Here is a 95731-nt window from a genome sequence, read left to right as displayed (position 1 = left end):
CTCCCACAGAAAAGCAGCTCTGCTTTCGCTCTGGTTTTTGATGGGGCAGAGCGCTTTGGTTACTGTGCCGCTTTTGCAAAGTGACTCGCTGCAAGAGCGAAACCATAAGCCGCCGTTACCGAAGAAACCGATATACACACCAAAAGCGTCAGAGCTGAAACCGCCCCCGCTCATGCTCATACAGCGGCCGCACCAGCGCGAATTCATGGTCAATCTCATCCACCAACTGCGCCAAATCCGCAACCACAGGCTTGGCGGACTTATCCTCGAGCAACTGACAAAGCTCAGCCAACCGCACCGCCCCAAGATTACCGCTACTCCCCTTGAAGCTATGCGCAATCCGCCCAAGCGCCTTGGCATCATCCCGAGCCCGGCGCAACGCCTCTACCCGCTTTTGCGAGTCATCGAGAAAAGTGTCGAGCAGCTTCGGATACTCGCCCTCCATGACCTCCTGCAAGCCAGTCAGCACATCGGGGTCCAGATGAATCTCTGCCACTTGTTCGCTCCTTGATCAAGAATCGGCGGATTATGCCAGAGCCTTCCATGAAAACTCCACGCACACACACCGCCCGCCGTCAGACCAGCCTACATCGCTGCTCAACTGGCGCACCAGGCTCAATCCCCTACCAGACAGACGGTCAACATCCAGCGGCCTGGCCAGCACCTTATCCACATCAAACCCAGCCCCACTGTCCTCGATCCGCAGCGTCAGACACCCCCCCTCCCCGGTCGGCACCACATCCAGGCGCACCCGCACATACCCGCTATCCAACCGCGCCAGCCGCTCATTACGCTCGCGGTAATACGCAGCAAACCCCTGTGCATCCCGCTTGAGCCGCGAATCCAGCCCCAGCACACCATGTTCAAGCGCATTGGAATACAACTCCGCCATCACGCTGTACAACGCCCCGCTCTGCTCCCGCAGCCCATGAATCTCCAACAGCAACTGCAACAAATACGGCAAAGGGTTGTAGGACTTGAGCGTCTCGGCACGAAACTCAAAACTTACCGACCAATCCAGCGGCGACGACTGCCCACTGTCGGAATACACCACCGACGACGAACGCAACGGCTCATCCGCCTGCAGGCTGATCTCCACCATGCTGATGTCATCGCGCACCTCACCGCGAAAACCCGCCAAGGCCTGTTCGATCTCCTCGAACAACCGGTCCGGCTCGCGATTGGCCGCAAACACCTGCTGCAACCGCTCGGCGCCAAACAACTGTTCATGGGCATCGGCGGTATCCAGCACACCATCCGACAGCAAAAACACTCGGTCACCCAGCGCCATCGGCCAGACTTCAGTGCGGTCATCAAACGCATCGGCCGCCAGCACGCCCAATGGCAAATGCCGCGACACCAGCGGCGTACGCTTGCCGGTGGTGACGTCATGCACGTAGCCGTCGGGCATGCCGCCATTCCACACTTCCACCACCCGTCGCTGGGCGCTGAGGCACAGCAAGGTGGCACAACAGAACATGTCCACCGGCAGGATGCGCTTGAGCTTGGCGTTCATCTCCCGCAGGGTTTGCGCCAATCCGTAGCCCTTGGCAGTCATGCCGTAGAACACTTCCGCCAGGGGCATGGCGCCGACCGCCGCCGGCAAACCGTGGCCGGTAAAGTCCCCCAGCAGCACATGCATATCGCCCGACGGCGTGTAGGCGGCCAACAGCAAATCGCCGTTGAACAGCGCGTAGGGCGACTGCACATAACGAATATTCGGCGCGGCGTTGATGCAGCCCGAGTGGGCCACCTTGTCGAACACCGCCTTGGCCACTCGCTGCTCCTGCAGCAGGTAGTCGTGGTGCCGGGCGATCAGGTCGCGTTGCTGCAACACCGTGGCCTGCAAGCGACGCAGGCGATCCATGGCATTGATCTTTGCCGCCAGGATCACCTGGTTATAGGGTTTGGCCAGGAAGTCGTCACCCCCGGCATCCAGGCACTGGGCCAGGGCTTCGCTCTCGCGCAGGGAGGTGAGGAAGATGATCGGCACCAGCGCCTCCCCCGCCCGCTGCTTGATCTGGCGGGCCGCCTCGAAGCCGTCCATCACCGGCATCAGGGCGTCCATCAACACCAACTGCGGCCGTTCACGGGTAAACACATCGACCGCTTCCTGGCCGTTGCTGGCGGTCAGCACCTGGTGGCCCTGGCGGCGCACGATGGTTGACAGCAACAACAGGTCGGCGGCGCTGTCTTCGGCGATCAACACCGTCAGCGCCTCGAGGACCGGGGCCAGGACGCTCAAGTGAGGTCGAACAGTTTGTCGAAGTTGGAAATGGCCAGGATCTTGCGCACATCGGAGTTGGCGTTGACCACCTGCACTTCGGCATTGTCGCCTCCGGCATGGTCACGCAACAGCAGGAGCATGCCCAGGGCCGAGCTGTCCATGTAGGTGGTTTCCTTCAAGTCCACCACGTAGATCTCGGGCACCTTGTAGAACCGCTCGTAGGCATCACGAAAGGCCTGGTGGCTACCGAAATCGAATCGCCCCCTGACGGTGATCGTCAACTTCGTCCCGTCCAGGGACACTTCTGATTCGACTGACATACGACTGCTTCCTTGTCATTGGCAATGTGCAACAAGGTGTAGCAGGTGATAGGGAAGTGGGCAAATCCATGTAGGAGCGAGGGCGTGGTTAATAGGGGTTTTGGCGGGGAAGACGCTGGGACAATTCATCCAGCAATTTCTGCTCGCGCTTGTCTTCCAGTGCACGGGCTTCGTCGATGTAGCGCTGCACCAGTTTGCGCAGGCCTTCGACCCGGGCATAGGCCTGTTGCCAGCTGTCGCGGGCCTTGTCGACGTTGGCCTGGTGCCAGGCCAGGCTCTGGCGCTGCTGGCCGACGGCGGTTTCCAACTGGTTGAGAAAGCCCTGGTAGCCCATCAGCCACTGCCCGGAGACGCCCTTGCTGCCACGCTCGATCCACTGCTGCTGATACTCGCCGCGAAAGCGCTCCAGGTCCCCCAGCTTGCTTTCCGCCAGGCGAACCTGGCCCTGGAAGTACCCCAGGCGCTGGACGGCGGTCTTTTCAGCTTTTTCGGCCATGTCCACTACCGGGGCAAGGCGCGCGGCGCGAGTGTTGGCCATGGTTTATCCGCCTGGCGCCGGCGCGAAGATGGTGCCCAGGTGTGCTTCGCTTTCACCCATGCTGATCTTGTCGTTGAGGCCCTGGCGCAGGTACGTCACCAGTTGCGGTTGCAGGGCAATCGCCAGGTCGGTCTCGCGATCGCCGCCGGCCACATAGGCGCCGACGCTGATCAGGTCGCGGCTCTGTTGATAACGCGACCACAGTTGCTTGAACTGCTGCGCGCGCATCATGTGCTCCGGGGTGACCACCGACGGCATCACCCGGCTGATGGAGGCTTCGATGTCGATGGCCGGGTAGTGCCCTTCTTCGGCTAGGCGCCGGGACAGCACGATGTGCCCGTCGAGCACGCCCCGCGCCGAGTCGGCAATCGGGTCCTGCTGGTCATCGCCCTCGGAGAGTACGGTGTAGAACGCAGTGATCGAACCACCACCGGCTTCGGCGTTACCGGCACGCTCCACCAGCTTGGGCAGCTTGGCGAACACTGACGGCGGATAGCCCTTGGTGGCCGGCGGCTCGCCGATGGCCAGGGCGATTTCCCGCTGGGCCTGGGCGAAACGGGTCAGGGAGTCCATCAGCAGCAGGACGTTCTTGCCCTTGTCGCGAAAATATTCGGCGATGCGTGTGCAGTACATCGCGGCGCGCAGGCGCATCAGCGGCGCGTCATCCGCCGGTGAGGCCACCACGACCGAACGCTTGAGGCCTTCTTCGCCGAGGCTGTGCTCGATGAATTCCTTCACCTCCCGGCCCCGCTCGCCGATCAGCCCGACCACGATGATGTCGGCCTCGGTAAAGCGCGTCATCATCCCCAGCAACACCGACTTACCGACGCCGGTACCGGCAAACAGGCCCAGGCGCTGGCCGCGGCCCACCGTCAATAAACCGTTGATGCTGCGAATGCCCACGTCCAGCGGCACGCTGATGGGGTTGCGTTTGAGCGGGTTGATGGTCGGGCCGTCCATCGGCACCCAGTCTTCGGCCTTCATCCCACCCTTGCCGTCGAGGGCGCGCCCGGCGCCATCCAGCACGCGGCCGAGCATGCTCATGCCCATCGGCAGGCGGCCGGTGTCGGCCAGCGGCACCACGCGAGCGCCGGGGGCAATGCCGGCAACGCTGCCGACGGGCATCAGGAATACTTTGCTGCCGGAGAACCCCATCACTTCGGCTTCGACCTGCACCGGGTGGTAGCTGTCGTCGTTGATCACCATGCAGCGGCTGCCCATGGCGGCGCGCAGGCCTTCGGCTTCCAGGGTCAGGCCGACCATGCGCAGCAGCCGGCCCTCCAGGATCGGCTGGCCGGGCAACTCGGTGACTTCGGCATAGCCACCCAGGCGCTTGGCGAAGCTGGTGCGATCAAGGCGCATCGGGGGTGTCCAGCTCGACGCTCAAGTCCGGCTCTGCCGGGTGCAGCGCCTGCTCGTGCAACTGATCGAACAGCTTGGCCATGATCTGCGTGATGCGCGTCTCCACCGTGGCATCGATGCGGCTGTGCTCGGTCTCGACCCGGCAACCACCGGGCAGCAGCGCGGCGTCTTCGACGATGCGCCAGGTTTCTTCATGGCGCTCGCGCAGGGCTTTGACCTGTTCGAAATCCTGCGGGTTGATGTACAGCCGCACGTTGCCGACGCCCAGGGGCAGCAGCTTGAGGGCTTCGCGCATCACGCTTTCGATTTGCGTGGAGTCCAGGGCCAATTCGCGCTGAATCACCTGGCGGGTGATGTGCTCCACCAGCCCGACCATGGCTTTTTCAATCTGCGAGTCCTGCTCGGCGATGGGCTCGAACAGGCTGCCCATCAGGGTTTCCAGGCTGGCCAGCTTGACGCTCAGCGCGGCCTCGGCTTCCTGGCGGACCTTGAGGGTGGTGCTGCGAAAACCGTCCTTCTCGCCGGTGGAGAAACCTTCGTTGTAGGCTTCCTGGCGAATGCTTTCGAGCTCTTCCAGGGTCAGTGGCTGGACTTCCTCCAGCGGCACTTCTTCCATCTCGGCCGGGGGTTCTTCTACCGGCTCCGGCTCAGGCTCCGGGCGATGCGGGTCGAAACTGGGCAGCGACCAGACGTCGAACCCTCCGACGTCCCGTGCGCGAATCAGATCGCTGGGCGTCTCATCTTTGTTAGACATGCGCGGCGCCTTAAATCATTTCTTCGCCGCCCTTCCCACCGAGAACGATTTCTCCGGCTTCGGCCATACGGCGGGCAATGGTGAGGATTTCCTTCTGTGCAGTTTCCACGTCGCTGACGCGCACCGGGCCCTTGGCCTCGAGGTCGTCGCGCAACAGTTCGGAAGCCCGCTTGGACATGTTCTTGAAGATCTTTTCCTTGACGCCTTCGTCCGAGCCCTTGAGGGCCAGCACCAGCACGTCGGAGGAGACTTCCCGCAGCAACGCCTGGATGCCACGGTCGTCGACGTCGGAGAGGTTGTTGAACACGAACATGAGGTCTTCGATCTGCACCGACAGGCTGTCGTCGATCTCGCGGATCGAGTCCATCAACTGGCCTTCCACCGAGCTGTCGAGGAAGTTCATGATGTCGGCCGCACGCTTGATGCCGCCCAGGGTGGTGCGCGAAGCGTTGGAATTACCCGAGAACTGCTTCTCGAGAATCGTGTTCAGTTCTTTCAGCGCCGCTGGCTGCACGGTGTTCAACGACGAGACACGCAGGATGATATCCAGGCGCACCTTGTGGTCGAAGTGGCCGAGCACTTCACCGGCCTGGTCGGGGTCGAGATACGCCACCACGATCGCCTGGATTTGCGGGTGTTCGTAGCGGATCACATCGGCCACGGCCCGCGGTTCCATCCACTTCAGGCTGTCGAGGCCGCTGGTGTTGCCACCCAGCAGGATGCGGTCGATCAGGCCGTTGGCCTTGTCTTCGCCCAGGGCCGAGGTGAGCATCTTGCGAATGTAGCTGTCGGAGCCGACGCCCAGGCTGGTCTGGTCGCCGACGATCTCGACGAACTCGCTCATCACCTGCTCGACTTGCTCGCGGTGCACATTGCGCATTTGCGCCATGGCCACGCCGACACGCTGAACCTCTTTGGGCCCCATGTGGCGCAGCACTTGGGCGGCGTCGGTTTCTCCGAGGGACAGCAACAGCACGGCGGCTTTGTCGACCCGGGAGAGTTTGGCTACTGCAGCTCGGCTATCACTCATCTGCGTTAATCCACTCTTTCACGACCTGGGCCACACGACCCGGGTCTTCGGCCACCAGGCTCTTGATTGCGTTCAACTGAGCGTCATACCCCTCGCTCGGGCTCGGCAACAGAATGCTTTGCGGGCCACCGAGGCTCACGCGGTCGTTGGCCAGTTCGCCATCGAGGCCGCCCATGCCACCCAGCTCGACGTCGCCGCCGGCCAGGGCCAGTTGCTTCTTGCCGTGGCCGGTGATGTTGTTGAGCACCGGGCGTAGCACGCCGAACACCAGCAACAGGATGAACAACACCCCCAGCACTTGCTTGACGATGTCCCAGAACCACGGCTGAGTATAGAACGCTGCCTCGGCGATGACTTCGCCACGCTCGGCGGAGAACGGCATGTTGATCACGCTGACGCTATCGCCACGGCTGGCATCGAAGCCCACCGCGTCCTGCACCAGGCGAGTGAAGCGCGCCAATTCATCGGCGCTCCATGGGGCGCGGGTGATGGCGCCGTCTGCGGCATTGACCTTGACCTGGTCATCCACCACCACCGACACCGACAGGCGATTGATCCGACCCTGTTGCTGCTTGGTGTGGCTGATCGAACGATCAAGCTCGAAGTTCTTGGTGGACTGGTTGCGCTTGTCGGCCGGGTACGGCGCGAGCATGGGCTGGCCAGTGGCCGGGTCCATGATCTGCTGGCCGTTGGCGTCCAGCAGCGGCTGGCCAGGCTGCACCGCGCCTGCGGTAGCGGCAGCGCCACCAGTGGTTTGCGGGGCAGTGGCCGGGGTGGGCGGCTGGTTGCTCAGGGCACCCGGCACGCCTTGCGGGCCATTGCTGGCGGTACGTTGCTCGGTGGTCGATTGCTCGCTACGCAGGGCCGGCTGGTCCGGGTTGAACTGCTCGGAGGTCGATTCGACGGCGCTGAAGTCGACGTCGGCCGACACTTCAGCCTTGTAGCGATCATTGCCCAACACCGGTTGCAGGATGTTGTGCACCCGCTGGGTCAGCATGCTTTCCATACGGCGGCTGTAGTCGAACTGCTTGCCGGCCATGGTCAGCGAAGAGTTCTCCGCGAGGTCCGACAGCAGGTTGCCCTTCTGGTCGACTACGGTGATCTGCGACTTGCTCAATTCAGGAACGCTGGTGGCCACCAGGTTGATGATCGCCAATACCTGGCCAGGCTCGAGGGAGCGGCCGGCAAAGAGTTCGACCAGGACCGAGGCGCTGGGCTTGCGTTCATCGCGCACGAACACCGAGCTTTTCGGAATCGCCAGGTGCACGCGGGCGCCCTTGACGTTGTTCAGGGCGGAGATGGTGCGCGCCAGTTCGCCTTCCAGGCCGCGACGGTAGCGGGTGGCTTCCATGAACTGGCTGGTCCCCAGGCCCTGGTCCTTGTCGAGGATTTCAAAGCCGATATTCGCGTCGGACGGGGTTACGCCGGCAGCCGCCAGTTTCATCCGCGCACGGGCCACATCGTCGGCCTTGACCAACAGGGCGCCGGAATTCGGTTCGACGGTGTAGCTGATGTCTGCCGCCGCCAGGGTTTCCATGATCTGCTTGGAATCCATGCCGGCCAGGCTGCCGTACAACGGACGGTAATCCGGTTGCTGGGACCACAGCACCACGGCAAAACCAATCGCCACGCTGGCAGCCAGGCCGACCATCAGGCCTACCTGACGCAACATGGTCATCTCGGAGAGGTTTTCCAGGAACGACAGGCCAAACAGCGGCGGCTTGCCGTCTGCCTTGGCGGGTGCGTTATCCACGAGTGCTTCTGCCATGACTCAAATCGTCCTTAAACCGGCATCTGCATGATGTCTTGATAGGCTTGAACCAGTTTGTTGCGCACCTGGGTCAAGGCCTGGAATGAAACGCTGGCTTTTTGCGAGGCGACCATCACGTCGGTGAGGTCCACGCCGCTCTTGCCGATCTCGAAGGCGGTCGCCAACTGATTGGATGCCTGCTGGGTGTCGCTGACTTTGTTGATGGCCTGGCCGAGCATGTCGGCAAAGCTGCTCTGGCCCAATTCCGGTACGGCTTGCGCGGCGGATTTCGGTTGAGCCATGGCATCCATTTGCATGGACCGCATATCCAACATCAACCGATTGAACTCAACACCTTGGCTCATGAACTTTCTCTCCGACGACCCGCAATTTTTTGACACTACACAGCGATTACAGGGGTGGTAGCAACAAGGGTGCCAGCTCCGTGGCATTCTGTAAGAAAAGGCGACTGGCCCTGTCGGCTTTGAGAATTTTCAGGTGGCGTAGAGGTAGGCTTCCACGTCCATCCCGGCGTCACGCATCTGCGCTAGCTTGTAGCGCAGGGTGCGCGGGCTGATGCCCAGGCGCTCGGCGGCTTCTTTGCGGCGCCCGCGCTCGGAGCGCAGGGTGTCGATGATCATCTGGAATTCCCGGCGACGCAGGTCGTCGCCCAGGGCGCCGGCGGATTCGGCAGGCACGGCTTCGACCTGTGGCGCGGCAGCCAGGCTCGGCTGCGGGGCTGCGCCCGCGCCCATGGCCAGGCAGAAATCCTGGGGCTGGATCAGGCCGCCCTGCTGCAAAATCAACGCACGCTGGATCGCATTGTCCAGTTCCCGCACGTTGCCGGGCCACGGGTAACTGATCAGACAGGCCTGGGCCTCGGCCGACAGGCGCGCCTGGGCATGCTTCATTTTATTGACGTGCTTGCCCAGCAGGCGCTCGGCCAGCGGGATGATGTCGGCCGGGCGCTCGCGCAACGGGCGCCAGGCCAACGGGAACACCGAGAGCCGGTAGAACAGGTCCTCACGGAAGCGCCCCGCCGCCACTTCGCCCGCCAGGTCGCGGTTGGTGGTGGCGACCACACGGATGTCCAGCTGGATCGGCTTGCGTGCGCCCACCCGCTCCACTTCGCGCTCCTGCAATACCCGCAGCAACTTGGCTTGCAGGCCCAGGGGCATTTCGGAGATTTCGTCGAGCAGGATGGTGCCGCCGTCAGCCTGCTCGAACTTGCCGGCCTGCGCCGCGATGGCGCCGGTGAACGAGCCCTTCTCATGGCCGAACAAGGTGGCTTCGAGCATGTTGTCGGGAATGGCCGCGCAGTTGATCGCAATGAACGGCTGGCTGGCACGATGGGATTGCTGGTGGATGTAGCGCGCCAGTACTTCCTTGCCGGTACCGGACTCGCCGGAGATCAGCACGGTGGAATCGCTGCGGGCAACACGGGCCGCCAGTTCCAGCAATTGCGCGCTGGCCGGTTCGAAGGCAATCGGACCTTCACCCTCGGCAGCGCCCAGGGTGCCAAGGGCATGCCGGGCGACCAGTTCGATCAAGGCTTTGGGTTCGAAGGGCTTGACCAGGTAATCCGCAGCGCCCTGACGCATGGCGTCGACGGCACGCTCCACGGCGCCGTGGGCGGTCATCAGCAGCACCGGCAGTTGCGGCTGGCGCGCACGCAACAGGCCGAGCAACTGGTGTCCGTCCATGCCCGGCATGTTGACGTCGCTGACTACCAGGCTGAAGGACTCCTGCTCCACCGCGTCCAGGGCTTCTTCGGCAGAACCGACCGCCCGATAGTCATGGCCCGCCAGCAACAGCGTGTCAGCCAATGCTTCACGCAGGGCGCGATCGTCTTCAACCAATAAAACCTTGATAGCCATGACCTTTTACTCCGCGCTGACGGCGCATGAAAACAGCGGCAGCGTGATCAACGCGCACGTGCCACGACCCAACCGGGAATGCAGCTGCAATTCTCCCTGATGTGCACGGGCGACTGCCTTGACCACGGTCAGGCCCAGGCCGGTCCCGTTGGTCTTGGTGGTAAAAAAAGGCTCGCCGAGGCGCTGCAGCACCACCGGGTCAATCCCGCTGCCGCTGTCGCTGATGCTCAGGCGCAGGGTCTCGCCACGGTTGTACAGGTGCACCTTGAGCCGCGCCCCGGGGCCGCTGGCCTGGGTCGCGTTTTCGATCAGGTTGAGCAGCGCGCCCACCAGGGTGTCGCGGTTGCACAGCAACTCGCCGTAATGGCTGTCGCACTGCCAACGGACTGACGCTTCCTGGATATGAGTGGCGGCCGCCGCTTGCAGGGACTGCATCAAGGCGGCCGGGGTGACGCGGTCGGTCAGCGGCAATTCGCCGCGGGCAAACACCAGCATGTCGCGCACCTGATGCTCCAGTTCATGCAGGCGCTCCTTGAGGCGGCCGGCAAAACGCTGGTGGGTGGCGGCGGGCAATTGCTCATCAGTCAAATGACTGGCGTAAATCAGCGCGGCCGACAATGGCGTACGAATCTGGTGGGCCAGGGAAGCGACCATTCGCCCCAAAGACGACAGGCGCTCATGGCGGGCCAACTGGTCTTGCAGGTGCCGGGTTTCAGTCAGGTCGTTGAGCAACACCAACTGGCCGGGCTCGGCATCCAGGGAACGCGTGGCGATGGACAGGCGGCGCCCATCCTTGAGGGAAATTTCGTGGCCGTCGTCTTCCCGCGGGGCAAAGCAGCGGGTGATGACCTCGCGCCACAGCTCGCCTTCCAGCGGCAGGCCAAGCATGTTGCAGGCCGCCGGGTTGGCTTCGCGCACACGGCCCTGCTCGTCGATGACGATCACGCCACCGGGCAACAGGTCGAGGAGGTTTTGCAGACGGTTGGCCAGTCGCTCTTTCTCGGCCAGCTCTTCCATGCGCTGGGCACTGACCACGGCCAACTCGCCTTTAAGCTCGGAAACCCGGGCTTCCAGCAGGCTGTAGGAGTCAGTCAACTGGCTCGACATCTGGTTGAACAGGGAAAAAGCCTGTTCAAGCCCGAGGCGGCTGATCTGCTCTACGGAGGGGGCCGGCCCCTGAGTGTCAGGGACCGAAGATAGTTGGGCGGCGTGGGGCATCATGCTCTCTCGCTTGGCTGACCGTCAGTTAAACGGAACGTTGCGAGTGCTGTAGCAATACCCGTGCCTAAAAAAATAGGCTTAGTTTTCAGTCAGTTGAAAAACAGGCGTCAATCATCCGCCTGTTCATCACCTTCCTTGCGACTCATGCCGTACTTGCGCATCTTCTCCACCAGGGTGGTACGTCGGATGCGCAGGCGCTCGGCGGCACGGGCGACGATACCGTTGGCGTCGTCGAGTGCCTGCTGGATCAGGCCTTGTTCGAGGCTGCCGAGGTAGTCCTTCAAGTCCAGGCCTTCCGGCGGCAGCATGGCGGTGGAGCCGAAGTCCGGCGTGTGGCCGTTGATGGCCACGCGCTCTTCCAGGTCGCTGCGCAGGCTGTCCACCAATTGCTCGTCTTCGTCGTCGACGTAGCGGAATTTCTTCGGCAGCTCGACCACGCCGATCACCCCGTACGGATGCATGATCGCCATGCGCTCCACCAGGTTGGCCAACTCGCGGACGTTGCCCGGCCAGCCGTGGCGACACAGTGACATTATCGCCGCCGAGTTGAAGCGAATCGAACCACGCTTTTCGTGTTCCATGCGCGAGATCAGCTCGTTCATCAGCAACGGGATGTCTTCGACGCGCTCGCGCAGGGGCGCCATTTCGATCGGGAATACGTTGAGGCGGTAGTACAGGTCTTCGCGGAAGCTGCCGACCTCGATCATGCTTTCGAGGTTCTTGTGGGTGGCCGCGATGATGCGTACGTCGACGCTCTGGGTCTTGTTGCTGCCCACGCGCTCGAAGGTGCGCTCCTGCAATACCCGCAGCAGCTTGACCTGCATCGGCAGCGGCATGTCGCCGATTTCGTCGAGGAACAGGGTGCCGCCGTTGGCCAGTTCAAAACGCCCGGCACGGCTGGTGATCGCCCCGGTAAAGGCGCCCTTCTCGTGGCCGAACAGTTCGCTTTCCAGCAGTTCTGCCGGGATCGCCCCGCAGTTGACCGGCACGAACGGCCCGTCACGACGCTTGGAATGGTAGTGCAGGTTGCGTGCGACCACTTCCTTGCCGGTGCCCGACTCGCCAAGGATCAGCACACTGGCGTCGGTGTCGGCTACTTGCTGCATCATCTGGCGCACGTGCTGGATCGCACGACTGGTGCCGACGAGGCTGCGGAACAGGTTGGGTTCGCGGTGACGGCCGCGCTCGCGGGCCTGGTCGTACATCTCGCGGTAGACCTGGGCACGGTGCAGGGAGTCGAGCAATTTGCTGTAGCTGGGGGGCATTTCAAGGGTGGAAAGCACGCGGCGGCGCTGGTCTTCCGGAAGGTCCACGGAAGAAATATCGCCCATCAGCAACACCGGAAGGAACTCATCCCAGGTCGACAGTGTCTTTAACAAGCCCAGCACTGCACCAGGAGCGTTTACCGTCCCGATCAGCACACAAATGACTTCGCGGCTCGACGACAAAGAGCTGACCGCTTGCTGCCAGTCGTGGCTGCCGCAGGGTAGATTTTCTTCGCCAAGAAAATTCAGGATCACCGCCAGATCGCGGCGCCGAACGCTATCGTCATCGATCAGCAGAATTTTGGTTTCACGCCACATGCAATAGCAACTTCCCTAGTAAAACTCTAATGCCCTCGAGTTGGGGCAATCTAGATTGCTGTAGGCATTTTCTGCGCTACGGCTTTCTGACGTCTGAAAATAGCACTAGTTAAGTCAAAAAATCGTGCACAGTCAAATTTATGACGCGCGGTGTTCGGATTAACTGAGCCTTCAGCCGAACATATGGTAAACCTTTGACGCATGTTTAGCTCGGTTGAACTGCGACATCTCTTCGAAAATAGCCTGTCGCTCCCCTGTCGTCGCCTCAAGCAACTGCTGGTAGACCGAAAGCAAGTCTTCCAGTTTTGCCCGAATGGCTGCCTCATCCGCCGATTCCTCGTTGAGCGCAGCATCGATCAACGCGCGGCAGCCCAAATCCAGTTCGCCGATCGCACCCCAGTTGCGTTCAGCCAACGCCTCGGACAGCGCCTCACGGGTCTCGTCGATTTTTTGCAATGCTTGGCTCATGACATCGTCCTCAGGCCTTACGGCCTACTGTACCTCTGTGGCAATACCGTCCCAGCCTTCCTTGAGCGTAATCATCAGACCTGCGACCTCATCGATCATCGCAGCGTCATTCTGACGGTTGGCTTCCAGCAGGCGCATGGTCATGAAGGCATACAGGTTATCCAACTGCTGCAGTGCAATCGGGTCCGGGGTCTTCTCGGGGTTCAGGCCGTCACGCAACCCGACGAGGATGTCCACCGCCTTGCCCAGCATCAACCCCTTCTGCGCGATATCACCGCGAGCCATCGCACCCTTGGCCTGCGCCATACGATCCAGTGCGCCTTCCATCAGCAACTGCACCAGGCGGTGCGGGCTGGCTTCGGAGATCTGGGCGTGGGTGTTGACCTTCTGGTATTGGCGAAGGGCTCTCATGGGATTCATGTTTCTACCTCGTGACAGGCGACAGCTAAAAGGGTGGACGCTGATTATTATGTCGACGGTGTTACACAAAACTTTAGCCCGCCTGGCGCTTTGACTCAGCGCCTTCGGCGGGCTTTATCCATCCGCCAATCAGGTGGACTTCGGATTGTTCAGCGAGTTGAGCGTGGTCATGACGCTGTCGCCTTGGGCCTTGAGCTGCGCAACCAGGGAGTCCATGGCGTTGTATTTCAGGGTCAGGGAGGCCGTCAGGGCATCAGAACGCGTGTTCAGGGCGGTCTGCTGGTTGGTCAAATCCCTGAGGTTATCCTGCAGCGTCGAGGACTTTTCGGCGAACACCCCGGTCTTGCTCAGCGCAAAGTTGGCGGTGGCATTCGTCAGGCTTGCCAACAGTCCGCTGGGCCCGGTGAAGATGCTGTTGATGTCGGAGCCATTAGTGAGGACCGCCTTGTCAAACGCCACATCACTGACGCTCAGGGTGCCCGCTGTCTGGTCCGTGGTCACGCCAAACTGCGCCAGGGATGAAAACGAGCCGCTACCGGTCACCGAGTTCATCACGTTGCGGATCGACGCCATCATGCTGCGCACCGAACTGTCCCCGGTCAACGGGCCTGGCGTGACGGAACCGTCGGCATTGGTGGTGACCTGAGTCTCGGCATTCACAGCCTTGACCAACGCACTGTAGGTATCTGTGAAGCCCTTGACTGCCGACTTCAGGGTTGCGCTGTTCGCAGACACTTTGATCGTCGAAGGGGCATCGGTCCCCGAAACCCCCGTCAAGGTAATGCTCACACCACTGATTGCGTCGGGCAGGGTATTACTCTTGGACTCTTGAGGGCTGCCATCAAGGTTATATATGGCGTTCTGCGGCGCCGAGCCCACAACCGTCGCACCCGTATCCAGGCCCGAGGAACCCTTGAAGGTGATGTCGCTACCGACACCGGTCGTCGACGATGTGACCACCAACCGCGAACCGTTGGAGTCAGTCAGGATGTTGGCACTCAAGCCCGCGTTGCCGTACTGCGAGTTGAGCGAATCGCGCACCTGCTGCAGGGTTCCGCCCGGTGGCACACTGACGCTGTAATTCTTGCCGGACTGGGAGACCGTAAACACCGTCGCCGAGACCCCGGAATTGACAACGGCCGTCGGCCCGCCAGGAATTACTGCCGTGGAGACCTTTGACGCCGTGGCCAATTGGGTGACACCCAGCGTAAAGTTGCCGGCGGCGGCACCTGGGCCCAACGTGACCGTCGCGAGCTTGTCGTTCGACAGCGTCGAACTCAAGCCGCTGAAGTTAACAGTCTTGGTCATGGTGTCCAACGCGCCCCGGAACGCGTCCAGAGCCGCCTGGATCTTGCCGATCGAAGTCAGTTGCGCAGTGGATGTTTTGGTCTGGCTGTCGATCTGCGCTTGCTTGGGTGCGGTTTGCGACCCCACCAACGACTTAACAAGACCTTGAACGTCGATGCCCGTACCCGGGCCGTTGACCGTTAGACCTGCTACGACTGTCATCGTCTTTCTCCTAATCCGGGGCTGATGCTTTATTGACGAATCACGCTCTAGGCATTTTTCGCAACAAAGTTCATGCCAGTTTAGACCTTGGCGTCAAACAGCAAGCTGCTGGCGTCATGAAGGCTCTGGGCGAGTTTCAGGGCCAATTCCGAAGGAATCTGGCGAATGACCTCACCGCTTTCGGTCGCAATGACCTTGACCACAACCTGGTGGGTGGAGTCATCAATGGAAAAATCCAGTTTGCGCTGGGCAGCCTGGATGAATTCGTTTATGTCGTTGACCGCTTTTTTCAAGTCGGTGTGGCTCGATGGCTGCTGGGCATCTTTCGCGCCAGCAACGGCGTCCACCTTGGGCTTCTGCGGATCGGCACTGACAGGAGCAGGTGCATTCTGTGGCGCTGCCGCAGGGTAAGACAGGTTCAGTTTGACGCTCATGTCCATGACCAATCACCTCATTAGACAAAAGACAAAAGGGCACGTAAACGCGCCCTTCCGTCAGTTACCAAGCGCCGTTATTACTGAAGCAGCTTCAGTACAGCGGATGGCAGTTGGTTCGCCTGGGACAGGATCGCAGTCGAAGCCTGTTGCAGGGTTTGTTGCTTGGTCAGCTGAGCGGTTTCAGCAGCGAAGTCAACGTCCTGGATCACGCCACGGGCAGAAGTGGAGTTGTCCGAGATGCTCTGCAGGTTGGCGATGGTGTTGTCGAAACGGTTTTGTACAGCACCGAGGTCAGCACGCTGGGAGTCGATGGTGGACAGTGCCTGGGTCAGCACGTCAACAGCGCTCTGTGCGTTGGCAGCGGTGGTCACGTCGGTGTTGCTGACAACAACTTTCGCCGAGTTGACAGCGTTGACGCCAGTTGCACCGAACAAGCCAGCAACACCACCACCGGTACCAGTCAGCGAGTAGCTGGAGCTGGAGTTCAACGAGATAGCGCCGGTAGCAATCAGCGGACCTGCGACCAGAGGGGTTGCGGTGGCGTTAAACTTGCCGTCGCCGCCTTTGGTAGCGATGCTCATCAGCTGACCGCCGGCGTCAGCGTTATTAAAGGTGAAGTTCTCACCCGAGTCGGATTTGATCGACAGAGAGCCGGTCGACTGGTCGAAGTTAACGCTGATGCCCAGCTTGGCAGCGTTGGAGTTCAGTTGGTCGGCCAGGTCAGCAGCGCTGGTGATACCGGTGAACGAAACAGTAGTGGCGCTAGGACCGCTACCGACTGTCAGGTCGAACTTACCGTTTGGAGTAGCAGCCGGGAAGCTGGCAGGTACAGTGAACTTAAGTTCAGTGCTGGCGGAGGCCTGCAGGCCGCCGACTGCGCCGTTCAGTTGGGCAGCGATATCCTTGGCCGAAGCACCATCTGCGATGGCCAGCGAAGCAGAGGTCTGGCCGCCACCGGTCACACTGATGGTACCGGCTGCAATACCGGTAGCCGTAGGTGTTTGGGCAGAAGACAGCAGCTGCTGCGAACCAATGTTGTTAGCCGCTACGTTGCCCAGGCTCATGTTGATGGTCTGGTTGGCGTTGGCGCCCACTTGGAAAGCGGTAGTACCGAAAGAACCGTCCAGCAGGTTACGACCACCGAAAGTGGTGGTAGAAGCGATACGGGTCAATTCAGAAGTCAGAGCCGCGTACTGAGCCTGGTTCGACTTACGGTCGTCAGCGCTGAGGGAGCCGTTAGCGGACGACAGAGCCAGGGAACGCATGGTCTGCAGGATGTTGGTGGATTGCTGCATCGCGCCTTCAGCAGTTTGCGCGATGGAGTTACCGTCACCGGCGTTCTTGATGGCAACGCCCAGGCCGTTGATCTGGCTGGTCAGACGACCAGCGATTTGCAGGCCGGCCGCATCGTCTTTGGCGCTGTTGATACGCAGGCCGGAGGACAGGCGCTGCATGGAAGTTTGCAGGGCGCTGGAAGCCTTGTTCAGGTTGTTCTGAACGGTCAACGAAGCAAGGTTGGTGTTTACTGTTAATGCCATGACGAAATCCTCGTGGGTGGTGTACTGCGGCTTCCGGCCCTGGCAACCGCCGGGTGTGGCCTAGAGAACCTTCGTAATAGTTATCGTCGTGAAAGCAGGTTGCTTGAGGACTTTTTTGATTTTTTTTACTGGCGCCGTGCCACCCCTTTTAATTCAAGCATTTACGATAGCCCAAACCCCAGCAATTGTTGGCTTTCTGGCGCCAAATAAAAAACGCCCATGATCTTTCGATCATGGGCGTTTTTTTGTGCAGCGCCTTTAAGCCATCAAGGGCGGTGCAAAATCGCCGAACCCCAGGACAGCCCCACACCAAAACCACTGATGGCGACGCGCTTCCAGGTGGAGTCGAGCATGTGCTTTTCCAGCAGCAGCGGAATGCTCGAGGACACGGTGTTGCCGGTCTCGACCATGTCCTTGATGAACTTGTCCACCGGCGCGTCTTCGAAACGCCGGGCCACGGCGTCGACAATCGCCGCACTGCCCTGGTGGATGCAGAACGCATCGATCTCGTCAGCCTTGAGGTCCGATTCGGTGAGCAGCTCGTGCAAATGCGCCGGCACCTTGAGCAAGGCGAAGTTGAACACCTGGCGGCCGTTCATGAAGAACACGCCATCGCTGACCTTCAAGTGCGGCGCACCGGAGCCGTCAGTGCCGAACTTGGACTTGCCCAACTGCCACGGCGCATCTTCACCCATCCAGGTGGCGGTAGCGGCATCGCCGAACAGCATGGTGGTGTTGCGGTCTTCAGGGTCGACGATCTTCGAGTACGGATCGGCGGTCACCAGCAGGCCGTTCTTCAGGCCGGTAGCCTCCATGAAGCCCTTCATCGCATAGATGCCGTAGACGTAGCCCGAGCAGCCCAGGGAAATATCGAAGGCCGCCACGTGCGTCGGCAGGCCCAGCTTGTCCTGGACGATGGCGGCGGTGTGAGGCAAGCCCTCTTCGTCGCCATTCTGGGTAACGACGATCAGCGCATCGATGGACTCGCGCTTCAAATCGGGGTTGTTGGCAAACAAGGCGTTGACCGCCTCGACGCACAGATCGGAGGTTTCCTGCGCGGCATCCTTGCGCGGCAGGAACGCCGAACCGATCTTGCCAATGATGAATTCTTCATCCTTGGCGAATTTGGCACCCTGGGCGTAGTTATCAATCCCGTCTGCCGGCACGTAACTGGCGATGCTTTTTATGCCAATCATTGTGGCTTCCCAATACTAAATAGCTGGAGAACACCCCGCGAGACACGTCGCCGGGTGCTGACAATAATGGGGATGACCCCGCAAAAAACTCGCCGAAAACCGCCTTTTTACCCTGGCGGCAGGCCCTCGCAGAGACCTGGCGACGACCTATCCTTTTCACACGATACAGTGAAGATGCGCTTTATGACTCACAGGTCACTCAATTTTCTGCGCTTTGTGCGAAACACGGGGACATACAAACGCCAAAAACCACAACGGCCCACCCCGTTTCCAGGGTGAGCCGCCGGTTTGCAGCTGCGGACATCACATTTTGTTGAACAGGCTCAACTGAGAGATTTTCACAAAGGCCAACTGAGAGGCCTGCAGCATGGTTTGCTGAAGCTGCAGGTTGATCGCCGCCTGACCCATGTCAACGTTGCCCAGGGAACTCATGGTGTTGGTATTGGCAGTCCCCAGGCTGGTGTTTTCATCCGTTTGAAGATCCAGGGCATTCTGGCGAGCACCAATGGAGCCGCGCACCTGGTCAATCTGTGAACTGGCGTTGTTCAGGTTGCCGATGGTTTTGGCCACCACATCCTTGAGGTTGTTCTGCGCGACCAGGTTGCCGTCAGCCGGCGTTTCCAGGGCTTTGCGCAATTGGCTCAATGTGTCCAGGGCGTTTTCGTTCTTGTTGCTGACGGCGCTGACCGCAAACTGGTCGCCCGCCCCTGGCGCACCACTGATGTCGAACGTCACGCCGGCCGCGTTGATCGAGGTGGCACCGGCAGCCATGGTGCCGGTCGCGATGGTCTTGCTGTTCGGACTGTAGGGCTGCGCATACACCTCATACGTGGTGCCGCTGGTGAATTTGATCACCGCACCGGTATCAGGGAAGGTGCTGGCGTAGGCCGCCTGATCCGTCACCTGGCCACCGGTCACTTGTGCAGTCGACGCGTTGCCTGGCGAACGCGAAGCACTGAAGGTGTCCGGCTTGGATTGCAGGGTGAACGCCTTGCCCGCCACCAGTGCGTCGGAGTCAGCGCCGGGCGCAACGTCCGCGCCGAGCGTCAGGCTGATATCGAACTTGACGCCGCGCAGGTTGACGCTGGATGCGCCCTCTTTGGTCGCGTCGAAAGTGCCGTTGCCGGGAATCTCCGAGGTAACGTCGTTACCGTCCTTGTCGGTCACGGAATACTGCGTGCTGCTGCTGAAGGTCAGCTTGTAGGGCTGGCCGTCGGTAAAACTCTTGGTGTAGGTGACACCGGAGGTCACCGTGCCCGCCGATACCGCGACCTTGCCGTCATTGACCGCAGGCGGCAACAACGTAGCCTGGGTGCGACCGGTGTTGGTCGAACTTTCCATCATCGACTTACCGGTGTCGCCCCCCGCCATCGACAGATTGTCCGAGATCTGCAAGCTCAGCGGCGTCTCGTCACCCTGATACGTGTAGGTGCCGTCGTTATTGCGGATGTAAGGCGGCGTGTCGGTTTTCGACCCGGAAAACATGTAGTTGCCGTTGGCATCCTTGGAGTTGAGCAAGCCCAGCACCTGGTCCTCAAGCGCGCCCACTTCGCTGGCGATGGATTTACGATCGTCATCGCTCAGGGACTGGTTGGCCGCACGCAGCGCCAGTTCATTACCGCGCTGCAAGGCGGTGTTGATGCTCTTTAACACCGATTCTTCGTTGGTCAGCGAGTTCTGCAGGGTGTTGATGTTGCCGTTGAACTGGCCAAGCATGTCTTTCTGTTGCTGCAATTGCAGCAAGCGCGCGGCGGCGACCGGGTCATCGGAGGCGGTCTGCACCCGGATACCGCTGCTCGCCTGGTCCTGGGCTTTCACCACACCGGAATAGTTCGTCTGGTACTTGCTGGCGCTGGTGTCGAAATACTGCTGTGTAGAAATACGCATCGTCCCAGACTCCTTTAAAGGGCATTAATCAGTGTGCTGAAAGTTTCTTGCGCAGCCTTGATGATCTGCGACGACGCGGTGTAGTACTGCTGGAACTTGATCATGTCACCCGCCTCTTCATCCAGGTTGACCTGGGACACCGAGTTGCTGGCCGCCTTGTTCGCTGCCAACAGCGCACCCGTCGCGGTGGAATCGGTAGCGGCCTGGCTGGCTTTGGAGCCCACCTGCGACACGAGTCGGGCGTTGGCGCTGACCAGGCTCACACCCGGGCTGCCGTCGCTGGCGCCCACGGTGGCCTTGGTCTGCAAGTCCAGCAATTGCTGGGCGTTGCGGTTGTCGGAGGTGCCCGAAGCGTTGAACGAGAAAGTCGTGCTGTCACCATTGGCAGGCGAGCCGCCGACCGTGGTGTCGAAGTTGAAGCTTTTGCCCGGGATCAACGCACCCGAGGCATCGCGCATCGGTACGTTGATGCTGATCTTGTTGCCCTGGCCCGGGATGATGGTGCCACTGCCGATCGGATTGCCTTGCGCGTCGCTCACCGTATACGACTGGGTGCCGTCGGCGGCCGGCTTGCCAAAGAGCATTTTTACCGGCATGGAGTTTTCGATGCCGGCGCGCAACTGGGCGGTATCAGCGCCGCCATGAATATCCAGCGGCACAGTCAGCTGAGGCGGTGTGAACGTACCGGTGCCGGTGTTGGTCTTGCTCGCGTTCCCCGCCAAGGGGCCCGCGAAGGCGAGCTTGTTGACGTCCTTCAGGTCGACACCGATGCCCGTGGCCCCGTTGGCCGTGGGGCTGACCTTGAAGCTGTCACCGGCAGCCATGGGCCCTTTGCCGTCCAGTGCCAGGGTAAAGCCATCAATCACCGGCGGCGGCGTGGTGGTGGTGTCGAACGAACCCATGGCCTTGCCGTCGGAGCGGACGACGTTGTACTGGTTACCACTGGTAAACGTGACTTTGTAGTCGTAGGTCGTCAGCTGGCTGCTGTCCTTGATCGTGACATTCAGGTTGCCAGACCCCGCGCTGTTGCCGGCGGCCCCTTGGCTGCGCTGGGAAATCGCCGCCGCGCTGTTGATATCGGTGAACAGCGACGAACCGAATTCGCCGTTGAGGTCCAGGCCCTGGCCCAACTGATTGTTGATCGTGTCTGCCGTGGCAATCGCGATGCGCCCCAGATCATTGATGGCCGGCATCAGCACGTCACTGCGATAGCGCAGCAAGCCACCGATACTGCCGCCGGTGACCACATTGCCAAGGTCAATGGACGAGTCGCCCATCGAGAGCTGGATGGTGTACTGGCTATTGTCGGTGCTACTCGGTACCGCAGAGATATTATTGGATATCCCGCCTTCCACCAGCGACTGCCCCGTACCGGTCGTAATACTGAACTGTCCGTTTTTTTCCGTGGCCGTAACGCCGATCAGCTCGTTGAGCGAGCGCACCGCTTCGTCACGCGAGTCCAGCAGGTTGGCCGGCGCACTGCTGGAAGTCCCCTGGGCCTGGGCAATCTGCTTGTTGAGCGAGGCGATCGAGGACGTCAGCTTGTTGACCTGATCCGTCATGGTGCTCAACTGACTGTTGATCGTTTGTTTCTGCTGGTTCAACTGGCCGGAAATGGAGTTGAAGCGGTTGCTCAGGGTCTGGGCGCTGGTCAGCAGCAATTGGCGCGCGGACACGTCGCCCGGGGTGGCAGAAGCCGTCTGCGCCGCCGCGAAGAAGGCACTGAGCACCGAAGACATGCCGGTGTTGGAATCCGACAAGGTCTTGTCGATGGCACTGGCCTGGTCCAGGTAGGCGTTGGCATCGCTGTCGAGTGCCGTGCTGTTCTGGTAAGCCGTGGTGAGAAACTGGTTGTACACCCGACGCACGTCCGCCAGGGTCGTACCGGTGCCGATAAATACGCCGCCGTAGGCGTTCGACGCATTCGCGGTCTGAGCGCTCTGTTGACGCGAGTATCCCGGGGTGTTGACGTTGGCGATGTTGTTACTTAAGACCGACAACGATCCCTGGGCGGCATTGAGCCCCGACATCCCGATATTGAGCAAACTCATGATTCAGACCTTATAAATGAGTGGAAGCGCCCGCGGCAGCGTAGTTCTGGTAGCTGTTCATCGTTTTTGCGATCTGCGAAATCTTGCTGGCGTAATCCGGGTCGGTTGCATAACCGGCTTTTTGCAACTCGCGCACAAACTGTTCCGGGTTGTCGGCTGATTTCACAACTTCTTTATAGCGATCATTGCTTTGCAGCAACGTCACCAGGTCATGGAAGCTGTCCTGGTAGGAATTGTAGGAACGGAACTGCGCCGTCTCCTTGACCATCGCGCCATTGCGAAACTCGCTGGTGATCGCCCGGGCCTGTTCGCCCTGCCAACTCTGGCCGGCCTTGATGCCGAACAGGTTGTGGCTGCTGGTGCCATCCTCGGCACGCATCACCGATTTACCCCAACCGGTTTCCAGGGCGGCCTGGGCCACCAGGTAGCGTGGGTCGACGCCAATCCGCGCGGCGGCCTGCTTGGCCATCGGCAACATGGTGGCGACAAATTCATCCTGCGAGCTGAAGGCTTTCTTCGCCGGTGCCAGCGGTGGCTGGGCGACGGCGCGGCCGTAAACCTGCATCTGCCCGCGAGGCGGTATGGCGGCAAGGCTGCGGGCGGTGCTGTTGACCACGCCATCATCGGCAGCGCTGTTGCGCAGCGGCGCGGCCTTGGCGGCAGTGGTAGCCTCGGCACCCGGCACGATGCCGGCCAGCAGGCGATCCGTCAGCTTGCTGGGCAACGAGATGCGTCGCTGATTCATCAGCGCCATGTCGTTGGCGTGGGAGTTGGTGCCTTCAGGCACCGCCACGCGGTACGCCCACAATGGCCGCTGACCATTGCTGCGGCCCAGCGGGCCATCGGCCTTGGTACCGGCGGCAATTTCAGTCGGTACATCCACCTTCTTCGCGGGCGCAGCCGGGCCTTGCAGGGTGGCCGCCTGGGCGTCCACCGGCTTGTTCTTCTGCATCTGGCGCAGCAGCACGTCCGCCAGGCCGATACCACCGCCCTCGCGAGACAGGGAAACCGCCAACTGCTGGTCGTACATTTCCTGGTACTGCTTGGCCGCCGGGGTATTCAGCGGGTTGTCCTTGCCCAGGGCTTCGGTGGCCGAACGCATGGACTTGAGCATTTCGCCGAGAAACAGCGACTCGAATTCCTGCGCGACCTTGCGCATGTTGCCGTCGCTGTTCTTGTCGCCGACCTTCAACTGGTTAAGCCGGTTGAGGTCGGAATAGGAACCCGAATCCGCCGTACTGGTCAGGCCGCTCTTGCGCATGTCCATGGCCATGGCGTCAGATCACGATCAGGTCGGCTTGCAAGGCGCCGGCCTGTTTCAATGCTTCGAGGATCGCCATCAAGTCGCCGGGCGCTGCGCCCACCTGGTTCACCGCACGGACAATCTCGTCCAGGGTGGTGCCGGGGCCGAACTTGAACATCGGCTTGGCTTCTTGCTGGGCATTCACCCGCGAGCGGGGTACCACGGCAGTCTGGCCGTTGGACAACGGGCCAGGCTGGCTGACGATCGGGTCTTCGGTGATGGTCACGGTCAGGCTGCCGTGGGTCACGGCCGCTGGCGAAACCTTGACGTTCTGGCCGATCACGATGGTGCCGGTCCGCGAGTTGATGATGACTTTCGCCACCGCCTGGCCCGGGTCAACCTCAAGGTTTTCCAGCAGAGACAGGTAGTCCACACGCTGGCTTGGGTCCAGCGGTGCCGTCACACGAACCGAGCCGCCATCGATGGCCTGGGCCACGCCCGGGCCGAGCAGCTCATTGATCTTGTCGACCACGCGCTTGGCGGTGGTGAAGTCAGAGCGGTTGAGGTTCAGGGTCAGGCTGTTGCCCTGGTTGAAGCCGCTGGGCACGGTGCGCTCCACCGAGGCACCACCGGGAATCCGCCCGGCCGACGGCACGTTGACGGTGATCTTCGAACCGTCGCGACCTTCGGCATCAAAGCCACCCACCACCAGGTTGCCCTGGGCAATGGCGTAGACGTTGCCGTCGATACCTTTGAGCGGGGTCATCAGCAAGGTGCCGCCGCGCAGGCTTTTCGAGTTACCCATGGACGACACGGTGATATCGACCACCTGCCCCGGCTTGGCGAACGGCGGCAAGTCAGCGCTGATGGACACAGCCGCGACGTTCTTCAACTGCACGTTGCCCGAGCCCGGCGGTACCTTGATGCCGAACTGCGAGAGCATGTTGTTGAAGGTCTGCAGGGTGAACGGGGTCTGGGTGGTCTGGTCACCCGTGCCGTTAAGCCCCACCACCAGGCCGTAGCCGATCAGCTGGTTGGACCGCACGCCGGAAATGCTCGCGATGTCTTTCAAGCGCTCGGCCTGGGCGCCTGCGCTCAGGGCCAGCAGCAACATCGCAGCCATCAGCTGTTTGAAGTTCAAAGTGATCACCTAGAAAGGGAACAGCGGGCTAAGGAAGAAACGGTCAAACCAGCCCGGCTGACTGGCGTCAGCAAACGAACCCGTACCCGAGTAGGTGATGCGTGCATCGGCAATCCGTGTCGACGGCACGGTGTTGTCGGTGGAGATATCGTCGGCGCGAACCATGCCCGCAATGCGCACCAGTTCGTCACCGGTGTTGAGGGTCATCCACTTCTCGCCGCGTACGGCAATGATGCCGTTGGGCAGCACGTCGGCCACGGTCACGGTGATCGAGCCGGTCAGGCTGTTGCCCTGCCCTGCCGCACTCTTGCCGTTGGTGGCGCGGTCGCCGCTGTAGCCGGCGTCCAGGCTCAGGTCACCGCTGCCCAGCGGGTTGTTGGTGTTCGGTACACCGCCAAACAATGAAGTCAGGCCGATGCTGGTCTTGCTGGTCTTGCCGATCTGCGAGTTGGCGTTCTTGCTCGCCTGGGTCTTCTCGTTCAGCGTGATGGTGATGATGTCACCGACCCGGAAGGCCTTGCGGTCGCTGTACAGGTTCTGTTCGAACCCGGCCTGGTAGATCGAGCCATTGTTGGCGGCCGCCGGCAAAGGCGTGCGCGGCAACACCGGCGCATAGTACGGGTCATTGGGCTTAGGCGTCGGGGCGACACAGCCCGCGAGCACAGCAATCCCACTCAATGCCAGAACAGAAACATAGCGATTCATGACCCATACCTCACGGTGTTGCAGGCGCCTTCAAGGGCGCCCCATAGACTTGATTACAGATTCTGCGTTACGAACGAAAGCATCTGGTCGGCGGTGGAAATCACCTTGGAGTTCATCTCGTAGGCGCGCTGAGTGGTGATCATGTTGACCATCTCTTCAACGGTGCTGACGTTGGACGTTTCCAGGGTGCTTTGCAGGGTGGTACCAAAACCGTTGAGGCCCGGGGTGCCGATTTGCGGCGCGCCGCTGGACGCGGTTTCCAGGAACAGGTTGTTACCGATCGCCTGCAGGCCGGCCGGGTTGATGAAGTCAGCGGTTTGCAGGTTGCCGATCACCTGGGACGCCGGGTTGCCGGCCACGGTGATCGACACGGTGCCGTCGTTGCCGACGGTGAAAGTCTGGGCGTTGTTCGGCACGACAATCGCCGGCTCCAGCGCGAAGCCATTGGCGGTCACGACCTGGCCGTTGGAGTCCAGGTGGAACGTACCGTCACGGGTGTAGGTGGTGGTGCCGTCCGGCTGCAGGATCTGGAAGAAACCTTTGCCGTTGACTGCCAGGTCCAGCGGCTGGCCGGTCTGCTGCAGGTTACCGGCGCTGAAGTTCTTCTGGGTGCCAACGATTGCCACACCGGTACCCAGTTGCAGGCCCGACGGCAATTCGCTGTCCTGGGTCGACTGGGCGCCAGGCTGCTTCTTGATCTGATAGAGCAAGTCCTGGAACTCGGCGCGGTCACGTTTGAAACCCGTGGTCGACACGTTGGCCAGGTTGTTGGAAATGGTGGTCAGGTTGGTGTCCTGGGCGGACAGGCCTGTCTTGGCAACGTATAGAGCCGGAAGCATGTTCTTCTCCTTCGTGCGCCTGTTTTATGGCGCCGCGCTACAAAAATTAGTGTGTGGCTGCTATCAGCTCATCGCCAGGACGCGGGTCATGGCCTGGTCGTCTTCTTTGGCGCTGTTCATCATCTTGATGTGCAATTCGAACTGCTTGGACAGGGCCAGGACTGCCGTCATTTCTTCGACGGCGTTCACGTTGCTCGCCTGCAGGAAGCCCGACGTCAGCTTGACGTTGGCATCGGCCTGGGCCGGCTGGCCATCCTTGGTGTGGATGGTGCCGTCGAGGCCCTTGGTCATGTTCTTGAGGTCGGGCTGCACCAGCTTGATCCGGTCCACTTCAGCCATCACCCGCGGGCCTTCGCCCATGGCGCGGATGCTGATGGTGCCGTCCTGGCCGACTTCGATCTGCTGCTGGGGCGGCACGGCAATCGGGCCGCCGTTGCCCATGATCGGCATACCGTTGCCGGCCCGCAGCACGCCCAGCGCATCGACGTTCATGCTGGCGCTGCGCACGTAGGACTCGCCGCCATCCGGGTTTTGCACGGCCATCCAGCCGTCACCGCTGACGGCCACATCGAGGTCACGGCCGGTTTCAATCATCGCGCCAGGGGAAAAGTCCGTGCCTGGGCGCTCGGTCAAGGCAAAGGCCCGCGCCGGAAAGCTGTCACCGAACACCGGCATCGAGCGCGCCTGTTCCAGGTCACGCTGGAAACCATTGGTGGAAACGTTCGCCAAGTTGTTGGCGTGGGCCTTCTGCGCCAGTGCATTCTGGCTGGCGCCGGTCATTGCCACGTAAAGGTACTTATCCACGCTCTTTCCTCTTTCTGACGGACGCTTGCCGCCCACCGCTGTACTGATGAGGCTTAAGCAATTTGCGAACCAACTTTTTGAAATGAGGAAAAGTCCAGGCGGGGCGGGGGTTTGCCGGCAGGTGGCAGCTGAGGGCAGCAGGAAGAGAGTCGAAAAAACGGCGGACTTATGCCGCTAACGGCAAGTGCAGGTATCAAGACCGACAAAGATCAACTGTAGGAGCTGGCTTGCCTGCGATGGCGGTGTATCAGCTACCACTTGTTTTGCTGACCCGCCGCTATCGCAGGCAAGCCCGCTCCCACAGGTTTAACCGCGTTCGGCTTTGACGACTTCGTAGTCGCGCAACTTGTTGGCAATAGTGGTGTGGGACACGCCCAGCCGCTTGCCCAACAGCCGGCTGCTGGGATGTTCGGCATACAACTGCGCCAGCACGGCCTTTTCAAAGCGCCCGACGATCTCCTCCAACCCGCCTTCCAGGGAAAAATCCCCCAGCGGCTGGCGCACGCCATAGTCCGGCAGGCGAATGTGCTCGGCCTTGACGGTGCCGCCCTCACACAGCGAAACCGCCTGGAACAGCACGTTCTCCAACTGCCGCACATTCCCCGGCCAGTGGTAATGGCTGAGGCGTTCCATCGCCGCCGGTGCGAGCTTGGGCAGCGGGCAGCCGATCTGCCGACTGGCCTGATCCAGGAAGTGCTCCACCAGCGGCGGCAAACCGTCGAGGCACTCGCGTAGCGGCGGGATATGCAGCGAGAGCACATTGAGACGATGGTAAAGGTCCTGGCGGAATTCGCCCCGGGCGCACAGTTCGGAAAGGTCCACCTGGGTCGCGCAGATCACCCGCACATCCAGGTACACCTCTTCATCACTGCCTACACGGCGAAAGCAGCCGTCCTGCAGAAAGCGCAGCAACTTCACCTGCAACCGCGCGCTCATTTCGCCGACGCCGTCGAGAAACAACGTACCGCCCGCCGTCAGCTCCAGCAGTCCCAACTTGCCCTCCGCCCTCGCCCCTTCAAAGGCGCCGGGACCATAGCCGAACAACTCGGTCTCGGCCATGGACTCGGGCAAACCGGCGCAGTTGAGCGCCATCAACGGCGACTGGCCGCGTGGGCTGGCCAGGTGGCAGGCGCGGGCCAGCAACTCTTTGCCGGTGCCGGTTTCGCCTTCTATTAATAGAGGCGCATCCAACGGCGCCATGCGCCGAGCCTCACGCACCACGGCGGCCATGACCCTGGAGCTTTGGAAAATGCTGTCGAAGCCGCGCAGCTCCTGCTTGCGCACATTGTAGATACGCTCACCCACCCGGTCGGCGCGGTGCAGGGTCAGTACGGCGCCGGCCATGGCTTCGCTGTCGTCATGCTCGGAGGATTGCAGCGGCGCAATATCGGCCAGGAATACATCGCCCTTGACCTTGACCCGCAGGCCGTTGATTCGAGACTTGCTGGCCCGTACCAGTTCCGGCAAATCGAAATCTTCGGCGTAGCGCGACAACGGAATGCCCGGCACCTCATCCACCCGTACTCCGAGCAACTGCGCCGCCGCGCGGTTGGCCGCGACGATGGAGCCGCCCATGTCGATGGACAGCACCGGAAACTCCAGCGCCCCCAGCAGCGCGTTGAGCTCCATATGCCGACGCTCGCTGGGCATCAGCCCTACCCGCTTGACGCCAAATACCCCGGCAATCGCCTCGAACTGCGGGCGCAATGCCTGGAACTGCAGGTTCACCAGGTTCGGGCAATAGAGGTAGATGGCGTTGCCGTGCTCGCCACCGACCTCGCCCTTGGCAACGTTCACGCCGTACTCCACCAGCAGGTTGAGGATGTCCCGCAGGATGCCGATGCGGTTCTGGCAATGCACTTTGATACGCATGAGAAGGCCCGAAGAGGTGGAGTCGCTGCGTCTTTTTGCCGCTGGCCGCAGATAATCGTCAAGATTATGTGACAGCTGCGAGGCGATTCACACCCAAAATACGCCACAGGGAGAACGAATCGCTTCATCCGTAACGAAAACTTTACGAATCTCAGTAACTTTTCCTACAAAAGCGTGGCGCAGGAGGATGGCTTCCTGGCCCAGGCGGCGTATCAATAGGCTCATCCCAGGACATAACAAGAACGAATGCCTAGCAGGAGAGCAGTATGAAGCAGACGCAGTACGTGGCCCGCGAGCCCGACGCGAACGGTTTTATCGACTACCCGCCCGAAGAACACGCGGTGTGGAACACCTTGATCACGCGCCAACTGAAAGTGATCGAGGGCCGCGCCTGCCAGGAATACCTGGACGGCATCGACAAGCTCGGCCTGCCCCACGACCGCATTCCACAGCTGGCGGAAGTCAACAAAGTGCTGGCCGAGACCACGGGCTGGCAAGTCGCCCGGGTGCCGGCGCTGATCCCCTTCCAGACTTTTTTCGAATTGCTCGCCAACAAGCAGTTTCCGGTGGCGACGTTTATTCGTACCCGTGAAGAGCTGGATTACCTGCAGGAACCGGACATTTTTCACGAGATCTTCGGCCATTGCCCACTGCTGACCAACCCCTGGTTCGCGGAATTCACCCACACCTACGGCAAGCTCGGCCTGGCCGCCACCAAGGAACAGCGCGTGTACCTGGCGCGCCTGTACTGGATGACCATCGAGTTCGGCCTGGTGGACACGCCCGAAGGCCGGCGCATCTACGGTGGCGGCATCCTGTCTTCGCCCAAGGAGACCGTGTACTGCCTCTCGGACGTGCCCGAGCATCAAGCCTTCGACCCGCTCGAAGCGATGCGCACGCCGTATCGCATCGACATCCTGCAACCCGTGTACTTCGCCCTGCCCAACCTCAAGCGCCTGTTCGAAGTGGCGCAGGAAGACATCATGGGCATGGTCGAACGCGGGATGCAGCTGGGGCTGCACGCACCGAAGTTCCCGCCCAAGCCAAAAGCGGCTTGAACTGCGGCTTTTAGGGCCAGGTGAGTCTGTTCCCTGGCCCCGCGTTGCTTTAGGGTGACGCTACTGACGACCGTTTCCAAATACTCGATTTCAGGAATACCCACATGACCACGTTGAACCAAGCCCACTGCGAAGCCTGCCGCGCCGACGCCCCGCAAGTCAGCGACGAAGAGTTGCCGGTGCTGATCAAGCAGATCCCCGACTGGAACATCGAAGTACGCGATGGCGTGATGCAGCTGGAAAAGGTCTTCCTGTTCAAGAATTTCAAATTCGCCCTGGCCTTCACCAACGCCGTGGGCGCGATCTCCGAAGCTGAAGGCCATCACCCGGGCCTGCTCACCGAATGGGGCAAAGTCACCGTGACCTGGTGGAGCCACTCCATCAAGGGCCTGCACCGCAACGACTTCATCATGGCCGCGCGCACCGACGAAGTGGCCAAGGATGCCGAGGGCCGCAAGTAATGCATTTCGACGCAATTGGCCGGGTACCCGGGGACCCGATCCTCGGGCTGATGGAGTTGTACGCCCAGGATCCAAACCCGAACAAGTTCGACCTCGGCGTGGGCGTGTACAAGGACGACCAGGGCCTGACGCCGATCCCCCATTCGGTAAAACTGGCCGAGCAGCGCCTGGTGGAACAACAAACCACCAAGACCTACATCGGCGGCCATGGCAATGCCGCGTTCGGCACGCTGATCAGTGAGTTGGTGCTGGGCGCTGGTTCGCCGCTGCTGAGTGAACGCCGCGCCGGCGCCACCCAGACGCCTGGCGGCACCGGCGCGCTGCGCCTGAGCGCCGACTTTATCGCCCACAGCCTGCCCGGCCGTGGCGTATGGCTGAGCAACCCGACCTGGCCGATCCACGAAACCATCTTCGCCAAGGCCGGGCTCAAGGTCAGCCATTACCCGTACGTGGGCAGCGACAATCGTCTGGACGTAGCGGCAATGCTGGCCACCCTGTCGACGGTGCCTGAGGGCGATGTGGTGCTGCTGCACGCCTGCTGCCACAACCCGACCGGTTTCGACCTGTCCCAGGATGACTGGCGCCAGGTGCTGAAGATCGTCCAGGAACGTCAGTTGCTGCCGCTGATCGACTTTGCGTATCAGGGTTTTGGCGATGGCCTGGAACAGGATGCATGGGCGGTGCGGCTGTTCGCGGCTGAGCTGCCTGAAGTGCTGATCACCAGTTCCTGCTCGAAGAACTTCGGCTTGTACAGCGACCGTGTCGGCGCGTTGATTGTGTGCGCGGCGGACGCCGAGAAACTGACGGATGTGCGCAGCCAGCTGGCGTTCATTGCGCGTAACTTGTGGTCGACGCCGCCGGACCATGGTGCTGCTGTGGTGGCGACGATTCTCGGTGACGCCGGGCTGAAAAAGCAGTGGGCCGAGGAAGTGGAAGCGATGCGGGCGCGGATTGCGCAGCTGCGTTCCGGGCTGGTGGAGGCGTTGGCGCCCCATGGGTTGTCGGAGCGGTTTGCGCATATTGCGGCGCAACGCGGGATGTTTTCCTATACCGGGTTGAGTGCGGAACAGGTGAAGCAACTGCGGGACAAGCACAGCGTGTATATGGTCAATTCCGGGCGTGCGAACGTGGCGGGGATTGATGCGACGCGGTTGACACTGTTGGCCGAAGCCATCGCGGATGTTTCCCACACCTGACTGAAGAAACCGGCTCCAAATGTGGGAGCGGGCTTGCTCGCGAAGGCGGCGGGTCAGTCGAATTATCTGGTGACTGACACTCCGCATTCGCGAGCAAGCCCGCTCCCACATTTAGACTGAGTGAGTCTGTGAGTCTGTGGGTTTGAGGCTCAGCCCGCGACCATTTCGGCTTTGAGCTGTGCCTCTTTCGCCTGGGCATCCGCCAATCGATACAGCTCGATATGCCCGTCCCAGTGCTCGATCAGCGCTGTGCACGACTCCACCCAATCCCCGCAATTGAGGTAGTCCACCTCGCCCACCTTGCGAATCTCCGCATGGTGAATGTGCCCGCACACCACACCATGCAGCTCGCGCTTGGTCACTTCGTGGGCGATCGCTTCTTCAAAATCACTGATAAAGCTCACCGCCGTCTTGACCTTGTGCTTGAGGTACGCCGACAACGACCAATAGCCGTAGCCATAACGCGCCCGCCAGTGGTTCAACCAGCGGTTGAGCGTGAGGGTGAATTCGTAGGCCGAATCGCCGAGGAACGCCAGCCAGCGGTGGTACCGGGTGATCACGTCGAACTGGTCGCCATGGATCACCAGCAAATGCCGGCCATCGGCAGTCACGTGCACCGCTTCGTCCACCAACTGGATATTGCCAAGGATCAGCTTCGAATAACGCCGCAGGAATTCATCGTGGTTGCCGGTGACGTAGATCACCTCGGTGCCGCGCTTGCTCATGGTCAGCAGGCGGCGGATCACGTTGGTGTGGGCCTGGGGCCAATACATGCCGCTGCGCAGCTTCCAGCCGTCGATGATGTCGCCCACCAGGTAGACCTTGTCGGCGTGGTAGCCCTTGAGGAAATGCGAGAGGTGTTCGGCCTGGCAATCCCGGGTGCCCAAATGCACGTCGGAAATCCACAGGGTACGCACGCGTTGCTTGCGGCTGGGTTTGGCGAGTTCGGCGCTGGTCATGGGCATGCCTCACGGTGTTTTCGCGAGCTTGCGCCCACGGGATTAATAGCCCATGACAGTGTTGCGTCAGTCTGATGACAGCGCCCACAGGCGGCGAAGCGATGTAAACTGCGGGCCTGCCCAGGAGACTGCGATGAGACCCAACCTCACGCTACGCCACTACCCCGATGCGCCTATCGCCCATAGCCACGACCATGCACAGCTGGTGTTTGGCCTGTCCGGGCACCTGGACTTCGAGGTGGATGGCCGGGGCGGCCAGGTGCAGCACAGCAGTGTGATGGTGCTGCCCTACTCCGCCCATCACGCGTGCCGCAGTCGCGATGGCAGCCGCTGCCTGGTGCTGGACGTGCCCGATGAGCACTGGCTGGCGCAGTCCCTGGGAGAGCACGCCGACGCCAGCCGCCGCTTGCTCGACCGGTGCGCACACCTGACCCTCGACAATCGCCAAAGCCAACTGGTGCAATGGCTGGCGAGCAGCCCGGTGGACGACCCGCTGATCGCCCAGCAAGGCGCCGTATTGCTGCTGGCCAGCCTCAACCTTGCGCAGCCGCCGGTGGGCAAGCGCCTGCCCTATGCCGCGTTCGATGCGCATATCCAGCGGCACGCCGCGCACCCACTGCAAGTGGCGGACCTGGCGAAGCTCGCCGACCTATCCGTCGCCCGCCTGCATGCACGGTTTATCGCGGAAAGCGGGCAGACGCCGATGGACTACATCCGCACCCGGCGCTTGCAGATGGCCCGCGGCCTGTTGCGCGACAGCCAGCTGCCGATCGGCGAGATTGCCGCGCGGGTGGGCTATGGTTCGCAAAGTGCATTTGCTGCGGCGATGCTGCGCGAGTTTGGCCTCTCGCCCCGAGCCTTCAGACGAGCACCGCCCGGTGCAGGAGCTGGCTTGCCTGCGATAGCATCTCCGCGCGCTATCTGAACGACCGAGTTGTCTGCAACGCAGGCAAGCCAGCTCCCACAGGGATCTTCACCAAGCAAGAGTCCTGCGACAAAAGCCGCGAGCCCAACGACAGACGCGAATGCCTGCAACCCTCTAGACTGCGATCCTGTAAACCCGTCGTTTAAGGATCGCAATGACTCCCCGCACAGCCCTCGGCGCCCTGCATATCGGCGCATTGATGTTTGGCCTCACTGGTGTGTTCGGCAAACTGGCGGCCGCTTCGCCGGCGATTATCGTGTTCGGCCGCGCCGCGTTCGCGGTCATTGCCCTGGCAATCTTTGCGCGCTTTGCCAGCAACACGCCCTGGCAGAAGCTGCAAGCCCGCGACTGGCGCCGCCTGCTGGTCAGCGGCCTGCTGCTGGCCGGGCATTGGGTGAGTTTCTTTATTGCGGTAAAGGTCGCCGGTGTGGCCATCGCCACCCTGGGCTTCGCCACCTTCCCGGCGTTCACGGTGATTCTCGAAGGCTTGATTTTCCGCGAGCGGATTCGCGCCAACGAGATCCTGCTGGTGGTGCTGGTGAGCATCGGCCTGGTGCTGGTCACGCCGGATTTCAATCTCGCCAGCCAGGCCACCAGCGGCTTGTTGTGGGCGGTCGGCTCCGGGTTGTTGTTCTCGCTGCTGTCGCTGAACAACCGCGCCAGTGGGCGCATCCCGCCGGTGCAGGCCGCCTTGTGCCAGAACGTGGTGGTAGCGCTGTGCCTGTTGCCCGTCGCCGCGCCCGGGCTGGCCGAAGTGCGGCCACTGGACTGGCTGTGGATCGGCCTGCTCGGGGTGTTCTGCACCGGCCTGGCCCATAGCTTGTTTGTCGCCAGCCTCGCGGTGCTCAAGGCGCGCACGGCGGCGGTGGTGTTTGCCATGGAGCCGGTGTACGGCATCACCGCGGCCTGGCTGCTGTTTGCTGAAACGCCGACCCTGCGCATGCTGATGGGCGGCGCGCTGATCATCGTGGCCATCGTGGTGTCCGGGCTGATGGGCGGCGCCAAACCGGCAAAGCAGCCGGCCACCACGGCCGAGGTTCACTGAGTACGGTCGTTATGCCCCAGGTCCCGTTGCGGGTCGATCTGGTCGCGCACTCTTTGCTTGAGCACCTTGGCTTCCGGGAAGCCCCCGTCGGCCTTGCGTTCCCAGATCTGCACACCGTCGCAGGTAATCCGAAACGCACCGCCGGTGGCCGGCTCCAGGGCCACTTTGCCGAGGTCATCGGCGAACGTGCTCAGCAATTCCTGGGCCAGCCAGGCGGCGCGCAGCAGCCACTGACACTGGGTGCAATAGGTGATGACAATCTCGGGCTTGGCCGCTGACATGAATTGACTGGCTCCTGCTTGGCGGGTTGAAAGGATCGAGTGGCTATAATACCGGCCTTTATCGTCCTGCCTTGAGATTGATGATGCGCCGCCTGTTGTCCTGTCTGTTGCTGTGCCTGTTCCCTGTCCTCGTCCAAGCCGTCGAAAATCCGCGCCCGAAGATCGGCCTGGTGCTCTCCGGCGGTGCCGCCCGTGGCCTGGCGCACATTGGCGTGCTCAAGGCCCTGGAAGAACAGGGCATCCACATCGATGCGATTGCCGGCACCAGCATGGGTGCGGTGATCGGCGGGCTGTACGCCTCGGGCTACAAGATCGACGAGCTGGAAAAACTCGCGCTGAACATCGACTGGAAGCTCGCCCTGTCTGACGCGCCACCGCGGGAAGACGTGCCATTCCGGCGCAAGCAGGATGACCGGGATTTCCTGGTCAAACAGAAACTCAGCTTCCGCGACGACGGCAGCCTCGGCCTGCCACTGGGGGTGATCCAGGGTCAGAACCTGGCCTTGCTGCTGGAAAGCATGTTCGCCCACACCAGTAACGTGCGGGATTTCGACAAGCTGCCGATCCCCTTTCGCGCCGTGGCCACCGACATCACCAGTGGTGAAAAAGTGGTGTTCCGCAAAGGCCACCTGCCCCAGGTGATCCGCGCCAGCATGTCGATCCCGGCGGTATTTGCCCCGGTGGAACTGGATGGCCGGCTGCTGGTGGATGGCGGCATGACCGATAACATCCCGCTGGATGTGGCGCGGGAAATGGGGGTCGACATCGCCATCGTCGTCGACATCGGCACCCCGCTGCGCTCACGCAAGCAACTCAACACCGTGGTGGACGTGCTCAACCAGTCCATCACCCTGATGACCCGGCGCAATTCCGAAGAACAACTCAAGGCCCTGGCGCCCCGCGACGTGCTGATCCAGCCGCCCCTGGCCGCCTACGGGGTGACAGATTTCGGGCGCGCCAAGGACATGATCGACGCAGGCTACCGCGCCACCCGCGCACTCGACGTGCGCCTGGCGCACCTGCGCCCGGCCGAACCGGTGGACCCGTCGCTGGTGGCCGCGCGAACGCCCGGCGAGCGCAACCCGGTGATCACCGCAATCAAGGTAGAGAACGACTCCAAGGTGGGCGACGAGGTGATCCGCTACTACATCCGCCAGAACCTCGGCGAGCCCCTGGACCTGGCCCGCCTGCAAACCGACATGGGCACTCTGTACGGCCTGGATTACTTCGAACAGGTGCAATACCGCGTGGTGAAAAAGGGCAAGGACAACACCCTGGTCATCAGCGCCCGGGGCAAACGCAGCGGCACCGACTACCTGCGCCTGGGCCTGAACCTGTCGGATGACATGCGCGGCGACAGCGCCTTCAACCTCGGCGCCAGCTACCGCATGAACGGCATCAACCGCCTCGGCGCCGAATGGCTGACGCGGGTGCAGATCGGTGACAAGCAGGAGCTGTACAGCGAGTTCTATCAGCCGATGGACACCGGTTCACGCTACTTCGTCGCGCCCTATATCAGTGCCCAGGCGCAGAACGTCGAACTGATTGAAGACAATAACCCGATCTCCGAATACCGCCTGGAACGCTACGGTTTCGGCCTGAACGTGGGCCGGCAGATCGGCAACAGCGGCGAGATTCGTTTCGGCGTCGGCGAGGCCTGGGGCAAGGCGGATGTGCGCATTGGCGACCGGAATTCACCGAGCATCAACTTCAGCGAGGGTTTCTATGAACTGAAGTACTCCTTCGACTCGTTCGACAACGTGTACTTCCCCCATACCGGCGAAGACATTGGCCTGGCCTTCCGGGAGTTCGAACCGGGGCTGGGTTCGGACCAGCGCTATCGCCAGTGGGAGTTCAAGCTGGACAAAGCCATGAGCAGCGGGCCGGACACACTGATCCTCGGCGGGCGCTATGGGCGCACCCTGGATAAGTCGGACGTGGTGATTTCCAGCTTCCTGCTGGGGGGCGCGCGGCAGCTGTCGGGCTTTCGCGAGGATGCGATTGCCGGGCAAAACATCAGCCTGATGCGCGCGGTCTACTATCGCCGGCTGACGCCGCGGTCTTATCTGCCGCTGGATTTCCCGTTGTACCTGGGCGCATCACTGGAACGTGGGCGAGCGTGGAACAACGACAATGAATACGACAGCGGGTACATCAACGCCGCCAGTATTTTCCTGGGGTTTGATACGCCGCTGGGGCCGTTGAATTTCAGTTATGGGTTTAACGATGACAGTCAGCAGGCGGTGTACCTGAACCTGGGGCAAACCTTCTAACTACGCCGCAAAACCCATGTGGGAGCGGGCTTGCTCGCGAAGGCGGTGTGTCAGTCAGCACATGTATTCACTGACACTCCGCCTTCGCGAGCAAGCCCGCTCCCACATTTTTGATCTTCTGTGTACTTGGGGTCAGGACTTCTCGAGATTTCCGAGGATGTGTTCATGCACCCGCATGCACACCCGCAGATCCTCTTCATCAACACCCACAAACAGCTCATGGCGCAAGGCCGTGGCGATGGTCTCGATCTGCTCGATCAGCGGCTTCGCGGTGTCGCACAGCACGATGCGCTTGGCGCGGCGGTCTTCCACCACGGCCTGGCGTTGCACCAGGCCCTGGCTTTCCAGGCTGTCGAGCAAACGGGCCAAGGTGGGCCCCTCTACCCCGACACTCTGCGCCAGCTCACGCTGGGTAGGCGGTTCGGTAAAACGGGCCAGGTGCAGCAGCACCAGCCAGCGTGCCTGGGACAGTCCCAAACCTGCCAAGCGGCGATCCAGCTCGGCACGCCATCCTCGGGACATATGCGCCAACTGCATGCCAAAACGGTGTTGATCGGTTAACGGCATAAAAAACTCATGGATTAGACTGAAAATAAAGTGTGGCTAATTATTAGTCAGCTAAGCATGACCCATGCCAGTAGGCAAGACCCGGTATGTACTGATTCGTTACATTGTCGTAATTGGCACATCAAATCTCGAATTCCGACTGCAAAGCGGCCCTTACGCAGTACAAAACGCCCTCGGGAACGCGGCCGGTAAACAGCGGCGCAATCTCGGAAACGGGTGGCAATTCGCCTTCTCCGTCCAGAAATGCATCCTGGATTTCACCGAGCAAATCTTCCGGCAGATCAAGGGCCTGCTCCAACGACAACTGCTGCTTGCCAATGGACTCGGCGAGCAAGGTGTAGACGTTCTTTTCCGAGCACTGCAGCTGCCCGGCGATCTGGATCGGGGTCATGCCGGCACGGGCGAGGCTGATCAACTCGTGGCGGATGTCGGCGACCTCTTTCGGCGCCTCGACCTGGCCGCCGAGCACTTCGAGGAAGGCCTGGCCATAACGCTCCAGCTTGCGCGCACCGACGCCGCTGACCCTGGCCATCTCGCCCAGGGTAGTGGGATGGTCGCGAAGCATTTCCAGCAAGGTGGAGTCCGGGAAGATGACGTAAGGCGGCACGCTGTGTTCCTGCGCCAACTTCTTACGCAGCGCGCGCAGGGCTTCCCATTGTTCGCGCTCTTCGAAACGCACCAGTTGGCTGGCCTGGCTGGTGCTGCTCTTGGCGGTGGTTTGCGGCTTGAGGTCGCGGCGCAGCTCCAGGCTGACTTCGCCCTTGAGCAGCGGCCGGCAACTGTCGTTCAGGCGCAGGCCGCCGTAGCCTTCCAGGTCGATGTCCACCAGGCCACGGGCGACCATCTGCCGGAACAGCGAGCGCCACTCGCCTTCGGCGCGGGCCTTGCCCACACCGTAGACCGAGAGTTTTTCGTGGCCGAAGCTGCGAATCTTTTCATTGTCCTTGCCCAGCAACACGTCCACCAGGTGGCCGACGCCATAGCGCTGGCCGGTGCGGTAGATCGCCGACAACGCCTGGCGCGCCGGCTCGGTGGCGTCCCAGGTCTGCACGCCGTCCACGCAGTTGTCGCAGTGGCCGCAGGGCTTGGGCATGTCTTCGTCGAAGTAGGCGAGCAAGGTCTGGCGACGGCAGCGGGTTTCTTCACACAGCGACAGCATCGCGTCGAGCTTGTGCTGTTCCAGGCGCTTGTGGCGCTCGTCGCCTTCGGAGTTCTGCAGCATCTGCTTGAGCATCACCACGTCTTGCAGGCCGTAGACCATCCACGCATCCGCCGGCAGGCCGTCACGGCCGGCACGCCCGGTTTCCTGGTAGTACGCCTCGAGGGATTTGGGCAGATCCATATGGGCCACGAAGCGCACGTTGGATTTGTCGATGCCCATGCCGAACGCGATGGTGGCGACCATGATCAGGCCTTCCTCGTTGAGGAAGCGCTTCTGGTGGTAGGCCCGCAGTTCGTTGGGCAAGCCCGCGTGATACGGCAGTGCCGGGTAGCCTTGTTCACTGAGGAATGCGGCGACCTCATCAACCTTCTTGCGCGACAGGCAATAGACAATGCCGGCGTCGCTGCGCCGATCGGAGAGGAACGCCAGCAACTGCTTGCGCGGCTGTTCCTTGGGCACAATGCGGTAAAAGATATTCGGCCGGTCGAAGCTCGAGAGGAAGCGCTCGGCGTTCTGCAGGTGCAGGCGCTCGACGATTTCTTCGCGGGTCCGTTTGTCGGCGGTGGCGGTCAGGGCGATGCGCGGGACGTTGGGGAACAGTTCCGCCAGTTGGCCCAGTTGCAGGTATTCACGACGGAAATCGTGGCCCCATTGGGACACACAGTGGGCTTCGTCGATGGCGAACAGGGCGATTTCCAGGCTCTGCAGGAACGCCAGCATCCGTGGCTGCACCAGGCGCTCGGGGGCGAGGTAAAGCATCTTCACTTCGCCGCGCTTGATCCGGGCGGCGAGGTCACGCTGCTGTTCGGCGCTGAGGGTGGAGTTCAGCGAAGCAGCCGCCACGCCGAGCTCTTCAAGGGTGGCCACCTGATCGTCCATCAGGGCGATCAACGGCGACACCACCACCGCAAGCCCTTCCCGCAGGAGTGCCGGTACCTGGAAGCACAGCGACTTGCCGCCACCGGTAGGCATCAGCACCAGGGCGTCACCGCCGTTGGCCACGCGCTCAATGATCGCACCCTGGCGGCCACGAAAACTGTCGTAGCCGAAGATGTCCTTGAGGACGCGTTGAGCCTGCTCGAGCATGAAAAACTCCAAATATCGCCGAAATCCCTCTGTACAGGCTGGTCGAAAAAGCACGCTTGAGCGGGAAATAATCCGTAAGCGAACTTTTCCCGCGACTGGCGCTTGGCCTGCAGGGGCATCACAAAACGCGGCAGTATACCCGAGCGTTACCCGGCAAAGGGTGCCGTTGGTGAATTGCCGCCGGGCTCAAATACCTCTCAAATCTGTGCTGCGGCTGGCCTGGCAGCTCAAGAAAGCCTAGAATTGCCCATCGTTTATTCCCAAGGTAGTCCGTCAATGTCCTTCGCTGAGCAACTAACCCGCCTGCAAGCCTTCCTCGATGCCGATGAGCTGCACGACGAGGCGCTGGACTACGTGGCCGCCCACGGCTATCTGACCGCGTTGTCGATCTGCTCCGATGCCGTTCCCGACCGTGAATGGATCGACGCCCTGTTCTCCGAAGAGCCTCACTACAGTGATGCCGCCCAGCGCGAAGAAATCGAATCGACCCTGCTGGCCCTCAAGGCTCACATTGGCCGCCAACTGGCTTCCGATGAAGAGTTCGAACTGCCTTGCGACCTGGACCTGGGCGAAGACCCGGACGACTCCGAACTGCGCGGCTGGTGCATCGGTTTCATGGAAGGCGTGTTCCTGCGTGAAGAGGCCTGGTTCGAAACGGCTGAAGAAGAAGTCAGCGAAATGCTGCTGCCGATCATGGTCGGTTCCGGCCTGTTCGACGAACAGCCTGAATTCTCCGACATCGCCGCCGACGCCAACCTGATGGACGACATGATCGTTCAGATCCCGGAAGCGCTGACCGCCCTGTACCTGCTGTGCAACGCACCTGACGAAAAGCCGGCGATCCTCAAGCCTCGCCACCACTAAGACCGTTGCCCGTGGAGCCCATGGGCAACCGTTCCGCGATCCTGCGTTACGTTCTGCTAGCCATCGGCTGGTTGAGCGTGGCGCTCGGGGTAATCGGCATCTTCCTGCCGGTGCTGCCCACTACCCCCTTCCTTCTGCTGGCTGCCGCCTGCTTTGCCCGTAGCTCCCCGCGCTTCTACCACTGGCTGGTGGAACACCCGCGCCTGGGGCCGTGGATTCGTGACTATCTGGATGGCAACGGGATTCCGCTCAAGGGCAAGGTGTATGCCATTGGGTTGATGTGGGTGAGCATCGGATTTTCCTGCTACCTGGTGCCGCTGATCTGGGCGCGAGGGTTCATGCTGACCAGTGCGGTGTTGGTGACGGTTTATATTTTGCGGCAGAAGACCTTGCCCAAGGCACCGCAGGACTAAATGTGGGAGCGGGCTTGCTCGCGAATACGGTGGATCAGTCAGCACATGTATCGGCTGACACACCGTATTCGCGAGCAAGCCCGCTCCCACATTTTTAATCCAGTCGCTTCAGAGGGATCAACGCATCGGCGGCAAGCCATACGCCGCCAAATCAAAGTCAGCCAACTTGCGAATAATCTGGTCGGCATGGTGATACTTGCTGTCCGCCATCGCCTCATCCGGCACCGCAATCGCGGTCATGTGCGCAGCCTTCGCCGCTGTCACGCCAAACGGCGAATCCTCAAACACCAGGCAATCCTCTGGTGCCACACCCAAGCGGCGCGCCGCCGTCAGGAAGATATCCGGCGCCGGCTTGGCCGCCCCGACCTCCGGGTCATCCGCCGTGACGATAGTGTCGAACAGCCCAAACCACTCACGGTGCAACGTGGTCTTGTGGCCAAACGAGTTGCGCGACGAACTGGTGCCCACGGCAATCGGAATGTTATGCGCCTTCAAGTGCCGCACCAGCGCCTCAGCACCCGGCATGCCCAAGGCCTTGGGGAAACGCTCGCTCATCAGCGGCTCGCGGATCACCAGGAATTCTGCGGGGGTAATCGGCAGGTCCAGCGCCTTGACCACGTAATCCGCCAGGTCCTGGGCGCCGCGACCAATGATGTGCTGCTTGATCCCCCAGTCATAGGTACGGCCATAGCGTTCGGCGATGATCTGTGTGACTTCGGTGTAGATGCCTTCTGTGTCCAGCAACAACCCGTCCATATCGAAAATGACAGCCTTGATCGGGACAGCGGTACGCGGTGCATTCATCACTACAGATCCGTGGGCAAAAGGACTAAAAGGATTCAGCACAATAACGGCCAGCGTTACCTGCAAGCAACCGTTACGGCCTTGTGCCGAATCCAGTCAGTGCTTCACTCGGGAAAATCCGCCCCCTCAGTTACCTCAGCCCACGCATCAAAATCCGCACTCAGCGCCTTCACCTTGGTCCGCGCAAAGGTCAACGCAGCCTTGCCCAGCAACAGGCGCAATGGCGGTTGCTCAGCCTCCACCGCCTTGACGATGGCAATCGCCGCGCGCACCGGATCACCCGGCTGCTTGCCGCTGTAGTTGCGAACCATATTGGCCCGTGCCACCGCCGTTTCCTTGTAGTCGGCAATCCCGTGAGCCGCCTCGTTGGCCGAACGCCCGGCCCAGTCGGTGCGGAACGGGCCCGGCTCGACCAGCAACACCTTGATCCCCAACGGCGCGACTTCCTGGGACAGCGCCTCGGAAAGGCCCTCCACCGCAAACTTGGTCGCATTGTAGAAACTCAGCGACGGGAACGCCGCCACACCGCCCACCGAGGAAATGTTCACGATGCTGCCCGAGCGCCGGGCGCGCATGCCGGGCAAGGCCGCGCGGGTCATGGCGCTCAAGCCCCACACGTTGATTTCGAACATGTTGCGCACGTCATCCAGGTCGCTTTCTTCGAAGGAGCCGAAGTAGCCGACACCGGCGTTGTTGACCAGTACGTCGATATGGCCGAAACGTTCTTCAGCCGCTTTGACAGCCGCCTCGACCTGGGCCTGGTCGGTAACGTCCAGCGTCAGGACCAGGGCGTTTTCTTCGTGACCGGCAACGATGTCTTGCACCTGCTGCGGATTACGCGCGGTGACCACGGTCGGGTAGCCGAGGCTCAGGGTGTGCAACGCCAGCTGGCGGCCGAAACCGGTGGAGCAGCCAGTGATGAACCAGACGGGTTTTGCGGTGGAAGTCGTCATAAAGGGCCAATCCTCGTGTGTGTAGGAAAAGTATGCGCGCCGCTGTTCTTGCTAAAAAGATGCATAATCCACAAGGCCCTTTCGGAAATACCACACAATGGACACGCCCGATTTTCAGCAGTTGCGACTGTTCCTGCAGGTCGCCCGCTCGAAAAGCTTCACCCAGGCGGCCGACGCCAGCAGTCTGTCGGTGTCGACCGTCAGCCATCGCGTGCGCGCCCTCGAGAAACAGTTGGGTGTGCAACTGCTCAACCGCACCACCCGCAGCGTCAGCGTGACCGAGGCCGGCGAGCAGTTGATCCAGAAGATCACGCCGCTGCTGGAAGAACTGCAAACCAGCCTGCACAGCGTAGCAGCGGCGACGGTCGACGCCGCCGGCACCTTGCGCCTGAACATTCCCTCCACCGCCAGCCGAATGGTCCTGCAACCGTTGCTCCAGCGCTTCCTGCGCAAATACCCGGGCATCAACCTGGAAGTGGCGGTGGACAACAGCCTGGTGGACATCGTCGCCCAGGGTTTTGACGCGGGCATCCGCTACGACCATGTGCTGGCCGAAGACATGGTGGTGGTGCCGGTGGCGACGCAGTTGCGATTCGTCATCGTCGCCACGCCGCAGTATTTGCAGGGGCGCAAACTGCCCACTCATCCCCACGACTTGCTCGAGCATGAGTGCGTCAACTACCGCAGTGCGCAGACCGGCTCGCTGCACCGCTGGGACTTTGAAAAAGCCGGCAAGCAGATGCGGGTTACGGTAAAAGGCCGGCTGGCGACCAACGATGTTGAATTGATGGTGCGCGGTGCGCTGGACGGGTTTGGCTTTGCCTACGTGGCGCGCTCCAGCGTCGAGCAGTACCTGCAACGCGGTGAGTTGGTGGAGGTTTTGGACGACTGGATTGCCCACAGCGCGCTGTATTTGTATTACTTCAACCGTACGAACACGCCGAAGAAATTGCGGGTGTTTATCGAGTTCCTGAAGGAAGAATTCGGGACCTGATCTATTCAAAAAGCGAACCCCATCATGCTCTACCGCTTCGCCGCCGACGGCCTGGTGCTGTTTCATTTGTCGTTCATTCTGTTCGTGCTGTTTGGCGGTTTGCTCGCCCTGAGATGGCGGCCCGTGATGTGGCTGCACTTGCCCGCTGCTGCCTGGGGCGTTGCGGTGGAAGTGTTCCACCTGCCCTGCCCGCTGACCCGCTGGGAAAACCTGTTTCGCCACCTGGCCGGGCAGGACGGTTATGGCGGCGGGTTTATCGAGCATTACATCCTGGCCATGATCTACCCGGCCGGGCTGACGCCGCAGATTCAATTGGGGCTGGGCGCGCTGGTGCTGTTGATCAATATCGCGGTGTATGTGCGGCTGATCAGGCGCGCTTAGGCAAGCAGCCGATACCCACCAATGTCGCCTCAACCGCCTCGTCCAAAGGCGTGTGCGGTTCACTGCCCAATATCTGTACGAGGCGGCGGTTGTCCATCCGCACCTCGGTTTGCCACAGGTAACGCATTTCCTGCATCTCGCGGAAGGTGGTGACAAAGGGCGCGGCCAGTTTCAGCAGCCACCACGGGAAAGCACGTACAGAAGGCTGTTGGCCGGTCCTGCGTGACACCACCCGCTGAATCGCCTGGCTCATCTGCCGACCATCGGCATCTATGTGCCCCGCCATATGAAAACGGGCGAAGGCATCAAGGCTGTCGCGGCGGGCAATCAACTCGACCATGGTCCTCGCCACATCAGGCAGGTAAGCCCACTGATGCCCCACGCCCGGCGCCCCTGGATAGCTCACGTTGGCCACCGGTTTTGCGGGCTTGACCAGGCCTTGGGAAAACCAGCTGCTGCCGGCCTTGGCGCCGAAAAAATCGCCTGCCCGCACGATCAACACCCGGGCGCCCTGCTGGGTCGCCTCAAGCAAACGCTGCTCCATCTCCACCCGGATCGCGCCCTTGCGAGTAAGTGGATGCTGCGGCGAATCTTCCTCCAACCGCGCAAAGGCATCAGGCCCGAAGTTGTACACCGTGCCCGGCAAGACAATCGTCGCCCCTTCCGCGACTGCCGCCGCGATGCTGTTGTCGATCATCGGCAGCACCAGCTCCACCCAGCGCTGGTAACCGGGCGGATTCACCGCATGCACGATCACCGAACAACCCCGGGCCGCTGCGACGACTTCCCCACGGTTCAGCGCATCACCTTTTATCCAGGTGAAATCGGCATTCTGCTTGTGAGCCTTATCCACATCCCTCGTCAGGGCGCACACCTGCCAGCCCGCAGCGAACAACTGCCGTGCCACCTCACCACCAATCCCGCCTGTCGCGCCCATTACCAGAACCTTGTTCATGCTTTTTCCCCTGAGGGTTGTGTGATGGGGCGATTCTGTTTGCCGGCGAGCTATAGAGGAATTGCCGAAGATCATCCAGACGCTATACATTTATGCATGGCATCAAATATTGGTTGGGAGCTTTACCGGTCGTTCCTCGGGGTACTCAAGGAAGGATCGTTGTCGGGGGCCGCACGGCAGCTCGGCATCACGCAGCCCACGGTCGGGCGGCACATCGCTGCGCTGGAAAAATCCCTCAACGTGGTGCTGTTCACCCGCTCCGCCAGCGGCCTGTTGCCCACGGCGGTCGCCCTCACCCTGCGCACCCATGCCGAAACCATGGAAACCACCGCCGCCGCACTCGAGCGCGCCGCGTCGCCCCAAGGCCCCGAAGTGCGCGGCGTGGTACGAGTGTCTGCCAGCGAAGTGATCGGCGTGGAAGTCCTGCCGCCGATCATCACCCGCCTGCGCCAACAGCACCCGCACCTCAAGGTCGAACTGGTGCTGAGCAATCGCCTGCTGGACCTGCTGCAACTGGAGGCCGACATCGCGGTGCGAATGGTCCGACCCAGCCAGGAACAACTTCTGGCGAAAAGGATCGGCGTTATCGAAGTCGGCCTGCATGCGCGCAACGACTACCTGCAACAACATGGCATCCCCCAGGGCCTGAATGATCTCTCAGCTCATTCAGTCATCGGCTACGACCAGGAAAGCGCCTTCATCCGCAGCCTGGCCGTCAAAGGCTTCGACCGCAGCGCCTTTTCCCTCAGCAGCGACAGCGACCTCGCACAACTGGCCCTGATCCGCGCCGGCGCCGGCATCGGTGGCTGCCAGGTCAAACTGGCCCGGCAAGACGCCCGCCTGAGCCGAGTGCTGCCGGACGCATTTGCCCTGCAACTGGACACCTGGGTCACCATGCACGAAGACCTGCGCAACAGCCCGCGCTGCCGCGTCACCTTTGACGCCCTGGTGGCCGGTTTGCAGCATTACGTACAGGATTGAGACAGCTTCGCTGGTGAAGAATCAGAGTCCCTCAAACCCTTCATAGACGCCCCCATGTCCGAAGCCTTCGAAGTCCCCAGCCCCCACGAAAAACACGTCGAACACGCCACCGAACATGCCCACCGCAGCGGAGACAATTTCGCCAGCCGCATCGCCGTGATGACCGCCATCATGGCCACCGTCGGCGCCATGCTCAGCTACCAGGCCGGCTCCACCGAAAGCGAAGCGGCGATGGACAAAAACAACGCCGCCATCTTCAAGACCGAAGCCGCCAACCAGTGGAACTACTACCAGGCCAAATCCAGCCGGCAGAACCTTGCGGAGCTGGCGACGCATATTCCGGGGGTTGATGCCAAGCACTACACCGACGAGATCGAGCGTTATAAAACCCAGAAGGAAGACGTGCGCAAACAGGCCGAAAAGCTTGAGGCCACCTCGAAGGAATGGGATGAAAAGTCAGAACAGGCGCTGCATCAGCATCACCGCTGGGCGCAGGCGATGACCGCGATTCAGATCGCGATTTCGATGGCGGCGATTACCTTGCTGACAAGGAAGGAGTGGTTGAAACGCATGGCCTATACCGCCGGTGGCATGAGTGTGGTGTTGGGTGGGATGGCGTGGTTGCATATTTGAGAGCTGGATTTTCATCGCCCCTCGAAAGCAGAAATACGACGTCACGTATCGTCGTATTTCGCTGATAGCTATCACCAAACCAAACCGACTATAAAACTCGCCATCGCTCGCAACGTGCCGGAGGTACGAAATGCTTATTACGACTTCGCAAACAAAACCTTCCGAGACACTGCGGGCCGACAGCTTCTGGATGGAAATCTGGCAAAGTGGAGCTTTGAGCATCCAGGAAGCCGAAAGGCGGGCGCAGGGCTCGCGACGCTTAAAAGAGGCCTACTCGTCGGTACCCTTCTACGCGAAGAAGGCAGCTCGAGACTCTCAATTCTGGAGCAAATTTTACGCGAGCCGCGTGACTTCGTAGAAAAGGGCAATCTTGCGGGAATCTTCTACTGACCATCTGATACCCCCTCCTCCTAGACTCACTTATATTCACCAGCCCCTCGCGTCAGAAAACATCGGCATATTCCGGCATATCCGCTTGGGGTCCTACACCTACTCGCTATATAGTAAAACGCATAACGCCTGACACTATAAAGCCGAGGAAAAGCCGGTGACCGCACAATCATCCAAGGAAGCTGTGGGCGTCGCCTACAGCATCGAGTCAATGCGCTACGCACAGGCCATGACCTGGCGCGCCATCGAAGCGCTGTCCAAGCTCATCCGCCCCGGCATGCTCGAATCCGAAGCCCGCGAACTCGGCAAAAAAGTCCTCGCCGACCTCGACATGCAGCGCATCTGGCACCCCCTGCTGGTGCGCTTTGGCGCCAACACCCTCAAGACCTTCAAGGAACGCTCCGACGGCGACCCGGTGCTGGGGGAAAACGACATCTACTTCATCGACATGGGCGCCGTGTGGCAAGGCCATGAAGGTGATGCGGGGGCGACATTCAGCACCGGTAACGACCCCGAGATGAAGGCATGTGCGAGCGCGGCAAAAGAGCTGTTTGATCGGGTTGAGCGGCGCTGGAGGAACGACAAAGTCGTCGGCCTGGAGCTGTATCGTTTTGCCGAAGAGCAAGCGAAGGAAATGGGTTGGATGCTGAACCTGGACATCAAAGGGCACCGCGTCAGCGATTTCCCCCATGCGATTTATCGTGGCGGTGATCTTGGGGACTTTGACCAGTATCCCAATGAAGGGCTGTGGATTCTGGAGATACAGATCGCGCACCCGAGCGGGGCTTATGGTGCGTTTTACGAAGATTTGCTGGCTTAACTTTTTCAAGGAATAAAGATGGAACGCTCGACCGAATTTCCCGTGCTGTTGTTTTCCTACGGCACGTTGCAGGACAAGGCAGTGCAGCTGGCCAACTTTGGGCGGGAGTTGGTGGGTCAGCAGGATGCGATGCTGGGGTATTCGACAAGCTGGGTGGAGATTACCGATCCTGAGGTGTTGGCGGCCAGTGGCAAGACCCATCATCCGATTGTTTCGCCGAGCGGGCGGAATGAGGACAGTGTTGAAGGGATGGTGTTTCAGATTACCGAGCAGGAACTGGCGGCGGCGGATGCGTATGAAGTGTCGGACTATAAGCGGGTTTCGGTGGGGTTGGCTTCGGGGTTGACGGCTTGGGTGTATGTGCAGGCTTGAGGGCGTGCAGTTGGTCAGTCGGAGTGATTTCCTACAGATCAATCGGAAGGCATGCCCTGCCGGGTTTGTGAGGTGGGGCATATAGTTCGCCGGTCGCTCTCATAGCGACTCGGGTTTGGCGACTCGACTACAAATTGGCAGAGGCCTCCCGGCTAAGTTTGCGGGATGCCCCTACGCGCAATAAGCTGCTCGATGGTAGCTGTGCGTGGGAGACCTTCGGGTCTGCCGGTTTTCCAATTTGTCCGGTTCGCCAACCTGCGTACAGCTGCCACCCTTTTGTTTGGTAACGAATGTGTGGCAGCTCTCCTTAAGCAAGCGGAGATTCACGCATGAACCAATACATGGCCCTCACCAGTAACGATTGCGAGACACCTGCCCTTTTTGTAGATACCACTGCGCCGCTGGACGTTTTGCTGGACGCTGCTGGGTATCGAATTCGTGCTGTTACTCAAGTTCTTGAAAATCTGGCACTGCGTGCGGAAATCAGCAGCGATACGGTTGTACTTAGCGATTTTTCGCTGCTGTGTTCAATTCCATTGCGCGATGGTTGTGATTTGCTGGATGTTATTGGGCGACGTATGGCTACGCAGTGTTCCTAAACCCATTGGCTTAATTTTCCCTGGCACAACCACCTATTCAAACCCCAGAAACCACAAAACCCCTGGCTTCTCTCGAAACCAGGGGTTTTGTTTACATCGAATTTGGCGGTGAAGGAGAGATTCGAATTAACCGCACCTACAGGCCATTAAACCCCGCACTACGGGGCTTACAGCTTGGATAGTAGTACAATTGAGTAGTACAATTCGCTGTACCACTCTCCTCTCCAGCGTGACCCCATGGCCGACAACCTGATCCAGAAACGCGGCGAATCCACATGGTATTGCAGACTTGCTGTACCTGCTGATGTCCGGGCGGCGATGGGCGGCAAGACCGTTCTCATCCGGTCACTACAGACCGGCCTACGCTCCGAAGCCATGGAACGCCGCTTGGTGGTGCTAGCCGAATGGAAGGCGCAGATTGCACAGGCCAGAGGGGAACGAGCAGCGCGGGGTGAGGCTTGGAAAGAGCCGGTAGCAAACGTGGCTCATGGATTTGCACAGGCCACACGCAAGCTCAAAACAGACGTCGCCCTCGGGGAGGCTGACGAACCATTGGCGTTCGCCCCTGAGGATGTTGAAGCTCTTTACCGGGGGCTCTTTGACGACTCGCCAGAGGGCAAGCAACGCCGTGAGAAGGCAGACCGGGTTTACGCCATGACAGGCATGGATGGCGAAGTGGCTAACATCGACTTTGCTACAGAAATGGCGCAGCAGCTCATGGCGAAGGTGTTTGGTGCAAACCAAGGACTCTCCCCAATGGAAGAGACAGAGGCGCTACAGATACTAGCGGCGCCAGATGCCCATAAACCAAAGTCACCCATCACGCCCGCCAGACTCAAGGCATTTCGAGAATTCCGGGAGAGTCGTGGGGGCGCTCCGAAACACGTGGACCAGCAAGTTGGGAAGATGGAACGCCTGACAGACTTCCTGAAGAAAGACTCCCTGCCTTTGACCTTCGACACCGTAGACGTTTGGTTGAAATCCCTAGACCGGGCACCCGCGACACTGAGTCAGTATTTGATGGCTGGCACTGCGTTCTGGAAATGGGCGATGAAGTACGATTCGGGTTGGCGCGAGATGTATCAGGACAAGGTGAATCCTTTCGTTGGTCACGATCTGCCACAGGGTGGGGGCGCAGACACAGCCGGTAAGGACAGGGAAATCTACACTCGGGCGGATACTCTCAAGCTGCAACGTGCTGCGCTGGACAATGATGACCAACCGCTTGCAGACCTGATTGCGTTGGGCTGGTACACCGGGGCCAGGATTGAAGAGCTTTGCCGACTGACTAAAGACAGCGTGATTGCAGTTGATGGTGTTCAGTGTTTTGACTTTCCAAAGAGCAAAAGCAAGGCGAGTAAGCGTGTGGTACCGATTCATCCAAGCCTGTTGGCTGCTGTAGATCGACTTAGCAAGGACAGCACAGACACTTTCCTCATTCCTACAGAGTCGGCAGACAAGTATGGAAAAAGGTCACACGCGATATCCAAGGCGTTTGGCAGACTGCGCACGGCGGCAGGTTTCAGTAAGCTCCATGTCTTCCACAGCTTTCGTCACACGGTAGTAACTGAACTGATCAGGGCGGATGTGCCTGACGCACTCGCTAAAGAGTTGGTTGGGCATGAGACAGGTTCTGTGACGCACGATGTGTATTCCAAGGGTGCGAGCACCACACAGAAGCTTGCGGCAATCAAGAAGCTGCCCACCCTACCGACTGTTTAAAAGTCAGCTCCGCTGACAGGGGATCACCCTCGACCGTAGGTCACGAGTAACCCTCCAGCGGGAACACCTCAACGGTACGCTCACCTCGTTGCATCAGCATTGTTCAACCGTGGATTCGTAGCTGATAGCTACGTTCCATGCGATCATCGTTGGAAAACGGCTCCGGCTGATTCGTTAGCTACAAGGAAGACTAGTTGATGAGCTTACCCAATACAGAACCCAGTATTGAAAACACCTCAAACGAGGAGAACACATACTCCGGCACCGCAACTTTTTTATATTCATCCAAGATTACAGGGAACGTAAATCTTGAAGGGATGTGCGAAATACTTGCCGAATCCGATGCGTTTAGTTTTGCGCTTACCAGCAGCGGCAGAATGTTCTTTAAAGAAAATGGCCGATTACGATCCAAACAAATAGACATTGAGACCACCATAACTGAGCAAGCAATAACAGTAACTGGCCACAATGAGTTCCTAAACGCCAACCCCGGCGACTCTAATATTTTTGCACTGTCGACAGCTTTAAACCTAACTCTGTCTGACAAGCACTTGTTCAACGCGGCCTATGGATTCCCAACAGAAAGCGCAAGAATTTTCATGCGACCAATCGCAATACAATGTGAAGGCGATGATGGCCACGAATTTATCGTTCCGTACATCCGAGTATATGTAGGAGGGATACTAAGCATATCGTTACCGACCGTAATAGAATTCGAAGACTCGACTATCCCAGAAATAGTACACAACGAGGTTAACAAATCCCGACGAAATATAGTGTCTGTCCTCTGCGAAAAGGAACTTCACCTCGCCTGTACTGAGTCTCAGATTTCTCAAATGACGCGAAGAGATCGACTAGCACAGAGAAAATCTTTTGAAAGTATCATTGACCTGGCGCTTGGTACGCCCGAAAAAATTGAATTCGCAGATGAATGTCTAACTGTTTACGAACTAGTACATACAGACCAATTTACTCTAACTGACATTGCACGAAACCTCTTGTCAGTCGTTGCACGAACCATCGCGCTGGGAGCGGTTCAAACCCGTATTAACTGGTACAGCAGTCAATACAAAGACGACTCCGTAGGTCAGCACTGGCGGGGGAAACCAATTATCTACATCAGGTCGCACTCCCAACAAAAGTGCAGCTCATCAGACAATTGGGCAAAGCACAAGCAACTAGTTGATAGCGTGTTGGCGCGAAATTATCTCCCCGAAACGAGCTCCCATCCAGACTTAAACCCTAAAGATCTGAGGGGCCCGGACGATTACAATAATTTTTACACAGAGCCTGTGTCATTAATGCTCGCAGGAACACAGGTACAAGATCTCATAGAAAATCACTCTACTTACACGTTCAACAATTTGACTTCTGACATCCAGGTACTTAATGAAGCATCGCACTACATCCTAACCTATTACTCCTACTCGTCGTTAGGGTTAGACAATTGCACTACAGCGATGGATGTTGCCAAACTGGAGCTTAAAATTCTAGACTTTGAAGAAACTCTTCTATCTGCACACAAATATGGCGAAATTGCTAAATACATAGAAGAAATACAAAAAGGCGACCACCTGACAACGATCTATAAACTGCTGCACAAAAAGACTGAGACTGTCCGCAAAGCTCTAGAACTAGACGACAAAATAAAGTCAGAATCCTATACTCGCCGAATTACACTAATATTCGGAGTAATTGCATCTGCAACGCTTTCGCCTGAACTGATGCAGCCACTGGCAAAATACTTTGAAGTGGCGCCTGAAAATGACGATCTCGCAAAGGTATACGGGATAGGCAGTTCAGTGATCGTTGTGGCGGGTTTACTGACTCTCATCCACTACACATTCAAACTCAAAGATTGGATTGTCAAAACTCTATACCGACGCTAGTTCTACCAGACCTGGCCCGCTTCGTCGGACAAAGTGCAACTTTTACAGCGCTCTCGATTCTTGGCTAGGAAATAATACTGGCGAGATTTTGTCAGTTTTCTCCCAAGTATTGAACGGTCACCAATACGCCACATGCTAGAGTCGATCTTTATAGAAATAAGTCTATAGATCTAATACTTACCGTAAGACCCTGCGAGGCCATCTTACCTGCTTACAGCTACCCACGCAGAACCATTGCTTACATAGCACATCCAGCGGCACCACAGGAGCTTACGAGCGGCATTGCACCTGTCATCTGACGAAGTTTACTTATAAACGTCGTAAGAATGCCCGCATGAGGTACGAGCACTGCTACATTCAAGTTGTTAAAGAGCGTTGGTCTTGTTCCAGTGACGTTTCACAGTGGCAATACCGATTCCAAGATCAGCAGCTACTTGAGCCTGAGTCTTGTTATATGACTTCTGTATCTGCACGCTTGTAGTGGTAAATGTAGCCTCTGGCCGACCTAACCTTTTGCCCTCAGCCTTTGCACGCATCAAACCTTGCTGGGTCCGTTCGATCAGCAAGTCACGCTCAAACTCAGCTACAGCCCCTAACACCTGCATGGTCATCTTGCCCGCTGGTGATGTTAGGTCTACCCCGCCCAGGGCGAGGCAGTGAACGCGAATACCAGCAGTAGCTAGACTCTCAACGGTCTGACGCACATCCATTGCATTACGTCCAAGGCGGTCAAGCTTGGTCACGATCAGCACGTCTCCACCTTCCATGCGGTCCAGCAGCTTCTTGAACCCTGGACGCTCACTTGCGGCAATGCTGCCCGAGATAGTCTCCTCGACCACTCGACTAGCCTGCACATCGAAGCCTGCCGCTTTGACCTCTTGGGTCTGGTTCTCGGTGAACTGTCCCGAGGTCGAGACGCGGGCATAAAGGAACGTACGGGACATGGCGGCAACTCCGTGGTATCGCTAAACGTGGGATCACCATACAATAGGATCATCAAATCATGTTAGCTATTTTTTTGATACCAACAAAGCATCCGACAGACGGTATCGTTTAACGGTCGTTTGATGATACTATCCGCGCAATGCCGTGATTCCATCAGCAATGGCGCTGGCGTTTCTGTCAAGCGCTTCCAATGCCTCTACGGCCTTCAAATGAGCGTCATCCCCACCTTGGGATTTGACCCATACGCCCAGCTCTTCGATTGAAGCAGCGATGCCCAATTGATTTTCCCAGAACAACGTCAGGAGGTCGGCCACGAGGACAGCGGCTTCTGGTTTGGCGGGCATATCGGTGCATCCTTGGAGATGTGGTGATGAAACCCTAGACCATCCGACAACTAGCCGTGGCAGAGTGTCACAGATACTCAGAACTGGCATTCTGCTGCGAAAACCTCGATTCGAACGACATCACGGTGGAATGCTTAACCATCCTTCTCCACGAGCCACGAGAATACTGGCTTATAGACGTGCTACAAGCTTTCCACCTTGAGCGAAGAGCCAGTTGGCACGCAGGTATTGGATGGGTTTCCCCTAGGTTTTAGCAGTATTTGCCTGCCTACCCACAACACAGACGCTTCCAAATTGCTTACCAAGATTTGTGACCGCCAATCCTCCGCGCAACAAAGTGAATGTGTGGTCTATCGCGGCCACATGCTCTCGATACGATGCAATTTGGCTAGAGGTCTCTAGTTCCTCATACAGTGACTTATCCGTGTAGGTATATGCCTGCTGAATGTCAATTAGCCCCAGACGTCCAAGATTATCGAGGTATGCGGGAACAAGTTTAGGGAGGGTGACCCCCGCCTTCTCGCCAAAAAGCGACACGTTCACGGCGATGTCGAAACCTCCTTTCCCTGACTCCTTTTTGTCAGCCCTGACTGATACAACTGGAAAGGGTTGAGAGTCCATAAAATACGCGATCAACCTGGCTTCATCCGGAGTCAACTGCTTGATGATCTCAACGAATGCCGGGTGAGCCCCGTCAGCTGTATTCTTATCCATGGCAGACGCCAGAAGGTTGGCGTACATGTCGCTCAACGACTCCTCGTGCCCTGTATAGCGAAGGGCTTCGATTGCAGGGCCAGCTACATTTGGCTTGGGTGTGATGATGTCTTCAGGCGGGACATCCTTCAGGCGATCAGCAACTTTGGTCTGTATGAATTCTTGGCACTTGTCGTAACCCCAGACCAGTATGCCGACAGGAGCGAGCGCGACGTTGATCACCTTACCAACGGTTTCCAGCGACTTACCAAGCTGCTTGGCGACTGGCTGAACCATATCCTCGTAGATGGGCACAGCCTTGACCAATCCGGTCACAGCCTCGATTGTCCCTTTTACCTCTGTATCACCGCCAGATTCTTCGCCCATCGCCCTACCCCTGATCCTTATGATGGCTGTGGGAGGCAGAATGCCATGTGCAGTGGATTCCAGAAAGGGGCGCCGCCATTGAATCTATTGTGACTTCCAAACCGGTGGAGTAAATTGATGGCACATCAGCATCAATAACGTAGGGATTGCGTATGATTGCCATGAGACTAGTAGTGCTTAGCCTAGCGCTTGTCCTGTCTGCCAATGCTTTCGCGGCTCCCCGAACACTCAAGAAAGGCTCGCTCGTCTGCCCATCATCAGAAGCTTACGACAAGCAGATGAAGTACATCGCCCAAGGAGTAAACAAACTTGTCGACGATTGCGGATTAACCAAGAAGGCGTACCGGGTAATTGTCCTCGACTTGAACATCCTTAGCGCTTCCGAAGTCGAGGTGATCGACGAAGGCATCACGGTTTGGACTGCCCACGAATACTTATCGAACTAATCTCCCCCAGCAACGCTACCAACGGTTATGAACAAGCTTCATACGTTACCTTATGGGCCTGCATAACTGGTGCAGGGATAACAGCGCGAGCTGTGAAGTTGATTCGCCTCACATCTATTCCAACTTCCGGTGGACGTATCACCACAGGACTTCCAGTCCAACCGAAGCCATACATAAAGAAATCACTACAGAACCGCTTCGGCCCTTGATCTTGCTCTTAGATTTTTCGTGCATAGACGAATGCGAACGCATTCAGTAGTACTCCGTCAGCGCTCGCTGACAACTGCTGCCCATCACCTTCGGTGCAACAGATCAAGAGCAACAGCATTTTGGGTTGTGGTGATGCTGGATGTATTTACTGGTGGGCTGATCCGGAATCGGGACGATACGACTAACGGCAATCCACGTGTGAGTCCACCGTAGTGCTCCGCACTGGGCGACAGCACAGCAACGTAACAATCGATAACTCCGTTATCCCAGCAAAAACACCACAACACCCACCCCCTTAGTATTGTTCGCGCGGTTGGGGTGAGCTGGTCAGTAGCCCAGATTGGCGATGGATTCTTCCACCTCGGCGTAGTGCTCGGGCCTGAGCCATCCCTGATCCTCAACGTAGTCAAGGAACGGGTTGCTACCAGTCGGTTCCAGGGAATACCGATCGTAGGAATCGACTTTGCCCATCACTGCGTCTGGCATACGGCCAAGGTCGTTGGCCTGTTCCTCTGCACGCTCAACCAACACGGTGATGGGTTCCGACCCAACCTCAGGGATTGCCAGCTTCAGAATGTGCGAGCGTGCGGCCTTCCTTTGCTTTGCCAACTCAGTGAGGTGCCGGTCGCCCTCGAATTGGTTGGTCGAACCTTCATCGACAATCAGCTCAACCCCACAGGCAGCCATGTATTCGTCGACGACATCTTGCAATCGCTGGGCAAGGGTCACGGCGCATTCGCGAATTTTACGGTTGCATTCCACGGGGGCGCGGGCATCAAACCAATCCATTAGGAATACGGCAACCTCACCTCTTGAAGCTGCAATCTCCCGGATACGCATACGCACACGGCTCGCACAGTCTTTGTCGTAGCCACCTTCGCGCTTGCCCTCCTGGGAGTTCCAGGTGGATCCATAGCATTGAAACATGATGCTGTGAAACTGATAATCCTTGATGCCAAGTGGGCTGACAGCCAAGGGGTAGGCTTTCGCAACTGCACGACCGAAAGGGTCGTTAGATGACTTTTGCCCTTTTACTACACCAGAAGTGAGACGCCGGACGTGATGTTCCGTTACACCTAAGCGCTGCTCGATCTTCCGGCGTGAAATGCCCTGCCGATGCAGCTCAACAATCTGTTCATCAATGGTGGGGGCAATAGTGTCTTGGTTGGCAGCGATTGTGCCGGGGGTCAAACGAAGGGTAAACGTACGCATACTGTTCGGCTCCTGTGTGGTAGTTCAATTCATAGGCGAATGCCTCGGGTAAGTTGTTGGGTCATTTTCCAGACGGCAAGAAACCAACGCCTGACGTTGCACTGGGGCAAGTCGAGATCGTTCGGTTCTGGTTTTCTGGAAAGTGGCTAATATGCATTTTAAAACCATAGCTGTCAAGCAACTTTACACTTTCAAGCCCCTGTAGTGCGATATGAGAGCCTTACTCTTGGCAGGCAGCCCAAACTTCGCCTTACAGCATACGCGACGACTAAGAGGCCAGCAGAGGCTTACAAATGCAACTTCGCCCCCCCTTTCTTAGCCAACGCCACTCAGTGACGAGAGTTCAGATAGACAATGAAAACGATCACGATAATGATGATCAACAATACTTTGTTCTTGTATTGATCCTCGTTGCGAATAGCTTGGTACGCTTCCACGTCGGACTTCCCAGATTCTTTGTGCTCCAGTATTCGAGCGATCTTCTTATCAATTCTTTTGTTATGCCTACTATTCTGCATGGCGACAAGAAACCAAAACACTAGCCACAACCCGACTGTAGGTATGCAAAGGAGGAGATGCAGAATGTGATTGGTGGTCTTCTTCTGGCCGTTCAGCACGTAGATTCGTTCGTTCATGACTGTGCTCACCTAATAAACACTGGAGTGTCGAGCGGACAAAATATCTGAAATTCAGATATCTGAAAAGCAGATATAGGTTGAGCAGCTAATCTCCATAGCTGACGACCATGCCTAAAACGATCTACAGACATGAGCACGCTGTGCTCTTGTCACTGCTGAAGAAATACCGAGACGAGGCAGGTCTGACCCAGGTCCAGTGCTCAAAAGCGCTGGGGCGCCCGCAATCCTTCATGAGTGACGTTGAGAGTGGGACGCGCCGCCTGGATGTAGTACAGGTACGCGATCTGTGCAACGTCCTTGGAGTTAAGCTTACGAAACTGGCAATTGACCTTGAAGAACTACTAGCAGAGGAAGGATGAGGCTATACATACGACCAAACGTATCCTCGAAGTGTTAGCTATGAGCTTCATCACATTTTCGAGGGTGACTGGCATTAACGTCGGTCAAAACCAAGGGCGATGACTACCGAGAAGGCTGCTGACGCATGATTGACGAAATGATCGCTATCGAAGATCCAGTAGATTGGCTGCTGGGGACGGATGAATTCCATCACAGTCTCTATGCCGCAGCACTCCGAAACTTGGAAGACGTAGATAATAAGCTCCGCTTCAACAACTTCGCCTACGCACTGCGGGAGCTGACCAACTCTATTCTGATGAAACGGGCCCCCAAGGCAGAGGTCCTGAAGTGTCCTTGGTACAAGGACGAGATTCAGCTGCCTCACATTAGAGATGGGGTCACGAAGATCCAGCACGCTCGGTACGTGGTTCAGGGAGGACTTTCAGACGAATACGTTGCAAAGGAGCTGAAGCTTGATCTGTCGCAAGAACGCAAGGCGATCCGAGACTCGCTAACCGAGTTGAGCAAGTACACGCACGTAGAAGAGGCAACCTTCAACCTTCCTGGTCAGGAGGTCAAAATGCTTGTCGAAAAATCACTTGATGCCTTACGAGGGTTGGGAATGGCGATGGTTAACTGTCGCAGCCGCATAGCTCACAGCCTTTATGAAGCGATCGAAGACCAGGCTATCTACGAGGTCGTTTCTGACTCTCTCGAGGCGTTGGATAGCGTAGCTCATCATTATTCGCTGGAAGACGTCAGTGTCAATATCAGCGGGGTAGAGCGGATCACCCACGACACTGTTCATTTATTTGCAGCCGGGTTTATAAATGTTCAACTGCAGTGGGGATCTAACTCGGATGTTCGGCGCGGTGATGGCCACTTGCAAGATGATTCGTTTGAGTTTCGCTGCAGCCTCACCTGCTCTGTCGAGGACCCTACCGGTGATTCATTAGTAATGGAGGATGACTCTATTATCGTGGATACGAAGGCTTGGGGGCAGCGGGAGGACGAGTGGGACCATGTAAGTACGATTGACTCTGAGCCCGCGACATAAACCAACTGGCCCCAGCCGTTCTGGCTAGACGGGCAGCTTCGACACCTGCTGCAAGCAGCCATTTCGTGGCGCTCAACTCCACCTGACGGGAAGCCTGTGCGGATGCGCAACAAGCCTGGTCGAAATGATCCCTGCCCTTGCGGTAGCGGCCGCAAGCTCAAAAAATGTCATGGGTCTGTCGACGGTCTCGGGCCGAATGTACCGCGAATGTACGAGCAGATGCAGATGAAACTCGCTCATCATGAAGCCCGTGAGTTTCAAAGGCGTGAGCAGCAGGGCCTTGGTAGGTCGATCATTTCCACTAAGTTCCATGATCACAGAGTCATAGCCGTCGGTAACACGATGCATTTCTCACAGAATTGGAAAACGTTTCACGACTTCCTGAACGACTACCCGAGGATCGTCTTGGGCAGAGAATGGTGGACGTCAGAGGTAAGCAAGCCTCCAGAAGAGCGACATCGCATTCTCACCTGGGCCGTCCGCAGCTCTGAGCATTCGAAAGCTCACATGGAACAGACTGGGCCAGGTGTTGCTCAGCCGATGACGGGGGCCATAGGTGCCTATATGCGCTTCGCATATGACCTCTACAGCCTGAAGCACGCCATTGAGGTCGAGAAATTGCTTATCGACCGAATCAAATGCGCGGAGAACTTCCCCGGCGCGTTGTATGAAGTGCGAGTCGCTGCCGCCCTGCTTCGGGCAGGCTTCAGCCTGCAACCCCAAGATGAAACTGACAGACGTAGTACCCACGTTGAGTTCATTGCCACTGACGCTAAGTCCGGTGCGATCTACGCCGTTGAGGCCAAGCGACGAGAAGGCAGGCGGATGAAAATCAACAGACAAATGAATCGCGCTTTGAGCAAAAAGTCGGATCATCCTCGCATTGTTTTCATTGACACAAATGACGAGCGACTGGAACTGGGCAGGGGCCAACCTAATCCAGTAGCGCTTGTAGAGGCTGAAAACCTCTTAAAGCTATATGAGCGAGATCCGGTTGGGCAAACGCTTCCGCAGGCGTATGTCATAGTCACGTACGAGCCAGAGGAGCATCACCTTGATGCTATTGATCTGCCTTCTGGAGTGCTGCTATGGGGCTTTCACCTCGAAGATCTTCACCCTGGGCCCAAAACCCTGCTTCAGCAGGTCAAAACTAGGCGTCAGCATGCGCCAGTGTTTGCGCTACTGGAGTCCATGCATAAGCACCGGCGCATTCCCACTACGTTCGACGGAGAGACTGAGGCGTTCTCAGACGGAAGTTCCAAGACACGGCTACAGGTTGGTCAGCGGATGGAAGTGCCAGCACCTAACGGAACACAGATAGAGGCTACGGTAGAGAGTTGCGTCGTTATACCAACGTGGAGAGAGGCAGCGTGTCTCGTTCGCACGGACGATCAACAGCGCTTCATAGTCAAGATTCCGTTGACGGAAGATGAACTAAAGGCTCACATCCAGCACCCTAAGACCTTTTTCGGCGTTATTGATAAAAATGCTGGCCGTTCGTCTCCGAAGACCGGCTTGGACTGGTTCGACTTCTTATGGGAAACATACTCGAGCAGCACAAAAGAGAAGCTGATTGAGCTCATGGGGCATGCACCTGACGTTGAACGATTGAAGGAGATGACCCGAGAGGATTTGGCCGACGAGTACTGCGCTCGAATGGCAAGCGCAATGATGACGCCCCAAATGGAAAAGATGTGAGCCATTATCCGGGTATAGCTCCACAATACTTTAGCGCCTGAGAACGAGGAGCTTCCTCGCCCTTCAATGAGCATGGAATGTCCCAACGAATCAGCTCATGCCATTTCTCACAACGGCTGAACAACCGTTTTCCGCAGTCGAGACTGGTCATTCCAAATGCCGTCTCTGGGCCGAACGAATTCGTACGCGAGTGGCTGATTTTGGCCGATTCCTGCCAGTCAGGAGTAAAACCAAAAACGTTGTCGACGATGGATTGGATCGCCTTAGCTGCATAGTGTCGAGAGGGAATGCGACGTAGAGCGAGAGTAGTACAATTGAGTAGTACAAACGAAAAAGCCCGCGAACTCTAAGTAACTGAATTCACGGGCTTTTCTAAATGTGGCGGTGAAGGAGAGATTCGAACTCTCGATACAATTTCTTGTATACACACTTTCCAGGCGTGCTCCTTAAGCCACTCGGACACTTCACCGTATCTCGTCAAACTGATTCAGTCTGTCGAGGCGCGCTAATGTAGTCGAAAGCTTTTCCGATGGCAAAGGTTTTTTTCAGAATTTTCATGCGCTTAGGCGGTTATGCCGTTCCAGCCCTCTGTGGCGCCATGCGCACCACGGCGATTCTGCCATTCTCGGGCACTCACGGCGCTTGTCTATAGTAGCTGCTGCGCCTTGCCGAAGGCCGCCTGCGGGCGGGCATGGGGGAAAAGTCTGACTGGGTAGTCAGTCATGGCGCTTTACCAGGGCGGGCGCGGTGGGTAACGTCTGCCGTCTGTCCTTCTATTACAAGCATTACAAGGAATCGCGTCATGAGTGAGTTGATTGCCTACCACCTCGAAGACGGTATCGCGACCCTGACCCTGAGCAACGGCAAGGTGAATGCCATTTCGCCGGCAGTGGTCAGTGCGTTTAATCAAGCGCTGGATCAGGCCGAGAAGGATCGGGCGGTGGTGATCATCACGGGCACGCCGGGGATTTTGTCCGGTGGCTATGATTTGAAGGTGATGACCGCCGGCCCTAAAGAAGCGGTGAGCCTGGTGACGTCGGGTTCGACCCTCGCCCGCCGCCTGTTGTCGCACCCGTTCCCGGTGATCGTGGCGTGCCCCGGGCACGCGGTGGCCAAGGGGGCATTCCTGCTGTTGTCGGCGGATTACCGGATCGGTGTAGACGGACCGTTCAGCATTGGTCTGAATGAAGTGATGATCGGCATGACCATGCACCACGCCGGGATCGAGCTGGCGCGGGATCGTCTGCGCAAGTCGGCGTTCCACCGTTCGGTGATCAATGCCGAGATGTTTAACCCGCAGGACGCGTTGAGCGCCGGGTTCCTGGACAAGGTGGTGGCGCCGGAAGCGTTGCAGGCAGCCGCACTGGAAGCGGCTCGCCAGTTGAAGAAGATCAATATGAACGCCCACAAGCACACCAAGCTGAAGGTGCGTAAGGCGCTGCTGGAAGCCCTGGATGACGCGATCATTCAGGATCAGGGGCACTTGGGTTAATCAAACCTACGCCTGCTGAATCGAAGCCCGACCTTGAGTCGGGCTTTTTCTTACAAAGAATTCCGGATTGCCTACAACCGCTCTAAACAGTGTCTGTCACAGCATGTTGAAACATGCGCTTAAACATCGCCTATCTCCTGACTCTATAGGGGCAATTGCCGAATACAGTGCACATCCGTACACTGCGCCACCTTTTGTCCCGATGGGCCGTGTCGATGCTTTTTTTGTTACGCATGTTGTTGATGGGCCTGCATTTTATGATTGCGGGCGTACTGGGCGTGCTGCTGGGGATCTGTCGGCCGTTCAATCCGGACAACAGCCGTTACTGCGCGCGCCTGTATGCGGTGCCGGCGATGTGGCTATTGCGCCTGCGAGTGAAGGCCGATGTCGACTCGCTGCGTAACAAGCCCAGCAGTTGCGTGATCATCGCCAACCATCAATCCAACTACGACCTGTTTGTGTTCGGCACCGTGGTGCCGTACCGCACGGTGTGTATCGGCAAGAAGAGCCTGAAGTGGGTGCCGTTGTTCGGACAGTTGTTCTGGCTGGCGGGCAATGTGTTGATTGACCGGGGCAATGCGCACAAGGCGCGGCGTTCGATGCTGACCACCACCCACACCTTGCAGCATGCCGACACCTCGATCTGGGTGTTCCCGGAAGGCACGCGCAACTTCGGTGAAACCCTGCTGCCGTTCAAGAAAGGCGCGTTCCAGATGGCGATCGCCGCAGGCGTGCCGATTGTGCAGGTGTGTGTCAGCACCTATGTGAAGCAGATGAAGCTCAATAGCTGGAACAGTGGCGATATTCTGATTCGCTCGTTGCCGCCGATTCCTACGAAGGGGCTGACGATGGATGACATGCCGCTGTTAATGCAGACCTGTCGCGAGCAAATGCGCGACTGCATCGAGGCGATGGACCGCGAGCTGCAAACCACGCCTGCAATCACGGCTGAACCCCGCCGAATTTGCTGACTCTGATTGGGCAGGGCAGCTAAGCTGCCTGACAGTTGTCATCTGCCATTCAAGAAGAAGCGATCAGCACTATGGGTAGAGTTGTTGCGGCCGCCGTCTATAGCGCCGGAAAGAAAGTCACTGATATCACCCTCGACGAAGGCGCCGCGTGGGCCGCCAAGCCTGACCACTTTGTGTGGATCGGCCTGGAGGAGCCCAGCGCGCTGGAACTGGCCAACCTGCAGCGCCAGTTCAACCTGCACGAACTGGCCATCGAAGACGCCCTGGAAAAACACAGCCGGCCCAAGCTTGAAACCTTCGGCGACGCGCTGTTTATCGTGACCTACTCACCGGTGCGCGATAACGGCAAGCTGGAGTTTATCGAAACCCATATCTTTGCCGGCAACGGCTACATCATCACCGCCCGCAACGGCCACTCGGCATCCTACGGCTATGTGCGCCAGCGCTGTGAGGCGCGACCGCTGTTGCTGGAGCATGGGGAAGATTTCGTACTCTATGCGCTGCTGGATTTTGTTACCGAGAACTACCAGCCGGTGAGCGAGGCGATTCATGCCGAGGTCGATGAACTGGAGCGCAACGTGTTGTGCAACTCCCTGAGTGAAGCGGATATCCAGAAGCTCCACGGCCTGCGCCGCGATGTGCTGCGACTGAAGCGCTATGTGGCACCGATGGTGGAGATCAGTCAGGAATTGCAGAAACTGAGCTTCCCGTTTATCGACAAGAACATGCGTCCGTACTTTCGCGATGTGCAGATTCACGTCACCCGGCAGATGGAAGACCTGACCACCTTGCGGGATATCGCCAGCCAGACCATCGAGATTGGGGTGTTGCTGGAAGCCTCGCGCCAAAGCGTGGTGCAACGCAAGTTTGCCGCGTGGGCAGCGATTCTGGCGTTCCCGACGGCGGTGGCCGGGATTTACGGGATGAACTTCCAGAACATGCCGGAGCTGCAATGGCACTACGGCTATTTTGCGGTGCTGGGGTTTATTGCGGTGGGGTGTACAAGTTTGTGGGCCAGCTTCAAGCGTTCAGGCTGGCTGTAACAAACCCAGCTCAATTTGCTGAAGATCAAAAGTGTGGGAGCTGGCTTGCCTGCGATGCAGGCACCTCGGTTTGTCAGTTACACCAAGGTGATGCTATCGCAGGCAAGCCAGCTCCTACATTAATCTGCTTTGCCTTGAAGAGCGTGCTTCTTGCCCTGGACGGTTTCAGGCCGCTCCTGCTTTTGGTTTGTGCGCCACAAACCGCATCATCCATTCCGCCACGGTAACGCCGTGATGGTCTCGCTCCAGGCTGGCCACACCGTTGGTGTAGACCTTCTCCCCCAGCGTTGTCTGAAGAATCTCCAGCAACTCGCGGGAATAGTCGTGGATAAATTCCGGGTGGCCCTGGAAACACAGCACCTGGTCTTCAATGTGGTACGCCGCAAACGGGCAGAACTCGCTGGAGGCGATCACGGTGGCGTTTTCCGGCAAGGTGGTGACCTGGTCCTGGTGGCTGATCAACAGCGTCAGTTCTTCCACCACCGGGCTCATCCACGGTGCCTTGGCGTTCAGTTTGTAGTCATGGATGCCCATGCCCCAGCCCTTGGTCGCCCGCTCGGTCTTGCCACCCAACAGCAGCGCCAGCAACTGGTGGCCGAAGCAGATGCCGATCAGCTTGTCGCCGCGGGCATGGCGGTCCAGCAGGTAGGTCTTGAGGGTCTGGATCCACGGATCGGTGCCAAAGGAGTCGGCCTTGCTGCCCGTCACCAGGTACGCGTCGAACACTTCTTCATCCGCCGGGTATTCACCCTGCACCACGTTATAGATGACGAACTCGGCGGCAATCGGCTGTTTGGAGAACAGGCGCTTGAACATCTGCCCGTACCCTTGGTACTGATCGATCAGCCCAGGACGCAGGATATCGGTTTCCAGGATGCACACGCGTAACGACATAAAAAATACCTGACACGGCGATGGGAATAATGAACACCCCCAGAGCCTGCCTTGAAATACCCTTCCAAGGCAAGCCCCATCGCCATGCTCAATGTGGGAGCGGGTTTGCTCGCGAATGCGGTGTGTCAGTCAACACACTCGTTAGCTGATCCACCGCTTTCGCGAGCAAGTCGAATCGTCGCACCGCCGCTCCCACATTTGGATCACCGAAACGCTTCACCCTGTGCAGCTTTCTCCAACAGCAGCGCCGGCGGCGTGAAGCGCTCACCATATTGCTCGGCCAGGTAGCGGGCGCGGGCGACGAAATCGTTCAGGCCGTACTGGTTGATGAATTGCAGCGCCCCGCCGCTCCAGGCGGCAAAGCCGATACCGAAGATCGAGCCAACGTTGGCATCTGCCGTCGACATCAACACGCCCTCCTCCACACAGCGCACGGTTTCGATGGCCTGGATGAACAGCAAGCGGTCGCGCACGTCTTGCGGCGAGATCTGTTGGCCGGGCTTTTCGAAGCGGCTTTTCAGCTCCGGCCACAGGTGTTTCTGCCCGCCCGCCGGGTACTCGTAGAAACCGCCACCCGCCGCCTTGCCCGGGCGCTTGTATTCAATGAGCAACAGGTCGATCACGGCAAACGCCGGGTGCTGCGGTAACTGCTTGCCCTCGGCCTGTAGGTCCTTGGCCGTCTGTTGACGGATATGGCTCATCAGGCTGAGGGAAACTTCGTCAGAGACCGCCAGCGGCCCCACCGGCATCCCGGCCTTGCGCGCCTCGGTCTCGATCATCGGTGCGGCCACGCCTTCGCCGAGCATGGCGATACCTTCATTGGTGAAGGTGCCGAACACCCTTGAAGTGAAGAAGCCGCGGCTGTCGTTGACCACGATCGGGGTTTTCTTGATTTGCAGTACGAAGTCGAACCCCCGCGCCAGGGTTTCGTCGCTGGTGCGGGCGCCCTTGATGATTTCCACCAGGGGCATTTTGTCCACCGGGCTGAAGAAATGCAGGCCGATAAACTTGCCCTGGTCTGGAACGGCGGTGGCTAACCCGCTGATGGGCAAGGTGGAGGTGTTGGAGGCGATCACCGCTTCGGCACCCACCACGTTTTGCGCGGCCGCCAAGACCTTGGCCTTGAGTTCCCGATCCTCGAAGACGGCTTCGATGATCAGGTCGCAGCCGGCAAGATCAGCATCGGATTCGGTAGGAACAATCCGCGCGAGGATGGTTTCCCGCTGTTCGGCGGTCAATTGCCCACGCCCGACCTTCTTGTCCAGCAACGTGGCCGAGTGGGCCTTGCCCTTCTCTGCCGCCGCCTGGCTGACGTCCTTAAGCACCACCTCAATGCCCGCCGAAGCGCTGACGTAGGCAATGCCCGCGCCCATCATCCCGGCGCCGAGCACGCCGACCTTGCGTGTCACATACGGCGCAAAGCCCTTGGGCCGCGAACTGCCGGCATTGATTTCATTGAGCTGGAACCAGAAGGTGCCAATCATGTTTTTCGCCACTTGCCCGGTGACCAGCTCGGTGAAGTAGCGGGTCTCGATCAAGTGCGCCGTGTCGAAATCCACCTGGGCACCTTCCACGGCGGCGCAGAGGATTTTCTCCGGGGCCGGGAAGCAGCCGTTGGTTTTGGCGCGCAGGATCGATGGCGCAATGGCAAGCATTTGCGCGACTTTCGGGTTGGACGGCGTACCACCCGGGATCTGATAGCCCTTGATGTCCCAGCGCTGTTTCGCCTCGGGGTTGGCCAGAATCCACGCCCGGGACTTGGCCAGCAACTCGTCACGGTCTGCCGCCAGCTCATCAATCAACCCGGCTTGCAGCGCCTGCTGCGGCGTAATCTTTTTGCCTTCCAGCAAGTAGGGCAAGGCTTTTTCCAGGCCCAGCATCCGCACCATGCGCACCACACCGCCGCCACCCGGCAAAAGCCCGAGGGTGACTTCCGGCAGGCCAATCTGTACCGACTTGTGGTCCAGCGCCACACGGTGCTGGCACGCCAGGCAGATCTCCCAGCCACCGCCCAGCGCTGCGCCGTTGATCGCGGCCACTACCGGTTTGCCGAGGGTTTCCAGGGTGCGCAGTTGCGCCTTCAGCACCAGCACGCTGTCGTAGAAATCCTTGGCGTGGGGCTTGTCGACCTTGATCAGTTCATTAAGGTCGCCGCCGGCAAAGAAGGTCTTCTTCGCCGAGGTGATGATCACGCCCGCAATCGAATCCTTCTCGGCGTCCAGGCGGGCGACGGTGGCGGCCATGGCCTCGCGGTACAGCCCGTTCATGGTGTTGGCGCTCTGGCCGGGCATGTCGATGGTCAGCACCACAATCTGGTCCTGGCCCTTTTCGTAACGAATGGCATCGGTCATGACTGATTCCTTAGGCTCAGAGGCGTTCGATGATAGTGGCGATACCCATGCCGCCGCCGACACACAGGGTGGCCAGGCCATAACGCTGCTGGCGTACCTCCAGCTCATCAAGCAAGGTGCCGAGAATCGCGCAGCCCGTGGCGCCCAGCGGGTGGCCCATGGCGATGGAGCCACCGTTGACGTTGACCCGGGCGGCGTCGATGCCCATGTCCTTGATGAACTTGAGCACCACCGACGCAAACGCTTCGTTGACCTCGAACAGGTCGATGTCTTCAACCCGCAAACCCGCCTTGGCCAGTGCCTTGCGGGTTGCCGGTGCCGGGCCGGTCAACATGATGGTGGGGTCGGTACTGGTGACAGCGGTGGCGACGATCCGCGCCCGGGGTTGCAGGCCGAGTTCGCGACCTTTGGCTTCAGAACCGATCAGCATCAGCGCCGCGCCATCGACGATCCCGGAACTGTTGCCCGGTGTGTGCACGTGGTTGATGCGCTCGACGTGGCTATAGACTCGCAACGCCGTGGCGTCGAAGCCCATCTGGCCCATCATTTCGAAGCTGGGCTTGAGTTTGCCCAGGCCTTCGAGGGTGGAGTCGGCACGGATGAATTCGTCCTGATCCAGCAGCACAATGCCATTTTGGTCCTGCACGGCGATCAGCGACTTGTTGAAGGAACCGTCTGATCTGGCCCGCGCCGCTTTCTGCTGTGAGTGCAGGGCAAAGGCGTCGACGTCCTGGCGGGTGAAGCCTTCCAGGGTGGCGATCAGGTCGGCACCGATGCCTTGCGGGGTGAAGTGGCTGTGCATATTGGTTTGCGGGTCGAGCACCCAGGCGCCGCCGTCACTGCCCATGGGCACTCGGGACATGGACTCGACGCCGCCCACCACCACGAGGTCTTCAAAGCCGGAGCGCACTTTCATCGCGCCGAGGTTCACGGCTTCCAGGCCCGAAGCGCAAAACCGGTTGATCTGCACACCGGCGACGCTGATATCCCAGTCCGCCACCAAGGCGGCGGTCTTGGCGATGTCGGCGCCCTGGTCGCCAATCGGTGTGACACAGCCCAGGACGATGTCATCCACTTGCCGGGTGTCGAGGTCGGTGCGCTGTTGCAGTGCCGTCAGCAAACCGGCCACCAGGTTCACCGGCTTGACGCTGTGCAGGGCGCCATCCGCCTTGCCTTTGCCCCGGGGCGTGCGTATCGCATCAAAGATCAAAGCTTGGGTCATGACGTCCTCGAATCACTATGCAACGAATCGTGTCCTTACCTTAGGCGCCAGGGCGCCGGATTCAATGACCGAACCGCTCATTGACCTTGACGCTCACGCTCAGACGAACGGTAGGAGGCTACGGGAATCGGCTGATTAATCGTTTTAGCTGTCTAGCCGTAGGGCTGGCGTCTGGCTGGCAATTGGCCTCATGCCTTTTTAATAAGTTTTCTTCAGGTGATGAGACGAAATGGATCTAAGCCATGTAGAACGAGGGCTCTAAGGTTGAATCTGTAAGAGAAGTTAAAGGTTGCTGCCGGGTTTTGCTGGAGCACCTGTAGGAACTGTAAGAAAAGAGTCATGTAGCACCGTCATAGTTGAATCGACCGGCACGCATTTGACGCTCAGGAATAACAACAAAAGGCAGTCAGCCATGTTCAAGCATTCGAAAGTACGTCAGGCGGGACTTATTCTGTTCGCCACCACCCTGATTCTGATCTTGCCCAACCTCACCAAGGTCATTGGGTGACCTCTCACACCCCATATTCTGCGCAGACACAGCGCCAGGATCGCAGCCTTTGGCAGCGCCTTTCGGGATATTGCGTATAGCGATCCCGTCAGGGGCTGCCGTTTTGCGCGCCGAGATTTTGTGATTTTGCGGTATCGTGAGTTCCACCGCCTTTTCCGATATGTGGCCCTTCCTTGAAACAGATCATCGTCCTCCTGATCCTGCTGCTGGCCTTGCCGGCGCACGCCGCGAAATTGACCGTCGAGCTGGATCACGCCAGCAAAACCTGGGAAACCATCGAACTGCTCAAGCGTCCGGATGTGCAGACGGTGCAGATCGTTGATGACGTTTCCTACAAGCGCAATATGACCTATCGCGCAGTGCCGTTGGCAGCGCTGTTGCCGGGCATCACGCCGGAAAATCATCTGCAGGCAGTGGCCCTCGACGGCTTTGCCGCGGAACTGACGGCGGCACCGCTGCTATCAAAAAGCGGCGCGCGGGCCTGGCTGGCGGTGGAAGATCCGGCGCATCCGTGGCCGCCACTGGCAGACGGCAAGCCCAGTGCCGGGCCGTTTTATATGGTGTGGACCGATCCACAAGCCGGGCATATCAGCCCTGAGCAGTGGCCGTTTCAGATTTCCGGGATCAAGCAGTTGAAGACGGTGGCGGAGCGCTTCCCGGCGTTGTTGCCGGATCCGAAACTGGCGGCGAATGACCCGGTGAATCAGGGGTTCGCACTGTTCCAGAAGAACTGCCTGGCATGTCATCGCCTGAACGGGGCCGGCGATGCGCAGGTGGGGCCGGACCTGAATATTCCTTACAACCCCACTGAATATTTTGCCGGGGATTTCCTCAAGCGCTACATCCGCGATCCGCAAAGCATGCGGCACTGGCCACAGGCGAAAATGCCCGCGTTTGCCACCAGCGTGCTGCCGGATGCGGACCTGGATCTGCTGGTGGGGTATTTGAAGCATATGGCGGGCAGAAAGCAGCCTTAAGGCTCGGGTAAACCTGTGGCGAGGGAGCTTGCTCCCGCTGGGCTGCGCAGCAGCCCCAATCAGGCAATCGCATTTCTCCAGACAGAACTCGGGGGCATGCCTTGGGGCCGCTTCGCGGCCCAGCGGGAGCAAGCTCCCTCGCCACAAAAAGCTTTCCTGGCACGGAGAGCTTACCTGCTACACAAAGCCCTCTCCCGGGATCCTACTGCTGCTGCACCGAAATCACCGGTGTCGGCGCTACAAATACCTTGGCATGCATCTGCTCATGCCCTCCCCCACGACGCATGCCTCGTACCGGGCAGGCGTCCAGGTAATCCAGGCCCACCGCCAACTTCAAATGCCGCTCCGGCCGCGCCAGTTGATTGGTCACGTCAAAACTGTACCAGGCGTCATCCAGCCACGCTTCAGCCCAGGCATGGCTGGCGAGGTGCTCGCAGTCTTCGCTGTACAAATACCCCGACACATAACGCGCCGGAATCCCCAGGCTGCGGGCACAGGCGAGGAAGGCGTGGGTGTGGTCCTGGCACACCCCGGCACGCCCGGCAAACGCCTTGGACGCACAGGTGTCGACTTCGGTAGAACCCGGCGAATAGGTCATGTACTGGTTCAGCGCGTGCATCAGGTCGATCAATGCGCTGCGGTCGCGGCGTTGATGGCAATGCTTTTCGGCAAAGCTGCGCAGGGCCTCGTCCGGCTCGGTCAACCGGGTGCAGCGCAGGAACGGGAAGGCCGACTGGCTTTCATGTTCGGCCTCGCGCAATTCGTCGATATCCACCTGGCCACGGGCGCCAATGATGATGGCTTCGTGGGGCTCGTCCAGGGTCAACACGTGCAGGATGTTGCCGAACGGGTCCAGTTGCGCCCGTACCGGCCGGGGCAAGTCCAACTGCCAACTGAGGACATGCTGGCGCTCGCTGTCGTGGGGCGTGAGCCGCAGGTACTGGATGCTGGCACGCACCTGGTCTTCGTAGTGGTAGGTGGTTTCGTGGCTGATGGAAAGTCTCATGCCGCCTCCAGGTAGGAACTGTAAATAGCATCGCCCAGCTCGCGCACGAGCGGGATGAAGTCGGTCAGCCAAGCGTGCAGGCCTTCCTCGAGAATTTCGTCGATGGCGGTATAGCGCAGGCGTGCGTCCATTTCCGCTGCCAGGCGTTGGGCCGGGCGACCGTTGATGCCGGGCAGGCTGCCAAGGATCTGGTCGATCTCTTCACTGCAGGCCCGCAGCGACCGCGGCACGTCGGCGCGCAGCAGCAACAGCTCGGCGACTTGTCGGGCGCCGGGGGCATCACGGTAGATTTCGGTGTAGGCCTCGAACGACGACAACGCCCGCAACAACGCACTCCATTGATAGTAGGCATGGGCGGTACCATCGGTGACCGCTTCGGCCTGGTCGCCGGCCATTTCATAGCGGGCGTCGAGCAAGCGCAGGGTGTTGTCGGCGCGCTCGATAAAGGTGCCCAGGCGAATAAAACGAAAGGCGTCGTTACGCATGATGGTGCCGTAGGTGGCACCGCGGAACAGGTGGGAACGTTCCTTGACCCACTCGCAGAACCGGCTCATGCCGTAGCGGCTCAGGCCTTGCTGGGCGATGTCGCGAATCTCCAGCCAGGTGGCGTTGATGTTTTCCCACATGTCGGCGGTGATTCGCCCACGCACGGCATGGGCACTGGCGCGTGCAGCGCCGAGGCAGCTGTAGATGCTGGCCGGGTTCGCCGCATCCAGGGCGAAGAAGTGCAGCAGGCGTTCGGCGTGCAGTTCACCGTGGCGCTCGCGGTAATCGTCGAGGGTGCCGGTGATCAGCAGCGGCATCGCCAGTTCATGCAGGCCATCGCCGCGCCCGTCCTGGGGCATCAGCGACAGCGAATAACTGACATCGAGCATCCGCGCGAGGTTTTCCGCGCGCTCCAGGTAGCGTGACATCCAATACAAATCCGAGGCAGTTCTACTCAACATATTTCAATCCTCGACCACCCAGGTGTCTTTGGTGCCGCCGCCCTGGGACGAGTTGACCACCAGCGAGCCTTCCCGCAGCGCCACACGAGTCAGGCCGCCGGGGACCACACGGGTTTCCTTGCCTTGCAGCACAAACGGGCGCAGGTCGATATGCCGTGGGGCGATGCCGTTTTCGACGAAGGTCGGGCACGTCGACAGGCACAGCGTTGGCTGCGCGATGTAGGCGTGGGGCTTGGCCTTGATGCGTGCACGGAAGGCTTCGATTTCCGCTGCCGAGGCGGCCGGGCCGACCAACATGCCATAGCCACCGGAGCCCTGGGTTTCCTTCACCACCAGTTGCGGAAGGTTGGCCAGTACGTGGGACAGTTCACTGGGATTACGGCACTGGAACGTCGGAACATTCTTCAGGATCGGTTCTTCATCCAGGTAAAAACGGATCATCTCGGTGACGAAGGGGTACACCGACTTGTCATCCGCCACCCCGGTGCCGATGGCATTGGCCAACACCACGTTGCCCGAGCGGTACGCCGCCAGCAGGCCCGGCACGCCGAGCATGGAGTCCGGGTTGAAGGCCAGCGGGTCGAGGAACGCGTCGTCGAGGCGACGGTAGATCACATCCACCGCCTTGGGGCCGTCGGTGGTGCGCATGAACACGCGGTCATCGCGTACAAACAGATCGGCGCCTTCCACCAGTTCCACGCCCATTTCCCGGGCCAGGAATGCATGCTCGAAGAACGCACTGTTGAAACGCCCGGGCGTCAGCACCACCACACTGGGATTATCCAGCGGGCTGGAGCTTTTCAGGGTGTCGAGCAACAGGTTGGGATAGTGGTCGATGGGCGCAATGCGCTGGGCCGCGAACAGTTCGGGGAACAGGCGCATCATCATCTTGCGGTCTTCGAGCATGTAGCTCACGCCGCTGGGGGTACGCAGATTGTCTTCGAGGACGTAGTAAGTGCCGTCGCCATCGCGTACGAGGTCGACACCTGAGATGTGGGAATAGATATCCCGGTGCAGGTCCAGGCCCTGCATCGCCAACTGGTATTGCTCGTTGGCCAGCACTTGCTCGGCGGGGATGATCCCGGCCTTGATAATGCGTTGTTCGTGGTAGAGGTCGGCGAGAAACATGTTCAGCGCCTTGACCCGCTGGATGCAGCCGCGCTCGACGATCCGCCATTCACTGGCCGGGATGCTGCGGGGGATCGTGTCGAAGGGGATCAGGCGCTCGGTACCTTGCTCATCGCCATACAAGGTGAAGGTGATACCGGCCCGGTGAAACAGCAAATCGGCTTCGCGCCGGCGCTGGGCCAGCAGTTCGGCCGGCGTGTCGGCCAACCAGCGGGCGAATTCGCGGTAATGGGGGCGCACCTGCCCTGCCCCGTCGTACATCTCATCATAATAAGTGCGGATCATGCCGTACTCCTTGTCACCCGGACGCCAGAACCATCGCAAGGCCCGTGCCAGCGGCATAAACACTTAAGTATCAATCAGTTGGATATAGACGCAGGTCTCATCGCACCGTCCCGGTGCAGCAAATGCCCGCTGTCATGGGCGGCGCCTCATTGCAATGCAGGCCATGACTATCACCAGCATAGTCAGAGTTGATTTCACTGCCCGGCAAACCCCGCGGATAATCACCTCCATCAGCTGAACAGGACGCGTCCTACAGCTTCATCCATTGCGCATTACCGCTTGTACCGAATCGCTCTCCTCCTTTGCGATCTTCCCTTTGGCCACCCTGCTCGGGTGGCTTTTTTTTGCGCAGGATTTTTCCCGCGCCAGAAACAAAAACGGCCGACCCAAAGGTCAGCCGATACGCTGTGTTATTGCTCATGCCGCTACATGGGTAACCCACGCACCTCCTGTTTCACGCCCCATCCCTCGATGATCCCGCCCAAAGGCTCGACCACCGCCTCAAAGTCCTGCTCGAAGTCTCCTATGCCGTCGTAGGTGGCGAACATGATTTTGCTCAATTCCAGGTACCAGGCGCCGTCATCCCGCGCGCTGACCTGGGCATTCAGGGATTCCCCACGAAACCGACCCGCAGCCCGCCGCGCACGTTCCTCATCCGGGAAAATGGCGTAGAACTCGATGGGGTGGAAACGCGAGAAGTCAAAGCCGCCCTCTTTCATGCGGCGCAACACGTTGGTGCTGATGTCTTCTTGATAGGCTGTGCTCATGAAACGTCCTCCTCAAACCGATGGATAGACTTTCCGTGCTTCCCAAGGCCCGCGCTGCAAGGGCGCGGGTGTTACGGCAGTGACGTCGCCGCTGGGAGACAAGCATGTAGCTGACAAGACCAGACCTTAGCGATTCATTCGCTGATCTCCATTGCAGAGTAGCGCGAAGCTATCACCTCCACCAGAGTCTGTTTAAAGGCGTACAGGGAATGTTCAGGCGGCGGGTTCGACGTTGAGGTCTTTGATGCTGTTTTGATCTTTCAGAATCTTGACCGTGGGTTCGGCGATACGCCCCTCCAGATCGTTGAGATCCAGTTCCTCCAGCACCGGTGATACGCGGGCGCGAACCAGGCGCGCAGCTTCTTCAAGCGTGGGTTTTTGCTCGCACTCGAATTGCTCGACTACCGACTCACCATGATCATTGGTGAAGGAAACGTTCCACTTTGGCATCAGAGCCTCCTCGATAAAACCCATGGGTGGGCTTACATCTATCTGGACCTTGAGGGCCTGGAAATCGTTCCACTCAAGGCAGGAGGCACCTGATCAACTGCAGTTATTTTTCAGCGTGTTCTTTCAGGGCTTTCAAGGTGTTGAACGGTGCGTCCACCACAAACTTGTTGGCCAACCACGACGGCACGCTGCCACCTGGCTCGGTGTGCACCTGGTAGGTCACTTCGGTCAGGTTGTCGCCTTTAGGCACCAGCTTCCAGTAACCATCGACCTGGGCTACGCGCACATAGCCTTTGACTTCTGGCTGGTAGGTCGGCACTTCCAACAGCTTGCGGGTGACGGTGCCGTCGGCAGCCTTGGTGGTGGTGATTTCCAGGATCGAGTCACGATCGGTCACCGGGAACGGTGCCTTGAACTGGGTGTAGGTCCAGCTCTTGTCGCCTTCCTGCTTGAGCAGTTTCTGCGATTTGCATTCGTGGATCCAGGAACAGGCCCCCGCCACGTCTTCCTGCAGCGCCTGGATCTTGGCCAGCGGCGCCTTGATGGTCGTCACACCGCGATAAGCCTTGTACTTGGAGCCGGCAATTTCACTCAAGGACACTTTGATGCCGTCTTCATCCTTGGCCGTCTGCCAGTCTTCAGCATGCGCTGCGGCAGCGAACAACGCGGTAAAACCGCACAACACAGCAATTCGTTTCAGTGAACCCATGGTCTTATTCCTTATTGTTGAAGTTCAGTACTTTGAACAGCCCACTAAGCCGCCGTCATCTGTTCCCACCAGCCGATCAACCTGATCGCTTCTGCCTGGCTACTGCCGCAGACCTCGATATCCGCCTGGAACGAACTACACACTGCCGGCCGCTCAGGCTGGCCAAACAACTGGCACAGTTGTTCGACCGAAAGATGCAGGCAGCGTTCGCCCGCCGGTTTGCCGGCAGGCATTCCCGGCAACGGAGAACTGATGGATGGGGCAATGCAGCAAGCGCCACAGCCTTCACGGCATTTCATGACGAACAGATCCTCGACAACTCAAGTGTTGATGGCCACGTAAGACTACGCCCTTAAACAGACGTTTTAAATTGGCTTAACAGGGGTTTTTCACCGAAAACAAAAGTGACTGACCAGTCTGCGACAGAAGGTCAGGGGTGCGCGTCACGTTTACTCGTCGGGTTTTATTGCTTGAACTGGAAATCCAGCGCTGCGCCTTCTACTTCGCGGCGTTCTTCGTTGCGCAGTTGCAGCTGCATTTCATTGCTGAGCAGGCGCCCGTTGATCTGGAAGGCACTGTTGTCAGTGGGCTTTTCGGCAAACATCGGCGGCAGCAGCGGCACGTTCTTCGGCTGCGGCATGGTGCCGAGGGGTTGCAGGTGGCGAACCATGTTCGACGGCAGGCTCAAATCCAGCTCTGCAGGCGGCAGCGGCGTCTTGGCGACTTCGTGGGCCGACTTTGACTTGCTGGCGATAGGCGCACGTTTTTTCACCGGCGTTGCTTTCTTTGCGGGGGCTTTCTTCGCGGCCGGTGCCTTCTTGGCCGCAGCGGCTTTTTTCGCCGGCACCGTTTGCTGGGAGCTGGCAGCAGGTGCCGCTTCACCGGCGGGAGCCGCCAGGACAGCGCCAGCGTTACACAGGCTTAACACGCAGATCAGCAGGGCAGCAGGAAAGGTATAAGTCATATCGCCAGCAGCATTAACGGCAGAAGGCCATATGCTCGCTTGTTGAGGACGGTATGACAAGCATGGTAATTAGCCAGCTACCCGTCGTGTCCCCTTTCCATGCCTCAAAAACCCGCCGCAGTCTCCTGGCATAACTGGCTTGCCAGCATCCCGAGGGTCATTAAGGCGCGCTCCGCCTCGCGGTTCCACGGCGTGCCGCAGTTCAGGCGAATACAGTGGTTGAACTGTTCCGTATTACTGAAGATCAGCCCCGGTGCAATGCTGATGCCCTGCTGCAAGGCGCGCACGTGCAGTTCCTGGGTATTGACCCGTCCAGGCAAACTGACCCACAGGATAAAACCGCCGGTCGGGCGGGTCATCTGGGTGCCTTCGGGAAAATACTGCTGCACGGCCAGCTGGAACGCGCTGAGGTTCTTGCGGTACTCCTGGCGGATATAGCGCAGGTGGCGGTCGTAACCGCCATTCTCCAGGTACGCCGCCGTGCCCATCTGGGTCACGCTGCAGGCCGAATGGGTGCTGAACATTTGCAGGCGCTGGATTTCCTGCTGGTACTTGCCGGCAATCATCCAGCCAATGCGAATGCCCGGTGACAGGGTCTTCGAGAAACTCGAGCAATAGATGACCCGGTCCAGACGGTCGTAGGCTTTCAGGGCCTTGGTGCGGCCCAGTTCGAACATCAGTTCGCCATAGATATCGTCCTCGACCACCTGGATATCGAAATCCGAGGCCAGGCGCAGCAACTGTTTCTGCCGCTCTTCGGGCATGGTGCCGCCCAGGGGATTGCTCAGGCGCGTGGTCAGCACCAGGGCCTTGATCGACCATTGGTTGGCTGCCAGTTGCAGGGCTTCCAGGCTCATGCCGGTGGCCGGGTCGCTGGGGATTTCGATGACCTTCAGGCCCAGCAGATCGGCCAGTTGCAGCAAGCCGTAATAGGTCGGCGATTCGGCGGCGATCAGGTCGCCGGGGCGGGTCAGCACCCGCAGCGACATCTGCAATGCATCGACACACCCATGGGTGATCACCACTTCGGAGGGGTCGACCACCACCCCGGCATCGCGCATACGGATCGCCACCTGTCGCCGCAGCGGCTCGAAACCCGGGCTGAACATGTAGCTGAACGCCCGCGGGCTTTGGAAACGCGTGACCTTGGCCAGTTGCTGATGCAGCGCGCGCACAGGCAGGTAGTCGACACTCGGCACGGCGGCGCCGAGCGGGAACACGCCTTCGCGACGGGATTCCACCAACACCTGTTGAATGATGCTGCTGCGGGTGACCAACCCTGGACGCTCGACCCGGGCGATGTCCGGCGTGGGCGCAGTGAGCGCCGGCGTCTGGTGCACGTAATACCCGGACTGCGGCCGCGCGCGAATCAAACCCTGGTCTTCCAGGTTCGCGTAGGCCTGCAACACGGTGGCGTGGCTGACGTTGAGCTGGGAGCTCATTTTGCGTACCGAAGGCACGCGCTCGCCCGGTTGATAGACACCGCGGCGGATATCCTCAGCCAGCTGCTGGGCGATACGTTGGTAGAGCAACAGATTGGTCATGACGCAGCACTCGATTTCACGGGTATTTTATTTTTGTGTGAAACATACCGGCACAGTTTAGAAGTGTACGGGGACAGTTGCCACAATAGTCGAGCGCGGGCGGCAGTGATAGAAAAAACTGTAAGGGTTGCGAACTGAATCGCGGGCATAAAAAACCCGATCATTGATCGGGCTTATGTGGGAGCTGTCGAGCTTCAGCGAGGCTGCGATGCAGGCACTGCGGTCTCGCAGGTCCACCGAGGCGATCCTGTCGCAGCCTCGCTGGGGCTCGACAGCTCCCACAGGAATCACCTTTCACCTTGAGAATCAGGTTTAGCGAGCAGCGCCCAGCTGGCCTTTCTCGTCGGAGAACACAATTTCTACCCGACGGTTCTGCGCCCTGCCCCGCTCAGACGCGTTGGCTTCGACCGGATACTGATCGCCGTAGCCTTCGACCTGAATGCGTTTTTCGTCGATCCCCAGGTCGCTCAGTACATCCGCAACCGCTTGAGCGCGGTCCCGGGACAGTTTGATATTTTCCTGTTCGCCGCCGGTATTGTCGGTGTAACCCTCGATACGCACCACGCGCTTGGGGTTCAGTTGCAGGAACTGCACCACTTTGAGCACGGTGCGGTTGGCCGAGTTTTGCAGCTCTGCATCACCCGTATCGAACAGCACGTCACCCAGGGTCATCACCAGCCCGCGATCAGGCTGGACGGTGGTCAGGCTGGATATCTGCGCCTCAATCCATTTGCCCTGTTGCTGAACGCTGGAGAGCTTGGCTTCACGCAGGGCCAGTTGCAGGCGCTGGCGTTCCAGCTCCAGCTTGACCCCACGCTCCTGATTGAGTGCCTGCTCGGTGTGTTCCCGGGCAATCGCGCTGTAGCGCTGGCTCAGGTAGGCGTAATGCGCCACATCGGCGCCGCTGCCCCAGAAGCTGGAGAAACGGTCGGCACGGGCCAGGGACTCACCGGCGCGAATCACGTCCTTGGGTGCGATACGCAGCACATTCGAATCTTCCTTGACCTTCTGGAAGTCAGTGCTGGCCTGTTGCAAGGCGAGGTTACTGTCGGGATGGGTCGCACAACCACCCAGCGCACTGCCCAGCAACACCACACAGCTCAACCCACGCATCAACGGGCTCATTGGGCGTCTCCCAACTGCAACTGCTTGCGCAGGCGGGTGATACGGGTGTTGAGCACGTTCAGTTGCTCCTGGCTTTTGCGGGTCAGCACCCGCGCTTCCGCCAGGCGGGCGTCCAGCTCGGCTTCTTCAGCCTGCATGCGGGCGTCCTTGTAGGATTCATCGGCCATGTCGGCACGGGCCTGGGTGAACTTGTCTTCCGCCAGCTTCAGCTCGGGCGAATCGCTGGCAACGGCGCCCACGGCGTTGGCTTGTTCCAGGGCTTGCTGGGTCAGGCGCATTTGTTCATTCGGCGCAGGATCGGCTGCACATCCCGCCAGAGCTACAACGGCGAGGGCCGCGAAAAGAGGTCGAATAGTCACTGAAAATCCCTACTTTGTTGGGGTGCCGACGGGTTGCTGCAACTGCGCTTTCCAGCGCTCAAGATTGCTCTGCAGCGCGGTTTCCGCCAGACCGGACGCGGGCAATTCTGTCATCTTTTTGGCGAGCTGTCCGCGCAACCACGGATCGTTGCAGGCGGAGTTGTGGGAAATAGCCAGGTACAGGCCCGGCTGGTCGATGGGGATTTCCCGCGCCACCAGGTCGTTGCTCATGCCCAACGTCTGGGCCATGGCCATGCCGGAATAACGTCCGGCGAGCACGTAGTCCACTTCTCCCAATAGCAGTTTCTGGAACGCCGGGGTCAGGCTGGGCAGGCGCTGCAGGGTCAGTTGCTCACCGGCGAAGGTTTCAAAGTCGCGGCTCAGGCGCGCCCTTTCCGACACCGCGCCCTTGTGGCCCTGCAGGTCGCTGGCCTGGCTGTAGGCCAGGGAGGAATCCTTGCGGGTCCAGACCAGGTAATCGGTTTGCACCAATGCCGGGTGGATGTAGTCGAGGGAGTCCAGGGCGTCGAGGGTCAATGGCGCGTCGGCGAGGATGTCCATGCGCCCGCTGCGCACTTCTTCCAGCGCCAGGGAACGTTTGCCGCCGTAAAGCAGGTCGATTTTCACCCCGAGGTCCTTGGCCACTTGCTGCAGCATGTCGGCGGTGGCGCCGATCAAGTGCGTGGGGTCCTGGGGATCACGCCACAGATAAGGCGGGGCGTCCGGGCTGCCGGTGATCACCAGGCGATCACATTTGCCCGCCGCCAGCGACACCGTCGGCAGCAGTGACAGGGCCAGCAGTACAGTCCAGGGACGCAATTCCATGGCAGGGTTCTCCAGTTGAAAAATTACCGGGCAAAAAAAAGCCCGGTCAAAAGACCGGGCTCTTTATAAGTGAAGCGGCTGGATTAGACCAGCTTCTCCAACTCGGGTACGGCTTCGAACAAGTCCGCCACCAGGCCGTAATCAGCCACCTGGAAGATCGGTGCTTCTTCGTCCTTGTTGATCGCAACGATCACCTTGGAGTCTTTCATACCGGCCAAATGCTGGATCGCGCCGGAGATACCGACGGCGATGTACAGCTGTGGCGCAACGATCTTGCCGGTCTGGCCGACCTGCATGTCGTTCGGTACAAAACCTGCGTCGACGGCAGCGCGGGAAGCGCCGACCGCAGCGCCCAGCTTGTCGGCCAGGGCGTACAGGTGCTTGAAGTTGTCGCCGTTCTGCATGCCGCGGCCGCCGGAAACGACGATCTTGGCAGCGGTCAGTTCTGGACGATCGGACTTGGCCAGCTCTTCGCCAACGAAGCTGGAAGTGCCAGCGTCGTGGGCAGCAGCCACAGCTTCAACCGCAGCCGAACCACCTTCAGCAGCCACCGGGTCGAAACCGGTGGCACGCACGGTGATGACTTTTACCGACGCAGTGGACTGCACGGTCGCGATGGCGTTACCGGCATAGATCGGACGCTTGAAGGTGTCGGCGCTTTCTACCGAAACGATCTCGGAGATCTGGTCAACGTCCAGTTGCGCAGCAACGCGCGGCAAGATGTTTTTGCCGTTGGAGGTGGCGGCAGCCAGGATATGGCTGTAGCCAGCGCCCAGCTCTGCTACCAGCGGCGCAACGTTTTCCGGCAATTGGTGAGCGTAGGCTGCGTTATCGGCAACCAGTACTTTGCTCACGCCAGCGATTTTGGCAGCGGCCTCAGCCACGGCACCAACGTTTTGGCCAGCGACCAGGACGTGGATATCACCACCGATTTTGGCGGCGGCGGCGACAGTGTTCAGGGTGGCCGGAGCCACGACCTTGTTGTCGTGTTCTGCGATTACCAAGATAGTCATGGTTAGATTACCTTCGCTTCGTTTTTCAGTTTCTCGACCAGTTCAGCCACCGACTTGACCTTGATGCCCGCGCTGCGTGCAGCCGGCGCTTCGACTTTGACGGTCTTGTTGGTGGAGGCGGTGGAAACGCCCAAAGCATCCGGAGTCAGCACTTCGAGAGGCTTCTTCTTGGCTTTCATGATGTTTGGCAGGGACGCGTAGCGCGGCTCGTTCAAACGCAGGTCGGTGGTGACGATGGCCGGCAGTTTCAGGGAAACTGTCTGCGCGCCGCCGTCGATTTCGCGGGTCACGGCAACCTTGTCGCCGCTCACTTCGACTTTCGAGGCGAAGGTGCCCTGGCCGTAACCGGTCAGTGCAGCCAGCATCTGGCCAGTCTGGTTGTTGTCGCTGTCGATGGCTTGTTTGCCGAGGATCACCAGCGATGGCTGTTCCTTGTCGACAACGGCTTTCAACAACTTGGCAACGGCCAGGGAAGTCAGCTCTTCAGCGGATTCGACGAGGATGGCGCGATCGGCACCCAGCGCCAGGGCGGTACGCAGCTGCTCTTGAGCAGTGGTCGGACCGATGGAAACGACGACGATTTCAGTCGCAACGCCTTTCTCTTTCAGGCGTACGGCTTCTTCCACGGCGATTTCGCAGAAAGGGTTCATCGACATCTTGACGTTAGCGAGGTCGACGCCGGAATTGTCCGCCTTGACGCGAACTTTCACGTTGTAATCGACAACGCGTTTGACAGCTACAAGAACCTTCATGGATTCCTCGTTACTCTCCGGTGAAAAGAAAGTCGCCTAGGCGAACCTGGCGGTTTGATGCTCATCGGCACACAAGGGCACCTCCAAAAACACCGGCAATCGTCGGCGGGGGACCTTGCTCACGGGAGTGATGACCGTTCGTCAGCGGTGACTGAGAGGTCATTCATTATCGTGGCGTGTAAACTGCGCGCCATCGTGGCTCGCGCGTCACCCTTATTTGCCTTCAGCCTGTCTTTCGAGGTGGCCTTGAAACCCACAGTCTGCCTACGGGATGCGCAAAACCGACCGTATATTGACCGGAACGCCTATTCCGGTCAATACGCCAAAATGGTCAGTTATAAGCCGCGTTGCTTTGATTTACCTAGCTTGCGGGCAATTCAAACAAACGTTTGTATTGGACGCTGAGAGTGGTGTAGATATAATGCGCCACCTAGAGAGAAAGGTGGGTCGTCCCCTGCCCTTTGCATGAGATTGATGCAGGCATTGTGGGACGGATTACCGAACCTCCACCCATTAGAAAAAAAAGCCGTTGAGCCTTGAGTAGGAGATAGCCTGTGGAACGCGAATACATGGAATTCGACGTGGTCATCGTCGGCGCTGGCCCGGCAGGCCTGTCTGCCGCCTGCCGATTGAAGCAGAAGGCCGCCGAAGCCGGTAAGGAAATCAGCGTCTGCGTGGTCGAAAAAGGCTCCGAAGTCGGCGCTCATATCCTGTCCGGTGCCGTGTTTGAACCCCGTGCCCTGAACGAACTGTTCCCGGACTGGAAAGAACTCGGTGCGCCGCTCAACACCCCTGTTGTGCGTGATGACATCTATGTACTGCGCTCCAGCGAAGCTTCCACCAAGGTGCCTGACTTCTTTGTGCCCAAGACCATGCACAACGAAGGCAACTACATTATTTCCCTGGGCAACCTGTGTCGCTGGCTCGCCCAGCAGGCCGAAAACCTGGGTGTGGAAGTCTACCCGGGCTTCGCCGCCCAGGAAGCGCTGTTCGACGAAAACGGCGTGGTGCGCGGGATCATCACCGGTGACCTCGGCGTCGACCGTGAAGGCCAGCCAAAAGAAGGCGTCTACACCCCGGGCATGGAACTGCGTGGCAAGTACACGCTGTTCGCCGAAGGTTGCCGTGGGCACATCGGCAAGCAACTGATCCAGCGCTTCAACCTGGACAGCGACGCCGACGCCCAGCACTACGGCATCGGCCTGAAAGAAATCTGGGAAATCGACCCGGCCAAACATCAGCCAGGCCTGGTGGTGCACACCGCCGGTTGGCCGCTGGACATCATGAGCAACGAGAACACCGGCGGCTCGTTCCTCTATCACCTGGAAAACAACCAGGTTGTAGTGGGTTTGATCGTCGACCTGTCCTACAGCAACACTTTCCTGTCGCCGTTCGACGAGTTCCAGCGCCTCAAGCATCACCCGGTGCTGGCCCAGTACCTGGAAGGCGGTAAGCGCATCAGCTACGGCGCCCGCGCGCTGGCCAAAGGTGGCATCAACTCGCTGCCTAAAATGGTATTCAAGGGTGGCGCATTGATCGGCTGCGACCTGGGCACCATGAACGTGGCCAAGATCAAGGGCAGCCACACCGCCATGAAGTCGGGCATGCTCGCCGCTGACGCGGTGGCCGAGCGCCTGTTCGCCGAATCCGAAGGCGGCGACGAGTTGACCAACTACGTCGACAGCTTCAAGAACAGCTGGCTCTACGAAGAACTGTTCGCCAGCCGCAACTTCGGCCCGGCGATGCACAAGTTCGGCCCGATCCTGGGTGCCGGCTTCAACTGGTTCGACCAGAACATCCTCGGCGGCAAAATGCCGTTCACCCTGCACGACACCAAGCCGGACTACGCCTGCCTCAAGCTGGCCAAGGACAGCAAGAAAATCGACTACCCGAAACCCGACGGCAAGCTGAGCTTCGACAAGCTGAGTTCGGTGTTCATCTCCGGTACCAACCACGAAGAAGAACAACCGTGCCACCTGAAGCTGAAAGACCCGAGCATCCCGATCGGCACCAACCTGCCGCTCTACGATGAACCGGCGCAGCGCTACTGCCCGGCCGGCGTGTATGAAGTGATCACCAAGGAAGACGGCGAGAAGCGCTTCCAGATCAACGCCCAGAACTGCGTGCACTGCAAGACCTGTGACATCAAGGACCCTTCGCAGAACATTACGTGGGTGACGCCGGAAGGTGCGGGTGGGCCGACTTACCCGAATATGTAAATCCGCTGCTTGAACAGAAGGCTCCCAAATGGGGGCCTTTTTTGTAGCCCGGAAAAAGACCCATCGACTCGGTCAAATGTGGGAGCGGGCTTGCTCGCGAAAGCGGTGTATCAGTCACAGATGTTTTGGCTGAACCACCGCTTTCGCGAGCAAGCCCGCTCCCACATTTTTGACCGAATTGTGCCCGGGAGAGTTACGCCGCCCGCTCATCCCCGGGGCTGCGCTCGAAGTAGCGCTTGTACTCCCGGCTGAACTGCGACGTGCTCTGATACCCCACACTGTGGGCCGCCTGCGCCACGCCCATGCCCTCCACCAACAGCAACTGCTGTGCCTTGAGCAACCGCAGACGCTTGAGGTACTGCACCGGCGACAACAGCGTGCAGCGCTTGAAGTGTTCGTGGAAGGTCGACGCACTCATGTGCGCATAACCTGCCAATGTCTCGATATTCAGCGGCTCGGCGTAATGGGCATGCAGGTGATTCAACGAAGTCGCCACCCGCGAAAACTGCCCCTGCTGCTCCACCAACGCCCGCAACACATCCGCCTGTGGCCCGCGCAATGCGGTGAACAATAATTCCCGCACCCGCGCCGGACCCATGATCCGGCTCTCCAGCGGATCGTGCAGGCACTGCAACAGGCGTTCGACACAGCCGCGCATGGCGTCGTCCAGCACCACCGAACTCATCGACTCCAACGTTTGCGCCGCTGGCGGTGGCCCGCTCTGGATCCCCATCGCCATCACCAACTCACCCAGCACCACCCGATCAATGCCCACCGTCACCCCCAACAGCGGCGCATTGGGCATGGCAAAGGTCTCGCATTCGAACGGCACCGGCATCGCCTGGATCAGGTAATGCCCCGCGCCGTACTCCAGGGTACGCGGGCCCAGGTACGCGACCTTGCTGCCCTGGGCGACGATCATCAGGCTCGGTTCATAAATCTGCGGGCCCCGCGCCACATCGCAACTGGCACGCAATACCTGCACGCCCGGCAGGTTCGTGGGCGAGAACCCATCACGGGGTGTCAGGGGTTCGATCAAGGCAACCAACGCGGCATTGGCATCGACATGGCGGGTCAACAACATGGCAAAAACTTCGCGAAAAAGGGGATGAGACCATCATCGCAGGTCTGGCGCCACAACGATCCAATCCAGGTGCACTCCCGGACGAATAGGCATGAGACTCGGAGCAATCGCCATGGCCGCACCCAGGCACGGCGCGGAGAATGCGCCACCTCACCTGTTACTGCACCTGCGAGGTTTCTCCATGTACACCGCCATCGGTTATGCCGCTCAATCGGCCACCACTCCCCTCGCCCCCATGTCCTTCGAACGCCGCAGCCCGCGCGCCGATGACGTGGCGATCGAAATTCTCTACTGCGGCGTCTGCCACTCCGACATCCACCAGGCACGCAACGAATGGGGCATCGCCGTGTACCCGCTGATGCCGGGCCACGAGATCGTCGGTAAGGTCACCGCTGTCGGCGCCAGCGTCACCGCGCACAAAGTCGGTGACCTGGTGGGTGTTGGCTGCATGGTCGACTCCTGCCGTCACTGCGACGCCTGCCACGCGGACCTCGAGCAATACTGCCTCGAAGGCCCGACCATGACCTACGCCACCCCGGACCGGGTCGATGGCAGCAACACCATGGGCGGCTACTCCGACAGCATCGTGGTCAGCGAGCACTTCGTGGTGAAGATCCCGGCCAAGCTCGACCTGGCCAGCGCCGCGCCGATCCTCTGCGCCGGCATCACCACTTACTCGCCGCTCAAGCACTACGGCGTGAAGGCTGGCGACAAGGTTGGCGTTCTGGGCATGGGCGGTTTGGGCCATATGGGCATCAAGTTCGCCAAGGCCATGGGCGCGGAAGTGACGCTGTTCACCCGCTCCGCGAGCAAGGCTGAAGAAGGCCGTCGCCAGGGTGCCGATCACGTGATCGTGTCCACCGACGAAGCACAGATGAAAGCCGCTGCCGGGCATTTCGACTTCCTGCTGGACACCATCCCGGTGCAGCACGACTTGAATCCCTACCTCGACGTACTGCGCTTTGACGGCGTGCACATCCTGGTAGGTTTGATCGAGCCGGTCGACCCGCCCGTCAACGCTGCCAAGCTGGTGATGGGCCGCAAGGTGCTGGCCGGTTCGTTGATAGGTGGGATTGCCGAAACCCAGGAAGTCCTGGACTTCTGCGCCGAGCACGGCATCACCTGCGACATCGAGATGCTCGACATCCGCCAGATCAACGAAGCCTACACCCGCATGATTGCCGGTGATGTGAAGTACCGCTTCGTGATCGACATGGCGACCCTCAAGGCCTGACCAAGATCGTTCCCACGCTCTGCGTGGGAACGCATGCTGTGACGCTCTGCGTCACCGTTGCGCAGGGCTCAAGTGCTGGACGCGGAGCGTCCGAAGCGGCATTCCCACGCGGAGCGTGGGAACGATCACGGCCTGATCAGGCCTTCGCGCCCAACTCCGCTGACAGCCGTGCTGCGACCTGTTTGATCACAGGGATCAGCTCGGCCATTTTCTCCAGCGGCATGTAGGGCACGGTACTGGCGATGCTGATGCCGGCGACGATTCGCCGGCTGGCATCGCGCACCGGTGCCGCGACACAACGGATCGACGGTTCGTTGTCTTCCAGGTCGAACGCATAACCGCCCGCCACGTATTCCTGCATGCGCTGTTCAAACTGCGCCCAGGATTGCTCGGGGTGCTGCGGCCACTGCAGATTCTTCCCGCCCGTCGGCAGGCTGACCTGATACAGGCGCTGCCACTCTTCCACGCTGTCATCCAGCAACAACGCCTTGCCGATCCCGGTGCGCGCCAGCGGCATGCGATGGCCGACGCGCGAGCGCATTTCCGGGCCGTTGCGGCCAGGGTTCTTGTGCAGGTACAGCACGTCGTCGTATTCGCGGATAGCCAGGTGGATGGTATCGCCGGTCAACGCCGACAACTCGTCCAGATACGGCACTGCCAGGCTGACCAAAGGCAGTTCTTCACGGGCCTGGAAACCCAGCTCGATCAATTTGGGACCCAGCAGATAACCGACTTGCGGCACTACGCGCAGGTAGCGTTCTTCCACCAGGCAACTGGCCAGGCGGTGAGTGGTGCTGCGGGTGGTGCCGATGCGCTTGGCGATTTCCTTCAGATCCCGCGCACCGGCCGCCACTGCCTGCACCACGCCCAGGCCACGAAGCAGGGTTTGAGTGCCGGTGGGCGCGGCTTCTTTGACGGGAGTTTGGGCGTTTTCCTGCATATCGGGCCTATTGGGAAGTACGAAAACGGCGAGCATTATGGCAAATGCGGACCAGCAAAACAGAGGAGATCAAAATGTGGGAGCGGGCTTGCTCGCGAAGGCGGTTTTCCAGTTAATGCATACGCTGACTGACACACCGTTTTCGCGAGCAAGCCCGCTCCCACATTGGTCGTGTGGCGCCCTTTTTATCGCTGTTTCATGCGGTCGATAATCACCGCCAGCAACAGGATCGAGCCGCGAATCACGTATTGGTAGAAGGTGTCGATATTCTTCAGGTTCATCGCGTTTTCGATGATCGCCAGAATCAGCACCCCGGCAATCACATGCCGGATCATCCCAATCCCGCCGCTCAGCGACACCCCGCCCAGCACGCACGCCGAGATCACCGTCAACTCGAACCCCTGGCCAATCATCGGTTGCCCCGAGGTCATCCGCGACGCCAGGATCACCCCGGCCAACGCGCCGATCACGCCGTGCACGGCAAAGATGATGATCTTGGTGCGATCGACATTCACCCCGGCCAACAGCGCCGCTTCCTGGTTGCCGCCGATGGCCATGGTGTTGCGCCCGTAGGTGGTGTAGTTCAGCAACCAGCCAAAAAACACAAAGCACAGCACGGTGATGACGATTGGCACCGGCACGCCAAACAGCTGGCCGTTACCAAAGACGAAGAAGTTTTCGTCCATCACGCCGACCGCCTTGCCGTTGGAAAAAATATACGCCAGCCCACGCACGATCTGCATCGTCGCCAGCGTCGTGATCAACGCGTTGATCCGCAGCTTGGCGATCACGATGCCGTTGATCAGCCCCACCACCAGGCCCATGGCCAACGCCGCCGACACGCCGAAGAACACGCTGTCGGTGTCGCGAATCACGATCCCCGCCACCACGCCCGAACAGGCGATCACCGAACCCACCGACAAGTCGAAGTGCCCCGACGCCAGGCAAAACAGCATGGTGCAGGCCGCAATCCCCACGGTGGAAATCGCCAGCCCCAGGCCGCGCATGTTCAGCGGCGAGAGGAAGTTGTCGATGAAGATGGCGCTGAGCACAAAGATGCTCAAGGCCGCCAGCAGCATGACCCAATCATCGAGAAACTTGCGCTGGTTGAACCCCGGCCAGAAGCTTCTTGCAGTTTTTACCTGTGACATACCCACCTCGTATTCTTCAGTCCCGCGTACGCGGAAGAGCCAGTTGCAGCAGCCGTGCTTCGTCCGCTTGATCGCGGGTCAATTCGCCGGTCAGGGCGCCTTCGCTCATCACCAGGATGCGGTCGGAGATGCCCATCACTTCCATCAGGTCGCTGGACACCACGATCACCGCGATGCCACTGGCCGCCAGGTTGTGAATGATCTGGTAGATCTCCGACTTGGCACCGATATCGATGCCGCGGGTCGGCTCGTCCAGCAGCAACACTTTCATCGGCATCGACAACCAGCGGCCGAGAATCGCCTTCTGCTGATTGCCGCCCGACAGGAACAGAATCGGCTGGTCCGCCGACGGCGTGCGCACGTTCAGCGCGCTGATCTGCCGCTGGGCGTTGGTGCGTTCCCAGCCGCCCTGGATCAGCCAGCCGAAGCGCGCATGGTCGCGCCGCGCACTGATATTGATGTTCTCTGCAACGCTTGCGCGGGGCACGATGCCTTCCTTCTTGCGGTCCTCGGGGCAGAGCAACACCCCCGCCGCAATCGCATCCCGTGGTGTCTTGAACGTCTGCGCCTGGCCATGCAGCACCAGGGTCCCCTGGGTGCTGCGGGACAGCCCGGCGAGCAGGCGCAACAACTCTGTGCGCCCGGCCCCCACCAGGCCGAACAGCCCGAGAATCTCGCCCTTGTTCACCTGCAGGCTCACCGGTTCCTGCAACCCCGGCCCGAGCAAACCTTCGACTCGCAGCGCTTCACCGCAGTGCTCGCGCGGCCTGTAGTCGTAGATATCCTGGATATCGCGCCCGACCATGCAGTTGACCAGTTGGTCGACGTTCAACTGCGTCATGTCCTCGAACGTGCGCACGAAGCGCCCGTCCTTGAACACCGTCACCGCATCGCAGATACGGAACACTTCTTCCATGCGGTGCGACACGTAGAGGATCACCCGGCCTTCATCCCGCAGTCGGGCGATGATCACCATCAGCCGCTCGATCTCACGGGCCGAGAGGCTGCTGGTGGGTTCGTCGAACGCAATCACATGGGCGTTGCGCGACATGGCCTTGGCGATTTCCACCAGTTGCCGCTGGCCGAGGGACAGGCTGCCCAGGCGCATGTTCGGATCGATTTCATCCGCCAGGCCCTTGAGCAGTTCCCGTGCCTTGCGCACCATCGCCCCGCGATTGACCACGCCAAAGCGCGACGGCATATGCCCCAGCAGCAGGTTCTCGGCGACGGTCATTTCCGGCACCAGTTGCAGCTCCTGGTGAATCACTGCGATGCCGCTGGCGATGCTGTCGGCCGCCGACTTGAAACTCACGCTGCGTTCGCCCAACTGCAAGCTGCCGCTGTTGGGCGGATAAAAACCGCCGAGGATTTTCAGCAAGGTCGACTTGCCCGCGCCGTTCTCGCCCATCAGCGCATGCACCGAATGGGGCCGCGCTTCGAAGCTGATCTGCGCCAGGGCCTTCACCCCGGGAAACTCCTTGCCGATGCCGTTGAAGCGCAGGCTCTCTGCAGCGGCGCTGTTCATTTCCACAGACCGATCTTGCTCAACTCTTCCTTGAAGTTGGCGCGGGTGATCAGGGTCACGTTATCCAGTGCGGTGAACTTGGCAGGCTCAGTGCCTTTGGTCACCCACTCGAACATCGAGGTCGCAGTTTTATAGCCGGACGCATCGGGGCTGAGCAGCATCGAGCCGTAGAAACCGGTGTCGGATTTCTTCAGTTCTTCGATGGCGTCGGTGCCGTTGATGCCCACGCCAATCACGTTTGTGGCCTTGAAGCCGGCGCTTTCGGTGGCGCGTACGCCGCCCAGTACGGTGCTGTCGTTCATGCCGCCAATCAGCAGGTTTTTCGCGCCGCTGGGCAGTTTCACCAGGGCCGAGTTGGTGGAGTCCATGGCGCCCGGCACGTCGAGGGTTTTCTGCGCGGTGAACAGGATATGGTCAACCGGCAGGCCGGCGGCCTTGAGGCCTTCTACCGAACCGTCGGTGCGCTTCTTGCCGGTTTCCAGCTCGTCGAAGGTATTGATGACGGCGTAGGTGTCCTTCCAGTCCCAGTTGCGATGCTTGGCTTCGGTGGCCATGGCTTCGCCTTGTTTCTGGCCGATCTTGTAGGCGTCCAGGCCGACGTAAGGCACGTCTTCCATGGGCTTGCCCTTGGCGTCGACGAAGCGGTCGTCTACCGCCAGCACTTTGAGGTTATTCAGCTTGGCCTTGGCCATGATCGCAGGGCCCAGGGACACGTCCGGCGGGCAGATCACGAAACCCTTGGCGCCGTTGGCGGCCAGGGTATCGATGGCGGACAGGGTTTTCTCGCCGTCGGGCACGGCGATCTTGATCACGGTGAAACCATGGTCCTTGCCGGCTTTTTCAGCGAAGGCCCATTCGGTCTGGAACCAGGGCTCTTCCGCCTGCTTGACCAGGAAGCCGATCTTTACTTCTTCGGCAGAGGCCAGGCCGCTGAGCGCCATCGTGAGGGCAAGGGTGCCTAGTGTTTTCTTGAGCATGAACCACCTCTTCTTGTTATTTGGAAAAGTTTTAATCGTGGTACATCACCGACCGCCCACCATCGATCATCAGGCAGGTGGCATTGATAAAGGGCGCCTCATCGGTCGCAAGAAACAGTGCCGTCATCGCCACTTCAATCGGCTGGCCGATGCGCTTGGGCGGGTGCAGGTCGAAGGCACGCTGGCGCTCGGCGTGCGGGTCGGCAAAGCCGTTCCAGTAATCGACGTTGAGTTGGGTTTCGATATAGCCCGGCGCGATGGCATTTACGCGGATGCCCTTGGGCGCGTATTCGATGCCCAGCGCGCGGGTCAGCCCGAGCAAGCCGTGCTTGGCCACCGGGTACGGGAAGCAGCCGGGAATGATGTGGCTGGAGTGGGTGGAGGCGATGTTGATGATGTTGCCGATGCCTTGCTCGATCATGTGCGGCAACACGGTACGGCAGCCGTACCAGGCGCCGTCGAGGTCGATGGCGAAGCAGCGGCGCCAGTCTTCGTCGGTCATTTCCAGCGGGTCGCGGAACACGTTGACGCCGGCGCAATTGACCAGCACATCGACGCGGCCAAAGCGTTCGATAGCTACGTCCACCAGGGCGCGCCATTGATCCTTGGAAGTGATGTCGACAGGTTGTGCGTAGATCTCGGCGCCGTGTTCGCGCCAGTGGGCGGCGACCTGCTCGACCTTCTCGCCCTGGATATCACCGATCACCAGGCGCGCCTGCTGAGCCTGGAAGCAGGCGACGATAGCCTCGCCAATGCCTTGGGCGGCACCGGTGATGACCACGACTTTGTTCTTCAGTCGCTCGCCGTAAGTCGGCTCGGGCACCGGAGGTAACGACAACGGTTGTGCCTGCATCGCTTCACCTGTTTTGTTTTTGGTAGTGAGTGCTGATGCGCAAGACTATAAACCCAGAAACCGGAACATCTCAATATATAAATTATCATCCCATATAGTGAGCAAATATATAAAAAAACCGGCTTTAAAAGCCGGTCCTTTATGCACACTTAACCCTGTGCGAAATCCCTGAGGGCGTCGCCTTCCATGCGGTAGCGTACCCACTCTTCCTGGGGCTGGGCACCGATGGATTTGTAGAACGCGATGGCCGGCTCGTTCCAGTCCAGCACGCTCCACTCGAAACGCCCGCAGCCGTTGTCACAGGCGATTTTCGCCAGGTGGCGCAGCAACTTCTTGCCCGCCCCGCCACCGCGTTGCTCGGGGTTGATGTACAGGTCTTCGAGGTACAGGCAGTTGCTGCCCAGCCACGTGGAATAGCTGAAAAAGAACACCGCAAAGCCGATCGGCAAACCGTCGCGCAGGCAGATCAGGCCGTGGGCGGTGGCACCTTCACTGAACAGGCTGCGCTCGATGTCCACCACGCTGGCGATCACTTCGTGCCGGGCTTTTTCATAGTCGGCAAGCTCGGTGATGAAGGTCAGGATCTGCGCAGCATCGCTGGGCACGGCGGGGCGAATCTCGATGGTCATGGGCAGGCCTTGTCAGGGAAAGAGAGCACACATACTAAGGCGCTTTAATGACCGATTGCAGTGCAATTTGATTCGCGGCTAACCTGCAGGCCATCGACCTTTGAGAATCCCCATGCCCTTCACGCCCTTGACCGACCTCGCCGCGACGTTATTGCCTCACGCCCTTGAGCCTTCGGAAGACGGCGCCCACGACCTGTCCCACTTGCAACGGGTGTGGCACAACGTGCTGTCGATCCAGGCAGAGGAAGGTGGCGATCTGGAGGTGCTGCTGGCGGCGGTGCTGCTCCATGACTGCGTCGCGGTGGAGAAGAATTCGCCGTTGCGTTCCAAGGCTTCGAAACTGGCGGCAGGCAAGGCCGGGGAGATTTTGCAGGGGCTGGCGTGGCAGCCCGGGAAGATTGCAGCGGTGACCCACGCCATCGAGACCCACAGCTTTTCGGCGGGCCTGACGCCGGTGACGCTTGAAGCAAAGATTATGCAGGATGCCGACCGTTTGGACTCCCTGGGCATGATCGGCGTGGCCCGCACATTTTACATCGCCGGGCGCATGGGCAGCGGGCTGTATGACCCGGCTGACCCAACGGCGCAGCATCGCGAGTACGACGACAAGCGCTTTTGCCTCGACCATTTCCAGACCAAGCTGCTGCATCTGGCGGGCGGATTTCAGACGCCGACGGGGCAACGCATGGCCCTGGCGCGCCATGAACGGCTGAAGGGATTCATGGATCTGTTCATCGAAGAAATCGGCACGCCATACTCCGCTGCGGGCTAACGCAAGCACCGCGAACCACAGAACAATCCCACGCGCCGTGCATGGTAAAAAGTTGGGCATAAATCCAACAGACGCAAGGCTCCCCCATGCACGCCTCACCTGCGGTTGGCGGAAAACTGTTCGCCCTTTTCTGCCTCGCCAGCTACCTGCTTTCCCTGTCCTATGGCTCGACATTCTTGCTGTCGCTGCTGATCCATTCGCGCGGCGGCAACGAACACGACGCGGGCAGCGTGATCTCCATGGCGATGCTCAGCACCTTTGTGGCGGTGCTGGTTTCCGGGCATCTGGCCGACCTGCTGGGGGCTGCCAGGTCGATCGCCCTGCTCGGCATATTGCTGGTGGTGGCGTGCGTGGGCTTTGCGCTGGCGCCGGGGTTCGGCGAGGGCTTGATGCTTTTTGGCTTGTCGTTGGGGTTGGGCTGGGGCGTCTTCTATACGCTGGGTCCGATCATCGTCGCGATGCTGGTGGAACCGGCGCAGCGGGCCAAATATTTCGCCCTGCTGTCGGGCAGCATGATGACCGGAATCGGCTCCGGGCCACTGCTGGGACGGGCGGCAAGTGCCCTGGATTTTTCGCTGACGGCGGCCTTTCATATAGCAGCGCTGGCGAGCCTGGTGGGTGTGCTGATTTTCTGGCGACTGGGTCGCGCGCTGAGTCAACACACCGCGCCGGTGGCGAAGATTTCCTGGTCGGCCACGCGCCAGGTGCTGTCATCGAAAGCGGTGTTCGCGATCATCATGGTAGGCCTCGGCGGTTGCGTGTTTGGCGGGCTGTCGAGTTTCCAGACCAGCTACGCAACGCTGCACGGGCTGGACTATTCGCTGTTCTTCCTGGGCTTCATGAGTGCGGCGATTACCAGCCGCCTGCTGATCGCCGGCATCGTGGTCAAGCGTGATCCGTATTGGACGGCGTGTGTGTTGTCCGGGTTGATGCTGGTGTCGATTTTCCTGTTCGGGTTCAGGGTCAGCGGCAACTACAGCTACCTGCTGGCAGCCGTCACCCTGGGCGTCGGTTACGGCCTGACGTATTCGGTGATCAATGGTTTGGCTGCGAACGAGGCACCTGCGGGCACCACGTCCCAGGCGTTGCTGTTGTTCAGCCTGGCGTACTTTATCGGGGTGTTCGGTTTCCCGCTGCTGGCGGGCAAGGTCATCGTCGAATACGGCATGCCGACCCTGTTGATAAGCGTGCTGGCGGTGGCGCTGCTCAATTGGCTGATCACGGTGGCGCGGTTGATCTGGCGCCGAATCTCGTCACACAAAATCTTACAAGCGACCTAAGACCGTTCGTCGGTATCGAGGCACGAATCACAAACGAGGGCGGACCAATATCAGGTAAGGACATTAATCATATGGAGACACCATCATGACGACTTCCAAATTTGCCGCCCTCGCCCTCACCGGTTTGCTGTCTGCTGTTTCGCTGAGCAGCTTTGCCGCCTCCACAGGTTCCAGCACCGGCCCGACCGACCCTGTCGGCAGCCCGCCCAACCCGGCCGCCCAGGAGTCGAAGGACTCGATGGGTACCGGCATGGACACCAACGGCGGCGCCATCATCGACAACAGCAGGGACCCACGCACCCAGGGCGACGACACCAATCGCAACAGCGGTGCGGTGCCCAACGGCAAAATGGGCCCAGGTGCCACTTCGCCCTCGATCAACAAGGGTGACGACTCCAACATCCCCGGCGCGCCAAAACAGCCAGCACCTTAATGCGCAAGAAAGACGAACACCCAACCATTTCCCAGTGAAGAGGTATGCATGAACGTCGATCACAACCTTGAAAAAGAAGTCCTCACCCGTCTGCTCCACGCTCATCCCAGTGGGTTGGGCAAAGAAGTGCTGGACAACTACCGAGGTGAAAAAGTGGTGGCCAGCGCCTTGGCCACCTTGCAGGATCGCGGGTGGATCAAGGAAGGCCATGTGACCTGCAACGATGCCGGTGAACATTCGCTGAACCTGCCGATCAAGCTCACCGCGTCCGGCGTGGAAGCGGCTCGCAAGCTTGAAAGCGAAGCGAGCCAATAACACACCTTGCCTGGTCTGGCCCTTGTATCTTGTATGAGGGCCAGAAGGAGTATCGCAATGCCTCGTGGAAGCAAAGCCAAATACACCACCGAACAGAAGCGCAAGGCCGCCCATATCGAAGAGAGTTATGAGCACCAGGGCTTGTCGAAAGAAGAAGCCGAGGCGCGGGCCTGGGCCACCGTCAACAAGCAGTCTGGCGGCGGCGAAAAGGCCGGCGGTTCAGGCCAGCGCAAGGCGCCGGCGAAGAAGTCCCAGGACCGGCATGAGTCGGCCAAGCGGGCTGCGGCCAGTCGTGAGGGGCATCCGCGTAACAGCCGGGTTTCGCTGGGTACGCAGACCAAGGAAAGCTTGCTGAAGGAAGCGCGTGCCAGGGACATTCCCGGGCGCTCGACCATGCGCAAGGATGAGTTGATTGAGGCGCTGAAAAAGGCCGGTTAACGCGGAACAAAATGTGGGAGCGGGC

At 59.6% G+C, this 95731-nt stretch carries 95 protein-coding genes and 1 tRNA gene; 33 read left to right on the top strand and 63 right to left on the bottom strand.

The window, feature by feature from the left end; translation table 11 throughout:
• Positions 1-148: 148 nt before the first annotated feature.
• The 26 genes from HX839_RS10490 to HX839_RS10365 form a co-directional block, all read right to left on the bottom strand.
• Positions 149-496: an Hpt domain-containing protein gene (locus HX839_RS10490; protein WP_003214564.1), complete on the bottom strand. Its 348-nt coding sequence runs from the start codon at positions 494-496 to the stop codon at positions 149-151.
• Positions 497-526: 30 nt separating this feature from the next.
• The gene (locus tag HX839_RS10485; RefSeq protein WP_177067028.1) at positions 527-2245 is read right to left on the bottom strand and encodes a fused response regulator/phosphatase; all 1719 of its coding nucleotides are present in this window, start codon (positions 2243-2245) and stop codon (positions 527-529) included.
• On the bottom strand, positions 2242-2547 hold the full coding sequence (locus tag HX839_RS10480; RefSeq protein ID WP_003214569.1) for an STAS domain-containing protein: 306 nt from the start codon (positions 2545-2547) through the stop codon (positions 2242-2244). Before HX839_RS10480 ends, HX839_RS10485 begins: the two co-directional genes overlap by 4 nt.
• A gap of 88 nt (positions 2548-2635) precedes the next feature.
• The gene (gene fliJ / locus HX839_RS10475) at positions 2636-3085 is read right to left on the bottom strand and encodes a flagellar export protein FliJ (RefSeq protein ID WP_008434833.1); all 450 of its coding nucleotides are present in this window, start codon (positions 3083-3085) and stop codon (positions 2636-2638) included.
• A gap of 3 nt (positions 3086-3088) precedes the next feature.
• On the bottom strand, positions 3089-4447 hold the full coding sequence (gene fliI, locus HX839_RS10470; protein WP_087694334.1) for a flagellar protein export ATPase FliI: 1359 nt from the start codon (positions 4445-4447) through the stop codon (positions 3089-3091).
• On the bottom strand, positions 4437-5201 hold the full coding sequence (gene fliH / locus HX839_RS10465; RefSeq protein ID WP_008434837.1) for a flagellar assembly protein FliH: 765 nt from the start codon (positions 5199-5201) through the stop codon (positions 4437-4439). Before fliH ends, fliI begins: the two co-directional genes overlap by 11 nt.
• Before the next feature lie 10 nt (positions 5202-5211).
• Positions 5212-6231 (bottom strand): flagellar motor switch protein FliG, encoded by a 1020-nt coding sequence (gene fliG, locus HX839_RS10460; protein WP_003214577.1) that lies wholly within the window; start codon positions 6229-6231, stop codon positions 5212-5214.
• A complete protein-coding gene (gene fliF / locus HX839_RS10455; protein ID WP_008434839.1) occupies positions 6224-7999 on the bottom strand; it encodes a flagellar basal-body MS-ring/collar protein FliF in 1776 nt (591 codons plus the stop codon). Before fliF ends, fliG begins: the two co-directional genes overlap by 8 nt.
• A 14-nt stretch (positions 8000-8013) precedes the next feature.
• On the bottom strand, positions 8014-8346 hold the full coding sequence (fliE, locus tag HX839_RS10450) for a flagellar hook-basal body complex protein FliE (protein ID WP_003214581.1): 333 nt from the start codon (positions 8344-8346) through the stop codon (positions 8014-8016).
• A 129-nt stretch (positions 8347-8475) separates the two neighbouring features.
• Positions 8476-9858 carry a sigma-54 dependent transcriptional regulator gene (locus HX839_RS10445; protein WP_087694335.1) on the bottom strand — a complete coding sequence of 461 codons (1383 nt, stop codon included), beginning with the start codon at positions 9856-9858 and terminating at the stop codon, positions 8476-8478.
• A gap of 6 nt (positions 9859-9864) precedes the next feature.
• Complete coding sequence (locus HX839_RS10440) at positions 9865-11076, bottom strand: PAS domain-containing sensor histidine kinase (RefSeq protein ID WP_032899354.1); 1212 nt, start codon at positions 11074-11076, stop codon at positions 9865-9867.
• A 110-nt stretch (positions 11077-11186) separates the two neighbouring features.
• Positions 11187-12662, bottom strand: a complete 1476-nt coding sequence (locus HX839_RS10435; RefSeq protein WP_003214588.1) for a sigma-54 dependent transcriptional regulator — start codon at positions 12660-12662, stop codon at positions 11187-11189.
• 171 nt (positions 12663-12833) lie between these two features.
• A complete protein-coding gene (locus HX839_RS10430; RefSeq protein WP_003214590.1) occupies positions 12834-13130 on the bottom strand; it encodes a hypothetical protein in 297 nt (98 codons plus the stop codon).
• 24 nt (positions 13131-13154) lie between these two features.
• Positions 13155-13550, bottom strand: a complete 396-nt coding sequence (fliS, locus tag HX839_RS10425) for a flagellar export chaperone FliS (protein ID WP_003214591.1) — start codon at positions 13548-13550, stop codon at positions 13155-13157.
• Positions 13551-13679: 129 nt separating this feature from the next.
• The gene (gene fliD / locus HX839_RS10420; protein WP_177027717.1) at positions 13680-15059 is read right to left on the bottom strand and encodes a flagellar filament capping protein FliD; all 1380 of its coding nucleotides are present in this window, start codon (positions 15057-15059) and stop codon (positions 13680-13682) included.
• 80 nt (positions 15060-15139) lie between these two features.
• Positions 15140-15499: a flagellar protein FlaG gene (locus HX839_RS10415; RefSeq protein ID WP_102369676.1), complete on the bottom strand. Its 360-nt coding sequence runs from the start codon at positions 15497-15499 to the stop codon at positions 15140-15142.
• 74 nt (positions 15500-15573) lie between these two features.
• Positions 15574-17034 carry a flagellin gene (locus HX839_RS10410; RefSeq protein ID WP_177022173.1) on the bottom strand — a complete coding sequence of 487 codons (1461 nt, stop codon included), beginning with the start codon at positions 17032-17034 and terminating at the stop codon, positions 15574-15576.
• Between the two features lie 266 nt (positions 17035-17300).
• Positions 17301-18230 (bottom strand): ketoacyl-ACP synthase III, encoded by a 930-nt coding sequence (locus HX839_RS10405; protein ID WP_177067027.1) that lies wholly within the window; start codon positions 18228-18230, stop codon positions 17301-17303.
• Between the two features lie 303 nt (positions 18231-18533).
• Positions 18534-20117, bottom strand: coding sequence for a flagellar hook-associated protein 3 (locus HX839_RS10400; protein WP_003214602.1), 1584 nt, complete (start codon positions 20115-20117; stop codon positions 18534-18536).
• Positions 20118-20131: 14 nt separating this feature from the next.
• On the bottom strand, positions 20132-22168 hold the full coding sequence (flgK, locus tag HX839_RS10395; protein ID WP_102604682.1) for a flagellar hook-associated protein FlgK: 2037 nt from the start codon (positions 22166-22168) through the stop codon (positions 20132-20134).
• 10 nt (positions 22169-22178) lie between these two features.
• The gene (flgJ, locus tag HX839_RS10390) at positions 22179-23441 is read right to left on the bottom strand and encodes a flagellar assembly peptidoglycan hydrolase FlgJ (protein ID WP_087692741.1); all 1263 of its coding nucleotides are present in this window, start codon (positions 23439-23441) and stop codon (positions 22179-22181) included.
• A gap of 4 nt (positions 23442-23445) precedes the next feature.
• A complete protein-coding gene (locus HX839_RS10385) occupies positions 23446-24534 on the bottom strand; it encodes a flagellar basal body P-ring protein FlgI (protein WP_032899355.1) in 1089 nt (362 codons plus the stop codon).
• A 27-nt stretch (positions 24535-24561) separates the two neighbouring features.
• Positions 24562-25257 (bottom strand): flagellar basal body L-ring protein FlgH, encoded by a 696-nt coding sequence (flgH, locus tag HX839_RS10380; RefSeq protein WP_003214607.1) that lies wholly within the window; start codon positions 25255-25257, stop codon positions 24562-24564.
• Positions 25258-25310: 53 nt separating this feature from the next.
• Positions 25311-26096 (bottom strand): flagellar basal-body rod protein FlgG, encoded by a 786-nt coding sequence (gene flgG, locus HX839_RS10375; RefSeq protein WP_003214609.1) that lies wholly within the window; start codon positions 26094-26096, stop codon positions 25311-25313.
• Between the two features lie 63 nt (positions 26097-26159).
• Positions 26160-26900, bottom strand: coding sequence for a flagellar basal body rod protein FlgF (locus tag HX839_RS10370; RefSeq protein WP_003214611.1), 741 nt, complete (start codon positions 26898-26900; stop codon positions 26160-26162).
• A 306-nt stretch (positions 26901-27206) separates the two neighbouring features.
• On the bottom strand, positions 27207-28772 hold the full coding sequence (locus tag HX839_RS10365; protein ID WP_003214613.1) for a sigma-54-dependent phenylalanine hydroxylase transcriptional regulator PhhR: 1566 nt from the start codon (positions 28770-28772) through the stop codon (positions 27207-27209).
• A gap of 266 nt (positions 28773-29038) precedes the next feature.
• On the opposite strand from HX839_RS10365, the gene phhA reads away from it, so the two are divergent.
• From phhA to HX839_RS10350, 3 genes are all read left to right on the top strand, one after another.
• Positions 29039-29830, top strand: a complete 792-nt coding sequence (gene phhA / locus HX839_RS10360) for a phenylalanine 4-monooxygenase (RefSeq protein WP_003214615.1) — start codon at positions 29039-29041, stop codon at positions 29828-29830.
• Positions 29831-29934: 104 nt separating this feature from the next.
• On the top strand, positions 29935-30291 hold the full coding sequence (locus tag HX839_RS10355; RefSeq protein WP_010166022.1) for a 4a-hydroxytetrahydrobiopterin dehydratase: 357 nt from the start codon (positions 29935-29937) through the stop codon (positions 30289-30291).
• A complete protein-coding gene (locus tag HX839_RS10350; RefSeq protein WP_177067026.1) occupies positions 30291-31487 on the top strand; it encodes an amino acid aminotransferase in 1197 nt (398 codons plus the stop codon). The genes HX839_RS10355 and HX839_RS10350 overlap by 1 nt, the downstream gene beginning before the upstream one ends.
• A gap of 149 nt (positions 31488-31636) precedes the next feature.
• Here HX839_RS10350 and HX839_RS10345 read toward each other — a convergent pair whose 3' ends face one another.
• Positions 31637-32446: a UDP-2,3-diacylglucosamine diphosphatase gene (locus tag HX839_RS10345; protein ID WP_003214618.1), complete on the bottom strand. Its 810-nt coding sequence runs from the start codon at positions 32444-32446 to the stop codon at positions 31637-31639.
• 133 nt (positions 32447-32579) lie between these two features.
• Here HX839_RS10345 and HX839_RS10340 point away from each other — a divergent pair, with 133 nt between their 5' ends.
• Together HX839_RS10340 and HX839_RS10335 are read left to right on the top strand one after the other, a co-directional pair.
• Positions 32580-33371 (top strand): AraC family transcriptional regulator, encoded by a 792-nt coding sequence (locus HX839_RS10340; RefSeq protein ID WP_087692744.1) that lies wholly within the window; start codon positions 32580-32582, stop codon positions 33369-33371.
• Between the two features lie 154 nt (positions 33372-33525).
• Complete coding sequence (locus HX839_RS10335; RefSeq protein ID WP_003214622.1) at positions 33526-34416, top strand: DMT family transporter; 891 nt, start codon at positions 33526-33528, stop codon at positions 34414-34416.
• Here HX839_RS10335 and HX839_RS10330 read toward each other — a convergent pair.
• Entirely contained in the window at positions 34410-34697 is a 288-nt protein-coding gene (locus HX839_RS10330) for a SelT/SelW/SelH family protein (RefSeq protein ID WP_003214624.1), read from the bottom strand. The genes HX839_RS10335 and HX839_RS10330 overlap by 7 nt on opposite strands.
• An 83-nt stretch (positions 34698-34780) precedes the next feature.
• On the opposite strand from HX839_RS10330, the gene HX839_RS10325 reads away from it, so the two are divergent.
• Positions 34781-36970 (top strand): patatin-like phospholipase family protein, encoded by a 2190-nt coding sequence (locus HX839_RS10325; RefSeq protein WP_003214625.1) that lies wholly within the window; start codon positions 34781-34783, stop codon positions 36968-36970.
• 132 nt (positions 36971-37102) lie between these two features.
• Here HX839_RS10325 and HX839_RS10320 read toward each other — a convergent pair whose 3' ends face one another.
• Positions 37103-37537, bottom strand: a complete 435-nt coding sequence (locus HX839_RS10320; RefSeq protein ID WP_004371158.1) for a MarR family transcriptional regulator — start codon at positions 37535-37537, stop codon at positions 37103-37105.
• A gap of 121 nt (positions 37538-37658) precedes the next feature.
• The gene (gene recQ / locus HX839_RS10315) at positions 37659-39785 is read right to left on the bottom strand and encodes a DNA helicase RecQ (protein WP_004371161.1); all 2127 of its coding nucleotides are present in this window, start codon (positions 39783-39785) and stop codon (positions 37659-37661) included.
• A 276-nt stretch (positions 39786-40061) separates the two neighbouring features.
• On the opposite strand from recQ, the gene HX839_RS10310 reads away from it, so the two are divergent.
• Both HX839_RS10310 and HX839_RS10305 read left to right on the top strand, forming a co-directional pair.
• Positions 40062-40649 (top strand): YecA family protein, encoded by a 588-nt coding sequence (locus HX839_RS10310; protein ID WP_177067025.1) that lies wholly within the window; start codon positions 40062-40064, stop codon positions 40647-40649.
• Between the two features lie 20 nt (positions 40650-40669).
• On the top strand, positions 40670-41062 hold the full coding sequence (locus HX839_RS10305; RefSeq protein WP_177008388.1) for a YbaN family protein: 393 nt from the start codon (positions 40670-40672) through the stop codon (positions 41060-41062).
• Between the two features lie 117 nt (positions 41063-41179).
• Here the strand turns inward: HX839_RS10305 and HX839_RS10300 are convergent, their stop codons facing one another.
• Together HX839_RS10300 and HX839_RS10295 are read right to left on the bottom strand one after the other, a co-directional pair.
• On the bottom strand, positions 41180-41866 hold the full coding sequence (locus HX839_RS10300) for an HAD-IA family hydrolase (RefSeq protein WP_004371166.1): 687 nt from the start codon (positions 41864-41866) through the stop codon (positions 41180-41182).
• Between the two features lie 104 nt (positions 41867-41970).
• Complete coding sequence (locus tag HX839_RS10295; protein WP_087692746.1) at positions 41971-42819, bottom strand: oxidoreductase; 849 nt, start codon at positions 42817-42819, stop codon at positions 41971-41973.
• Positions 42820-42916: 97 nt separating this feature from the next.
• Here HX839_RS10295 and HX839_RS10290 point away from each other — a divergent pair, with 97 nt between their 5' ends.
• Both HX839_RS10290 and HX839_RS10285 read left to right on the top strand, forming a co-directional pair.
• Positions 42917-43813, top strand: coding sequence for a LysR family transcriptional regulator (locus tag HX839_RS10290; RefSeq protein WP_004371170.1), 897 nt, complete (start codon positions 42917-42919; stop codon positions 43811-43813).
• A gap of 24 nt (positions 43814-43837) precedes the next feature.
• Positions 43838-44194, top strand: coding sequence for a DUF2784 domain-containing protein (locus tag HX839_RS10285; protein WP_177027710.1), 357 nt, complete (start codon positions 43838-43840; stop codon positions 44192-44194).
• Here the strand turns inward: HX839_RS10285 and HX839_RS10280 are convergent.
• Positions 44181-45149, bottom strand: a complete 969-nt coding sequence (locus tag HX839_RS10280) for an SDR family oxidoreductase (protein ID WP_177067024.1) — start codon at positions 45147-45149, stop codon at positions 44181-44183. The two genes, HX839_RS10285 and HX839_RS10280, sit on opposite strands and share 14 nt — an antisense overlap.
• A 96-nt stretch (positions 45150-45245) precedes the next feature.
• Here HX839_RS10280 and HX839_RS10275 point away from each other — a divergent pair, with 96 nt between their 5' ends.
• The 8 genes from HX839_RS10275 (at position 45246) to HX839_RS10240 (ending at position 52555) form a co-directional block, all read left to right on the top strand.
• Positions 45246-46130 carry a LysR family transcriptional regulator gene (locus tag HX839_RS10275; RefSeq protein ID WP_177067023.1) on the top strand — a complete coding sequence of 295 codons (885 nt, stop codon included), beginning with the start codon at positions 45246-45248 and terminating at the stop codon, positions 46128-46130.
• A gap of 54 nt (positions 46131-46184) precedes the next feature.
• Complete coding sequence (locus HX839_RS10270) at positions 46185-46763, top strand: DUF4337 domain-containing protein (protein ID WP_177067022.1); 579 nt, start codon at positions 46185-46187, stop codon at positions 46761-46763.
• 114 nt (positions 46764-46877) lie between these two features.
• Complete coding sequence (locus HX839_RS31825; RefSeq protein ID WP_177067021.1) at positions 46878-47153, top strand: hypothetical protein; 276 nt, start codon at positions 46878-46880, stop codon at positions 47151-47153.
• 157 nt (positions 47154-47310) lie between these two features.
• Positions 47311-47973, top strand: coding sequence for a M24 family metallopeptidase (locus tag HX839_RS10260; RefSeq protein WP_004371178.1), 663 nt, complete (start codon positions 47311-47313; stop codon positions 47971-47973).
• Positions 47974-47991: 18 nt separating this feature from the next.
• Positions 47992-48345, top strand: coding sequence for a gamma-glutamylcyclotransferase family protein (locus HX839_RS10255; protein ID WP_008434891.1), 354 nt, complete (start codon positions 47992-47994; stop codon positions 48343-48345).
• Between the two features lie 329 nt (positions 48346-48674).
• Complete coding sequence (locus HX839_RS10250) at positions 48675-48944, top strand: hypothetical protein (RefSeq protein ID WP_004371186.1); 270 nt, start codon at positions 48675-48677, stop codon at positions 48942-48944.
• Between the two features lie 237 nt (positions 48945-49181).
• Positions 49182-50666, top strand: a complete 1485-nt coding sequence (locus HX839_RS10245) for a site-specific integrase (RefSeq protein ID WP_177067020.1) — start codon at positions 49182-49184, stop codon at positions 50664-50666.
• Positions 50667-50863: 197 nt separating this feature from the next.
• Positions 50864-52555 (top strand): hypothetical protein, encoded by a 1692-nt coding sequence (locus HX839_RS10240; protein ID WP_177067019.1) that lies wholly within the window; start codon positions 50864-50866, stop codon positions 52553-52555.
• Between the two features lie 365 nt (positions 52556-52920).
• On the opposite strand, the gene HX839_RS10235 is transcribed toward HX839_RS10240, so the two are convergent.
• The 3 genes from HX839_RS10235 to HX839_RS10225 form a co-directional block, all read right to left on the bottom strand.
• Positions 52921-53499: a recombinase family protein gene (locus HX839_RS10235; protein WP_177067018.1), complete on the bottom strand. Its 579-nt coding sequence runs from the start codon at positions 53497-53499 to the stop codon at positions 52921-52923.
• A 129-nt stretch (positions 53500-53628) separates the two neighbouring features.
• Complete coding sequence (locus HX839_RS10230; protein ID WP_177067017.1) at positions 53629-53844, bottom strand: hypothetical protein; 216 nt, start codon at positions 53842-53844, stop codon at positions 53629-53631.
• A gap of 243 nt (positions 53845-54087) precedes the next feature.
• The gene (locus HX839_RS10225; RefSeq protein WP_177067016.1) at positions 54088-54924 is read right to left on the bottom strand and encodes a DUF4393 domain-containing protein; all 837 of its coding nucleotides are present in this window, start codon (positions 54922-54924) and stop codon (positions 54088-54090) included.
• 152 nt (positions 54925-55076) lie between these two features.
• Between HX839_RS10225 and HX839_RS10220 the strand changes: the two genes are divergently transcribed.
• Positions 55077-55370 (top strand): hypothetical protein, encoded by a 294-nt coding sequence (locus HX839_RS10220; RefSeq protein ID WP_177067015.1) that lies wholly within the window; start codon positions 55077-55079, stop codon positions 55368-55370.
• A 537-nt stretch (positions 55371-55907) separates the two neighbouring features.
• Here HX839_RS10220 and HX839_RS10215 read toward each other — a convergent pair.
• Positions 55908-56792 carry a hypothetical protein gene (locus HX839_RS10215; RefSeq protein WP_177067014.1) on the bottom strand — a complete coding sequence of 295 codons (885 nt, stop codon included), beginning with the start codon at positions 56790-56792 and terminating at the stop codon, positions 55908-55910.
• 329 nt (positions 56793-57121) lie between these two features.
• On the bottom strand, positions 57122-57427 hold the full coding sequence (locus tag HX839_RS10210) for a hypothetical protein (protein WP_071493916.1): 306 nt from the start codon (positions 57425-57427) through the stop codon (positions 57122-57124).
• Between the two features lie 110 nt (positions 57428-57537).
• On the opposite strand from HX839_RS10210, the gene HX839_RS10205 reads away from it, so the two are divergent.
• From HX839_RS10205 to HX839_RS10195, 3 genes are all read left to right on the top strand, one after another.
• On the top strand, positions 57538-57789 hold the full coding sequence (locus tag HX839_RS10205; protein WP_071493917.1) for a helix-turn-helix domain-containing protein: 252 nt from the start codon (positions 57538-57540) through the stop codon (positions 57787-57789).
• Between the two features lie 125 nt (positions 57790-57914).
• Positions 57915-58826, top strand: a complete 912-nt coding sequence (locus HX839_RS10200; RefSeq protein ID WP_177067013.1) for a hypothetical protein — start codon at positions 57915-57917, stop codon at positions 58824-58826.
• A gap of 102 nt (positions 58827-58928) precedes the next feature.
• Positions 58929-60524 carry a YecA family protein gene (locus HX839_RS10195; RefSeq protein ID WP_177067012.1) on the top strand — a complete coding sequence of 532 codons (1596 nt, stop codon included), beginning with the start codon at positions 58929-58931 and terminating at the stop codon, positions 60522-60524.
• A gap of 379 nt (positions 60525-60903) precedes the next feature.
• Here HX839_RS10195 and HX839_RS10190 read toward each other — a convergent pair.
• Positions 60904-60993, bottom strand: a tRNA-Ser gene (locus HX839_RS10190).
• 333 nt (positions 60994-61326) lie between these two features.
• On the opposite strand from HX839_RS10190, the gene HX839_RS10185 reads away from it, so the two are divergent.
• The 3 genes from HX839_RS10185 to HX839_RS10175 all read left to right on the top strand — a co-directional run bounded on the left by HX839_RS10185 (position 61327) and on the right by HX839_RS10175 (position 64030).
• Positions 61327-62016: a crotonase/enoyl-CoA hydratase family protein gene (locus HX839_RS10185; RefSeq protein WP_102604813.1), complete on the top strand. Its 690-nt coding sequence runs from the start codon at positions 61327-61329 to the stop codon at positions 62014-62016.
• A 215-nt stretch (positions 62017-62231) separates the two neighbouring features.
• A complete protein-coding gene (locus HX839_RS10180; protein WP_004371188.1) occupies positions 62232-62987 on the top strand; it encodes a 1-acyl-sn-glycerol-3-phosphate acyltransferase in 756 nt (251 codons plus the stop codon).
• A gap of 71 nt (positions 62988-63058) precedes the next feature.
• Positions 63059-64030, top strand: a complete 972-nt coding sequence (locus tag HX839_RS10175; RefSeq protein ID WP_004371189.1) for a magnesium and cobalt transport protein CorA — start codon at positions 63059-63061, stop codon at positions 64028-64030.
• Between the two features lie 165 nt (positions 64031-64195).
• Here the strand turns inward: HX839_RS10175 and HX839_RS10170 are convergent, their stop codons facing one another.
• The 3 genes from HX839_RS10170 to HX839_RS10160 all read right to left on the bottom strand — a co-directional run bounded on the left by HX839_RS10170 (position 64196) and on the right by HX839_RS10160 (position 68497).
• Positions 64196-64924: an amidotransferase gene (locus HX839_RS10170; protein WP_087692757.1), complete on the bottom strand. Its 729-nt coding sequence runs from the start codon at positions 64922-64924 to the stop codon at positions 64196-64198.
• 203 nt (positions 64925-65127) lie between these two features.
• The gene (locus HX839_RS10165) at positions 65128-67275 is read right to left on the bottom strand and encodes a 3-hydroxyacyl-CoA dehydrogenase NAD-binding domain-containing protein (RefSeq protein WP_177067011.1); all 2148 of its coding nucleotides are present in this window, start codon (positions 67273-67275) and stop codon (positions 65128-65130) included.
• A gap of 16 nt (positions 67276-67291) precedes the next feature.
• Entirely contained in the window at positions 67292-68497 is a 1206-nt protein-coding gene (locus HX839_RS10160; protein ID WP_008434901.1) for an acetyl-CoA C-acetyltransferase, read from the bottom strand.
• A 681-nt stretch (positions 68498-69178) separates the two neighbouring features.
• On the opposite strand from HX839_RS10160, the gene HX839_RS10155 reads away from it, so the two are divergent.
• The gene (locus HX839_RS10155) at positions 69179-69982 is read left to right on the top strand and encodes a cytochrome c (RefSeq protein ID WP_177067010.1); all 804 of its coding nucleotides are present in this window, start codon (positions 69179-69181) and stop codon (positions 69980-69982) included.
• A gap of 202 nt (positions 69983-70184) precedes the next feature.
• Here HX839_RS10155 and HX839_RS10150 read toward each other — a convergent pair whose 3' ends face one another.
• From HX839_RS10150 to HX839_RS10085, 14 genes are all read right to left on the bottom strand, one after another.
• Positions 70185-70988 (bottom strand): transglutaminase family protein, encoded by an 804-nt coding sequence (locus tag HX839_RS10150; RefSeq protein WP_177067009.1) that lies wholly within the window; start codon positions 70986-70988, stop codon positions 70185-70187.
• The gene (locus HX839_RS10145) at positions 70985-71935 is read right to left on the bottom strand and encodes an alpha-E domain-containing protein (protein WP_004371204.1); all 951 of its coding nucleotides are present in this window, start codon (positions 71933-71935) and stop codon (positions 70985-70987) included. Before HX839_RS10145 ends, HX839_RS10150 begins: the two co-directional genes overlap by 4 nt.
• Positions 71936-71938: 3 nt before the next feature.
• Positions 71939-73348, bottom strand: a complete 1410-nt coding sequence (locus HX839_RS10140; protein WP_004371206.1) for a circularly permuted type 2 ATP-grasp protein — start codon at positions 73346-73348, stop codon at positions 71939-71941.
• A 425-nt stretch (positions 73349-73773) separates the two neighbouring features.
• The gene (locus tag HX839_RS10135) at positions 73774-74115 is read right to left on the bottom strand and encodes a ribonuclease E inhibitor RraB (RefSeq protein ID WP_003193463.1); all 342 of its coding nucleotides are present in this window, start codon (positions 74113-74115) and stop codon (positions 73774-73776) included.
• Positions 74116-74328: 213 nt separating this feature from the next.
• Positions 74329-74589: a hypothetical protein gene (locus HX839_RS10130; protein WP_008434908.1), complete on the bottom strand. Its 261-nt coding sequence runs from the start codon at positions 74587-74589 to the stop codon at positions 74329-74331.
• A gap of 79 nt (positions 74590-74668) precedes the next feature.
• A complete protein-coding gene (locus tag HX839_RS10125) occupies positions 74669-75274 on the bottom strand; it encodes an START domain-containing protein (protein WP_004371215.1) in 606 nt (201 codons plus the stop codon).
• A 44-nt stretch (positions 75275-75318) separates the two neighbouring features.
• Positions 75319-75573: a YkgJ family cysteine cluster protein gene (locus tag HX839_RS10120; protein WP_004371217.1), complete on the bottom strand. Its 255-nt coding sequence runs from the start codon at positions 75571-75573 to the stop codon at positions 75319-75321.
• Positions 75574-75737: 164 nt separating this feature from the next.
• Complete coding sequence (locus tag HX839_RS10115; protein WP_177067008.1) at positions 75738-76238, bottom strand: translation initiation factor 2; 501 nt, start codon at positions 76236-76238, stop codon at positions 75738-75740.
• A gap of 104 nt (positions 76239-76342) precedes the next feature.
• Complete coding sequence (locus HX839_RS10110; protein ID WP_008434911.1) at positions 76343-77782, bottom strand: PLP-dependent aminotransferase family protein; 1440 nt, start codon at positions 77780-77782, stop codon at positions 76343-76345.
• A 312-nt stretch (positions 77783-78094) separates the two neighbouring features.
• Complete coding sequence (locus HX839_RS10105; protein ID WP_004371220.1) at positions 78095-78907, bottom strand: OmpA family protein; 813 nt, start codon at positions 78905-78907, stop codon at positions 78095-78097.
• Entirely contained in the window at positions 78904-79266 is a 363-nt protein-coding gene (locus tag HX839_RS10100) for a DUF4398 domain-containing protein (RefSeq protein WP_177008402.1), read from the bottom strand. The genes HX839_RS10105 and HX839_RS10100 overlap by 4 nt, the downstream gene beginning before the upstream one ends.
• A 9-nt stretch (positions 79267-79275) precedes the next feature.
• A complete protein-coding gene (locus HX839_RS10095; protein ID WP_102369693.1) occupies positions 79276-80091 on the bottom strand; it encodes an ABC transporter substrate-binding protein in 816 nt (271 codons plus the stop codon).
• 83 nt (positions 80092-80174) lie between these two features.
• The gene (locus HX839_RS10090; RefSeq protein WP_004371223.1) at positions 80175-81104 is read right to left on the bottom strand and encodes an electron transfer flavoprotein subunit alpha/FixB family protein; all 930 of its coding nucleotides are present in this window, start codon (positions 81102-81104) and stop codon (positions 80175-80177) included.
• A 2-nt stretch (positions 81105-81106) separates the two neighbouring features.
• The gene (locus HX839_RS10085; protein ID WP_004371224.1) at positions 81107-81856 is read right to left on the bottom strand and encodes an electron transfer flavoprotein subunit beta/FixA family protein; all 750 of its coding nucleotides are present in this window, start codon (positions 81854-81856) and stop codon (positions 81107-81109) included.
• Positions 81857-82410: 554 nt separating this feature from the next.
• On the opposite strand from HX839_RS10085, the gene HX839_RS10080 reads away from it, so the two are divergent.
• On the top strand, positions 82411-84075 hold the full coding sequence (locus HX839_RS10080; protein ID WP_177067007.1) for an electron transfer flavoprotein-ubiquinone oxidoreductase: 1665 nt from the start codon (positions 82411-82413) through the stop codon (positions 84073-84075).
• A 193-nt stretch (positions 84076-84268) separates the two neighbouring features.
• Here the strand turns inward: HX839_RS10080 and HX839_RS10075 are convergent, their stop codons facing one another.
• Positions 84269-85159 carry an AraC family transcriptional regulator gene (locus HX839_RS10075; RefSeq protein ID WP_004371227.1) on the bottom strand — a complete coding sequence of 297 codons (891 nt, stop codon included), beginning with the start codon at positions 85157-85159 and terminating at the stop codon, positions 84269-84271.
• A 181-nt stretch (positions 85160-85340) separates the two neighbouring features.
• Here HX839_RS10075 and HX839_RS10070 point away from each other — a divergent pair, with 181 nt between their 5' ends.
• Positions 85341-86393 (top strand): NAD(P)-dependent alcohol dehydrogenase, encoded by a 1053-nt coding sequence (locus tag HX839_RS10070; RefSeq protein WP_167663949.1) that lies wholly within the window; start codon positions 85341-85343, stop codon positions 86391-86393.
• A 136-nt stretch (positions 86394-86529) separates the two neighbouring features.
• Here HX839_RS10070 and HX839_RS10065 read toward each other — a convergent pair whose 3' ends face one another.
• From HX839_RS10065 to HX839_RS10040, 6 genes are all read right to left on the bottom strand, one after another.
• The gene (locus HX839_RS10065; RefSeq protein ID WP_004371229.1) at positions 86530-87333 is read right to left on the bottom strand and encodes an IclR family transcriptional regulator; all 804 of its coding nucleotides are present in this window, start codon (positions 87331-87333) and stop codon (positions 86530-86532) included.
• Positions 87334-87518: 185 nt separating this feature from the next.
• Positions 87519-88484, bottom strand: coding sequence for an L-arabinose ABC transporter permease AraH (araH, locus tag HX839_RS10060; RefSeq protein ID WP_004371231.1), 966 nt, complete (start codon positions 88482-88484; stop codon positions 87519-87521).
• A gap of 16 nt (positions 88485-88500) precedes the next feature.
• Positions 88501-90009 carry an L-arabinose ABC transporter ATP-binding protein AraG gene (gene araG, locus HX839_RS10055; protein ID WP_004371233.1) on the bottom strand — a complete coding sequence of 503 codons (1509 nt, stop codon included), beginning with the start codon at positions 90007-90009 and terminating at the stop codon, positions 88501-88503.
• The gene (locus tag HX839_RS10050) at positions 90006-90986 is read right to left on the bottom strand and encodes a substrate-binding domain-containing protein (RefSeq protein ID WP_008434927.1); all 981 of its coding nucleotides are present in this window, start codon (positions 90984-90986) and stop codon (positions 90006-90008) included. Before HX839_RS10050 ends, araG begins: the two co-directional genes overlap by 4 nt.
• A 31-nt stretch (positions 90987-91017) precedes the next feature.
• The gene (locus tag HX839_RS10045) at positions 91018-91839 is read right to left on the bottom strand and encodes an SDR family oxidoreductase (RefSeq protein WP_004371237.1); all 822 of its coding nucleotides are present in this window, start codon (positions 91837-91839) and stop codon (positions 91018-91020) included.
• A gap of 149 nt (positions 91840-91988) precedes the next feature.
• On the bottom strand, positions 91989-92468 hold the full coding sequence (locus tag HX839_RS10040; RefSeq protein WP_004371239.1) for a GNAT family N-acetyltransferase: 480 nt from the start codon (positions 92466-92468) through the stop codon (positions 91989-91991).
• A gap of 112 nt (positions 92469-92580) precedes the next feature.
• On the opposite strand from HX839_RS10040, the gene HX839_RS10035 reads away from it, so the two are divergent.
• From HX839_RS10035 to HX839_RS10015, 5 genes are all read left to right on the top strand, one after another.
• The gene (locus HX839_RS10035; RefSeq protein WP_177067006.1) at positions 92581-93240 is read left to right on the top strand and encodes an HD domain-containing protein; all 660 of its coding nucleotides are present in this window, start codon (positions 92581-92583) and stop codon (positions 93238-93240) included.
• Between the two features lie 86 nt (positions 93241-93326).
• Positions 93327-94520, top strand: coding sequence for an MFS transporter (locus tag HX839_RS10030; protein ID WP_177067005.1), 1194 nt, complete (start codon positions 93327-93329; stop codon positions 94518-94520).
• A gap of 85 nt (positions 94521-94605) precedes the next feature.
• The gene (locus HX839_RS10025; protein ID WP_008434934.1) at positions 94606-94953 is read left to right on the top strand and encodes a hypothetical protein; all 348 of its coding nucleotides are present in this window, start codon (positions 94606-94608) and stop codon (positions 94951-94953) included.
• A gap of 48 nt (positions 94954-95001) precedes the next feature.
• On the top strand, positions 95002-95268 hold the full coding sequence (locus HX839_RS10020) for a hypothetical protein (protein WP_087692767.1): 267 nt from the start codon (positions 95002-95004) through the stop codon (positions 95266-95268).
• A gap of 57 nt (positions 95269-95325) precedes the next feature.
• Positions 95326-95706: a Rho termination factor N-terminal domain-containing protein gene (locus HX839_RS10015; protein WP_177067004.1), complete on the top strand. Its 381-nt coding sequence runs from the start codon at positions 95326-95328 to the stop codon at positions 95704-95706.
• Positions 95707-95731: the final 25 nt, after the last annotated feature.

It is taken from the genome of Pseudomonas sp. I8001, from assembly GCF_013385345.1.
In the GTDB taxonomy this organism is placed as follows: domain Bacteria; phylum Pseudomonadota; class Gammaproteobacteria; order Pseudomonadales; family Pseudomonadaceae; genus Aquipseudomonas.
The sequence above is the reverse complement of the archived record's forward strand: the minus strand, read 5'-3'. Positions and strand labels throughout refer to the sequence as shown.

What these genes read in the sequence shown, in the direction of transcription:
- HX839_RS10255 (WP_008434891.1), top strand. Translation starts at nt 47,992, where the DNA reads ATGGAACGCTCGACCGAATTTCCCGTGCTGTTGTTTTCCTACGGCACG.
- HX839_RS10365 (WP_003214613.1), bottom strand. Translation starts at nt 28,772, where the DNA reads ATGCGTATCAAAGTGCATTGCCAGAACCGCATCGGCATCCTGCGGGAC.
- fliF (WP_008434839.1), bottom strand. Translation starts at nt 7,999, where the DNA reads ATGGCAGAAGCACTCGTGGATAACGCACCCGCCAAGGCAGACGGCAAG.
- HX839_RS10170 (WP_087692757.1), bottom strand. Translation starts at nt 64,924, where the DNA reads ATGTCGTTACGCGTGTGCATCCTGGAAACCGATATCCTGCGTCCTGGG.
- HX839_RS10045 (WP_004371237.1), bottom strand. Translation starts at nt 91,839, where the DNA reads ATGCAGGCACAACCGTTGTCGTTACCTCCGGTGCCCGAGCCGACTTAC.
- HX839_RS10120 (WP_004371217.1), bottom strand. Translation starts at nt 75,573, where the DNA reads ATGAAATGCCGTGAAGGCTGTGGCGCTTGCTGCATTGCCCCATCCATC.
- fliJ (WP_008434833.1), bottom strand. Translation starts at nt 3,085, where the DNA reads ATGGCCAACACTCGCGCCGCGCGCCTTGCCCCGGTAGTGGACATGGCC.
- flgH (WP_003214607.1), bottom strand. Translation starts at nt 25,257, where the DNA reads ATGAATCGCTATGTTTCTGTTCTGGCATTGAGTGGGATTGCTGTGCTC.
- HX839_RS10200 (WP_177067013.1), top strand. Translation starts at nt 57,915, where the DNA reads ATGATTGACGAAATGATCGCTATCGAAGATCCAGTAGATTGGCTGCTG.
- HX839_RS10160 (WP_008434901.1), bottom strand. Translation starts at nt 68,497, where the DNA reads ATGACCCAAGCTTTGATCTTTGATGCGATACGCACGCCCCGGGGCAAA.
- HX839_RS10480 (WP_003214569.1), bottom strand. Translation starts at nt 2,547, where the DNA reads ATGTCAGTCGAATCAGAAGTGTCCCTGGACGGGACGAAGTTGACGATC.
- HX839_RS10115 (WP_177067008.1), bottom strand. Translation starts at nt 76,238, where the DNA reads ATGACTTATACCTTTCCTGCTGCCCTGCTGATCTGCGTGTTAAGCCTG.
- HX839_RS10325 (WP_003214625.1), top strand. Translation starts at nt 34,781, where the DNA reads ATGCGCCGCCTGTTGTCCTGTCTGTTGCTGTGCCTGTTCCCTGTCCTC.
- HX839_RS10040 (WP_004371239.1), bottom strand. Translation starts at nt 92,468, where the DNA reads ATGACCATCGAGATTCGCCCCGCCGTGCCCAGCGATGCTGCGCAGATC.
- HX839_RS10150 (WP_177067009.1), bottom strand. Translation starts at nt 70,988, where the DNA reads ATGAGACTTTCCATCAGCCACGAAACCACCTACCACTACGAAGACCAG.
- HX839_RS10310 (WP_177067025.1), top strand. Translation starts at nt 40,062, where the DNA reads ATGTCCTTCGCTGAGCAACTAACCCGCCTGCAAGCCTTCCTCGATGCC.
- HX839_RS10445 (WP_087694335.1), bottom strand. Translation starts at nt 9,858, where the DNA reads ATGGCTATCAAGGTTTTATTGGTTGAAGACGATCGCGCCCTGCGTGAA.
- HX839_RS10205 (WP_071493917.1), top strand. Translation starts at nt 57,538, where the DNA reads ATGCCTAAAACGATCTACAGACATGAGCACGCTGTGCTCTTGTCACTG.
- HX839_RS10240 (WP_177067019.1), top strand. Translation starts at nt 50,864, where the DNA reads ATGAGCTTACCCAATACAGAACCCAGTATTGAAAACACCTCAAACGAG.
- HX839_RS10290 (WP_004371170.1), top strand. Translation starts at nt 42,917, where the DNA reads ATGGACACGCCCGATTTTCAGCAGTTGCGACTGTTCCTGCAGGTCGCC.
- HX839_RS10215 (WP_177067014.1), bottom strand. Translation starts at nt 56,792, where the DNA reads ATGCGTACGTTTACCCTTCGTTTGACCCCCGGCACAATCGCTGCCAAC.
- HX839_RS10275 (WP_177067023.1), top strand. Translation starts at nt 45,246, where the DNA reads ATGGCATCAAATATTGGTTGGGAGCTTTACCGGTCGTTCCTCGGGGTA.
- HX839_RS10405 (WP_177067027.1), bottom strand. Translation starts at nt 18,230, where the DNA reads ATGATTGGCATAAAAAGCATCGCCAGTTACGTGCCGGCAGACGGGATT.
- HX839_RS10350 (WP_177067026.1), top strand. Translation starts at nt 30,291, where the DNA reads ATGCATTTCGACGCAATTGGCCGGGTACCCGGGGACCCGATCCTCGGG.
- fliH (WP_008434837.1), bottom strand. Translation starts at nt 5,201, where the DNA reads ATGTCTAACAAAGATGAGACGCCCAGCGATCTGATTCGCGCACGGGAC.
- HX839_RS10030 (WP_177067005.1), top strand. Translation starts at nt 93,327, where the DNA reads ATGCACGCCTCACCTGCGGTTGGCGGAAAACTGTTCGCCCTTTTCTGC.
- HX839_RS10280 (WP_177067024.1), bottom strand. Translation starts at nt 45,149, where the DNA reads ATGAACAAGGTTCTGGTAATGGGCGCGACAGGCGGGATTGGTGGTGAG.
- HX839_RS10225 (WP_177067016.1), bottom strand. Translation starts at nt 54,924, where the DNA reads ATGGGCGAAGAATCTGGCGGTGATACAGAGGTAAAAGGGACAATCGAG.
- araH (WP_004371231.1), bottom strand. Translation starts at nt 88,484, where the DNA reads ATGTCACAGGTAAAAACTGCAAGAAGCTTCTGGCCGGGGTTCAACCAG.
- HX839_RS10050 (WP_008434927.1), bottom strand. Translation starts at nt 90,986, where the DNA reads ATGCTCAAGAAAACACTAGGCACCCTTGCCCTCACGATGGCGCTCAGC.
- HX839_RS10185 (WP_102604813.1), top strand. Translation starts at nt 61,327, where the DNA reads ATGAGTGAGTTGATTGCCTACCACCTCGAAGACGGTATCGCGACCCTG.
- HX839_RS10020 (WP_087692767.1), top strand. Translation starts at nt 95,002, where the DNA reads ATGAACGTCGATCACAACCTTGAAAAAGAAGTCCTCACCCGTCTGCTC.
- HX839_RS10110 (WP_008434911.1), bottom strand. Translation starts at nt 77,782, where the DNA reads ATGACCAATCTGTTGCTCTACCAACGTATCGCCCAGCAGCTGGCTGAG.
- HX839_RS10175 (WP_004371189.1), top strand. Translation starts at nt 63,059, where the DNA reads ATGGGTAGAGTTGTTGCGGCCGCCGTCTATAGCGCCGGAAAGAAAGTC.
- HX839_RS10145 (WP_004371204.1), bottom strand. Translation starts at nt 71,935, where the DNA reads ATGTTGAGTAGAACTGCCTCGGATTTGTATTGGATGTCACGCTACCTG.
- HX839_RS10435 (WP_003214588.1), bottom strand. Translation starts at nt 12,662, where the DNA reads ATGTGGCGTGAAACCAAAATTCTGCTGATCGATGACGATAGCGTTCGG.
- HX839_RS10035 (WP_177067006.1), top strand. Translation starts at nt 92,581, where the DNA reads ATGCCCTTCACGCCCTTGACCGACCTCGCCGCGACGTTATTGCCTCAC.
- fliD (WP_177027717.1), bottom strand. Translation starts at nt 15,059, where the DNA reads ATGACAGTCGTAGCAGGTCTAACGGTCAACGGCCCGGGTACGGGCATC.
- fliI (WP_087694334.1), bottom strand. Translation starts at nt 4,447, where the DNA reads ATGCGCCTTGATCGCACCAGCTTCGCCAAGCGCCTGGGTGGCTATGCC.
- HX839_RS10245 (WP_177067020.1), top strand. Translation starts at nt 49,182, where the DNA reads ATGGCCGACAACCTGATCCAGAAACGCGGCGAATCCACATGGTATTGC.
- recQ (WP_004371161.1), bottom strand. Translation starts at nt 39,785, where the DNA reads ATGCTCGAGCAGGCTCAACGCGTCCTCAAGGACATCTTCGGCTACGAC.
- HX839_RS10105 (WP_004371220.1), bottom strand. Translation starts at nt 78,907, where the DNA reads ATGAGCCCGTTGATGCGTGGGTTGAGCTGTGTGGTGTTGCTGGGCAGT.
- phhA (WP_003214615.1), top strand. Translation starts at nt 29,039, where the DNA reads ATGAAGCAGACGCAGTACGTGGCCCGCGAGCCCGACGCGAACGGTTTT.
- fliS (WP_003214591.1), bottom strand. Translation starts at nt 13,550, where the DNA reads ATGAATCCCATGAGAGCCCTTCGCCAATACCAGAAGGTCAACACCCAC.
- HX839_RS10330 (WP_003214624.1), bottom strand. Translation starts at nt 34,697, where the DNA reads ATGTCAGCGGCCAAGCCCGAGATTGTCATCACCTATTGCACCCAGTGT.
- HX839_RS10285 (WP_177027710.1), top strand. Translation starts at nt 43,838, where the DNA reads ATGCTCTACCGCTTCGCCGCCGACGGCCTGGTGCTGTTTCATTTGTCG.
- HX839_RS10085 (WP_004371224.1), bottom strand. Translation starts at nt 81,856, where the DNA reads ATGAAGGTTCTTGTAGCTGTCAAACGCGTTGTCGATTACAACGTGAAA.
- flgK (WP_102604682.1), bottom strand. Translation starts at nt 22,168, where the DNA reads ATGAGTTTGCTCAATATCGGGATGTCGGGGCTCAATGCCGCCCAGGGA.
- HX839_RS10095 (WP_102369693.1), bottom strand. Translation starts at nt 80,091, where the DNA reads ATGGAATTGCGTCCCTGGACTGTACTGCTGGCCCTGTCACTGCTGCCG.
- HX839_RS10075 (WP_004371227.1), bottom strand. Translation starts at nt 85,159, where the DNA reads ATGTTGTTGACCCGCCATGTCGATGCCAATGCCGCGTTGGTTGCCTTG.
- HX839_RS10130 (WP_008434908.1), bottom strand. Translation starts at nt 74,589, where the DNA reads ATGGGTTTTATCGAGGAGGCTCTGATGCCAAAGTGGAACGTTTCCTTC.
- HX839_RS10270 (WP_177067022.1), top strand. Translation starts at nt 46,185, where the DNA reads ATGTCCGAAGCCTTCGAAGTCCCCAGCCCCCACGAAAAACACGTCGAA.
- HX839_RS10335 (WP_003214622.1), top strand. Translation starts at nt 33,526, where the DNA reads ATGACTCCCCGCACAGCCCTCGGCGCCCTGCATATCGGCGCATTGATG.
- HX839_RS10400 (WP_003214602.1), bottom strand. Translation starts at nt 20,117, where the DNA reads ATGCGTATTTCTACACAGCAGTATTTCGACACCAGCGCCAGCAAGTAC.
- HX839_RS10070 (WP_167663949.1), top strand. Translation starts at nt 85,341, where the DNA reads ATGTACACCGCCATCGGTTATGCCGCTCAATCGGCCACCACTCCCCTC.
- HX839_RS10305 (WP_177008388.1), top strand. Translation starts at nt 40,670, where the DNA reads ATGGGCAACCGTTCCGCGATCCTGCGTTACGTTCTGCTAGCCATCGGC.
- HX839_RS10140 (WP_004371206.1), bottom strand. Translation starts at nt 73,348, where the DNA reads ATGATCCGCACTTATTATGATGAGATGTACGACGGGGCAGGGCAGGTG.
- HX839_RS10295 (WP_087692746.1), bottom strand. Translation starts at nt 42,819, where the DNA reads ATGACGACTTCCACCGCAAAACCCGTCTGGTTCATCACTGGCTGCTCC.
- HX839_RS10165 (WP_177067011.1), bottom strand. Translation starts at nt 67,275, where the DNA reads ATGACCGATGCCATTCGTTACGAAAAGGGCCAGGACCAGATTGTGGTG.
- HX839_RS10065 (WP_004371229.1), bottom strand. Translation starts at nt 87,333, where the DNA reads ATGCAGGAAAACGCCCAAACTCCCGTCAAAGAAGCCGCGCCCACCGGC.
- HX839_RS10250 (WP_004371186.1), top strand. Translation starts at nt 48,675, where the DNA reads ATGAACCAATACATGGCCCTCACCAGTAACGATTGCGAGACACCTGCC.
- flgJ (WP_087692741.1), bottom strand. Translation starts at nt 23,441, where the DNA reads ATGGCCATGGACATGCGCAAGAGCGGCCTGACCAGTACGGCGGATTCG.
- HX839_RS10320 (WP_004371158.1), bottom strand. Translation starts at nt 37,537, where the DNA reads ATGCCGTTAACCGATCAACACCGTTTTGGCATGCAGTTGGCGCATATG.
- fliG (WP_003214577.1), bottom strand. Translation starts at nt 6,231, where the DNA reads ATGAGTGATAGCCGAGCTGCAGTAGCCAAACTCTCCCGGGTCGACAAA.
- HX839_RS10090 (WP_004371223.1), bottom strand. Translation starts at nt 81,104, where the DNA reads ATGACTATCTTGGTAATCGCAGAACACGACAACAAGGTCGTGGCTCCG.
- HX839_RS10430 (WP_003214590.1), bottom strand. Translation starts at nt 13,130, where the DNA reads ATGAGCCAAGCATTGCAAAAAATCGACGAGACCCGTGAGGCGCTGTCC.
- HX839_RS10300 (WP_004371166.1), bottom strand. Translation starts at nt 41,866, where the DNA reads ATGAATGCACCGCGTACCGCTGTCCCGATCAAGGCTGTCATTTTCGAT.
- HX839_RS10345 (WP_003214618.1), bottom strand. Translation starts at nt 32,446, where the DNA reads ATGACCAGCGCCGAACTCGCCAAACCCAGCCGCAAGCAACGCGTGCGT.
- HX839_RS10410 (WP_177022173.1), bottom strand. Translation starts at nt 17,034, where the DNA reads ATGGCATTAACAGTAAACACCAACCTTGCTTCGTTGACCGTTCAGAAC.
- HX839_RS10235 (WP_177067018.1), bottom strand. Translation starts at nt 53,499, where the DNA reads ATGTCCCGTACGTTCCTTTATGCCCGCGTCTCGACCTCGGGACAGTTC.
- flgG (WP_003214609.1), bottom strand. Translation starts at nt 26,096, where the DNA reads ATGCTTCCGGCTCTATACGTTGCCAAGACAGGCCTGTCCGCCCAGGAC.
- HX839_RS10015 (WP_177067004.1), top strand. Translation starts at nt 95,326, where the DNA reads ATGCCTCGTGGAAGCAAAGCCAAATACACCACCGAACAGAAGCGCAAG.
- HX839_RS10440 (WP_032899354.1), bottom strand. Translation starts at nt 11,076, where the DNA reads ATGCCCCACGCCGCCCAACTATCTTCGGTCCCTGACACTCAGGGGCCG.
- HX839_RS10025 (WP_008434934.1), top strand. Translation starts at nt 94,606, where the DNA reads ATGACGACTTCCAAATTTGCCGCCCTCGCCCTCACCGGTTTGCTGTCT.
- HX839_RS10195 (WP_177067012.1), top strand. Translation starts at nt 58,929, where the DNA reads ATGCGCAACAAGCCTGGTCGAAATGATCCCTGCCCTTGCGGTAGCGGC.
- HX839_RS10355 (WP_010166022.1), top strand. Translation starts at nt 29,935, where the DNA reads ATGACCACGTTGAACCAAGCCCACTGCGAAGCCTGCCGCGCCGACGCC.
- HX839_RS10220 (WP_177067015.1), top strand. Translation starts at nt 55,077, where the DNA reads ATGATTGCCATGAGACTAGTAGTGCTTAGCCTAGCGCTTGTCCTGTCT.
- HX839_RS10340 (WP_087692744.1), top strand. Translation starts at nt 32,580, where the DNA reads ATGAGACCCAACCTCACGCTACGCCACTACCCCGATGCGCCTATCGCC.
- HX839_RS10230 (WP_177067017.1), bottom strand. Translation starts at nt 53,844, where the DNA reads ATGCCCGCCAAACCAGAAGCCGCTGTCCTCGTGGCCGACCTCCTGACG.
- HX839_RS10385 (WP_032899355.1), bottom strand. Translation starts at nt 24,534, where the DNA reads ATGGCTGCGATGTTGCTGCTGGCCCTGAGCGCAGGCGCCCAGGCCGAG.
- fliE (WP_003214581.1), bottom strand. Translation starts at nt 8,346, where the DNA reads ATGAGCCAAGGTGTTGAGTTCAATCGGTTGATGTTGGATATGCGGTCC.
- HX839_RS10180 (WP_004371188.1), top strand. Translation starts at nt 62,232, where the DNA reads ATGCTTTTTTTGTTACGCATGTTGTTGATGGGCCTGCATTTTATGATT.
- HX839_RS10415 (WP_102369676.1), bottom strand. Translation starts at nt 15,499, where the DNA reads ATGGACATGAGCGTCAAACTGAACCTGTCTTACCCTGCGGCAGCGCCA.
- HX839_RS10210 (WP_071493916.1), bottom strand. Translation starts at nt 57,427, where the DNA reads ATGAACGAACGAATCTACGTGCTGAACGGCCAGAAGAAGACCACCAAT.
- araG (WP_004371233.1), bottom strand. Translation starts at nt 90,009, where the DNA reads ATGAACAGCGCCGCTGCAGAGAGCCTGCGCTTCAACGGCATCGGCAAG.
- HX839_RS10135 (WP_003193463.1), bottom strand. Translation starts at nt 74,115, where the DNA reads ATGAGCACAGCCTATCAAGAAGACATCAGCACCAACGTGTTGCGCCGC.
- HX839_RS10125 (WP_004371215.1), bottom strand. Translation starts at nt 75,274, where the DNA reads ATGGGTTCACTGAAACGAATTGCTGTGTTGTGCGGTTTTACCGCGTTG.